This window comes from Paenibacillus lignilyticus (assembly GCF_017942085.1).
Classification (GTDB): Bacteria; Bacillota; Bacilli; order Paenibacillales; family Paenibacillaceae; genus Paenibacillus_Z; species Paenibacillus_Z lignilyticus.
Genome location: NZ_JAGKSP010000006.1, coordinates 1 through 115343, shown reverse-complemented (window position 1 = coordinate 115343; position 115343 = coordinate 1). Strand labels below are relative to the sequence as shown.

Here is a 115343-nt window from a genome sequence, read left to right as displayed (position 1 = left end):
GCGCTAAGAATAAACTTGACCGCAATGCCGCCCAGTCCGAACAGTCCCATACTCGCGGGTGTCAGAATCAGTCTCTTCAGCAGGCCATTGCGACGCATTTCTACCATAGATACCATCCCGAACAACCCGGCTTGCGAGATGGCGAGCGCAATTAAACCGGTGAGCAGGAAATCGGTATACTTCAGCTCTTCACTGCCTGCGGATACGAATTCCGTCTTCAGGGTAAATGCGGGAGCAGCGCCGGAAGCGGCACTGTTCAACTGCAGCACGATATTGTTCAGAATACTCTGTATCGCCTGCGAGGAAGGGGAGTTCTGCTTCTCCTTATTCAGCAGCAGCTCAAGCGATGAGGCATCTTTTGTTTGCGGCAGCACGATAACCGCGTCCACATCGCGATCCTTCAGCCACTCCTCCGCCTTCTCGCGGCTTACCGGCGTTTCTGACTTGTACTCGAATACATCGATCTGCTTCAAGCCGCTGCGCAGATCCTCGGCTAATGTATTGGAGGCAGGTTCGACGAGCGCAAGCTTAGCCGTGAAGCTGCCGCCCGAACTGCCGCCGAATATCATGATGAAGATCACCAGTAGAAGAACCGGATAGAAAATCGACCAAAACCATACATTCTTATCGCGGAACGTCATTTTGAACTGTGCGGCAAACAGCTTCTTGAATGGCTTCCATCCGTTTCGGTTCATCGGCTCAGTCCCTCCATTCTTTGCCGGTGAACGCGATGAAGACGTCCTCCAAGCTCATTTCACGAATGGATACCTGCTCGACTCCGATGCTTTGCTGCGAGGTAAAACCGAATAATTGATACAGCGTCTCCTCCGGCTGCAGCGACCAGACAACCAGATGATCGCCGCTGCGCTTCACGCGCGTTACGGCCGCATTGTTTAATGCAATATGCTCCGCGAGCGATGCGTGCTCATCCCCGCCGGTAAACGTCAGATGAATCTCCCGTTCTTTCGTGAGACGGCCGATTAATGCTTTTGGCGTATCGAGCGCAACGATTCGGCCTTGATCCACGATGCACACGCGATCGCTCAGTTTATCGGCTTCCTCCATGTAGTGCGTCGTAAGAATCGTGGTTTTGCCAATCGCTTTGAGTTTCAGTACGATATCCCAAATGTTACGTCTTGCTTGGGGATCAAGCCCTGTCGTCGGTTCATCCAGGAAGATCAGCTCCGGATCGCTGATCATCGCAAGCCCAATGGCCAGCCGCTGCTTTTGACCGCCGGAGAGTGCTTTGACTCTCTTATTCCGATGGTCGGCCATGTTGATATAGCCCAATATTTCGTCTGTCGGCCGCCGTCTGTCGTAGAAGGAAGCGAATGTTTCGAGGTTCTCCTCCACCGTCAGCAGATCGAACAACGCGCTGGTCTGAGGCTGAACGCCGATGACCATTTTGATCTGAGACTTGTTTGCGGCCCAATTCATGCCCAGTACGGCAACCGATCCGCGATCCGGCTCCTGCAACCCTTCAATCATTTCAAGCGTCGTGGTTTTGCCTGCCCCGTTAGGTCCGATTATGGTGAAAACCTCGCCCTTCTTCACCGTAAAACTAATCCCGTCCACCGCAACCGTTCCTCCGAATGACTTGTGCAGATCATCAACGGTAAGCACCGTCTCGCCTGCCTCGTGCTTTGTCACCAGCCATCATTCCCCTTCCTTCGCGCTAATGCCTTCCCTTACTTTATCATTGGAAAATGAAAGCAAGAACCGCCTGCGGAGGGAATTGGCCTCGGTCCCGAGAAGGAGAACGAGAAGCGTGAATACCTAGCCTCGCATAGCGATGGCATTGCCTGAGGTATACCGTTTGAGTCCAATGCGAAATAACGCCGTACCTGCCGCCAACAGGCCGATCGTCATCGCTATCGCCTGACAGAAGAAGACCGGATCGAAATCGCGCATCAAACCAATCGGCAGATAGCTGATGAATCCTGCGGGAACGATCGTGAATAAGAGCAGCTTCGCTGCGCCGCGGAAGATCCCGGAAGGATACGTCGAAAGCGCCACAAAGCTATTAAACACTTGACCTGCAATTCCCTCGGCATTGCCGAAGAAGAACGCGCAGCTTCCGGCAATAATCATGACGCCCATAAAGATCAAGCCGCTAATAAGCAGCCCCAGTCCGAACTGCACCGCGCCAAGCAAGGTGTGATCGCCAACCCAAGCGTACACGGCCAGCCCAAACAAAAAATCTCCTGCTGCCGTCAGCGACATACGACTGGCCAACACATGAAGCAGCACAGGCTTCGGCTGCGATAAATACACATCGAGCTGACCGCTGGAAACAACGGCAGCTATGCGATGAAAATTGCCAAAGAGCATATTCGCCCAGCCGAAACCACCAGCCCCGACTGCCCACAGCATCATGACGTCCGATAGATTCCACCCGTTCACCACTTGGAACCGGTCAAAGAACAGGCTCCAGAAGAACAGCCACATGAAATTGTTAATAAACATCATCCCGGCGAGCAAGAAGAAGCTCATGCGATATTCCATCGAGGACGCTAAATTGACTTTCCAGCAGGTCAGCAGAAACCGGATCGTCCCGAGCGGCGTTTGCATGTGGTCTTTCTCATATTCCTTCGCTGCGTTATCCGCCATTGACATGAAGTTTCGCCACTCCTCTCCTGTACATCATGATCGTAAAGCAGGTCAGCACCGCAATCCAGGCTGCCTGAATGGCCATTTGCTGCAGTAAGGACACGGACCCATAGTTCACAGCCGTCCTTGCCGGAAAATACAGCATGGCCTGGAAAGGCAGCCACGAGCATATGCGCTGCAGCCACTCCGGCATAAGATCGAGCGGAAGCAGCATACCGCCAACTGTGAATTGCAGCTTATGGAGCACAAACTCCATCCCGCGCGTCTCCTCCACCCAGAAGGCGCATAAGGCAACGACCATGTTCAGCAGAAACGCAATCGTGAGCGCCCCGAGTGTAAGGGACAGCAGGCCTGCCCAGCCGAAGCCGAAATTCGGCGGTCCAACAAACGTCCAGGCTATCATGCTGCCCACTGCCAAGTGGACGAAAAATCGAAAAATCGCTTCCGATAGATACGCGGCATATTGATAGCCGACATACGAGATAGGTCTGATGAGCCGAATCGCGATATCGCCGCTTTTCACCTCATTCTCAATGGCCGTGCATAGGGCAGGCACTCCCATCGTAATCGCCTCTGTAAATACCAAATACCAAATGATCTGCTTCAGCGTATAGCCGTTAATGACGCGGGTGCTGTCTCCGTCATAAGCAGCGCTCCACAGCTGAACGAATACAAATAAGATGAGCAGCAGAAACGATGCCCGCATAATAAAATCCGTCTTATAGGCCATTTGCTGCCGCATCGTGATATGCGCAACGGCTCCAATTTTCTTACTACGTCGTACCCACAAGGGGTCCAAGTTCCGAATGGTCATCGCGCTGCCCTCCCGACCCATAGATATGCGTAATGATTTCTTCCATCGGCGGATCTTCGACCGTCATGTCGTCCAGCTTGAACCTGCCCATTAACGCGCTGACTACCGATTCAATGCCGACTTGCTTCAAGTCCACAGCCAGCTTCAACTTGCGTCCCTCCGAATGAAGGACTTCCATGCCTTGAAGATCGGGCAGCATACCCGGTACGAAATGATCGGATAACGTCAGCGAGATGATTTTGCGGCTCAGCACCTCCCGCTTCAACCGATCCACCGGCGCATCCAGCAAAATGCCGCCATGATGGATAACGACAGCCCGTGAGCAGAGCTCCTCCATATCACCGGCATCGTGAGACGTCAGGAAGACCGTAGTCCCCTCCTCGCGGTTCACTTCCAGGATCAGCTCTCGAATCCGCTGCTTCACGACCACGTCAAGTCCAATCGTTGGTTCATCCAGGAACAGCAGCTGCGGTCTGTGCAGGAAGGAAACCGCAATCTCGCAGCGCATCCGCTCTCCTAATGAGAGTTTGCGAACCGGAATATTCAAGTAAGGTCCAAGCTCGAAGCGCTCGATCAAATCTGCACGCCTTGCCAAATAATCGCTTCGGTTCAGCTCGTAGACACGACTGATCAAATCAAACGTATCAATCGGCGGCAAGTGGTACCACAGCTGCGATTTCTGCCCGAATACGGCGCCGATTCGAAAAGCCAGCTTCGTCCTATCCCTCCAAGGCGTCAACCCCAGCACTTGCGCTTCGCCCGAGGAAGGGTGAAGAATCCCGGTCAGCATCTTGATCGTTGTCGATTTGCCTGCTCCGTTCGGCCCCAGAAAAGCAACCCGCTCCCCTCTTGCAACAGTCAGATCGATTTGCCTTACGGCCACCTTTTCCTCCCATTGCGGCCGAAAGAGCGAGCGGATGCTCCCCGAAAGCCCGGCGTCCTTGCGCTTTACGGCAAAGCTTTTGCTCAGCCCCTGTGTCTGTAATGCTGCGGTCGACATTGCATTCTCCCCCTGTCTTCGTACGGTGCTTCGGTAAAGCAAAAAAGACCTCCTGCAAGCACCGCCTTATCGTTATAAGGCGGAACTTGCCGAAGGTCTTTTATCCCTACGGTGTAGCATGACATATCGTCGTTTGCCGGTTTCGCTCGGTTCGCCATGTGCGGATCCCTAGAAACCCTTCCGTTTAATGCAACATATTACCAGCCGTTTCCGGGGTTGGCAAGACATTTTTACGGAAGCTTGCTTATCGTGTTATGCGGGATGAAGGAGGTCCTCCATCATGGTGATTAAGCGCAATCTCACTTGCTGCAGTCGTGAGGCAAAACATTCCATGCTATGATCATCACTGCCTTGGGAGCGAAGCAGGGCCGTGCTCATCAACCCATAAGCCTCATCCAATTGCGTGATTTCCTCGCTTCTGGTCAAGTTCCGATCGTAAATGCGCACACGATAAAGCAAATCCTCTGTTGATCTGAGCAGCCTTTCATACATCGTATTCATAAGTGGCTTCCTCGCAATCTCTTATTTGGTATAAGCTAGTCTATGACGTGTGTAAGCTAAATATAACCTGATTAAGAGAAGGATGAAACATTTCGGAGCAATTGTTAATAAAAAAAAAATAATCCGGAGCAGCTGCTCCGGACTTCAATCCCAAATTCTTATACGCCAAAAGCTTGCGGATTCTCACGCCATGACTGCAGCAGCGCGATATCGCTCTGCTGTACAATCCCTTGCTCGGCCGCCACTTCGATCAGTGCCGAATAGTTCGACAATGTCGCAAGCGGGATGCCTTCCTCAGCGAATGCCGCGATCGCGTTCGGGAATTGATAGGTGAAGATGGCTACAACGCCTTGCACCTCGCAGCCTGCTTCACGCACGGCTACCGCTGCTTTCAAGGAGCTGCCGCCGGTTGAGATCAAATCCTCGATCAAGACAACCTTCTGCCCGGGCTTGAAGTGGCCTTCGATTTGATTCGTCTTGCCATGGCCCTTCGCTTTGTCTCGCACATAGAGCATTGGCAGGTTCAGCTTCTGCGCAACCCATGCCGCATGCGGGATGCCGCCTGTCGCGATACCCGCAACAGCTTCGCAATCCGGGAATCGCTCGCGGATAACCGTTGCAAAGCCTTCCGCGATCAGCTCGCGAATTTCCGGGTACGACATCGTAAGGCGGTTATCGCAATAGATCGGTGATTTCATTCCGCTTGTCCATGTAAACGGCTCATTCGGGCGAAGAGCAACGGCGTTAATTTGCAGCAATCCTTTTGCAATCTCGCGTGGTAGTTGTTCCAATACAGGTGTAGTCAATCAGATCAGCTCCTCAATGATGGATTCCAGCGCCAGTCTTGGGCTCGCGGCAGCTGTGATGGGTCTTCCGATAACCATATAATCGGTTCCTTGCTGAAGCGCCTCGCGCGGCGTCATAATGCGGGATTGGTCATTCGGATCCGCTCCTGCCGGACGAATTCCCGGTGTAATGGTGCGGAAATCGGCTCCGCAAGCCGCTTTGATCCGTTGTACTTCCTGCGGTGATGCCACTACGCCGCCCAATCCGGCTTGTTTAGCCAGCTGCGCGTAACGAACGACGGCTTCTTCTACTGAACCGTTGATTCCGATCTCTTCGTTCAGGACTTGCTTGCTGGTGCTTGTCAATTGCGTTACGGCAATAACGAGAGGTCGCGCCAATGCGACATCACTCGCAAGTGCCTGCTCCACGCCTTCAAGCGCCGCTTTCATCATATCGACGCCGCCTGCCGCATGGACATTGAACATATCGACGCCAAGCTTCGTAATGCTGTTCGCGCCGCCTTTGACCGTGTTCGGAATATCATGCATTTTCAAATCCAGGAATACTTTATAGCCGCGTTCCTTCAATCCGATCACAAAGCCCGGGCTAGCCGCATAGAACAGCTGCATGCCGACTTTCATGTAACATGGAATTCCTTCCAAGCTATTGACAAGCGCTTCTGCGGCTGCGGCATCCGGATAATCCAGTGCAACCATAATGCGGCCAGCCGCTTCTTCTCTGCTAAGTTTCATCTTCAGACAGCCCCTTTTCCCAGGTCTATACAGGCATGGCGAAAGCCTGCTTGAAGGCAGGCTTTCGCGGCCAATTACGGCCATGCTATTGGTTATTTCTGTGCCAGTACCGGCATTGGACGCGAGGAGAAGTTGATGGTCTCCAGCATGTTAAGCAGCGCACGAACGGTGTCGAGCGATGTCATACATACGACGCCATTCTCAACCGCTTCGCGGCGAATCCGGAAGCCGTCGCGCTCAGGTGTTTTACCCTTCGTCAAGGTGTTCACCACGAAGTGTGCTTTACCGTCGCGGATCAGATCCAAGATGTTCGGCGAGCCTTCGCTCAGCTTATTTACCGTTTGTACGCGCAATCCCGCTTCTTCAAGCGCCGTTGCAGTGCCGCCCGTTGCGACGATGTTGTAGCCCAGCTCGTAGAAGCCGCGCAGAATTTCGATCGCTTCCGGTTTGTCTTTATCCGCAACCGTTGCAATGATGGAGCCTGTTGGCGGGATGCGCATTCCTGCGCCGACCAAACCTTTGTACAGAGCTTTCGCGTATTGCTGATCGCGGCCCATAACTTCACCGGTCGATTTCATTTCCGGCGTCAATGTCGGGTCAACGCGGCGCAGTTTCGCGAAGGAGAAGACCGGAACTTTAACCGATACATAATCATCTTCCGGCCATAGACCCGTCTCGTAACCAAGATCCGCAAGCTTCTCGCCTAAGATCGCCTTAGTTGCCAGGTTCGCCATCGGAATGTTTGTTACCTTGCTTAGGAACGGAACCGTACGCGAGGAGCGCGGATTTACTTCGATTACATATACTTCGTCTTGGAAGATAACGAATTGGATGTTAACCAATCCGATTACGTTCAAGCCTTTAGCGATTTTGACCGTAATGTCGACCATCTTCTGCTGCAATTCAGTCGAAATGGATTGCGGCGGGTACACAGCGATCGAGTCGCCGGAGTGAACCCCTGCGCGCTCGACATGCTCCATGATCCCTGGGATCAGAACCGTTTCGCCATCGCAGATCGCATCAACCTCAGCTTCTTTACCCAGCATGTAACGGTCGATCAGTACCGGATGCTCCGGATTGATTTTAACCGCCTGCACCATGTAAGTGAGCAGCTCTTCGTCAGAATATACGATTTCCATGGCACGTCCGCCCAGGACGTACGACGGACGAACAAGCACCGGATAACCCAGGCCCTGCGCAGTCTCAACCGCTTCATCAACGGAAATGACTGTTTTGCCTTTCGGTTGTTTAATGTTCAGTTCATTCAGCAGCACTTCGAATTTCTTGCGATCCTCGGCGGCATCGATGCTCTCCAGGCTGGAGCCCAAGATACGAACGCCTGCTTTAGTCAGTGGCGCAGCAAGGTTAATCGCCGTTTGACCACCGAATTGTACGATAACTCCAATCGGCTTCTCTTGCTCGATGACGTTCATGACGTCTTCGAAGAAGAGCGGCTCGAAGTACAGTCGGTCAGAGGTGCTGAAGTCGGTCGATACCGTTTCCGGGTTGTTGTTGATGATAACCGCTTCATAGCCGGCTTTCTGAATCGCCCATACCGCATGTACCGTCGAGTAATCGAACTCGATACCTTGGCCGATCCGGATCGGGCCGGAACCTAGAACGAGTACTTTCTCTTTAGCCGATTCCGTTACTTCGTTCTCAACTTCATAAGTCGAGTAGTAGTAAGGGGTTGTTGCTTCGAACTCAGCCGCACAAGTATCAACCATTTTGTAAACAGGTTTGATCCCTTGTTCAAGGCGGTGTTGACGCAGTTCCAGCTCGTTTGTAAAGGTTGTATGGTTGCCTTCGCGACGGATCTCTGCGATGGAGCGGTCAGAGAAACCTTTGCGTTTGGCCGCGTACAGCTGCTCGTTCGTCAGTACGGTTGCACTGCGAAGTTCAGCTTCGAATGCGACGATGCTTTCGATTTTATCCAGGAACCACCAGTCGATTTTCGTCAAATCTTGAATGTCCTGCAGCTTGTAGCCGCGGCGGAATGCTTCCGCTACGAGGAACATCCGCTCGTCATCGGGCTTCGCCAGACGATTGCGCAGCACATCATCCTGCAGCTCATGCGCGTCTTTCAGGTGGATACGGTGCGTGCCGATTTCCAGGGAACGAACCGCTTTATGAATGGACTCTTCGAACGTACGGCCGATCGCCATCACTTCGCCTGTCGCTTTCATTTGCGTGCCCAGTTTACGGTTTGCCGAAATAAATTTATCGAACGGCCAGCGCGGGATTTTGGATACGATGTAATCCAGCGTTGGCTCGAAGCATGCATAGGTTTGGCCTGTTACCGGGTTGACGATTTCGTCAAGCGTGTAGCCGATCGCGATCTTGGCTGCCATCTTCGCGATCGGGTAACCTGTCGCTTTGGACGCAAGTGCCGAAGAGCGGCTTACGCGCGGATTTACTTCGATGACATAGTATTGGTAGCTGAACGGATCCAATGCGAACTGTACGTTACAGCCGCCTTCGATGCTCAGTGCGCGGATGATCTTCAGCGACGCAGAGCGCAGCATTTGATATTCGCGGTCGGACAATGTTTGGCTAGGCGCTACGACGATGGAATCGCCTGTATGGACGCCAACCGGATCAAAGTTCTCCATGTTACACACGACGATACAGTTATCGTTCGCATCGCGCATCACTTCATACTCGACTTCTTTCATGCCTGCGATCGATTTCTCGATCAAGCACTGGCCGATTGGGCTGTAACGGATACCGGATGCAACCGTTTCAAGCAACTCTTCTTCGCTCGCGCAAATACCGCCGCCTGTCCCTCCCAGCGTGTAGGCCGGACGAACGATGATTGGGTAGCCGATCTCGTTAGCAAAATCCAACGCTTCCTGCACGGTTGTTACAATTACGCTCTCAGGTACCGGCTGCTCCAGCTCGCGCATCAGATCGCGGAATAGATCACGGTCTTCCGCTTTCTCGATTGCCGTAAGCTGTGTACCAAGCAGCTGAACGTTCTCGCGTTCCAAGACGCCGGCGCGTGCCAGCTCGACTGCCATGTTAAGCCCCGTTTGGCCGCCAAGTGTCGGCAGCAAACCGTCCGGACGTTCTTGACGGATAATTTGGGTTACGAAATCAAGTGTGATTGGCTCGATGTATACTTTATCAGCCATGTTCGTATCGGTCATGATTGTAGCCGGATTGCTGTTGATCAGAACAACCTCATAGCCTTCTTCTTTAAGCGCTTGGCAAGCCTGCGTGCCTGCATAGTCGAACTCTGCAGCTTGCCCGATGACGATTGGACCGGAACCGATAACGAGAATTTTTTTCAGCTTATTATTTCTGGGCATATTGCAGCTCTCCTCTCAATGATGCCGCCAATTGTGCTTGACGAGGTTTTTGCGGGTTGTTTCTTTTATGGGCACGAATCATCTCTAGGAATTGATCGAACAGGTAGCTGGAATCGTAAGGTCCAGGTGCCGCTTCCGGATGGTATTGAACCGAGAAGGCCGGGAATTCGTTGTGCTTCAAGCCTTCGATCGTTTTGTCGTTATTGTTGATATGCGTCACTTCAAGCTTCGTTCCGGCTACGGAATCTTCAAGAACCGTGTAACCATGGTTCTGCGAAGTGATGTAGCAGCGGCTTGTCGCCAGTTCTTTAACCGGATGGTTACCGCCGCGGTGACCGAACTTCAGCTTTGCTGTATCGGCGCCGCAAGCAAGCGCGAACAATTGGTGGCCCAGGCAGATCCCGAAGATCGGATATTCGCCAAGCAGCTCTTGAATCATAGTAACAGCGTGCGGAACATCCTTCGGATCCCCAGGACCGTTCGACAATTGAATGCCGTCCGGGTTCAGGCGGCGGATTTGCTCTGCTGTCGTATCGTGAGGAACCACGACTACATCGCAGCCGCGCTTCGTAAGCTCGCGCAGGATACCGCTCTTCGCGCCGTAGTCGACCAGTACGATACGCTCGCGCTCGCCCGGGCTGGAGAAGATGCTCTTCGTCGAAGTGCGGGCTACTTGGTCGCGCATCAGCGGTGTCAGGGATAGACGCTCGGCAAGCTCTTCAATACGCTCATTGCCTGTTGTCAGCATCCCTTTCATTGTGCCGTAGTGGCGCAGCTTACGAGTCAGCATCCGTGTATCGATGTCGCTGATTCCGATGATGCCGTATTCCTTCAGCAAACGGTCTAGCGTGTATTCCGCTCTCCAGTTGCTTGGCACCGGCTCATGGCGGCGAACGACGAAACCGTGAATGTAGGGACGTACCGCTTCGAAATCGTCGCGCGTAATGCCGTAGTTCCCGATCAAAGGATAGGTCATGGTTACGATCTGTCCGCAGTAGGACGGATCGGAAAGCACCTCTTGGTAACCTGTAATCCCTGTATTAAAAACAACCTCGCCGGCGGATTGTCCCTCAGCGCCAAAGCCGAGTCCTGTAAACAGCGTGCCGTCTTCCAACAACAATCTTGCTTGCATCCGTATCACTCCTAGTTATCAAGTTGCTTACTATTCTTGCAGCTCTGTCCAAACGACATTTCCATCTACGATTGTTGCTACCGGCCAGCCGGACAACTTCCAGCCGCCAAACGGTGTATTTCTACCCTTCGAAGCGAAGCTCTCTGGGTTAACCTCACGTTCGTTCTCGATATCGACAATGGTCAGATCAGCAGGCGCGCCTGCTTCCAGAATACCGCTGCGAAGTCCGAAGACGCGCGCCGGGTCCGATGTCATCCGTTTCAGGAGGAAGCCAAGCGACCATTTGCCTGTTTTCACGAATTTCGTATACATAAGCGGGAATGCCGTTTCGAAGCCGACGATGCCGAAAGGCGCCAGCATCATGCCGCGTGCCTTCTCTTCCGCACTGTGCGGCGCGTGGTCCGTTACGATCATGTCCAGCGTGCCATCTTCAAGACCTTCGATAACCGCTTGTACGTCGCGCGGTGTGCGCAGCGGCGGATTCATTTTCCAATTGGCATCCATGCTTGGAATGTCCTCATCGGAGAGAATCAAGTGATGCGGACAAACCTCGGCGGTTACTTTAATGCCGATTTGTTTAGCCATTCTGATCAGGCGAACCGACTGCTCCGTGCTCACGTGGCAGACATGATAGTGAACCCCTGTAGCTTCTGCCAGTAAAATATCGCGACCAACGTGGATCGCTTCGGACTCGTTCGGAATCCCTTTAAGTCCGTTCGCTGCTGCGAACTTGCCTTCCGTTACGGCTGCTCCAACTACGAGCGAATCGTCTTCGCAGTGCGCGATAACCGGCATGTTCATCGATGCAGCCAGGTTCATCGCATCTTTCATCATTTGCGCGTTCTGTACGCCGACGCCGTCATCGGTAAACCCGATTGCGCCTGCTTCTTTGAGCGCTGCGAAGTCTGTCAGCTCGCGGCCAAGCTCGTTCTTCGTAATGGCTGCATAAGGCAGCACATTAACGATTCCTGCGCTCTTAGCCTTATCCAGTATGTAGCGCACGGTCTCCGGCGTATCCGTTACGGGACGAGTGTTCGGCATGCATGCGATCGTGGTGAAACCGCCTCTTGCCGCGGAGCGTGTACCGCTTGCGATATCCTCTTTATATTCAAAGCCCGGCTCGCGCAGATGCACATGCATGTCGATAAAACCTGCGGAGATTAGCTTTCCTTGTGCATCAATAATATCGTGTCCGGTAGTATCCGGCTCACCGGAAGCCGCATCGGCAATCGCAGCGATCAGTCCATTCTCAATTCGAACGTGCTTTCGTGCTGTCTCACCTGTCTGTTCGTCCCAAACGAGTCCGTTTATAATCCATAGTGCCATGATCGTTTTCTCCTTTCGGCTTCCACTGTTAGTTAGGCTAGTGCTCGTTCGATGACCGCCATCCGTATCGGAACGCCATTGGCCATTTGCGGGAAAATGCGTGATTGCGGATGTTCAACGAGCGCATCATCGATTTCAACGTCGCGATTAATGGGTGCAGGGTGCATGATGATGGTGTGCGGCGCTAATGTCGCCGCTCTTTCTTCCGTCAAACCGAATTGCTCCCGGTATGATTCCGCTGAACTTAGAATGCCGCTTTCGTGACGTTCCAGCTGAACCCTCAGCATCATAACGACATCGGAGCGAAGCGCTTCTGCCATCGATACGTAAGGGACATCAAGCTCTGCTGCCTTCATCGTCTCAGGCGCGCAGAAGCGGACGTTGACCCCGAACTTCTGCAGTGCGTACAAATTGGAGCGTGCAACCCGGCTATGCTGGACATCTCCGATAATCGATACCGTTAATCCTTTGAGCTCGCCGAACTGTTTACGCATTGTATATAGGTCGAGCAGCGCCTGTGTCGGATGCTCGTTATTTCCATCGCCTGCGTTGATTAAAGGCACTTTAATTTTCTGTGCCAGCTCGGCGAGCACGCCGATCGGCTTAAGGCGGATAACGCCCGCATCGATTCCCATGGATTCAAGCGTGCGCACCGTATCGTAAATCGATTCGCCCTTCTGTACGCTTGAGACCGCGGCGGAGAAGTTTAGCACTTCGGTACCGAGTCGTTTCTCGGCAACCTCGAAGGAAAATCTCGTTCTTGTGCTGTTCTCAAAAAACATATTCGCTACAAACTTACCTTGCTGAACCGGCTCGACTTTGTTCGAGCTTGCCTCCCAATAAGCGGCGCGGTCCAAGATGGAGCTGATTTCTTCCTTACTTAGTTCCTTAAGTCCCAGCAAGCTTCGCTGCTTGACTAATGTTGCGGTCGTCATGATGAAAGCCTACCCCCTTAATGGATAATCGTCACTTGATCGTTCTCGTCGACTTCCTGGAGAAAAACCTCGATTTGCTCCTGTTTAGAGGTCGGTACGTTCTTCCCTACATAATCCGGTCTGATCGGCAGCTCGCGATGGCCTCGGTCTACCAGCACGGCTAGCTGTATCGATTGCGGTCTGCCGCAGTCCATCAACGCGTCCATGGCTGCCCGGATGGTTCTGCCTGTATAGAGCACATCATCGAATAAGATAACTCGTTTGTTCTTCATGCTCACCGAAGTCGCATTCCCTTGCGCGGCGCCTGAGCTGCCTGCTTCGCGGTCATCGCGGTATAAGGTGATATCGAGCTCTTGCACTTCGACCGGAAGTCCTTCAATTTCGTGAATCCGTTCTGCGATACGTTGTGCCAAGTAGATGCCGCGTGTTCGAATGCCAACGAGTACACAATTGTCGATTCCTTTGTTCTTTTCGACAATTTCATGGGCAATTCGAGTCAGAGCGCGGCGTATTGCCGTCTCATCCATAATGATTCGATGCTGCTCATCCATGCGCTTCTTCCGCCTCCTTGAGTCCATGCAAACATCGTTCGTTGCATGCTGCATATTCGGTCGAGTACATGCAACCCATTCATCGTTTTTCACAAAAAAAACTCCTTGCGGGTGCGCAAGGAGTTTCACGTTCATTAATTTCGCATCTAAGCCGTTAGACAAGCTCCACTTGCGCACGCAGCGCGAGTGGGAAGTTGTCCTGCTATAAGAAGCGAATAAACGATTCACGTTACCTTGCCAGCCTCTCTGGACTGAGTTAAAGGTACATATTGTTTATCAAAAGAATTATCCCACGTTCGACAAAAGCTGTCAAGGTTCTTTTGCTCCGTATTCGGATTAATATGCGATCGTATGTATACTTCTCTATAAAGAAAAAACTTACGCATCGTCCGAGGACGCCTGCGTAAGTTTCTTTGTTACAGACTAAGCTTAGTAATCCGCTCTACGGCTTTCTCCGTATTCTCGCGGCTGCCAAATGCTGTCAAGCGGAAGTAACCTTGACCGCTTTGACCGAAGCCCACACCCGGCGTACCTACGATATTCGCTTCCGACAGGAGCTTATCGAAGAACGCCCATGAGTCAAGACCTTTCGGAGTCTTAAGCCAGATGTAAGGCGCGTTAACGCCGCCGAACACTTCAAGACCAAGCGATGCCAGACCTTCGCGGATAATGCCCGCATTCGTCATGTAGTAGTCAATGATCGCGCCGATTTGCTCTTTGCCTTCCGGCGTGTAGATGGCAGCGGCACCGCGTTGTGTCACATAAGAAACGCCGTTGAACTTCGTTGTATGGCGGCGATTCCACAGATCGTTAACGAGCAATACGTTGCCGTCTGCGTCTTTCGCTTTCAGCTCGCGCGGAACAACGGTATAGGCACAACGAACACCCGTGAAACCGGCTGTCTTCGAGAAGCTGCGGAATTCGATCGCTACTTCTTTGGCGCCTTCAATTTCATAGATGCTGCGCGGAACGTCAGCTTCTTGAATGAATGCCTCGTAAGCCGAATCATACAAGATGATGCAGTCGTTCGCTTTTGCGAAGTCAACCCAGCGCTTCAGCTCTTCCTTCGACAGTGTCATCCCTGTCGGATTGTTCGGGTAGCACAAGTAGATCAAGTCCACTTTGCGCTCCGGCAGGCTTGGCGTGAAGTTGTTCGACGCGTCGCATTTCAGATAGACGATGTTCTCGTATTGGTTCGTTTCTTTGTTGAACTTGCCGGAACGGCCCGCCATAACGTTCGTGTCCACGTATACAGGGTATACCGGATCTTGAACCGCGATAACAGCGTCTTGGCTGAAGATCTCTTGAATGTTACCTACATCGCACTTGGAACCGTCGCTGACGAAAACCTCGTTCGTCGCGATGTCGATGCCGCGCGCTTTATAGTCATTGTTGATGATATCGTTAATGAGGAAGTCGTACCCCTGCTCCGGACCATAGCCGCGGAATGAACCCGGATTAGCCAGCTCATCAACTGCAGCGTGCATCGCTTTCGTTACCGCATCCGGCAGACCACGTGTCACGTCGCCGATTCCGAGGCTGATAATTTGGGCATTTGGATTGTTTTGAATAAATGTAGTACGGCGCTTTGCGATTTCGGAGAACAGGTAGCTCCCTTGCAGCTGCGTATAGTTGTGATTGATTTGAGTCATCGATCCATCTCACCTTTCATTGTCACTGCTTACAGTTTGTTATCATCATAGCGCAACGTAAGCCTTGAACCACATAAAGAAATTAGTGAAAAGTTTGTACTATTACACAACTAGCGCTGACGCAAAATCATCAGCTCATGTTCCATATCAGGCGGAATCGGCGCCGAAAACTCCAAGTATTCCCCCGTGCGAGGATGATCGAAACCAAGAACCGCCGCGTGCAGCGCCTGACCTTTAAGACCAATCGTCTTATTCCGTCCATAGATCGGATCGCCTGCGAGCGGGTGTCCGATGTATTTCATATGCACGCGGATCTGGTGCGTCCGTCCCGTCTCCAGCTTCAGCTCGAGCAACGTGAAATCGCCAAGACGCTCCGCCACTTGGAAATGCGTAACGGCTTCTTTACTGCCGCGCTGTGTAACGATGAACACCTTCCGATCCTGAGGATCTCTCCCGATCGGGGCATCAACCGTTCCATGCTCATGCGGCATCGTCCCGTGCACGAGGGCAAGGTATTTTCTGGTCACCGTATGAGCTTTAAGCTGTGCAGCCAGCGAAGCATGCGCCAGATCGTTCTTCGCGGCCATGATCAGGCCGGAAGTATCCTTATCGATCCGGTGCACAATGCCGGGGCGAAGCACGCCGTTGATTCCTGAAAGATCTTTGCAGTGGTACATAAGCGCATTCACGACGGTACCTGAGTAATGGCCGGGCGCAGGGTGAACGACCATGCCGCGCGGTTTGTTGATCACAATAACATCGCTGTCTTCGTAGACCACATCAAGCGGAATGTTCTGCGGCTCAATGACGGCTTCTTCCGGTTCAGGAATAATAACCGTGACCACATCGGCCACGGCTAGTTTGTAATTCGCCTTCACTTGACGCTCATTGACCAGCACGGCGCCGAGTTTGATCCAATCCTGCACCATCGTGCGGGAGACCGAGCCTTCTTCAATGCTTTCGGTTACAAATTTATCAAGCCGTTCACCGGCATCCGCTTCAATCGCGGTAAAACTCATGGGCTCATCATTGAATAAACTGGTGCCCTTGTCCATTAGGTTCTTCTTGTCCATTTGATTTTGAATCTCCGTTCTCTCTCTTGGATGTCAGAATCGCATCCAGCAAAATCATACCTACACCGACACAGATACCGGTATCGGCAATGTTGAATATCGGGAACACATAGCTGCCAAACGTAAACTGCAGAAAATCAACAACCTCGCCATAGAGTGCACGCTCCAGGAAATTACCGAGCGCGCCGCCAAGTACGAGACCAAGACCTCCAAGAAGCAAGGCTTTACCGGAGTTGCGGTTCTTCATCATATACCAAACGATGCCTCCTACAACAACGAGCGTAATCAAAATAAACAGATAACGCTGCTCTTGCAGAATTCCAAACGCGGCACCTTTATTTCGAATGGATGTCAGAATAAAGAAATCGCCGAGCACATGCTTAGTTTCACCGATCGTAAGACTTTTCTCAACCCATTGTTTGGTAAAATAGTCAATTACGAATACAACAACCGCCAGCCAATAGTAATAATATTTCATCGCATATGCCCCCTTGTCCTCAACATTGTAGCATAGGAGGGCTCATACAGACTAGGACAATTTCCGTATGCCTTTGCCAATTCATCCATGAATACCCGCCTCTAAAACAGCGCCTTAGTTGGGAAACTAACGACAGAAAGTATGCCATCATGCCAATGTGAAGAGAGGGCACTCATCATGACGAACCTTACGAACACCCAGCTACGAAATTTACGCAGTCGCCTTGTCGTGGAGAAAGCTGCAATTGAGCAGCGGCTTGCGAGCAGCGAGCATTATGGATTCTCCGCATCCCTAAAGGATGAATCCGGCGATTTGTCATCGTATGATAACCATCCCGCGGATGCTGCTACAGAGACGTATGAGCGCGGCAAAGACCTCGCGCTCCATGAACAAGAGGAATTTCATCTTAGCCGCATCGATGCTGCATTAACCGCTATGGAAGATGGCAGCTATGGCACCTGTCGTACATGCGGAAGTAATATCCCGCTCGAAAGGCTGCAAGCACTGCCTGATTCGCTGTACTGTGTTGCGCATTCACCCAGACAAGACATTTCGGAGCACCGTCCGGTGGAAGAACAATTCCTTGCGCCCGGATTCGGCCGCTCGAGCATGGATGAGCACGAAGATGGATACAACGGCTTTGATGGCGAAGATGCCTGGCAGATTGTTGAAAGCTGGGGCAACTCCGACTCACCGGCCATGTCCGAGAATGCCAATGTTCGCTCTTACGATGAAATCGGCATCGAAGCTGACGAAGCTGACGGCTATGTGGAGCCGCTCGAAAGCTTCTTGGCAACTGACATTACGGGCAAACATGTCAGTGTAGTCCGCAATCGGGAATATTATAACTATATGGAGCATGAGGAAGGCGATCATATGCTCGAGGAGCAGTAGCGCCTAACCGTTAATAAGTCTTCCCTTCCAGCTGATGCTGTACGATGCGGACAATGTCTGCAATATAATCACCGATAATCGGCAAATTGAGCGCCCCCAGCAGCTGCAGCACATAGAGAATCGTAGCCGCAAAGAACGTAAAACCGATTGCGATTCCGACGCCTCGCGCTGTGCCGCCAAGCAAATTGCGCCACATCAGCGAGTACGGGCGATTGAGGAGCTGCACATAATCGGCGATTTGCGAACGTTCCATCTCGGAAGCTACCTTCTGCAGCCGTTTCTCCAGTGCATCCAGTGCGTGCCTTACACCGATTAAATCTTTATTCTCATCTGTCATGAAGGATCCCTCCCCAGGGCTTAAAGCAAACAAGAGCGACGCCCATGAAGCAGTTCGGAAGCGGCAAATATGCCGCTCGCCGTTCGTCTTCATGGGCGTTCGTGTTGTTTGCTGCTATGAGGTTACTATACCCTTACGACCGAAATTCCAATCTCTTTGTCTCCGAGAGAAACACGTTCCATATCCGCTTGGCTGCCATACTCCACGCTGCGCAGCAGAACGCTTTCGAACAGCACCGACTCGAAGGCTTGCAGTGCCGCAAGCAGCTCCGCATCGACATCCAGTACGAGATGAACGCGCATCTCGATCGGAAGATCAAGCTTCTTACGGGTATCCTGTACAGCGCGGATCACTTCCCGAACCAAACCTTCCTGCTCCAGCTCAGGCGTGATATCGGTATTGATGGCAACCGTTAAGTTGTAGCCCGATGCCGAAGCAAAACCGGATTTAGCTTGCTTCTCCACAAGCAGCTCATCCAGAGCGATCTCCAGCGACTCGCCGTCCGGTGACGCGAATGTGAGCACGCCTGCTTTCATTATCCCGCTCGTTTGCTCCGGAGTCAGCGACTTCAAGTAACCTTGGATCGGTCCGACATGTTTACCGTACTTTTTGCCGGCTACCTTGAGATTCAGCTTAAACGCAAAGTCAACGAAGCCGGTGTCGCCGCTCGCAATCGTGATCGACTTCACATTAATTTCATCCTTGATGATCGCTTCATAAGGGGTTAGGTCAAATTCGTTGTCAAGCGCTACGATAAGCTCCGATAGCGGCTGACGTGTTTTGATGCCCGTTTCATTGCGGACATTCCGGGCCAGCTCAACGATTTGTCTCGCTGTTTCCATATCGCGCTCCAGCGTTTCATCGATTGCCGCTTCATCGGCTTTCGGGTAATCCGCCAGATGCACGCTGCTGCCATCTCCGAGATTCGTATACACATCTTCGGCTACAAGTGGCGCAAACGGTGCGATGAGACGAGAAATCGTAAGCAGGACCGTACGCAATGTGCCATACGCATCCAGCTTGTCATCGGTCAGACCGCTGCCCCAGAAACGGTCGCGGGAACGGCGGATGTACCAATTGCTCATTTCATCGACAAAGGTTTCAATGCCTTTCGCAGCATTGAGGAAGTCATAGACAGATAGGCTCTTGTTCACTTGCGCAGTTAAGCTGTTCAAGCGGGAAACAATCCAGCGATCCAGCTTATTCGCGGATACGCGAGCCGGTTGCGCGGCAGGATCATAACCGTCGATCGATGCATAAAGCGCGAAGAAAGCATGCGTATTGACGATCGTATCGATCACTTTGGATTTAGCTTCGCCTACAATGCCACGCGAGAAGCGTTTGCTGTTCCACGGCGCGCTGTCAGCGAGCAGCGCCCAGCGGAATGCGTCCGTACCATATTCGTTGATGATTTCCCAAGGGTCGATAACATTCCCTTTGGATTTGGACATCTTCTGTCCGTTCTCATCCAGAATATGGCCGGTGGAAATAACCGCCTTGTACGGTGCTTTACCGTTATACAGCGTAGATACAGCCAGCAAGCTGAAGAACCAGCCGCGCGTTTGGTCAATGCCTTCGCAGATGATGTCCGCCGGATATTGCTCAGCGAAGATTTCTTGCTTCTCAAACGGCTGATGGTATTGCGCGAATGGCATCGAACCGCTGTCGAACCAAACGTCGACGACTTCGGAAGTCCGCGTCATGATACCGCCTTCGCAGTGCGGGCAGTGCAGCTTCACTTCATCTACGTACGGCTTATGAAGCTCAATGTCTTCCGAGATTGGCGTTGTGGAACGCGCAACCAGGTCCGCTCTGCTGCCCGGCGAATGCTGTCCGCCGCAGCTATCGCAAATCCACACATTAAGCGGTGTTCCCCAATAGCGGTTACGGCTGATATTCCAATCCACCAAGTCCTCGAGGAATTTACCGAAACGCCCTTCACGGATGTGGCCCGGGTACCATTCCACGCCTGCGTTGTTCGCGATCAACTGATCCTTCACCGCAGTCGTTTCGATAAACCAGCTGTCTGTCGCATAATAGATCAGCGGCGTTTTGCAGCGCCAGCAGAACGGATAGCTGTGCTCATAACGCTCTTTGGAGAAGAGCAAGCCGCGTTCGCTTAACATTTTGACAATGTCGACATCGCATTCTTTCACGAAACGACCGGCCAGATCCGTAACAACATCGATATAACGCCCCGCATTGTCGACCACGTTCAAGAAGCTGACGCCGTTCTGGCGAGCTGCCTTGTAGTCGTCTTCACCATGTGCAGGAGCAATGTGGACGATACCTGTACCGCTCGTATCGCTGACGAAGTCGCCCGGGATGACGAAGTGGCCATTCTCGATTTGTGCGTATTTGAATGGCGGCTCGTATTTCTTGCCGACCAGCTCGGCACCTTTTACAGTCGATTGGATAACGAAGTCGCCTTTCATTACGCTCTCGACAAGCGCTTCAGCGACGAAATAAACTTGACCGTCCTTCAGCACGCGCGCGTAATCCAAATTCGGATTAACGGCAAGCGCAACGTTCGCCGGCAGTGTCCAAGGTGTTGTCGTCCAAGCCAGCACGTACTCATCGGAGTCTGCAAGCTTGAATTTCACAGTAGCACTAAGGTCCTTAACATCCTCATACCCTTGCGCAACCTCATGCGAGCTTAGTGTGGTTTGGCAGCATGGGCAATAAGGGCTAACGCGGTGACCGCGGTACAGCAGTCCTTTGCCATGGATCGTCGATAAAATATTCCAAACACTCTCGATGTAGTTGTTGTTCAGCGTGATGTACGGATCGTCCATGTTGGTCCAATAGCCGATCGCTTCAGTCAATTCACGCCATTGACGCTCATATTCGAATACGCTGTTTTTGCACTTCGTGATGAAGGCTTCTACGCCGTATTTCTCGATTTCCTGTTTACCGGAGATGCCAAGCTGCTTCTCAACGCCAAGCTCAACCGGCAATCCATGCGTGTCCCAGCCTGCTTTACGAACGACGCGATAGCCATCCATCGTCTTGTAGCGGCAGATGAAGTCTTTGATTACGCGTCCCAGCACGTGACCGATATGCGGAGCTCCGTTCGCGGTCGGCGGTCCTTCATAGAAAACAAAATTCGGCTTGCCTTCCCGGTTTGTGATCGACTGCTTGAACGTCTCTTCTTCTCTCCACTTGGCCAGCACTCTAGAGTCCCGACTTCTTGCTTTCTCTTTGACATCGACGCGTTGCATATGCTCATACCCCTTTCGTTCTCCTGGAAAATAAAAAAAGCCCCGCCCCTGTAAAGGGACGAGACTATAGCTCGCGATACCACCCTTGTTCCAAGTACAGCTGCGTTCTTCATCACCGTTCTCTACCGGAGAATGGACGCGCCGCTATGCTTGGCACCTTCGTCACGGATGCATGCATCCGAGTTCCCAATAACGGTGGACTTCCGGAACTGCTTACTGCTTATGGCAGCCATAAGGTTAGGCAGTACTTCTCGGAGAGGATATTCCGCAACTGTTCACACACCGGCTTTCAGCAATTACCGGCTCTCTGGAGTGCTTACAGAAACGTACTCGTTCTCGTCAACGAACTGATCGTATAGATTGATTATTACCATTTATACGCGATTCCTAAACAATTGTCAAACCGATCGCAACAAATAATTACACGCCGCGAACGATTTCGCTTGTTAAGCTGGCCGGACCATCCAATGTGTCCCAGCTGTCGTGGCTCAGCAGCTCAAGCTGTGCTTCCACGAGCGTCCGGAATCTGGCGCGATAGATCGAAGCTTGTTTACGCAGCTCCTCCACCTCTAGTGCCACTTTACGGGATTTGCTAAGCGACTCATTAATGATGCGGTCAGCATTCTTCTCGGCTTCTTTGACGATCAGCTGCGCTTCTTTCTTCGCATTGCTTCTCACTTCATCAGCCGCTTCCTGCGCCACAATGATTGTTTTGCTCAGCGTTTCTTCAATGTTGGAGAAATGATTCAGCTTCTCCTGCAAGGATAGTGCTTGATTCTGAATTTCCTTGTTCTCGCGAATGAGCGCCTCATAGTCTTTAATGACTTGATCCAGAAATTCATTTACTTCATCTTCATCGTACCCGCGAAGTCGTCTGCCAAATTCCTTGTTATGTATGTCCAATGGCGTAAGCGGCATTGGCGCACCTCCTGATTGTAGTCGAAGGGGATCAAGCTTAGGCCATCCCCGTCTGGGACTAGCGCCTTAAGCCGTATCCTTCCTGAGTTTACTTCTAATTTCGACAGATGGAGCCATTTTCCTGCAAACGATTAGATAAATTTGCCGATTTTGACCCGAACTCTGCCTTTTTTCGTAATCCCCTCTACAACAAGTACTTTGAAACGGCCAAGCCCCTGCATCGAAACGACGTCGCCTTCCTTTAATGGCGTGGAAGGATCCTCTTCTACTTTCCAATTGACGCGGCATCTTCCGGCTCTGATGGGATCCACGATCTTGGTACGGCTGATGCGATGTACATCGCTGGCAATACCGTCAAGACGCAAAGAAGCCACCGACAAATTCATCTCCTCCATTGCGGAAACCGCCGGCCGCAGCTGATGAAGAGGAAGGATGTCCGTTAGGACATGAACACGGTGGACTTGTCGCAAATGAATATTAATATAATCTGCAATTTCCGATACGACTAAACAATGGCAGCTATCCTCATGGACATGAAGATCACCGATGCGATCACGCTTGATGCCCAGACCCAGAAGTGCGCCTAGGTAATCCCCATGATCCAGCTCCAAATGACCTTGCGTACCGCCGGTCACTTCGATTAAGGCAATCCCCTCGGGCTCACTTTCAAGATCGCGGTAATCGGGTGCTATGATAGCCCTTCTGCGCTCAGCGCCTTCATAGCCGCCTACAAAGCGAAGACCAACATCCGCACGCCGATTCACCAGCGACGCTACGATATCGGCCTGTCTTGGATCGAGAAAATCGGTCACTTTCACTTCGTGACCGAATGCTGCTCGTTCTATCCATTCCGAGGCGCGGTCCACGAAGGGCCGCTCATCCGGATGGAAATGGACATAAATTTCATTTTTCATTAGATAAACATCTCGATGACCGAAATCAGTCCCAAGGCCACGAAACGAAGTGCAAACAGGGCAACGATCGGGGAGATATCAATCACTCCGCCGATATTCGGGATAAATCTGCGGAATGGAGCCAAATACGGCTCAACCAATTTACCCAGCAATTCGCCGATAAAGCTCTCACGCAGGCTCGGCAGCCATGACAACAGCACGTAAGCAATGATCATATACTGATAAATCTGTGATAGGGTTAAGATTAAATTTGCCACGTCCAACTCAAGGTCACCTCATTTTTTTGTAATCTTGCTCATCTGCCAGCATTTCCGTTATTGCGCCTTGAATTTCAACCGAGTCAGGCGTGCAAAGAAAAATATTAGGACCAAGCTTTGAAATGCCGCCGTTCAACGCATAAATCGTACCGCTGAGAAAATCAACGATTCTCACGGCTTGATCCGAACGAACGCGCTGCAGGTTCACAACGACTGAACGACGCGAGCGCAAATGGTCCGCAATATCCTGTGCTTCTTCGTACGAACGGGGTTCGTTCAGAATAACGCGCACATTCTTCTGCGAATGAATACTGACGATATTATTTCCCTTTGCAGGTTGTTTACGTTGCTCAAAGGGAGAAGTTTCATTATCTTGTTCGTCATGATTGTCAATTCGTTCACGCTCTACGACTTCCTCTTCCTCTTGCAGGCCGAGAAAACTCATAAATTTGTTCATCATGCCCGTCGCCCTCTTTCCCTATTAATTTGCATTCCAGGTCTTCGCTTGCTGAAACGCATCCTTAGCTGTGACCAACCAGTACCGTGCCTAATCTTAACCATGTTGCGCCTTCTTCTACAGCAACCTCGAAATCCCCCGACATGCCCATCGACAAACCGTCGACCTGCTTGCTCAATACAGCGCTTCGATTCAGTTCATCACGAAGCTGTCTTAACCCGCGAAATACGGGTCGGGATTGCTCGGCTTCGCCGTCAAGCGGCGCCATCGTCATCAGCCCAACCGGCTCGATATGAGGAAAGGCCACTAACTGCTTGGCGAAAGGGATCAGTTCTTCAGGCTGAAGGCCATGCTTGCTGTCTTCTCCGGATACATTGACCTGAATAAAGCAAGGCACCTTGATATCGAGCTGCGCGGCCTTACGCTCGATTGCCTCCGCTAATGAAAGACGATCCAAGGAATGAATGTATGTAAATTTCCCTATGACTTCTTTAACCTTATTCGTTTGCAGTGACCCAATGAAGTGCCATACAGCTTGTCCGGACGGCGCATGGTCTAAGCTTGCATCCCACCGGCTGCCCGTGATCGCGTTCCACTTCTCTGCGGCATCCTGCCAGCGGTTCTCCCCCATATGAACGAGACCTTGCTGCAGGACCGCTTGCGTCTGCGGTACGCCCACGTACTTCGTTACTGCAATCAGTTCGATCTCCGAACGCCGACGGCCGCTTCTTGCGCATGCTTCCGCCAACCGCCGTTCTACATCTTCAATACGCTGTGATAAAGTCGTCACGCCTTACTTGTCTCCTTCTTTCATGCCGATCCAACTCACCATTCGGCCTGTCGATCCGCCTTCCACTCGGTGAGAGAAGAACAGATTCGTCGCACAACCGGTGCACCACTCTGAACATTCGATACGACTCGGCAAAATTCCTGCTTTTATCATAATCTGTCGGTTCAATTCTTTCAAGTTTATCCGAGCTTTTCCTTCGCTGGTCGGCTCCACCATGTCTGCAGGATTCGCATTCAGGTCAGCGATGAGCGGCAGTACGCGATCCAGCACGACATCGTTTACTTCGTAGCAGCACATCCCGATGGAAGGACCAATTGCCGCTTGGATGGACGCGGCATCGCAGCCGAAGGTCGAAACCATTCGTTCAACGGTCAACCTGGCTATTTCCAGTACGGTCCCTTTCCAGCCGGCATGAGCAAGCGCAATGACTTCACGAACGGGATCGAAGAAATACAGCGGCACACAATCCGCGTAGAAGGAAGTCAGCAATATATTCTTCTGATCGGTCACAAGTGCGTCGGCGTCTGCAATCGAAGAATCACGGCTCGCTCTGCCCTTGCCGCGATCACCCGCTTCTACAATATGGACGTGATTGCCGTGCACCTGCTCCGCACAGGTCCAAGCTTCAAATGGCCAGCCTAGCGTCTCCGCGAGCAGGCCGCGATTGCGTACAACATCATCCGGTGCGTCCCCTACATGGAGGCCGCAATTCAGCGATTGCCAAGGCGCGCCGCTTACGCCGCCTTCCCTTCCGGAGAATCCGACGGTCAGCCCGTCAAACCGCTCTATCCATTGCGGCAATAAAAAAAGCGAAGGGCTCTTCGCTGCATCAACAAGTTTAAACGGTTCCATGCTTCCATCACCTCAACTCCCAGTGTACCACGCTTGGCAGCCTCCTTGCGAGCAGCCTTCCGCTCGCAAGGCTCCTATTAAACGACAGAGCGGTGCGCTTATCGAACCTGCACATCGTCTTCCTCCGTCTTGTACACCTTCGCATCATCAATCCGTACGAGTACGACATCGGTGCCGATCTTCACAATATTTCGCCAAGGGATCACCACGTCTGTGCCACCGCCGAACAAGCCGAAGAAACGGGAATAGTTCGGTACAACGATGGAATCAATGCGTCCCTGCCGCAAATCCAGCTCCAAGTCACTAACCTGCCCCAGCTTGCGTCCATCAACGATATTGATAACATCCTTCGTCTGAAAATCCGAAATTTTCATTAACCGTTCACCACGCTTCCGAAAGAACTGCTCATCACCTTATTATCACTATATGTGCCAAATGGGCAAAATGTCCTGCTTGCCCGTAATAATAGCTGCTCGGTGATAAAGCAAAAAAACGGCGCTGGGCGCCGTTTCACTTTTGGTTAGGTTACGTTTTAACATGCTTCTGCATCTGTTGAATCGCGGATTTCTCGAGCCGGGATACTTGCGCCTGTGAGATGCCGATTTCGTCGGCTACCTCCATTTGCGTTTTCCCTTCGAAGAAACGCATCGACAGAATCATTTTTTCGCGTTCATTTAGTTTGTGCATCGCTTCCCGAAGAGCGATCTCCTCAATCCACGACACGTCTTTGTTTTTGTCATCACTGATTTGGTCCATCACATAGATGGGATCTCCCCCATCATGATAAATCGGTTCGAACAATGATACCGGGTCTTGAATGGCATCGAGCGCAAAAACGACATCCTCCTTCGGAACGTTCAGCGCCTCGGAAATTTCAAAAATCGTCGGCTCCCTTGAGTTTTTGTTCGTTAAGCTGTCCCTTACCTGCAGTGCCTTATACGCGATATCACGCAATGAGCGCGACACGCGAATCGGGTTATTGTCCCTTAAATAACGGCGGATTTCACCGATAATCATCGGAACCGCATAGGTGGAAAACTTAACATTCTGACTGAGATCGAAATTGTCGATTGCTTTCATGAGGCCGATGCAGCCGACTTGGAAGAGATCGTCGACGAATTCCCCGCGGTTGTTAAACCGTTGAATCACACTAAGCACTAGCCTCAAGTTGCCATTGACTAATTTCTCTCTTGCTGCCCACTCATTCTGCGTTTGCAATGCGGTAAATAGCTCCCGCATCTCCGCGTTAGTGAGGACAGGCAGTTTCGCGGTATCCACTCCACAAATCTCGACTTTGTTTCGGGTCAACGTGATTACCTCCCAAGGAGAAACATTAATGTTCAGTATCTCCTTGCCCCCCCAATTTATTCCCCCCTCGCGCAAGAAGAAAGTCATTCTCAGAGCTGACCTGCAATGTAAACGCAAACAAGCCCCCGGATGATTCCGGAGGCTTGAGCATTCCTTTTATTTCGTCACATACAGCGAGTAAATGTTCAGGTCTTTAAGAAGCGCGGTACGCTTCTCGCCTTGCTCGTTAATGTCGATTTTGCCGGTATAGACGGCTTTGCTTTGCTTTAAGTCGGCAATGACAACATCGATTGCATTGGCTTCCTTGGACATCAGATACAGCCGGTCGCCATTGATCATCGAACTTGATACCGTCTGGGCAGGGATTTCGAATTCCTTGATTTCGCGCGTCTTCAGATCATAATGCTTCACAAGGGCCGATTTCTCTTTCTTAAAGATCAGAATAATCGAATCCGCAGTTGCGTTTACCCAATAGTCGGAAATGGATGGAACGATTGCAGGCACAGCCGTCGTTTCTCCGGTCTTCCAATTCAGCGTGAACAGCTCCGACTTCGTGCTTTGCGTAACATCGTTTCCGTCTTTGTCTTTCACGTGTTTCTCCGTCTGCTGTCTAAACACGAGCAGATCGTTAGGAACGTTATACGGCGTTGAATTTTCCAGCGTATATCTTACGAATTGACCATTATCCAGCTTCTTATCAGCGAAAAGGATCTCATCTTTGGCAGTGCTCTTCGCGGTTAAATCCACCGTATACTTATGAATCTCCTGGTCTCCGAAGCTCTGTTCGTTACCTTTGGTCTTTCTATAATTGATAGTGAAGACGTATAGCTTCTGGCCTTCCTGTTGTACGTCCATCACGTAAGCCCAGTTGTATTGCTCATGGTTAGGCACGGCTGCAACGAAGCTTCGTTCGTCGTTTGTTTTCAAATCGAGCGTAGAAACGTTGAACTTAGAATTCCGATCTACGTAACCGCTATTAAAGGAAACATAGGCGAGCGTCTTCTCATCCTGGTAGAACGAGTTCGAACTTCTTTTTGCGCGCATAAAGCCATGATGCTCTTTAAACAGTTGAACCATTTCCTGATTGTAGCTATACCGTTTGGCGATCGAAAACTGCTCGAAATAGGACTCTTCTTGATGATACGTGCTCCCCTTCGAACTTACGACCAGCGGACCGTATCCTTTTGTCGTGCCTTCCAGAACAAGAGATTTCGCCTCATTGTCGTCACCTGAAACGGTCAGCAGTTTGAAGTCCGGGTAGCTCCGCGTGGCTGCAGCCACGTAATAAGTGCCAATGCTCGCAATAATAAAGATGACTAGCAGGATGGAAAACCAATAGCGTTTCATTGTGCAGTAAACCTCCTATACCGATATCTTCTTATTCATTAAGAAGAAGCTGATTGCAAGGGACATGGCGCCGATCAATACGGCGATTGCGAACTCGATAATAAAAATTTCGTTCGGATATAAATAATCGTTCATATCGCGATTCATGATGAGCATCGGCGCAATCATTAGCAGACATGCAGCGCCGATGTAGATTACGCCGGCTGCGATACCTTTCAACCTGTAGCTGCGTTCCAGCAGGATCGCCGTGAACAGAATGATGACGAACAAAGCACCGCTGCCATAGTACAAAACAAATTCCGTAAAGGTACGGGGAACGAGAATTTGCAGAAACGAGTGATTTTGGATGATCGATGTCAACGTTTCGGCGCCCCCTCTCAATTCTTGGTCAATGACCGACGTAAACAATGCGGATTCCAGCGGCAGAATGAGCAGTTGGAAAGCCACTAAGCCGAAAACGAACAGCAGAATAGCGCTTAGCTTGGCCAAATACAAATGTCGTCTTTCCGTTGGCAGCATCAGCAACCGATAAATAAACATGTTCTTGCCCATCCATTCCCTATACCAAATCAGAAACACGTAAAGCGCTATTCCGCCGATGCAAAGCGCGATCGGGGCAAGTATGAATAAGTTGGCTCTGCTCATCATATCGGAAAAAGTCACTACGCCGTTTTCGGCTGCAAACTTTGCGAACGTTGACGTGGTCGGCCCCATTTTATCTTTTACGACCTGCATGTATTTATTGCTCTCGTACAGAATGCCGCCGCCTTGCATGAACAGCGTCATCACAAACAATGTGACATACAGCTTCCAGAAACGAGAAACTTCCATATGAAGCAGCTTCAAAAAACGATTCATCCGTTGTACACCTCTCTCATTACGTCCATTACCGATTTGCCTTCCTGCATGCGCATATCTTCGCAATTGAATTGTCTCATCACGAAACCGTTGTCAAGCAGCACGACCTCGTCGATTAAATGCTCGATATCGTTAATTTCATGCGTCGTAATGATAACGCCTCTGTCTTCCACCAGCTTGCTCGTAAACACGCCTGCGATCTGCTCCCTGCTGAACGCATCGATGCCCGAGAATGGTTCGTCCATGAGCACGTATTCCACATCCAGCGAAAGTCCGTGCAGCAGGTTCAGCTTGGCCGTATTTCCTTTGGAAAGCTCGGAAATCCGGTCTGACCGCTTCAGCTTGAAGAAGACCAGCAATTCCTCTGCGCGCGCCTCGTTCCAGCTGGCGTAGAAATCTTTCATGAACTGCATGCTTGCCCCGACGGTCATATTGGGAGGCATTGTAATATTGTCCGGAACATAAGCGACATGCTCGTAAATATGTTTGCCTACCGGCATTCCGTCAACTTGGATGCTGCCCCCATCAATAGGCGTAAGGCCCATAATGGCTTTAAGCACGGTTGATTTGCCTACCCCGTTAATGCCGATCAAGCACGTAATATTTCCTTTCTTCGCCGTAAACGATACATCTTGAAGCACTTTTCTGCGGCCGTATTTCTTGCGGACCGATTTAAACTCAATCATGCCTGCTCCTCCTTTGCTGCTTGCGAATAGTTTGTTTCTACTTTGCTCTTGACGATGGCGAGCAGCTCCTCGACAGGAACTTGAATCTTAGCTATAGATTGCACAAATGCATCGACCGCATCTGTAATGAGCTCGCTTCGTATTAAGCTTAATATCTGTTCGTCCGTTGTAATGCGGCTTGGGGAATTCCCCTCCGTAACGATCAATCCCTGTTCCTCCATTTCTTTGTAAGCCTTCTGCGCAGTATTCGGATTGATTTTCAGCTTACCTGCTATTTCTCGGCGCGACGGGATGACCTGTCCTTTCTCCAATCGCCCCGTTGCGATCTCTTCCTTAAAGTGCCTGACTACCTGGAGGTAGACAGGGTCGCGGCTATTGAACTTCAATTCCGCGCTGCCTTCGCCAGCTTGCATAAGCTCCAACTCCGTCTTAGTAGTGTGTGTACTACTTAGTTCATACACCTTATACGTGTACTATACCCGTAGTACACTTCCGTGTCAAGTGTCTTGTTTTCGGTAAAATAAAAAGCACTGTCTGCCCCCATTTGGCGAGGGAGAGACCGTGCTTTGATTGATTACTTGCGATTTATTCAAAAGCCGGAATAATCGCGCCTTCGTATTTGTCTTCGATGAATTTCTTCACGTCTGCGGAGTGCAGCGCTTCGGTTAATGCTTTGATCGCATCGGAATCTTTGTTATCCGGACGAGCAACCACAATATTCACATAAGGCGAGTCGTTGCCTTCGATGAAGAGAGCATCCTTCGTTGGAACGAGACCTGCTTCCAGTGCATAGTTCGTGTTGATGAGAGCCAGATCCACTTCATCCAGAACGCGCGGAAGCGTTGCGGCTTCAACTTCTGTGATTTCCAGGTTTTTCGGGTTCTCCGTAATATCATGAACCGTACCTGCCACGCCTACGCCGTCTTTCAGCTTAATGACATTGTTCGCTGCAAGCAAAGCCAGGGCACGGCCGCCATTGGACGGATCATTTGGAATCACGACCTTGGCGCCGTCTTTCAGTTCATCCACGCTTTTCACTTTCTTCGAATAAGCGCCGAACGGCTCAATGTGGACACCGGCTACGTTAACCAGATCATAGCCTTTATCTTTATTGAATTGGTCCAGGTATGGCGTATGTTGGAAGAAGTTGGCATCCAATTGCTTCTCGTACAATTGCGTGTTCGGCTGTACGTAGTCATTGAACTCGACAACCTCTAGGTTGATGCCTTTTTCTTTCAGGGCAGGCTTAATAAATTCGAGAATTTCAGCATGCGGTACAGGAGTAGCGCCAACCTTCAGCGTTACTTCTTGAGGAGCGTTATTGCCATTATTTGCAGCCGTATTGCCTGCGTTCGAATTGTTTGCTTCGTTATTTTTCGCTCCGCAAGCGGACAACGCCACGACGAGCACCAGAAGCAATAGAGCAAAACTTACCTTTTTCATTCTTCATTCCTCCATCTGTATAAAGCTTTCTATGCTGTTCACCTTACTTCCGGCTAAATCGGCGCACCAGATAATCACCGGCCATCTGCAGGATTTGAACCAAAATAATAAGACATGCGACTGTAACAATCATGACGCTGGTCTGGAATCGCTGATACCCGTATCGCAGTGCCAGGTCACCTAGACCGCCGCCTCCGATTACACCTGACATCGCTGTATAGGAAACGAGTGTGACAGCCGTTATTGTAATAGCCGCCAGTAAACCCGGCCTAGCCTCAAGCAGCAGCACACGCCTAACAATGTCCATACGCGATGCCCCCATCGACTGCGCAGCTTCGATAACGCCTCGGTCAACCTCGCGCAGCGAAGTCTCCACTAGTCTGGCGAAGAATGGCGCAGCCGCAATGACGAGTGGCGGGATCGATCCCTGCACGCCGAGCGTTGTACCGGTTATCGCTTTCGTAAGCGGCATGATCATGATCATAAGGATAACGAAAGGGACGGAGCGAAGGATATTCACAACGAGTGACAGTGCCGCGTAAACCAAGCGTTGTTCCAGCAGCTGCCGTCTGGACGTCAGAAATAACACTACCCCCAGAATCAAGCCAAGAATGATGGTAAACAGTAAGGACGCCCCAAGCATGGTTAACGTATCCTTCGTCGCTTTCCAAACTTCCTCCCAGCGGACCTGATGCCAATCGATCTTATTCGATTTCAAGACATTCATTTCAGCTCACCTACTTCAAGCCCTTTACCGCGCAGACTCGCGAGCACTTCGTCAATCTCACGGTCATTGCCGATAAATTCGATCACAAGCTGGCCGTACGGTGTGTTCTTCATCCGTGAAACGGTCCCTTGCAAAATCGTAAATTCCACCGTAGTGGATTTAACTGCATTAAACAATAGCGGCTCATACGTGACTTCGCCGACATAGTTCATCTTCACGAGACGGCCGCTGCGCGTACCGATCAGCTCGCGCGGATCGAAGGAATCCGCAATTTGGCTGACAAAATCCATCGTGATGGCATGCTGGGGTTTGAGGAAAACATCCAGCACATCGCCCATCTCTACGATTTCTCCTCCGTCTATGACAGCAACACGATCGCAAATCGAACGAATGACATGCATCTCATGCGTAATCAGAAGAATCGTAATGCCGAGCTTCTCATTAATATCCAGCAGAAGTGATAGAATCGCATTCGTCGTCTGCGGATCCAGCGCCGAAGTCGCTTCGTCACAGAGAAGGACATCCGGATTGTTGGCAAGCGCTCTGGCAATACCCACACGCTGCTTCTGCCCGCCGGAGAGTTGGGCCGGATATTTATCTGCATGCTGCTCCAAACCTACCAGCTTCAATAGCTCGTCCACTCTCTGCTTGATCGCTGACCTTGATTGCTTAGCCAATTCCAGCGGGAAAGCTATATTATCGCGAACCGTCGCCATAGTGAGCAAATTAAAATGCTGAAAAATCATCCCGATCCGGCGACGCTCCTGCTGCAATTGCGTAGTAGAGAGCTTCGTTAACTCTACATTTCCAACTTTCACGGACCCTGAAGTAGGGCGCTCCAGTAGATTCACGCAGCGCAGCAATGTGCTCTTACCTGCTCCGGAATGACCGATGATGCCGAATATCTCGCCTTTATTTATACTAAGATTAATATTTGTGATTGCGTCCACTTTCGTCTTGCCTGTACGGTATGACTTGCTTATGTCCAAGAGCTCAATCAGCTGTAAAACCTCCTGCCATCCATTGTTGCCGTTATCGCTAGAATACCCTGTTGCATCGTTATCAAACTGATGCCAAGCTTGAAGAACAAATTGCATTATAAACAATTTTTGCCTTCCTTGTCACTGGAATGAGTTTCTAGTTTGGCGCAAAAAGGCCGCAATCCCCGCTGCTACGGGGATTGCGGCCGCTTTGTTCACCAATTAGACCATTTTATTAAACTCTTTGCGCAGCCGTTTAATGATCCGTTTCTCCAGCCTTGAGATATAGGACTGCGAAATACCGAGTAAATCGGCGACATCCTTCTGCGTTTTCTCTTCCCCATCCGCAAGGCCAAAACGCAGCTCCATAATAATCCTTTCGCGTTCGGTCAGCTTATCCAGCGCTTTGTGAAGCAGCTTCCGGTCTACCTGCTCTTCAATATTACGGTAGATCGTATCGTTCTCTGTTCCAAGCACATCGGATAGGAGCAGCTCATTGCCATCCCAGTCGATATTGAGCGGTTCGTCAAACGATACTTCTGTCCGCGTCTTGCTGTTGCGGCGCAAATACATTAATATTTCATTCTCGATACAACGAGATGCGTACGTAGCGAGCTTGATTTTCTTCTCTGGATCAAACGTGTTGACCGCTTTAATGAGCCCGATTGCGCCGATGGACACCAAATCCTCAATATGAATGCCCGTATTCTCAAACTTTCTGGCAATGTACACGACTAAACGAAGATTGCGCTCGATCAGCATTGCACGGATCGCAGAGTCCCCGGATGGCAGCTTTTCGAGCAAATATTCCTCTTCTTCACGTGTGAGCGGGGGTGGCAGCGCTTCGCTCCCGCCGATATAATAAATTTCCTCGCTCTTTAATCCGAATAAAAACAAAACGCGATAATAATATAACTGCAGGATCAATTTCCATTTGACGAGCATGCTGTTCCATCCCTTCCCGAAGAACTGTGTATTGTATCGATCGTGACACTTCGATTTTGAAGAAGTGACGGATGGATGATCGCCTGGTAGGTGCCGTCAGCGACGAGTTTACCGGCGTCTAAACCAATGAGCACTTTCTTGGATTCATAGACTTCACCATCGCGATGGATGATGACAAGATCCGGTTTTATCGCCAGCATGAACTGCGCGCCGCGATTTACTCCACGATATGGCACTAGTCTTAGCCGGTCTCGCCAAATGAAGGGCGTATCATCCGTCATGCTCGCTAAGAGCTTATCGACCTGCGATTCCCGAATTTGGGCAATCCATGAAGCAGGCAGCACATCCTGCCAAACGGCAGCTTCCATAACCATGACCGGCGTTCGGGTCAATGGTTCGTACAGCTGATTTCCCGTGTCAATCAGCCCTGTGCAGCTATGCTCCCTATCCTCGATTCGAACCTTCACCTCCGCGAGATGATTGGTGACCAAATCACGTTCTTTCCGCTGTGTCATCACCGATCGGTAGATATAATAGCCGACGCCAATAAGACTGAAGACAAAGAGCATCGATGGCTTCAGCATGAAATATAATTTCCCATTTACAGTGGCGACGGTATGCCAAAGCTTATTGGAGCTGTTCATGAACAAGTAATGGGCTCCAATTACTGCACCGGCGGCGGCAAAGTTGACGCCGTAAAACGCACCTACATGACGAGCGAAATATTGAACGCTTCCAAATCCGAACGCTATGAGCAGCATGATGATAGACAGCGCAATCTTGATGACGATCGTAAACATGAACGACAACGGCGGAAACACAATCATTACGGCATACAAGCTACCAACACCTGCGGCGAGGAGAACTCGCCACCACTTTGCACGTATACTTCGCACCCAAGCTGTCAGCAGCAAATTCGAGCCGTCTATGAGCAGGTTGACCATGAATAATACGTCGAGATAAACTGCATCCAGTGCATTCACCTTCCTGCCGCACTTCCCTGGTCGCCGTTTCCCTCGTAAAAGCTTAGCGAGGATTTGCGGCTTGTGTCTAGTATAGTTAAATCCTATTACAATGTCTGTCTAAACATGCCGTCAGGAGCGATCTTTTTTTGTCGATGCCGCACAACCCGTTAACGCGAATTTTGCAGCGTTCGGTTAGTGCAAAGGGATGGTTTGCACTCCATGACGCCTTAATAAGTAGCGATTTCCGGCAGCGAAAATAGCAAAAAAGCCGCTTTCCGGTGATCCGGAAAGCGGCTAAAGTCCTTATTAAAGGTAACTAGGTGTTGCGACGATTGCGAAGAAATGCCGGAATATCGAGTTGATCGCTGGATACGTTGCTGCCAAACGGTTTTGGACCCGTGCTTGCAGCTTGCTGGCGCGGTGCCTCGGCGTTCGTCGGTTCCGGTTGTCCGGTTACGGGACGTCGAACTTCAGCTCTGTGACGGTGCTCGAAACCTGTTGCGATAACCGTTACTTTAATCTCTTCTTTCAGGTTCTCGTCGATGCTAGCACCGAAGATCATATTAACGTCCGGATCGGAAGCCGAAATAACGATTTCAGCCGCTTCATTCACTTCATAGAGCGAGAGATTAGCGCCGCCAGTGATGTTCATGATGATACCGCGCGCACCGTCGATGGATGTTTCAAGCAACGGGCTTTGAATGGCTTTGCGGGCTGCATCGGCAGCACGGTTCTCGCCTGTCGCGTTACCGATCCCCATGAGTGCAGATCCGCGTTCCGTCATGATTGTCTTCACGTCAGCGAAGTCAAGGTTAATCAGGCCCGGTACTGCGATTAGATCAGAGATACCTTGTACAGCTTGCTTCAGCACGTTGTCCGCTTCACGGAATGCTTCGAGCATTGGCGTCTTCTTGTCTACGATCTCAAGCAAACGGTCATTCGGAATAACGATCAGCGTATCTACTTTTTCTTTAAGCGCTTCGATACCAAGCTCAGCTTGTCCGGAGCGTTTACGTCCTTCGAATGTAAACGGACGCGTTACAACGCCTACTGTCAGCGCGCCGCATTCGCGAGCGATCTCAGCGATTACGGGAGCAGCACCTGTACCGGTTCCGCCGCCCATACCCGCTGTTACGAATACCATGTCCGCGCCTTTGAGCGTGTTCATGACCGTTTCACGTGATTCTTCAGCTGCTTTTTTACCAACCTCAGGGTTTGCACCTGCACCTAATCCGCGAGTCAGCTTGTCACCGATTTGCAGCTTCTGCTCAGCTTTCGCCATATGCAATGCTTGCGCATCTGTATTCACAGTTATGAATTCTACGCCTCTGACACCATTCTCAATCATTCGGTTTACGGCATTGCTGCCACCACCGCCAACGCCGATGACTTTGATTTGAGCCAGTTGCTCATTTTCGAAATCAAATTCCAACATGCTGTTGTATCCCCCGATCAAATAAATTCACTAAACATATTTTTCAATTTTTCAAAAAGACCAGGCTTCGAGGGCGAATTCGTTGAACTGGACTTTCGGCTGGCACTCTTCTTAGGCGAAGAAACTGCCTTGCCTTTCATATACTTCGAAACATATTGAATCATGCCAACACCACTGGTAAAAGCAGGATCGCGAACACCGATATAATCCGGCACCGCAATGCGGACGCTTGCTTCCAGCTCATGTTGGGCCAGTGCCAATGTTCCCGGCATCGTCACTGTACCGCCCGTTAAAACGTATCCATTGATCTTATCCCCGTAGCCAAGTCGGCGTACTTCTTGACGGATTAAGTGAAAAATTTCTTGCATGCGCGGTTCTATGATGTTGGCCAGGTCAACCTGAGAGAATTCCTTCTCCACGTTACTGCCCATACGCATAACTTTGAATTTCTGATCTTCAGCCGCATCGTCGATAAGCGCACAGCCGAATTTCTGCTTGATCTTCTCGGCTTGCTCGGTTTGAGTACGGAGTCCGTAAGAAATATCGCTGGTCACATACTCGCCGCCAACCGGCAGCGTGGAAGTCGCAACAATGCTTCCTTGCTCAAAAATTGCAATGGTACTGGATCCGGCGCCAATGTCTGCGAGGACCGTACCCATCATTTTCTCATCTTTGGTGAGCGCCATTTGTCCTGACGCAAGTGACATTAGGATAATGCCGGCAATCCGCAGATTAGCTTTCTCGACGCACCGGGCTAAGTTATGTATTGCTGTTTTGGCCCCGGTTACAAGCGTTGCTTCTACTTCAAGACGAACACCAATCATGCCTCTAGGATCTGAGATGCCTTCAAGTCCGTCAACCAAGTACTGCTTAGGAACTAGGTTAATGATTTCGCGTTCCGGAGGTAAAGCTACTACTTTCGCCGCTTGCAAAACGCGTTCGATGTCTTCTTCTCCGATTTCACGATCCTCATTGGATATGGCGACAACGCCGTGATTCGTTTGCAAACCGATATGATTGCCTTGAATGCCCACATATACATCGCTTATTTGAATACCGACCATACGCTCGGCGTGATCCACCGCATTGCGAATGGATTGAACGGTTTGGTCAATATCAACGATAGCCCCTTTGCGGATACCTTCCGAGTCGGCCGATCCAACTCCAATAATATTAATGACGCCGTTATTCACTTCGCCAATAATAGCACGAACCTTGGATGTACCGATGTCCAAACTGACGATGATGTCGTTGCTGCTCAACCTCTGGCACCTCCGTTCAATATTAATTAGGTACATTAATTAGGTACATTAAATGCCGCGACTGCGTTGCATTTCTTTTTAATTCAACGTAATCCTGGATATCCCTCTTTTTTCTACAATTTTTTCAAGGTTTATTTAAACGTCCAATACATGGATGTACATGCGCTGGTTGATGTTATTCCGAAAAAATGAAAAAAGGGCAATTAAATCTACATAACTAAAATTCTATCATTCTTTGAAGCTATTGAGTAGTCTCTTTTTGGGAAATACCCTGATTATCTGCGACTTCCGGCGTAAATGATGCATATTTATCCGCAAGCAGCATAGTAATTAGTCCCGGGGGCTGAATTTCGATGACTGCATTCAGCGTTGGGATCTTCTCAGGCAGCAGAGACACCGCCGTAATGACCTCAAATCGCGTCCTGGTGTAGATTTTGATCCGATCCTTGTAAGAGGGGGACGGTTCCGGTTTAATCTCTGAGAAGTCTGCTATGGAATCTTCCGGGATCGTTGAGAGCGTTTTGCAAAGCTCGGCCAAAATAGGATCATCTGCCTTCCAACCGGACAGAATCGGCTTGTCGACAATCATTTCGGAACCGGCCGCAATCCCTGTACCGTTAGCCAAAATCGCCGTGATTTCGCCTTTCTTCGACAACGTATAGGCGACTGTTTCGAACTCCTGCACATGGATCGTGATGCTGCCGGGGAACGATTTGGTCACTTTTACATTCTCGATGGCCTTAATCGTATGCACTCTTGCCTCTAATTTGCCTGCGGATGTTCCAAAGAAGGAATCTCCCGCTGCGATGCCGGCAACCTTGCGGATTTCAGCGGCATTCAGGTAATGCTGGCCTTCGATAGTCACAGTCGCTACTTTGCTAATGGAAGAATTAAAGAATAGTACGCCAAGAATTACGACGAATAATAAGAAAAGCACCGCTAACAGCTTTTTGCCGCTTCTGCGCCGTTTCACGGGTTCGCGCAGCACGGGCATCTTCTCTTGCATAGCTTGTCCCCTCTTTGTATAAACGCAAACGGCTTCCCGCCAATCATGGCAAGAGCCGCTCACGCTTTCTTATATCTGTCCACACACGTTGTTATGGAACGATTTGATTGTTCGGCACTGGTGAATAGCGGGTAATTCTGGCTCCCAGCCTGCCCAGCATGGTCTCAATTCGGTCATAACCGCGGTCGATATGATGCACCTGCTCCACGACGGTTTTCCCTTGCGCGGCAAGCCCGGCAATGACCAGGGCAGCACCTGCGCGTAAATCCGTCGCTTCCACCGTTGCGCCGTACAGACGTGACACGCCGCGGATGAAAGCGGAGTTCAGATCAACGCGAATGTCGGCTCCCATGCGCGAGAGTTCATCGACATGCTTGAATCTGCCTTCAAAAATCGTTTCTTTCATGACACTTACTCCGTCTGCCAGTGCAAGCAGAACCATTATTTGCGATTGCAAATCGGTAGGAAAAGCAGGATAAGGCGAGGTTACGATGCGGTCAACAGCCTTAGGGCGTGCTGCTGTACCTACTTTGATTATATCATCGTCAACCGTTATTTGAACACCTGTGCGTCTAAGCACATGGATGAGAGAGGTTAAGTGCGAAGGACATGTATTCAGAAGCGTCACCTGCCCGCGCGTTGCGGCAGCGGCTACCATCACCGTTCCGGTCACAATCCGGTCCGGAATGACTTGATAGCGGCAAGGCGTCAGCTTCTCTACTCCTTCGATCGTAATCGTATCCGTACCGGCACCGAAAATCTTGGCACCCATACTGTTCAAGAAATGCTGCAAATCTTGAATCTCCGGTTCACGAGCAGCATTGCTGATCGTAGTCAGCCCCTCGGCAAGCACCGCGGCCATCATAATGTTCTCCGTAGCTCCGACGCTCGGGAAATCCAGGTGAATTTCCGCGCCTTTCAACCGTTTTGCATAACAGACTATTCGGCTGTCTTCCTCGTCGACCTGCGCCCCCAGCGCCCGAAGGCCGCTAAGATGCAAATCGATTTTCCGTTCTCCGATCGCGCAGCCGCCTGGCTGATATATCGTTACTTCGCCAAACCTTGCTAAAAGCGGCCCCATTAAGAAAATGGATGATCGCATTTGACGCATAAGAGCCTCAGGAATGTGGGAAGAATGCAAGCTTGACGTATCGAGCGTGACGGTTTCGTCCTCGTGCTCTGCCCGGCAGCCAAGTTCGCGCAAAATGTTAAGCATGACGTCGATATCAAGCAATTTCGGTACATGATCGATCGTCACTTTTCCTTCTACCAGCATACTAGCAGCTAAAATCGGCAAAGCGGCATTTTTCGCGCCTTGGATAACAATGGTTCCTGAGAGAGGTTTCCCGCCTTCAATCACCAATTTGTCCAATTTATCACCTCCGGATTACCGCTCACCCATAACCAGTACCTCCGCCACCAGTTCGACTCCAAATTTGTCCTTCACGGTGCTTTGAATGGTTTTCATAAGGGTGAGAACGTCTTCAGCTTTCGCTTGCCCGGTGTTGACAATGAAATTGGCATGCAAGTTCGAGATCTCGGCGCCACCGCAGCGCATTCCCTTGAGACCCGCTTCTTGAATGAGCCTTGCGGCAAAATCATTCGGCGGATTACGGAACACACTGCCGGCACATGGCAATTGCAGCGGTTGAGTCAACAGACGACGCTGTTTATAAGTGGAAGTAGTCGACATGATATCTTTGCGCTCTCCCTGCTCAAGCTCAAACACGGCTCCAACGACGATGCCCGGCTGTTCATGCAAGCATGAATGACGGTAAGTGAACTTCATATCCTCTATTCCGTAGCGAACCAATTCCCCTGTTTCCAGTACAATGTCAGCTGATTTGAAGATACGTGACACATCCGACCCGTGAGCGCCGGCGTTCATATAAACAGCTCCGCCTACCGATCCTGGAATTCCCCCCGCGAACTCCAATCCGGATAACCCTTCTTTGGCTGCCAGAACCGACAGCTTGATAAAGGAAAAAGCGGCACCTGCATGAACGAGCGTGCCATCAAATCGTACATAATCGAATGCTTCACCCGGTTGAATGACGACGCCGCGGATTCCTTTGTCGCTGACTAGCATGTTGGAGCCGCGTCCGAGATTGGTCCACTGTACCCCATGTTTATGGAGCAACCGGACGACCGACACCAGCTGGTCTTCGTTATTCGGAATAATAAGTACATCTGCCGGTCCACCGATTTTCCAAGTTGTAAATTCGGAGAGTGGCTTGTTAAACAGGACTCTGCCTGCATCTATTTCGCTTAGCTCCGCCAAAAACTGCTCCATCTGTCGTACCTCCTTCTGCTATAGCGATTGAAACTTGCCTGGCGCTCGTTCGCTCCTCCGGGTGGCCCGCCGCCTTGCTGTTAAGCAAAGGCTGAGAGGCCCGCCGGGTGACGGTCACGATTATGCTGTATACTATGCCTTCCCGCACAGGAGTGTGACAATCGCCTATAGGACAGACTTATTTTTGTCTGGTTGTTAGTTGTTTCAATTCATTGACGATCAGCGCCGCCGAATCCGGCACGCCCAGTGATTTCGCGGCAGCACTCATTGCCGTCCGCGTTGCCTTACTATTGATAATCCGGCTGATTCGCTCGAAGAGGAGCTCACCGTTCAGATTGCGTTCAAGGATCATCTCGGCGGCACCGGCATCTACCAAACTTCTGGCATTCGCTTCCTGATGGTTGTTCGTCACATTCGGCGACGGAATCAGAATCGATGGGATGCCCAGTGCCGTCAATTCGGCAATCGAGGATGCCCCTGCTCTTCCGACCACCAGATCGGATATCGCCAGCACCTCCGGCATGTGATGCAAATACGGCAGCACTTGGAGACGCTCGGAACGTGCCGGCTGCACCTCTTCCATGCGGCGCTTCGTGTTCTCGTAATAGCTTTCACCGGTCACAAACACAAAATGGACGTCTGGCAGCCGCTGAAGCAGCGGTGCCATGTCCACCATGACATCATTTATCGCTTTCGCTCCGCGGCTGCCCCCGACAAGCAGGACGACCTGACTGCCTGCCGGAATGTTTAGCCTGGCGTAGCCTTGCTCTTTATCGGCGCGTACGACGCTGGTCGCACATGGATTTCCGGTAAATAACGTATTCGACTGCCGCTTGAATTGCGACAGTGCATCCTTGAAGCTGACCGCTACGCTGCTGGCATAACGGGAGAGAAATTGGTTGGTCAAGCCTGCAACTGCATTTTGTTCATGGATTAGGGTTGGGATACCCAGCTTTGCAGCGGCATAAATGACGGGTCCGCACACATAACCGCCTGTCCCGACAACGATGTCCGGCTTAAAATCCCGCAGCAGCTGCTTGGACCTCCGAACCCCTTTTAGAAAACGCATGACCGTCCTGACATTCTCGAACGAAAGCTTTCGTCTAAAGCCTGTAATTTCGACCGATTCGAAGGGAATGCCCTGCGCAGGCACGATCCGGCTTTCAAGCCCCTTCGGAGAGCCGATGTACAGGATGGACGAACCCGGCTGCTCTTCCATCACCTGCTTGCCAATTGCAAGCGCGGGATAGATATGGCCGCCTGTTCCGCCGCCTGTCAATACGATACGCATGTATTAGTCACCTCGAGTAACGGGATATATTCAGTAAAATACCTAACGATGTCAGAAGCAGCGTCAGCGAGGAACCCCCATAGCTAACCAGCGGAAGCGTGATCCCCGTAACCGGCATCATGCCGATAACAACCCCGATATTGATAAACACTTGCACGGCGACTATGCCGATAATGCCGACGGCAAGCAAACTGCCGAATGTATCGGGAGCTGCAATCGCGGTCCGCATGCCTCGCCATAACAAGATCGCGAACAATGTAATAATCGTAGTTCCGCCAATAAAGCCCAATTCCTCGGACACGATCGAGAAAATAAAATCCGTCTGCGGCTCGGGGAGATAGCTGAATTTCTGCCTGCTCATTCCAAGGCCAAGACCTACCAGCCCCCCCGGTCCAATCGCATAGAGCGACTGAATCGACTGATAGCCTGCTCCAAGCGGATCTGCCCAGGGATCGAGAAACGCTGTTATTCGCTGCAGCCTGTATGGCGCTGCCAGTATAAGTCCGACAAGGCCGGCTACACCTACTAAAGCAAGCGATCCCAAATGCGCCATACGCGCTCCTGCCGTATAGATAACAAGCAGCGAAGCGCCAATCATGACGGCTCCTGTGCCCAGGTCCGGCTGCATCATGATGAGTCCGAAGGCCAGTCCCATAATGCCAAGCGGCGGCAGCAGGCCTTTCGTAAACTGTGTTACCGCCTGTTGTTTGTCCGCAAGCAGCTTTGAGAGAAAGATCACCATCGCGAGTTTCATAAACTCGGATGGCTGAATACCGAACGAACTGATCCCCAGCCAGCTGCGCGCACCGCCGCGGACGACCCCGATGCCGGGGACCAAGACGAGCAGCAGCATGCCGAAACAAACGAGCAGACCGAGCTTCGCCCATTTGCGCCAAATCCAATAGTCTGCGTTCATGGTGACGATCATCGCCCCAATGCCGAGCGCAGCAAACAGCACCTGTCGTTTCACGTAATAAAATTTGTCTCCGAATTCATGGAAGGCCAGCACCGCACTGGCGCTGTACACCATAACAAGTCCGATAGCCAAAATGAGTCCAATCGCAATGATCATCCACATATCCGGGGCAGACCTGGCTTTTGCCATAGCGCGAACACCTCTTGCAAGCTTAAGTAGGGACAAGCCCCCTACTTACAAGTTATGCGCCGATTCTTTAAAAATGCGCCCTCGTTCTTCATAGGATTTGAACATATCCCAGCTTGCACAGGCCGGAGACAAGAGAACGGTATCTCCGGGCTCCGCGAGGGCTGCTGCTTCTCGTACTGCCAGCCGCAGCGTGCTTTCGGCGTCCTCCACAGGTTCGACGACTTTAATGGTCGTTAAACCTGCACGTCTTGCGACTTCGGCAATTTTGCCGCGCGTTTCGCCCAGAGCGACGACAGCTTTCACTTGATCGCGGAAATGCGGCAGCAGCTCCATATAGTCGGAGCCTCTATCCAGTCCGCCGGCAATGAGTACTATGCGGCGGCCCTGGAAAGAACGCAGCGCGATGATCGTAGCAGTCCCGTTCGTTGCTTTGGAATTATTGTAATAAGCGATGCCGTTGTGATTGCGCACAAACTCCAGTCGATGCTCCACCCCGCGGAACTGGCGAAGCGGCTCTGTCAACGTTTGGATGCTTGCTCCTGCTGCGATACAAGCAGCAATGGCCGCAAGCGCGTTAGCGGTATTGTGGCGTCCCGGAAGGCCGACTTCATCGACCGGGATGATGGTATGGGACTGGCCTTGCTCATCACGCCATACAATTTGACGATTCACGTCACCGACAGGCTCTGTGAGATCGGCAGGGAACGGCGGGATGACACATAGGCCGTACGTAAGTTCTTTGGTTGTCGAGAACGGCAAAATTCGTGCTCGAATCGTCCCAGCATGCATCAGCTCGCGGCAAACCGGATCATCTGCATTGAGGATCGCCGTATCCTCAGGCGTCTGATTTGCAAAAAGCTTCGCTTTCGACGCCACATAATCTTCCATGCCGCCGTGATAGTCCAGATGAGTCTCGACTACATTAAGCAGCATACTAATCCGAGGTCGAAACTCCGTCGTGCCTTTCAATTGGAAGCTGCTAAGCTCCGCTACGATCCAGTCCTCGCTTGTTGCCGTCTGTGCCGCTTCACACAGCGGGGTCCCGATATTGCCGGCTACGATCGGATTAAGCCCCGCTGCTTCCAGCAATTCGCCCAGCCATGTCGTTGTCGTTGTTTTCCCATTGGAACCGGTAATCCCTATAATTGGCGCAGGCGACAAAAGGTAGGCCACTTCGACTTCCGTCACGACCTCGATTCCCAGCTCTACCGCTTGCTTAACCGGCGCGGACGTATAAGGGATACCCGGATTCTTAACCACCAGCGCCGTATTTGCATCAATGAGATCAGCCGGATGACTGCCGCAAATAACAGAAACACCCAAAGCGTCCAGCTCGTCCGCTTCGGGAGATAAATGACGTTCTTTCATATCGTTAACGGTAACGATTGCGCCAAGCTTATGGAAAATCTTTGCGACGCTGACCCCGCTTCTGGCTAATCCGATGACGACAACCTGTTGATCCTTATATAAGGATGGGTGCTTCATATATGTAACCACTCCTTCAATTGACAATCCCCCTAGAGGGACAATCCCCCTAAATCCCCCTTTGAAAGGGGGACCCCGAGGGCCCCGGCCCTCTGGACACCCGGAAGGTATAACGTTCGAGTGTCAGAGACGCTCCTAGCTCCGGTTGGTGGGGGTGCTCGAAGTCCCTCGCGGGACTAACTTTCATTTTGGCGCTCCCTTGTGACCTGTTGACTTCGTCACGGAAGAACGTTTGGGCTACAGAGACGCGTCGTTGTTGCGACCTATCGCGTAGCCCGCTTTCGTCCCTCCGGGACACGCTCCCATTTGTAGTCAATCCCCCTAAATCCCCCTTTGAAAGGGGGACCCCGAGGGCCTCGGCCCTCTGGACACCCGGAAGGTATAACGTTCGAGTGTCAGAGACGCTCCTAGCTCCGGTTGGTGGGGGTGCTCGAAGTCCCTCGCGGGACTAACTTTCATTTTGGCGCTCCCTTGTGACCTGTTGACTTCGTCACGGAAGAACGTTTGGGCTACAGAGACGCGTCGTTGTTGCGACCTATCGCGTAGCCCGCTTTCGTCCCTCCGGGACACGCTCCCATTTCCGCGCAGGGTTAGTTGTCGGCAGCTGCGCTACCTTGTCCCTAACGGGACTTTGAGTGCGTGTCGGCAGCTGCGCTACCTTGTCCCTTCAGGACTTTAAATGAAAAGCCGGGTACAAGATCGGAGCGGGCGGTCGTTGTGTAGAAGCGTCAGCGGTCGTTTGCCATGGATGAATGATTTGCATGGTACAAGCCATGCAAACCATTCATCCATTGTCAGGCGGAATTCAACCGATAAATCGGTTATAAATTCAAAGAATTCCGACGGACAACAGCGATCGAAACAATGATCCGCACGCGCAGCGGCGTACTTCCAGCGCCACTGTATTTCAAAGGCCTTATCGCCCCAGAAGCAAGCCGATCGCGGCGAACACGATGCCGACGAACCAGAAGGAAGTAACAACCTTCCACTCGGACCAGCCGGACAATTCAAAATGATGATGGATCGGGCTCATTTTGAAAATACGTTTGCCTCGCAGTTTGAAAGAGCCTACTTGCAGTATAACCGACAGCATCTCCAGAACAAAAACGCCGCCGATAATGACCAGCAGGATTTCGGTTTTTGTCAGAATCGCCACAGCCGCCATACCGCCTCCGATGCCCAGTGAGCCTGTATCGCCCATGAACACCTTGGCCGGATGTGCGTTGAAGATCAAGAAGCCCAGCATCGCGCCGATCATCGTAGCCGAGAAGATCGCCGACTCGTGTTCGCTGGCATGGAGTGCAAGGATCGCGAAAGCCGTGAACGCCACTGCGCCTGTCCCTGCCAACAATCCGTCAACGCCGTCCGTGAAGTTAACCGCATTGGTTGTGGCGAACAGCATGATAACGACAAACGGATAGTAGAACCATCCGAAATCAAGCTCCGCGGATGTCCCTGGAATGCCGATCACCGTGCTGTGATTCATTTGATAGAGCAGTACACATATAATTACGGAAAAAATCAGCTGGCCGACGAGCTTTTGCATCGCCGTTAGGCCAAGCGACCGTTTAAATACGATTTTGATATAATCATCCAGAAATCCGACCAGCCCAAAGCCGAGCGATGCAACGAGCAGCACCCAGAAGGAAGACGTTTTATCCGAGAACTTCAGAAACGCCAGCAGCACGGCCAGCATGATAATGATGCCGCCCATCGTCGGGGTCCCTGATTTCTTCAGATGGCTTTGCGGGCCGTCTGTACGGATCTGCTGGCCGAATTTTAACCGTTTCAGCAGCGGAATGAACAAAGGTCCGAACAGTAATGCAAGCATGAAGGAAGCGCCGATTGACAGAAGAATGACCTTTACGTCCATAATTTCACCTCTATGCACGCTGCAGGTCATGGATAATTTCTTCCATGCGCATGCCGCGGGATCCTTTCACCAGTACGAGATCTTCCGGCACCAAATGTGCGCGGAGCCATTCTATAAGTTGTTGCTTGTCTTCGAATGCCTTTACACGATCGGCGTCGCTAAATTGCTTAGCCGCTTCTGAGGCGATATGGAGCGAAAGCTTGCCGAATGTCAGTACCCGATCCGCTTTCGACGGATTCACATAGGCGCCGATTTCAGCATGCATCGCTTCTTCATCCGGTCCGAGCTCCAGCATATCGCCGAGGACGAGCCATTTGCAGTGATAACCGGACAGACCTGCTACGAGATCAATCGCCGCGCGGACGGAAGTCGGACTGGCATTGTAGGCATCATTAAGTAGCATTGCTCCATTATACGCAACACCCGGCTCAATGCGCATCGCTGTCAGCTTCAGCCCGGCAAATCCTTTGCGGATCACATCATCGGGCAGCCCAAATTTCTTCGCTGTGGCAATCGCAGCGAGCGCATTCGATACATTATGCACCCCCGCCACGGGAAGTTCAACGAGCTGAAGCCCATTATCGCCGCGAACATCGAAGCTCGAAGTCGTAGCGTTCACGATCACGTGCTCAGCCGCCCAACGATTCCCTTCCTGCAGTCCGAAGGTTTGTACTTCAGTGTTTTCCGGCAGTGAAACGTTCTTAAGCCCCTCATGCAGAAGCGGTTCATCGCCATTGATTAGCAGCAGTCCGCCTTGTTTCAAGCCGGCCACAATTTCAAGCTTCGCTTGGGTGATGCCTGCACGTGAACCAAGCTGGAGCATATGAGATTCGCCGATATTCGTAATGATCGCAACATCGGGTTTCGCAAGCCGAGTCAGCAGATCGATCTCGCCGAACCCGCTCATCCCCATCTCCAGCACAACAACCTCCACGCCTTCTTCTAACGCGAGCAACGTCAGCGGCAAGCCGATATGGTTGTTATAGTTGCCATCTGTTTTATGCACGCGAAAAAAGCCCGACAGCAGCGCCGCGACCATATCTTTTGTCGTCGTTTTGCCATTGCTGCCTGTAACCCCTACAACACGCACCTGCAATTCGTCGCGATAGGCAGAAGCAAGCTTCTGCAGCGCTTCGGTTGTGTCGTCCACCAGAATAAGGGGCACTCCGCTCGCCAGCGCTGCAGGAAGTGCTTTATCCCGCTGCCACAGCGTAGCGACTGCGCCGCCTTCTATTGCGCCGCTCGCAAAATCATGTCCGTCAAAGTTATCGCCTTTGATCGGAATGAACAATTGTCCCGGCGACATGCGCCGGGAGTTAATGGAGACGCCGGCAATTTGAATGCTGCCGGCATCTGTATCGTTTTGTATCGTTCCACCGCACATGGCGGCAATCGCGCTTAATTTACGTGTAATCACTATGAAAGACTCCTTATCGCTTCTTTTGCCACCTCGCGGTCGTCAAAGTCATATTTGACGCCACCGATATCCTGATAGGTTTCGTGGCCTTTCCCCGCAATTAATACTACATCGTCACGCCTCGCCATTTCAACCGCTTTTTGTATCGCCTCTCTGCGGTCAACCAGCAGCTCGTAACGATTCGCCGCGGCAGCGTCCTGTTCAAGTCCTGCCAGAACGTCCAGCAGGATACGTTCGGGATCCTCCGTACGGGGATTATCCGATGTAATGATGCAATAATCCGCAAGCTGCGCGGCTATCTGACCCATCAGAGGCCGTTTCGTCCGGTCACGGTCACCCCCGCAGCCAAAGACACAAATGACGCGGCCAACTGCGAATTCCTTTACGGCGGTAAGCACGTTCTGCAACCCGTCCGGCGTATGCGCGTAATCCACAATGACCGCGAACTTCTGTCCGGCTTGCACCGACTCGACACGACCCGGAACACCGGGGATGTCTTCCAGGCTTTGCTTGATCTGTTTCAGCGACACCCCTTCAATCAGAGCAGCGCTGATGGCGCTTAACGCATTGTACACATTATATTTACCGGCCATACGCAGCGTAATATCCGCTGAGCCGGCGAACGTTTCCACATGAAAAGCAGTCCCGTGCGCAGTTATTCGAACTTTGTCGGCACGTACGTCCGCATCATGATCGATGCCGTACGTAACAACCTCAGCTGCAGTAACATCTGCGTACTTCGGCGAGGCTTCATCATCGGCATTCAGCACCGCGAACAACCGGTCCTCCGGCGCACGTCCGAATTCATTGCCGAGTCGGGAGAACAATAGGCCCTTCGCTGAAGCATACCGCTCCATCGTGGCATGATAGTCGAGATGATCCTGCGTCAGATTCGTGAAGATCGCGATCCGGTAGCGGCTTCCTTTTACCCGTCCCTGCTCCAGCGCATGCGAGGAAACTTCCATGACGCAGTATTCCGTCCCGGCCTCGGCCATGGCAGCAAGCGAACGCTGCAGCTCCAGCGCTTCGGGCGTCGTTCCCGACATCGGCAGCGATTGGCCGGCGTAGCGCATTTCTACCGTTCCGATAACGCCGGTGCTGAACCCGGCATCGCTCAATATTTTCTCAATTAAATACGTTGTCGTTGTTTTGCCGTTCGTACCCGTAACGCCGATCAATCTCAGCTTACGGCTCGGATAATCAAAATAGGAATTGGCGATCACGGCCATCGCATATCGGCTGTCTTTGACGATCAGCTGTGGGATGGGCAGATCAAGCTGCCTCTCCACAACCAGGGCAACAGCCCCTTTGGCAACAGCTTCAGCGGCATATTCATGCCCATCGACCTTATGTCCACGCAAACAGATAAAGACGCAGCCGGGCAAGACGCGGCGGGAATCGGTCTCAATACCACCAACCTCCGCGGTCCCTTCGCCGACAAGAACAGATGTGAGCAGCAGTGCAGCCAAGTGTTCCACACGCATCGCTTAAGTCCCCTCCCGTGAGCAGATCAAATCTGCGCAGGGCCGCCTATGAAGAAGCAGCAAAATTGGGTCGCGGCCTACTTCATCTATCTATACTCATTATAGTCAGCGAACAGAGCTTTCATCATCGTCTTTTGCTAAATAAATCCGGATGGTTGACCCTCGATCGACTCGCGTGCCCGCTGCAGGGGACTGCCTGATTACCGTGTCGCCGCTACCCGCCGAGGTAAGGTTGAAGTTCATATTCAAATCTTCATAGATATCAGAGACGGTCTTGCCGATGAGGTTCGGCACTTCCACGATCGGTGTTTCACCGTATTTATACTCTTTGCTGAGCTGATCCTTCCGCGGCGCAACGCCCATGTACGGCAATGCATCTTCCAAAATATTGTGTACAATCGGCGCGGCAACGACGCCCCCGAACTGAATGCCTTGCGGGTTATCGACTGCGACATAAACAACAATCTTCGGATCGTCCGCCGGCGCGAAGCCGATGAAGGAAACGATATGCTCATTCGGCGAATACCGGCCGTTGATAACCTTCTGCGCAGTACCCGTCTTGCCTCCGACACGATAGCCGTCTATGAAAGCATTGCGCCCTGTTCCCTTGGCAACGACGCTCTCCAGCGCTTCTCGCACCTGCTTGCTCGTTTTCTCGGATATGACGTTCCGCACCACTTCCGGCTGTACCGTGCTTACGGTATCGCCCGTCTCCGGATTAATCCATGATTTGGCGACATGCGGCTTATACAGTGTACCCCCGTTGATCGCCGCCGAAACAGCCGTGATCTGTTGGATCGGTGTAACCGACACCCCTTGGCCGAATGCGGTAGTCGCAAGCTCCACAGGGCCGACCTGGCTCATTTTGAACATAATCCCGTTCTCCTCGCCGCCGAGGTCGATGCCGGTCTTTTTACCGAAGCCGAAGTTCTTAATATAATCGAACAGCTTCTCTTTGCCAAGTCTGTTGCCGAGCGCTACGAAGCCCGGGTTACAAGAATTTTGCACCACTTCAAGGAAGGTTTGGCTGCCATGGCCGCCTTTCTTCCAGCAGCGCAGCCTGGCCCCGCCGATTTCAACAGCTCCCGGATCAAAGAAATGCTCGCCTGTGAGATTCACTTTGCCTTCTTCGAGAGCGGCTGCCAGCGTGATGATCTTGAACGTGGACCCCGGCTCGTACGTCATCCAAATCGGCAGATTCCGATTGTAGATCGCCGGATCAACCTCGCGGTATTTGTCCGGTTCGTAGGTTGGCCTGCTGGCCATTCCGAGAATCTCGCCGTTCGTTGGGTCCATTGCAATGGCAATGATGTCATCTGCTTGAAACTTGACCATGGCTTGATCAAGCTCCCGCTCCATAATCGTCTGAATCTGCTTGTCTATCGTAAGCTCTAAGTTAAGTCCGTCTTTGGGCTCCAAATAGGTATCCCCAGAACCGGGCATCTGCCCGCCTCCGGCCGTTGATAGGAAGGATATATTTCCGTTGATGCCTTCGAGCATATTGTCATACTTGGCTTCAATGCCGGTTAAACCTTGATTGTCGATACCGGTAAATCCGAGCACATGCGAAGCGAAGCTTCCGAGCGGATAATAGCGTTTGTTGTCTTCGGCTACCACGATTCCGGGCAAATTAAGATCCCGAATTTGCTGCGCTTTCTCCGTTGTGATTTTGCGACCGCCGGGCTTAAGACTGACAATCATCTGCTTCTTCTTGATCGTTGTATAGATTACATCCTCCGACATATCCAATACGCCGGCAAGCTGAGCGGCAGTCGACTTGGCATCCTTAATCTGCGCCGGTATCGCCATAACGGTAGGTGAGCTTATATTATACGCAAGCATCGAGCCGTTTCGGTCCAAGATCTCGCCCCGCTTCGCCGAGAAAGGGATTTCCCTGCGCCAGGAATCCTCCGCCTTTGCTGCCAGCTCCTCGCCTTTCCACAGCTGCACATAACCCAATCGTCCTGCCAGAAGCGAGAATGCAAGAATGCCAATAAGAAGCGCCGTAAACAGCCTGCGCCTGATCGTCACACTCGAAACCTTCACTTAACATCCCCTCCGAATAGCTCGTAAAACGGGAACGTTCGTCCATCCGTTTCCTAATCCAAGCCTATTCAAAGAAAAAGGGGGTTAGAACAAGCCTATCCCCCAGAAGTCGTACCCGATTTGCTGTTGTCAGTTCCTTCTTTTGTCGGATCTTCTCCGTCACCTGTCTGCGTGGAGACTTGTTGAGCCGGCGGTGACAGAACAAGCTTAAGCACTTTGGTATCGCCCTGTTTCGCCAAAGACTGCGAGGTTACGAAACCTTCCCCGGTCGTCATGACGCGAATTTGCAAAATGGAGCACATCTCCATCGCGTCCCGAAGCGATAAGCCTTTCATATTCGGAATCGGCAGCTTCGTTCTCTCTTCGGTTAAGAGATAGATCCGCTGATCCGGACTGACTGACGTGCCTGCCTTCGGAATTTGCTGCAGGACGGTCTTTCCTTTACCGACAACTTCGTAATTGAGCTTATTCGATTTCAATTTATTCTTGGCATTCGTTAAATCCAGCTTAGTCAAGTTCGGAATTTCGACGGTTTGCTCTTGATTCGGCGTGTTTGAAGCTGTTGTCTTCACTTTGGTAACCGGGTCGACGCCCATATGGCGGAGGCTTTGCTGCACGATCTTCTTGAATACGGGCGCCATAACCGTACCGCCGGACGCTAACCGATCATTGGGCTCATCCATGACAAGGTAGAGAACGATCTTCGGATTGCCTACCGGCGCGAAGCCGATAAAGGAAATCACGTACTTGTCTTCCGCATATCCGCCGTTGACAACTTTCTGCGCCGTACCTGTTTTACCCGCTACACGGTAGCCTTCAATGTAGGCTCTGCGTCCGGACCCGATCTCCTGGTCAGATACGACTTGCTCCAAATATTCATCCACTTTCTTGGCCGTTTGTTCGGTGATGACCTGACGGACAACCTGCGGTTTGATTACTTCAACTTTCTTCGTAACCGGATCTTGAATTTCCTTGACCAGATGCGGCACGAGCAGCTTGCCGCCATTGGCAACGGCAGCTACAGCCGCGACCTGTTGAATCGGAGTTACGAGTACTTTACCTTGTCCGAATGCGGCGGTTGCAACCTCAGTAGCATAACGGGGATTGAAGTTAACCTGTCCCTTGATCTCACCGGGAAGCTCAATTCCAGTCTTCTGACTGAAGCCGAACTTCGAAATATAGTCCATTAGCTTATCTGCTTTCAGCCGTTCGTAACCAAGTTTGATGAAAGCGACGTTACTGGACCTTTTCAGTCCTTCCAAGAACGAAATGGTTCCCCAGCCTTCACGGTTGATATCATGAATCGTGCCGCCGGGCACTTTAATAGCACCGGATTTGTAGGTTTCCTCCGGATTAAACATGCCTTCCTGAACGGCGCCTGACAGCGTCACGATCTTAAACGTCGAACCCGGCTCGTACAAGGACTTAATGGAATGATCGTAAAAGTTCTCTTGCGGTGCAGTCCAGTAGGAGTTCGGATCAAAATCAGGCATATTCGCCATACCGAGAATTTCCATCGTTTGCGGGTCCGCCGCAATCGCCGTGATGCTCTTCGGCTTATATTTATCATACGTTTCTTTGATCGCTTCTTCGATATAGTGCTGGATCTCGGTATCAATCGTCAGCTTAATATTTTTACCGTCCACGGAAGGCTTAAAGCTGACGGTGCCATTCTCCAGAATGACGCCATTGCCGTCCCGTTCATATTTGATTTCGCCCTCCGTGCCTCTCAACTGGTCATCCAGTGAGGCTTCAAGCCCCATCACAGCCTGTCCTTCCTTATTCTCATATCCGAGAATATGCGAAGCCAAGCTGCCTTTCGGGTAGGAGCGCTTCTGCTGGTCGATCAAGTAGATGCCAACATCCTTGTGGCCGGTTTCTTCTTCGAGCTGGTCTCGGAACCGGAGAATCCGATCCGCAACCGACTTGTCAATCTTCCAGCCTTCTTTACGCACCTCGCGCTGCTGATAGTATTCGCCGTTCTTCTGCTTCGCTTCCACGATCTCGCGCAGCGAAATCTGTGATTTGCCGAGCACGCCGCTAAGTTTGTTGATGATGACATTTTCCAGCTTCAAGTCATGAATGACCTTCGGATTGACGGCAACGGTATAAGCCGCAACATCCATGGCAAGTACATTGCCTTCTCGGTCTGTAATCGTACCGCGAACCGGCACCAGCTTCTCCGACCGCGACCATACTTCTCTTGCTTTATCCGCCCAGAAATCCGCATGTACCACTTGAACCCAGTAGATTCGGCCCGCCAATAAAACAAAAAGGAGGGTGATAAACCCTCCGACCAACAATGTCCGTAATCTGATTCTCTTTGTCATAGCCGTTCACCTATTCCTTGCTGCTCGCGACAGGCGTTTCAGTAGCCGCATTTACTTTTATTAGGGAGGAGTCGTCTTCCGGATAGGTGTATCCATACTTCTCAGCAAGATCCCTAATATTCTTCGGGTCTCTCGCCTTCTCAAATTCAGATGTCAAAAAGGCTACTTGCTCGGTCAGTTGCTCATGCTGCTTCGTCAATTGCTTGATTTGAAGCTCCATCTGATAGATTTGAGCATAGCGGAAAATGACGACGCCAGCTACAATCACGCAAACGAGAATCGTAAACATGTACAGCAGTTTCTCCTGCACCGGCAGCGACTTCCGTTTGATGACAACTTTTTTGGTCTCGCGGAACTGCGGCCGCTGCTCCGGCTTTCGTTTTGGCTGCAGCGCCAGATTCCCATTCACATATGCCATTGAGGTTCCCTCTCCCCTTCTCTGTTACTATTCCATCTTCATCTATGGTGTGTAGTCTTCTATGCCATTTACAATTTCTCGGCAACGCGAAGTTTCGCGGACCGTGATCTCGGGTTCTGCTCCAGTTCCTCTTCGCTTGGCAGAATCGGCTTGCGATTCACAAGCTTCAACTTGCCGCCTCCGCCGCAAACACACATCGGAAAGTCCGTCGGACAGGTGCATTTTTCAACAAATTTCGCAAACAGCTGCTTGCAAATACGGTCTTCCAGGGAATGGAACGTAATGACTGAAGCTCTGCCTCCGGCATTCAATACGTCTATCGTCTGTGCAAGACCTTCCTCTTCCGCACCAAGCTCATCGTTAACCGCAATGCGCAGCGCTTGAAACGTACGTTTCGCAGGATGCGGACCTGTCCGCCTTGCAGCAGCAGGTATGCCTGATTTGATGATTTCAACCAGCTCACCTGTCGTTTCGACTCGCTTCTGCTCTCGGGCTGCGATGATCTTGCGGGCGATTGATCTGGCAAACCGCTCTTCACCGTAATTCGTAATAATGCGGGAGATCTCCCGTTCATCCCATGTATTGACAATATCATCTGCCGTCAGCATGCCGTCTTGATCCATTCTCATATCAAGCGGCGCATCGTGATTGTAGCTAAAGCCGCGTTCACCCTCATCGAGCTGCGGGCTGGAAACGCCCAGATCGAACAATACGCCGTCTACGCCGGCAATCCCTAAATCCTTCAGCACATGCGCTAAATAACGAAAGTTGCTTTTTACGAGCGTGACGCGGTCCATGTAGGCAGCCAGTCTAACACGCGCGTTGTCGAGTGCCCAGTCGTCCTGATCTAATGCAATAAGTCTTCCTTGGGGTCCAAGCCTTGATGCGATAAGCTCGCTGTGGCCGGCTCCTCCGAGTGTACAATCCACGTAGATGCCGTCCGGTTTAATGGCAAGTCCATCTACTGCTTCTTCTTTCAATACCGTGATGTGTTGAAACATGCTGTAATCCTCCCTGCTCTAAACCCCTCGCTCCACCTAAATGATTCGGCAAGCGAGTTAAAAATTAAAATCAAAATCAACCAGCTTCTCTGCGATATCGTTGAAGGTCTCTTCGGATTGCTTGAAATAGCTCTCCCAGATCGGTTTGCTCCAGATCTCTACACGGTTCGAAACGCCCAGCACAATACAGTCCTTGTGTAGCTTGGCATATTCGCACAGCGTATTCGGTAAGTTTACCCTTCCCTGTTTGTCGAGCTCGCATTCCGTTGCTCCCGAGAAGAAAAAACGGGAGAACGCACGTGCATCCGACTTCATCATGGGCAGCGATTTCAGCTTCTGTTCAAGCAAGCTCCACTCGCTTTGCGGATAAACAAACAAACAGTTATCAAGTCCTCGTGTGACAACAAAGTGGTCGCCAAGCTGTTCGCGGAATTTAGCCGGGATGATGATGCGGCCTTTCTCGTCAATGCTATGCTGATATTCGCCCATAAACATTGAACCGCTCCACCCCTTCCCCCAAATCCTCCACTTAACCCCACTTTCTACCACTAAGGTTGAACTATTCGCCACCCGCAATTGAAATCCTGCTCCTTTAGCAGGATTTAATAAAATAATTTATGGGATTAACCTTGTTACGGTTTTGAAACTTTTTAGTTCTTTGGATCGTGTACACTAGAAAAGAAATGCTGGATGAATCATACATAAGGGGGCCTGCCTGTGACCGGCACTTCCGCCTTGACCTATAAAATCAACCTTCTTCGCAAGGTCGAGCTGCTTTGTTATCAAGTAACACACTATTTACTCCGCAGTGAAGAAGAAGCAGCAGCTGCCAGCGAGGAAGCACTGACCGCTCTATTCCGCAATCCAATCTTCTTGGAAGCGTCTGAGGAGGAACGCTCTGCGATCGCCAGGAAAACCGCCATCACTGTTGCGATGCAGCGTGCTGCAGGCAGCGCGCAAACACGGCAAAAAGAGCTGACACCACATGCCGCCGGGGACATGTGATGCAGCTCTTTGCATGGCTTCTTAGGTCTTCTATACTTCTGAATCCTCTTTAGCTGGTTCCGCAGCCTCAAGCGCCGGGACTTGTTTTGTGCTGGCTGCCGAACTCGAATTACGTTTGCGCCGGTTGCTTCGGTAAGCCAAATAAGAAGGAATACCTACGATTGCAGCCAATGCCAATACCGGTAACGCCCCGGCAATGAAGATAAACACACCTTGAATGAACGCGTATACCACATTCGTGCTGCCTGACATGGCATCCGTAATCCGCGTCAGAAACCCCGGATCCTCTTCATCTTTCGCAGTTACAGGCTCCAGCACCTGATACATCCTCAGGTCGATGGTGGAGTATTCCACGTTTTTGTCCAAATAACGAATTCGCCCTTTAATCCGCTCAATCTCCGTTTGCACTTCGCCGAGCTGGTTTGAGATTTGCAGCAGATCCGTAGTCTTCGTCGCTTTCTCCATGAACGCAGTCAACCGAGCCTCAACCACTTGACGAGCCTTCAGCCTTGCCTCCATATCGACGTACTCTTCCGTCACATCCGTTCCTTGCGCGCTGCTCTCGAAGCCTTCATGCTTGATTTTCTCCAGTTCGCTGATGAAGGTATCGAAGCCGGCTGCCGGCACTTTAATTGTGTAGGTGCCGCCTAACTCGGAGGTTGTCTTCTTGTCCGAGAAAGAGAGCAAATAACCGCCTGACAAATGAATCAGATTTCGAAGCGAGGTTTGGGCTTTGCCGTAGTCTTCAACCTCCATGTTCACATTCGCTCTGTAAATGATTTTTCGAGTGAAGCTGGACTCTCCGTCCGGAATGTTGCTTCCGGTGTCGCTCATACCGGCAGCAGGCGACTCTTCGGAGCTTGCCGCTGTGTCTGCGGTATTCGAATTCGACGACGAAGTCTCCACAGATTCCGCGTTAGCCATCGGCGGCGCTGCCGCCTCCGAGCTCACAGCAGCGTTGTTGCTGGTTGCACCGCCCGCATACCCGTCGCTCGAAGAATTCTTGTCGCTGTTACTCGCGGAACAACCTGCCAACATCCATACCATGACTGCAATGCCAACCAGCATCATCCATCTGACGCTTCTCTTTTTTGCTGCGCCTTTGCCATGAAGCATGTTCATGATACAACCCCCACTTTACTATGGTATATTGTCGACCTACCTATCAAACGTTGGCTGAAAGGTAGAAGTTGCATATTGTGGGAGAAAAAAGACGCATGAACCGGCTCAGCAGGGAGCTGCGTTCATGCGTCTTGTTTTTACCGCGATATATTAATGCTCTTGCCAGCTGTCCAGATAAGCCTTCTGCTCGTCCGAAAGCTTGTCGATGCCTGTTCCGATCGCTTCAAGTTTGTAGCGAGCTACTTGCTCATCCAGCTCATAAGGAACGTTGACGACTTTCTTGCCGATGCTGTTGTAATTATCGTTCACATATTTAAGCGACATCGCTTGCAGCGCGAATGTCATATCCATAATTTCGGCCGGGTGACCATCGCCTGCCGCCAGGTTGACCAAGCGACCTTCTGCCAGCAAGTAGATGCTGCGGCCATCTTTCAACTGGTACTCTTCGATGTTGCGGCGAACTACGCGTTTGCCATTGGAAAGTGCCTCAAGCTCAGGTTTGTTCACTTCAACGTCAAAGTGACCTGCATTGGACAGAAGTGCGCCATTCTTCATCACTTCGTAGTGCTCCCCACGGATGACATCTTTGTTCCCCGTTACCGTAACGAAGAAGTCGCCCAGCTTAGCCGCTTCAATCATCGGAAGCACAGTGAAACCGTCCATGTAGGCTTCAACCGCACGAATCGCATCGATTTCCGTTACGATAACTTGCGCGCCGAGACCTTTCGCACGCATCGCCACACCTTTACCGCACCAGCCATAACCTGCAACAACGACTGTTTTTCCGGCTACTACAAGGTTTGTCGTGCGGTTGATCCCGTCGAACACGGATTGGCCCGTGCCATAACGGTTATCGAATAAGTATTTGCAGAAGGCATCGTTAACGGCAACCATTGGGAAGTTGAGAGACCCGTCCTTCTCCATCGCTTTCAGTCGCAGAATGCCGGTCGTCGTTTCTTCTGCGCCTCCGCGAATATTCTCCATGAGGTCAGGGCGTTCAGCATGAAGGATCGAAACGAAATCGCCGCCGTCGTCGATAATAAGGTCTGGCTTCGTTTCAAGTGCTTTGACAAGCAAAGACTTGTACTCAGCAGGCTCCGGATTGTATTTGGCAAATACAGTGATGCCGTCTTCGACAAGCGCCGCACATACATCGTCCTGCGTGGACAGCGGGTTGCTGCCTGTGATCGTTACTTCTGCGCCGCCGGCTTGAACGACTTTAGCCAAGTAGGCGGTTTTGGCTTCCAAGTGGAGGGAGATGGCAACCTTCAAGCCTTTAAACGGCTGCTCTTTCTCGAATTGCTCGCGAATCCGATTAAGTACAGGCATATGAGCTGCAACCCAATCAATTTTCAAATGTCCTTCCGGCGCAAGCGCCATATCACGTACGATACTGTTTTGCTTCGCATTAACTGTCATTGTTTTCCAGCACCCTTCCTTCTTCTACGTTCGCGTTGATTGTCCTTGCATTAAATCGAAATCAAATGATGGCCGCTCTGTTGATCATAGGGGATCTCCAGCAGCTTGTCGATCCACGCTCTTCCATATTGATTATAGAATTCCGTCATATTCAGTACACGTTCCTGGGGCTTGCCATCCGGCCACAATGACAATGCAATCCAGTCCAATTGCCGAAGCGCGGCTCCGAACTTCTTGGCATGGGCGTCCCTAGTCCGTTTCTCGAGGTACGAGATTTGATCCTTGATTCGAAGCAGGTTCTGATCCGTCAATGTCCCCAAGCCACTCGCAACCGAAACGGTTAAAGCCTTAATAGGCTCGTACAAGGCTTCTATGCCTGCAAGAGCTTCGGCGAATCCGGCTTCAATTCCGGTTTCATCCCGCTCCTTCAGCCATGCCTCTCTGCATGCCTTAAATCGATAAGCCACTTCATCAAAAGACAATCCATACTTGGACATATATTTCGAAGTTTTGTCTTCGACAAGCGTAAAGGACATCCGCGGCACAACAATCGGCATTTCCATACCCAGAACCTTGAACGCCTCACCGGTCAGCGACCAATAAGCAATCTCGCCCGGACCAAGAACCGCGGCCATAACAGGCAGCACGTAGTCTTGCATGATCGGCCTTGTCAGGACATTGTTGCTGAATCGCTGCGGCTCGTTGTCTGCCCATGCTTGCAATTGTTCGATGGACCATGACTTGGAGCCTTTGCGGTTGCGGAACTGACCTTCATGCTTATATAGTAATATCCGCTCTTCCTCGTCGAAGAGGAACAAGTTCGCACTTCCCTGCGCAACATCCGCCGAAGGCGTGAACCCAAGCTCCTCAAGCTGACTTGCACTGCGGAAGTAAGCCGACTCCAGCTCATCATTACGCGCCAGCATCTGACCGAACATCGGCGCTTCCAGCTTCCGCATGCCGGCATCATCCGCATCCAGAAGTACAAGTCCTTGGCTGCCAAACAGCCACCCGAGCAAATAAGCAAACAAATCGGACAACGTTTGAGACTGCTTCGCATAGTGGTCCAGTTTCTCAAGGAGCTCCGGCTTAAACGATGTGTCAGGCAATGCAGCGCTTAGAAGGTGGATCGCTTCCGTGAAGGTATCCTGCGCGATATTCGTCCTGCTTACAGCGGTGCGAGCACCCTTTGGTCTCTGGACAGCCAATCGGTTCAGTGCGGAAGCTTCTCCCCGCACATACACATGATTGACTTCATCGAAGTCATGGTCTTCGCCGGCAATCCAGAACACCGGCACGACAAATGAACCAAGCCGTGAAGCAGCTTCCTTCGCAGCCGAAATCGCCGTAACCGCTTTATGGATGACGAGCAGCGGACCTGTCCACAGACCTGCCTGCTGGCCGGTCACAATGACCGGCGCCCCCGAGCGAATCGCGTCAATATTCGCCATGACCGCTGCATTGTTGTTATATCGCGTATTGTACGTTTGGAGCGTATCGCCAAGAAGACGAGCATCCGCGCGCTTATCCGCGTTCTCTGAGAGCCAGCTCATTCTGCGTTTCCAGTGCATATTTTCTGCCGCGTGGCTGCCGAACAGCGCCTCTAATCCGGGGTGGCTTCGATGTATATAAGCTTCGGTGACAGGCTGTCCGAAAGGCAGCTGAACCGTATCGATTTTCATGGACAGTCTCTACCTTTCTCCCTCGTAAATAACACCTTAAGAATAAGTACGGTTTTTCTCATTCATTGTACACAACGGGGCGCGTACCGTCAAAAAAAACCACCCTCCTCGTACGGAGAGCGGTCCTCATTTCTATATGAAACAATTGATGATGATTACACGTTAAAAAAACTCTTCCCGATGCCGATACACATCAGTATCACGTAACAAAGACTCATGAGAAAGAAACCGAGTCGCCATATTGCGCGCATAATGCGGCGCATATTAATATTGCCCTTCAACCGGTATTGCACGTTGCCCAGCAGTCCGCCGCCCAGAAGAAGAATGAGCAAAATACCGTAAATGCCAAATGAACTATGAAAAATTTTATTAAACAAAACAGCCACACAGCCAATTAGAAGTGCCGTAGTTACATCCATGGCCGTGCTGAATGCTTTTTTCTTATCCCCTGTGAAAGCTCCATAACCAAAATAAACGAGTAGAAACGGTATTATCGGAAGAACAGCCAGAAAAGCGTAGACATTCTTGATGCTTTCCCAAATCCACTGCATCCTCGGTTCGCCCCTCTCTGCGGTTATTAGTTCGTCTGGAGTGTTTGAATTAATGTCAGTACGGCTTCATTCATCGGAGCAGGTACTTGCATCTTCTTGGCCAGCGACACGATGCCGCCGCTGATCCAATGGATTTCGGTCGTGCGTCCTGCCAGCACATCTCGGAGCATGGAAGACTGGTTTCCTGCGGTCGCTTCGCAAATATGGAGCAGCTGATCCCAGCTGTCCGCGTCCTTCGTCATTCCGGCATGAATGAGAATGCGCTCACTCTCTTCATGCAGAGCCTTCATCCAGCGCAATCGGCTCGGATCGGCAGAGAGCTCTCCATTCCTTACCCCGAATATGCCGGTAAGCGGATTGATGACCGCATTGATCAATAATTTCCGATAAACAACATTCTCCATCTCATTCGACAGTTTGCCTTCAATTCCTGCACCAATGAGCGCTTTTAGCAACATTTTTTGAGGTTTGCTCGCTTTTTCTTCGTTTTTCGGCCAACTGCCGAACATAATCGCCCCGCTTCCTGTATGGTGAACGGAATGATCGTCGATTCGCATGGCACCTACTGTCGTTATGGCGGCATTCAGCTGCTCCTTGGGGCATACTTTGCCAAGCAAATCCAGGTGCCCAATCCCATTCTGAAGTGCCAGCACTGAGCAGCCTGCGGCAGTCAAACGTCCCAGCTGCCGAAGAAGATGCTCGCTCAGATGCACTTGCTTCACGCAGAGCCATATCCAATCCTCTTGTCGCAGTGCATCGGGTACATAAGAATCGATTGTCGAAGCCTGTACACTCACCCGGCTTTGAGCGCCGTCCCGCTTAGTCAACCGGATGCCTTCCTTGCGGAGCAGCGTCGCTTGCTCTTCCGATCGCGTCAAGATGACTACTTCCATGCCGGCTTCCGCCAGCCTTGCTCCATATAACAGTCCGAGAGCCCCTGCTCCCACGATGATCATTCTCACTGATTTGCCTCATTTCCATCTCTGCCTGGTTAAACTTATCGTAACAGAAGCAAACTAAAAAATCCCGCCGTACCTATAGCAGGTTCGGAGAGATTTTGGAGAGCCGCCTTTCAATGAAAAGCGGGCTATTCGATTCGTTCCAAGTTACCGTTTGCATCCATTTTGAAGCGAGGTTTCGCTTCATCTTCTTCCGTCAGTACGGTTAAGCGGCGTGCACGGTCCATAATTTGAATGAGCGTCTTGTAATCGTCATTGACCGCACGATAATCCGTTTGGGCGTTGTTGACTTCAAGTGACAACCTTTCATTCAGCTCACGTAAGGTAAACAATTCTTCATCCTTCTCGCGCAGATCGCGTTCAAGCGTTTTGATCTGGCGATTGAGTTCCTGATAAGTACCTTTCCATTGCCGCAGAAATCGGATAACGGTATCAATTGATAGCGATTCTTCCGTCAACGGATCGTTCTTGAACGTGCGTTCTTCTGTGTCGAGCAAGCTGATTGCGGATACATGAGGTGTTGCAACGTACGTTTGTTTTTTCATATAGTTCCGCTTCTGGCGCTGCTGCTTCGCAATTTGTATCGCATCTTCATAGCGTTTGCGGACACAACTGTTCCAGCGGAATCCGCATGCGGCCGATGTCCGGCCGATCCGCTCTCCTACTTCCTCAAAAGCGGCCAACTGCGTGCTTCCCTCGCGGATATGCCGCAGCGTCACTTCGGCTAGGATGAGATCGTCATCCGGGCTCCAGGCATCTTGTCTGACTGCTGTCATGCAACCAAAACCTCCTAACATTAGGCGCTTACTTTATCTCTATGCCCTTGGTAGAGTTCATAGAATCTATCGGATACTAATTTGTATATCCATTTTTTTGACGGCTCATACATGTTTTTTCGCAAATTGAAGCAAACTTGTATCAGAGCGTGAAAAGGAGGCAAAAAGTTTGCCAATTCGTCACGAGTGAAACAGTTTACACATGTTACCTGAAACGTTATAATGGGCAATAGTAATTGGGTCGAGTTGACGAGAAGGGGGATGAAATCATGGCACGCATGTTCCGAGTGCTCGGTTTCTGGACGCTTGTAATCGCGCTTATGGCGTTTGCAGGACATATGACCGAGATGGCACTCTTGTTCTTTATTCAAACCGTCGTGTTTGTCCTGTTAGGCTATTTGAACTTTTCCGAAAGAACCTATATGTTGATGTTCTGGGGATACATGTTTATCTCGTTCGTCAGCTTCACGTATTGGACCGTATTTGTAATGGGTAACCCATTCTAATAAATCGGACCTTCTGACATTCACAAATAGCCAAAAGGCTGCTCCGAGAAGATGGACGACCATCTCCGGAACAGCCTTTTTTCGTTATCCTGCTTTATTCGCCTTTAACCAAAACCATCACTTTAAACGATTCGCTCATATTATCGCTTAGCAGCAGCTGACGGATGGATCGATTCCGTCTTGCCGCTTCGCCGAATGGATTCGTCCCGTCATGGGCGACCAGATCCTGCAGCAAGCCTTGATCCAGAAGAAACTGCTTCTGCGTATCATAATACTGCACTTGCCAGCCCGCCCGATCGGCTGCGTGTCGGCAAGCAGTAAAGTTGACGTGCGAGGTAATGTCCTGCTCTCCCGGTGCGCTGAATGGACGATCATGCGCCACATGATCCTTATAACATAGCAGCGTCCCTTGCATTCGATGCGATGCCGTTATTTCCTGCGCCTCGTGACCATAGTCCACGAGCATTAATGCTCCTTGTTCAACCATCTTGCTCATCTCTGTAATCCACCGCTCTGCAGCAAGGTTCACTTCGGTAATCTGCCCTTCCAGCAAATCAATTTCATCCCGTCTGAGCACCTCTGCAATCCGTTCGTCGGTTAGAGCTGTATAAACGTATCGAAAAGCATCTTCATCCGCATTATCTTTCATGGCCACGCCAAGCTCCCACAGCTGACCTTCTATCATAACAATCCGATGAACCGGAAAAGCATCCAGCAGTTCATTTGCGATGATGATCGAATACGTCGTCTCCGTCGGCGATGACGCCCCCCCGGCGCAGTTGTTTGCATCCTTCCAAACGTTCTTCGCCTCTTCGGGTGTCATGAATTGCAGCTGCGGCCGCGGCGCAGCTGCATTGTCGAGGCCAGCTAACGCTTGCTCCAGCCTTGCTTGTGCTTCAACCAGATGCACAGGGTTGCTGTCCACGATATAGTGTTGCGCTTGCGACAGCCACGAATGGCCGGCGGCGGACCAAGCCGTAATCATTTGCTGAGAGAGCAGTCCCGTCCCTGCCCCCCATTCCGCGATTCTGATTGCCGACTCCATCCGGCTTTCCGCCAATGCGGCTGCACAGTTCGCCAACTTCTCCCCCATTATGGAACCAATCGCCGAGCTCGTATAGAAATCGCCTTTCTTACCGATTCGTATTTTTCCGGAACGATAATAGCCTTCCTTCTCGTCATATAAACACATAGCCATATAGTCATGGAACGAGATGCAGCTGACATCGGCATTCTCCCTGGCGTGCACAGAAACTCGTCCCCTCAGCGGGCTATTTGCGATTTGCTCCCCAATTAACAAGGATAATCGTCGGCCGTTGCTGTCCATGCAATTCCCCTTTCCAATCAAGGACAAAATTAGCCCTTGCAGATATAATAGAATTGGTACATGCATATAGTAGTGCATGCAAAGTGTGAAGCCTTAAGAAAGGGGAGCCCTTCGTGAAAGGAACGATACGCCGCCGGATTGCGGCGTTCGCCGTTTGCGCGCTCGCAGTGTGGCTGACCATTTTCCCCGTATTTGCCGACCCTGCAACCCCGAAGGATGAAGAGGTCCGAGCAATACTGGAGAAAAGCCTCTCCGTCGTTGAAATTGACAAGGAAATTGCACGCGTGAAAGAGCAGCAGCAAACGATCCTTGCGCAGCTGGATGATTCCAAAGTGAAGCTGGCAAGCCAAGAACAATCGATCGAGAAAAAACGTGAAGAGGCAGGGAAAGTACTTCGGGCCTACTACACCGGTGAAAGAGATATTTTTCTGACAGTGCTTGTGTCCTCGGACAATTTATCGGAGCTGCTGCAGCTGCTTGATTTTTTTGATCTCATCTTTTCTAATGACAAGCTTACGCTGAACACGTACATGAAGCAATATCGAGAGCTGAAGAAAAATATCAGCAAACTCGATACGCAGTCTGACCAGCTTGCGGAAGTCGAAGAACGCCTTACCACGCAGCGAAATCGCGTTATTGCGCTTCAGCAGGATGTCGATTCCTCGCTAAGCGGACGGTCCGACGCAGACAAACTCAAGCTGCTTATCAATGAATTTACGGACTTCTGGCAAAATGTCGGATTGTTAGAGGTAAAACGATATTTCAGCGCGTTGTCCAAAGCGATGAAGCAAATGCCGGCTTGGGTGCAGAACAATAAAGACATGCTTGATATTGACGGCTTCAATTACGCCCTCACAATCCCGGACGACAAGCTTAATGCATTTTTGAGGGAGCAAAATGTGCTGTTCAACAATTTCTCCTTTGCCTTCGAGCCTGAAAAAGTCATCGTAACGGGCAAACGAGACAATATGGAAGTACAGTTGACAGGTCATTATTCGCTGGAGAAGGACGGCTCTATCTTATTTCATGTCGATTCGCTAATCTTTAACGGTTTGGAGCTGCCGGACACGACAAGAACGGCACTTGAGAAAGAATTTGATCTCGGCTTCTACCCTTCCAAAATCGTATCCTTCCTCAAAACCAAATCGGTCACCGTTGAAGACGGTAAACTATTGATTAAGCTTAGCATCAGTCTTTGATGGATCCTCGGGCGGTGCTTCGGCATCGCCTATTGGTTGTTCCGGCTCCTCATTCCACTCGGATATATAGGTGCTGGTCAGCTCAGGCGTCAATGCCGACTGATTTCCTCCGAGCGTTGCAAGCAGCTTTGACCAGCGTTCCCACCTTCCCCGCCAAGAAGGATCCGGCGTTACCGATGTTCGGCTTAACATGCCAACAAGGAAATGCGGTGGTCTCTGATCGATATCGTTATATTCAAATTCATTCGTCATCGCCGAAATGCGGGAAGGCAACCGGCCAAGTGTCCGATAGTGGTCCAATTGCGCCTCCGTAGAGGTCATCTCCGTAATGTATGCACTGGCTTCGCTCAGTCTTTCCGTCCCGGCCAGCATGACAAAACTTCTCCCATTCGCTCGAACAACAGGACCGGTGGTAGATCCAATTGCCAGCAGTCCTCTCTCCTCATCCGACAAGGATCTATAGAGTGTCCAAGGCATAACGGCAGACATCAGCGTACCGGCACCAAATGCGCCAAGCAGCTGATTTTTCTGTTGAGCCGGCGCAAGCCTGTAGATCTGGGCAGCATATTCGGCGGCAAAATAAAGCTGTTCCTTCTGCGTGATCGTAAATGGAGACAGATTGGCCGCCGCTTCGCTGTTTTCCTTGAACATGCCCATCCATGCCGCCATTTCCTTGGGATCATTCGTATTGAGGTTAAATGGGCTGAGATTCGGGTTCGTTGCCACTAATGTTGCAACGGCAGCCTTCAGTCCTTCCAGATCCTTGGGCGGCGCACTCAAGCCGGCAGCTTTGAGCAGATTGTTCTGCCATACCACGAGCAAAGGATTACAATCGAGCGGCACTCCCCATAGAGAGCCGTTCCACTTCACGATACTTGTTAGCGCTTCCATTTGGTCGGCAGCCGTATCTCCCGAAACAATATCATCAACGGGAAGCAGAAACCCTTGCACGGCAAATTCCCGCACGCGATCATTGTCTAACAGCATCAGATCGAACGGTTCGCCATTCTCCGATGCTTTCTTCCTTGCCTCATCAGCATCTTCGTTATGTATATTCGTCATCTGAATGGTTATTTGAGGATGAGACAACGTAAAATGCTCATTCTCGGCCTGCCAATAGCGATATTCAGCCTCGTCCATCGAGACTGCGATTGAAAGAGTCGTCCGATCCTGCTCGTCCCCATCTACAATCTGAGGTTTGTCGGCCGATAACGGACCGTCATCCGAATGAGTGACCGGCGATCCCGGTTTACCAATCATGGGAACAAGCAGCGCAGCGCAAATCGTAAATACGCACAGCAGCAGCATGACATATTTTCTGCGTGACACCGTGTCCCTCCTTTAATAGGGAGTTTGTCGGAGACAAACTCTCACTGCTTCCGTTTGACGTAGTCAAACTCTCACTGCTCCAAACAAAAATTTTAGCTAATCTTTATTTTAGCAAGAAAGCGCTTTTTTGTCGCGTGTCAATTCCGGCTTATCGACTGATTTTCAAATTGCTTCGCAGCCCGGATTCCTTCATACTTGGAGAAACCGCACCGTACGAGGAGGCTGAAGCCATGCAACCGATTTACAGTGTTGACCTGCAATTCCCGAAGAACATGCTGCCAAACGACTTCGAGCGAATGGTACAAGAAATGACCGAAGCGACGGTCAACTTGCTGGATCGCGATGACACCCTGCTCTTCGTCAGCAGCCAAGCTGATGCTTATGCAATTGAAGCTTTCGCCTCTTCCTATAAAGCCAGCTGCGAGCACGGACAATGGGTTCGACTGGATGAATCATGGTCGCTTAACAGCCGCACTTTCACGGACTACGGACTCATTACGCAATCGGACAATCGATATCTCGACTTATTGCTCGCATCCATCGTTTGCTTAATCCCCGGCACCGCGCATGAAGCTGAGCTTGCTTCAGCCGCCGAACAAGCGGACGAGCATGCTGTTGCTCTCCTGAAGCAAAATGACGGCCGCAGGCTGCTCGCCATTGACCGTCATCAGGTTTCACTTATTGAGGGAATTGCGCGGGCCTACCGCTGCAGCTCCGAAACGGTGCTGGAAGCATCCGAATCCTACTAGAGCAGATCCGCCGCCAATTGGGCGAGTTTGGAACGCTCGCCTTTCTCAAGCGTCATATGACCGCTGACGCTCTCTTGTTTGAAGCGCTCCACGATATGCGTGAGGCCATTGCTGATCGAATCCAGATAAGGATGATCGATCTGCTCCGGATCGCCCATCAGGACGATTTTACTTCCTTCTCCGACACGCGATACGATCGTTTTGACTTCATGCCGGGTTAAATTTTGCGCTTCGTCGATGATGATGAATTGCCCCGGTATCGAACGCCCCCGAATATAAGTGAGCGCCTCTACCTGAATGCTGCCGAGCCCCATTAATATTTTATCAATATCGCCCGACTTCTTCGTATCGAACAAATACTCCAAATTATCATAAATCGGCTGCATCCACGGACGCAGCTTCTCATCCTTCTCACCCGGTAAATATCCGATATCCTTCCCCATTGGAACGACCGGTCTTGCGATCAGCAGCTTCTTGTATTTGTGCTCATCCTCCACCTTCATCAGACCTGCAGCAAGCGCCAGCAGAGTCTTGCCTGTACCGGCTTTACCGGTCAGCGTCACAAGCGGGATGTCGTCGCTAAGCAGCAATTCCAGTGCCATGCGCTGCTGCGCATTGCGGGCGGTAATGCCCCATACCGGATCATTGCTTAGATACAGCGGCTCGAGCCGCGCTCCATCTTGGCTCACCTTGAGCAGCGCCGATTTGGACGTCCCCATCTCATCCCGCAGGATGACAAATTCATTCGGGTGCAGACGCGTGTTCAGAAGCAGATTCTTGATCGTAAGAAACCGGTACGTATAAAATTCATCAATGACCGAAGGATGCACTTTAAGTGTTAAATACCCCGCATACACATCCGAAGGCGCTACCACCTGATCGGATAAATAATCTTGAGCTTCCAGCCCCAGCACATCCGCTTTAATGCGGACGAGTACATCTTTACTTACGATGATGACAGGACGCGGATCTCCTTTGTCCTGCTCTTCGAGATGATAATTGAGCGCTACCGCAAGGATTCGATTGTCGTTAGACATTTCACCGAACATTTCCTGAACACGCATAAAGCTGCGATGATTTAGTTCTACCTTGAGAACGCCCCCGTTATCAAGTTCAATACCTTCGTGCAATCGTCCCGTCAGCCTCATCTGGTCCAGCAGCCGGGAAACATGCCGTGCATTACGGCCAAGCTCATCAGCCAATCTTTTCTTCGAATCAATTTCTTCCAACACCACCGCGGGTATTATGATCTCGTTGTCATCAAAAGCGAAGATCGCTTGCGGATCATGTAAAAGTACATTGGTGTCGAGCACGAATATCTTTTTCATCGTGAGCCCTCCTGGCGTTGGAATTTCGTTCAAAGGCGTACATAGCGCGGCCTTTATCTAGACAAACTATGCTTGAACAAACTTTGCAGATTCTAGAAAGGTCAGGTGGCGAATATGAGAAAGTGGCTGGTGCCCGCTATGATCCTTTGCTTGCTGGCAACAGGCTGTAATACTGTCGCCCGCAATGAGACATCACCCTCTCCGCAGAATGATAATCGCGTTCGTGCACAGCAGAGCGCTCCGCAGAAGAAGCAAATCAGCAGCCCTAAACAAGTCGCAGCTCATTTAGAGGATCTGGCGCGGCATGTACCCGGCGTGAAGGCCGCTCACTGTGTCGTGTTTAAAAATACAGCGATCGTTGGCATTGATGTCGCAGGAAATTTGGAACGCTCCCGAGTCGGAACGATCAAATATGCGGTTGCAGAAGCATTCCGTAAAGATCCCTATGGCATTGATGCCATCGTAACGGCCGATATCGACATTGCAACGCGGCTGAAAGAAGTGCAAGCCGACATGAAGCGCGGCAGACCCCTTGCCGGGATGGCCGAAGAAATGGCCGACATCATAGGGCGGATTGTCCCTCAGGTTCCGCGGGATATCCAACCGGAGCAACCGGATCCTGCTAAGACAGATAAGCAAAAAATGAGTCAAAAGCTCTAGACTTACGAAGACACCGGCACCGTGAGAGTCGGTATAAGAACACAAAAAGCCTAGTGATCCCTCACTAGGCTTTCTTCATGGCAGCAAACACCTGTCCATCCAGTTTGTCTGCTGCTCTTTTGTCGTAAGTTTTCTCATACTCAGGTCTTGCGGACAAGCGTGCGCCGTAAAACATCGCATCGCGTACTGAAGTAATGTCGATGTCGAAGCATACCAATTTAAATGGCACGTCCTCAAGCGCTTCAGTTACAAGCCGTGCCGTGCCGTAGATCGTTTGAACAGTACCCGGCGCAAACACAGTAACGCTTACATCCACTTTCGAAGTCATATTCACCGTTAGGCGCGAGCGGCCGTCAATGGCGAAACGCAGTGTGGAGCGGTTGACCGCATAAATCCACGATATTACGCTGGAAGTCGGAAATCCGCTGTCTGCATCAATGGTGTGCAACAGAACAAACGGTTCTCTCTCCAATCCACTTAGCAGCTCGTCAGTAAGTACGGTGACAAGTTCAGTCATCCGCAGTCCTCCTTGCCTATTGTGTCAGTGCTTCGATGGTTTTATTATAACATAGCATACGTCGTACTACCACATTCATTCCGCCATTTTGGATGCCAGCGCCGATTTCGCTTCCTGAAGTTTGGCTTCATTCAGGTGCACATACGGCGAATGCCATTCCCCTTCAAGCGGGATAAAGGTGATATCGCTTTTGCTGATGCCAAAGTACGTCTTCATCATATTTTCTACTTCGTCGCTCGGAATATCCATACGCATATTATTGCCTACCGCTTTAATAACGTTGGCGATTTTGGGGACGCTGGAGAAGGATTTGAGTTTATCCGCGATTTCACCGAGCACCTGACTTTCACGGCGATTTCGGTCAAAATCACTCGACATATTCGTGCCGTCGTTGGACTTGCGGTAACGGACGAAATCAAGCGCGTCATCCCCCTTCAGATTCTGATGGCCCTTCTTCAGATCAATGTTCGTACCGTCGGCGTTGTCGACATACCGCATGTCCATGTCCACATCAACATCGACGCCGCCAAGCGCGTCTACGACATCAACGAAGCCTTGAAAGTTGATGGTTGCCGTATAGTCGATTGGAATGTCGAAATATTTGCCGAACATCTTGCGCATATCCTGCTTCGCTTGTCTCTCCGCGTCTTTACCCTCCAACCCATCGCTCTTTGCGCCTTTGAGGAATCTCGAATAATACGCATTAGCTTTACGGCTGTTGTAGCCTGGCAGCTCAATCTTAGAATCACGAGGAATGGATACGACGACCGCAGACTTCGTATTCGGATTAAATGTCGCAACCATCATGACGTCGGTATTTAAGCTCCCGGTTTCCTTCCGTGTATCAACGCCCAGCAGCATGATCGTTACCGGCTTTACCTTAACCGACTGATTCGCGGAAACCGTGACCGTCGGATCGGCATCCGTCGTAATTTCACCCAAAACATCCTTTGAAACCTTGTACAAATAGCCCAGATACCCCGCAACACCAATCAGTAATGCCAAAAACAGAACCATTAATCGGCGAAGCCAATATCTCTTCTTACGCTTATCCTTAGCCTTATCCTTACGTGGAGACAAATCGGATCCCCTAGTCATGACTTCCACCTTCGTCAGTTATATTTCGGATTCTCGTTGATATCATGAAGCAGCTGTTCACCGGATTCTCGGGGAAACATTTGCAACTTGCTCTTACTGTCTTTATCAAACCTCAAATGGATCATCGTATCGTCTACCGTATGTATGTGCAGATTCGATATTCCGTGATCCTCTGTCAGAATCTCGAGGAAGAAATCTCGGGTATCGATTGCGGCACGATCTTCCGGTCTTGCTTCCGCTACCAGCTGAATTTGAAGCCAATTGAACAAGGCATCCTCAAATCGCAAGTTAAGCCCCTCCCGTATCCGAGCTGCTGCTTCCGCCGCGTTTTCCTTTTAGCTTGTCATAGAATTGTCTACCCCGAAGCAAGGCCATCATAAACACAGCAACGGACATGCACTGGATGATAGGCAGTTTATCAAATTGCAGTACGAACAGGACAAACGAGCCGCCCGCCATCACGAGATGCACGAGTACTTCTTTCAGGATAGGCAATCGTTGTACACGAAATACAGCGTTAAAAATATAAATGGTCAAAGCCAGAATGATAAGATAGGTCAAAATAGGATGAGCGTGAAACCAATTCTGCATGATGCTTCTACCTCCTGAATTGCTTGAAATGACTTCCATTAGGTCAGGGACGAGAAACGGCAGGGCAACAACGAACTCTATAAGAGAACGCTGCAAGCCCTGCCTGTCATCTACTGCCATCAATGGCGATTGTATATTACTTAAACGCCAGCTTGAGCTGTTTTACGTTGTTTCTCAGCGCGCTCGCGCTCGCTCTTATTGAGAAGTTTCTTACGAAGACGGATCGACTTCGGCGTTACTTCGCAATATTCGTCATCGTTCAAATATTCCAGTGCTTGCTCAAGGGAGAACAAGATTGGTGTTTTCAAACGAACCGTATCGTCTTTACCGGCGGAACGAACGTTTGTCAGTGCTTTCTCTTTACAGATGTTTACGATAATGTCGTTATCGCGGTTATGCTCGCCGACAATCATACCTTCGTATACATCAGTTCCCGGTTCCATGAACAGTACGCCGCGATCTTCTACGCCCATCATGCCGTAGAAAGTGGATACGCCGTTCTCGCTCGAAACCAGAACACCTTGGTGACGGCCGCCAACAGAAGCGCCGGCAAGCGGGCCGTAGCTGTCGAACGCATGGTTCATGATGCCGTAACCGCGAGTCAGTGTCAAGAAGTTCGTGCGGTATCCGATCAATCCGCGTGCGGGAATGATGAACTCGATACGCACTTGACCGGTACCGTTGTTGATCATGTTGACCATTTCGGCTTTACGCGAGCCAAGGCTTTCCATGACCGCGCCTGTGCTCTCTTCCGGTACGTCGATAAGCAAACGCTCGTAAGGCTCATTCTTCTGGCCGTCAATTTCCTTGACGATAACTTCCGGCTTGGAAACTTGAAGCTCGAAGCCTTCACGACGCATGTTCTCGATCAGGATACCCAGGTGAAGCTCGCCGCGGCCGGAAACAACGAATGCATCCGGGCTGTCTGTTTCATCTACGCGAAGCGCTACATCTGTTTCAAGCTCTTTGAACAGACGCTCACGCAGCTTACGGGAAGTTACCCATTTGCCTTCGCGGCCAGCGAACGGACTATTGTTAACGAGGAAAGTCATTTGCAGTGTCGGCTCATCGATCTTCAGAACCGGCAGCGCCTCTGGATTAGCAGGATCTGCAATGGTTTCACCGATGTTGATTTCACGAATACCGGCAATAGCAACGATATCGCCTGCGCCTGCTTCTTCAACTTCTACGCGCTTCAGACCTTGGAAGCCAAACAGCTTCTCGATACGCGCCTGTTTCGTTACACCTTCACGGTTAATGACGGCAACGGATTGACCTTGACGGATGATACCGCGGTTTACGCGACCAACAGCGATACGACCCAGGTACTCGTTGTAATCAAGCAAAGTAACGAGGAATTGAAGCGGCTCGTCTACGCTTTCTGTCGGAGAAGGGATTTGCTCGATGATGGTCTCATAGAGTGCCTGCATGTTCTCGTCTTGTTTCTCAACGTCCAAGCTTGCCGTACCCATCAAAGCAGATGCATATACAACCGGGAATTCAAGCTGCTCGTCATTGGCGCCAAGCTCGATGAACAGATCCAATACTTCGTCAACGACTTGCTCAGGGCTCGCATTTGGACGGTCGATTTTGTTCAGTACAACAATCGGAGTCAAATTGCTTTCCAGCGCTTTACGAAGTACGAATTTCGTTTGTGGCATACAGCCTTCGAATGCATCGACGACAAGAAGAACGCCGTCAACCATTTTCATAATCCGTTCTACTTCGCCGCCGAAATCGGCATGTCCCGGAGTATCCACGATGTTGATCAGGTAATCTTTGTAGTTTACAGCTGTGTTCTTCGCCAAAATGGTGATGCCGCGTTCCCGTTCCAAATCATTGGAATCCATTGCGCGTTCTTGAACCGTTTCATTGTCACGGAACGTGCCGGATTGTTGAAGCAATTTGTCGACTAGCGTAGTTTTACCATGGTCAACGTGCGCAATAATTGCGATATTCCTGATGTTCTCTCTGGCTTGCATGTTAAGAATCCACTCCAACTTTTTTTTATTTATTAGTCTGCTGTGTGCGGGCTTGCGACAAACGTGTTAAACAATTGAACCTTTACCAGCGAGCTTTACGTCCCGCAACGAGCCAAGCACCAAGCGCGATAAATGCAATGGCAATGAGGTATAACCCCCAGCCCCACACCAGCATGATGCCAAAAAACGACGCTGAAACAAGAGCAAGGATAATGGCAAGTGTTCGTGGAAACTTCGGATGGTACGTATCAAACAAATGATATTCGTATAAACCGATGGAAACCGCAAAAATGAATAAAGGCCATAAGTAGTGCATGTTGCTCCATCCGAACGCAATGCAAAAGAAAAAAATAAAGGCGTTAATTGTCAGAAACGCTCCCGGGATCAGAACAATCGGAGGAAGCAGTCGTCCAAAAAACAGCACGTGCAGCAATATGCCGGGAATCAGAACGAAAAGCGGCCAGAAGTTTGTGCCGATAAACGCAAACAGTCCAAGCTTTCCGAGTAAAATAACAGCACCCGCGATCAGAAAAAGAAGACCGATGGTGTATTGGTTTTTCGACATGCCTATGTTCCTTTCTCTTTGGCACTTTTTTAACATCTACTAGTGTACTGGAACAGCAGGCAAAAAACCAGTGTTACTGCTACATTTACTCTAAAAATATAGTTTACCTTATCTTTTTATTCGCAGCAATGCCACAATAATGACCAAAGGGATGCACAGAACCGGAATCGCCTTTAACAGAACGGATAATTCATTCGTAAATAAAGGGTGAATCGCTGGGTCATGAACCAGCATTTCACCGGCCGCATATCCGAGCAGTCCCCCTCCGATGTAAACAAAAGAAGGAAATTTGCGAATCATGGTACTAAGTAGCTGACTCCCCCAAATAATCATAGGTATGCTAAGGGCAATCCCGAGTAAAATAAGTACGGGCTCCCCTTCTGCCACGGCGGCGATGGCCAGGACGTTGTCCAAACTCATAATAAAATCTGCGATCACGATGGTCCGGATTGCACTGGAAAGCGAGGTTACCTTGCGCATGTTGTGGTATTCGTCAGCATGTGACGATGCATCCTTGACCAGCTTGATGGCGATCATGAACAACAAAATGCTGCCGACGGCCTGAAGATAAGGTACCTGCAGCAGCGTCAGAGCAATAAGCGTCAGCAAACAACGCAGCAGCACGGCAGCGGCAGCCCCCCATACCACGGCTTTGCGCCGCTGAGCTTTCGGAAGCTGCTGGCTCGCCAGAGCGATCACTACGGCGTTGTCGCCGCTCAAGAGCAAATTGATAAACATAATTTGAACGAAAATGATTAAGCTGTCCACAGATTACGCCTCCTCAAGAAGAAACGGCTTTTGCCGCCCTTTTGGCGATGGAGCTTCTTCCTAAGTGAAGAAAGTACTCGTCTATGAACGTGTATGTCCCATATGGACAGCTTATGTTTATCATTTTTTGAATCCTTCTTCGTTTTTGAACGTATGAACGAGAAACATCATAGCGCTCTTAAGAAAGGGAGGACAAGAAGGCAATGGACATTTTATCGCTTGAATTTCTTTCTGCACTGATTACCATCGTTTTTATCGACCTCATTCTTGCCGGCGATAATGCCATCGTAATCGGGCTAGCAGCTCGAAAACTGCCTAAGGAACAGCAAAAGAAAGCCGTTATATGGGGAACGGTCGGGGCCGTAGGTATTCGGGCCATCGCTACCACATTAGTTGTATACTTGCTCAATGTTCCGTGGCTCATGCTGGCAGGCGGCATACTGCTGCTCTGGATTGCCTACAAGCTGCTGGTTGATAACGAAGCACATGACAACATCACCGCCGGCAACACATTATGGCAATCGGTTCGTACCATCATTATTGCCGATGCAGCGATGGGTTTAGACAATGTCATCGCAGTCGCAGGCGCGGCTCACGGCAGCGTGATGCTGGTTCTGCTGGGACTTATCATCAGCATCCCAATCGTCGTATGGGGCAGTACGCTGTTCATTAAGCTGATCAACAAAATTCCATGGATTGTTTATGTGGGATCCGGAGTGCTCGCTTACACGGCAGCCAAGATGATTACGCACGAAATTAAGCTTGAAGAGTTCTTCAAAAACAACCCCGCGTTTGAATGGTCATTCTTGATCTTGATCGTCATCGTTATTATCGTCGCAGGTCTTTGGAAGAACGCCTCACGCAAACAAACGGCCAATATGGAAAAAAGCAGTGAATCCCATTAATTTGGGGCTCACTGCTTTTTTATTTAGAACCAGCTATCCTCGCCTGCCGTCTCAACGGCACTACGTACCTCCGGCGTTATACGCATCACTTCCACGCTCGATACAGCCTCGGTTATCATATCTTCAAGTCCGGCAATCGCCTGCTCGGTTTGCTCGACGATAGCCAAATTCGGATTGGTGCTCGGTGATTTCGGGACAAATAACGTACAGCAATCCTCAAAGGGGAGAATCGATGTCTCAAATGTATCGATCTGACGCGCGATACGAATAATCTCATTCTTATCCATCGTAATAAGCGGTCTTAGCAGCGGCAGTTGGGCAGACCGTCCGATAACATTCATGCTGCCGAGCGTCTGGCTCGCAACTTGGCCTAAGCTGTCGCCTGACACGAGGCCGAATGCACCGACCTGTTCCGCGATCCGTTCCGCGATCCGAAGCATAGAGCGGCGCATCAGCGTAATAATGAGCGGGTCTTGACCGGACTGCGCCAATGCCGATTGAATATCCGTAAAAGAGACCAAATGAAGCTTGATCGGCACGCCGCTATAGTGCGAAAGCCGTCTCACTAAGTCGATTACTTTCTCCTTCGCTTTGTCGCTCGTGAACGGGTAGCTGTGAAAATGAACGGCCTCGATCTCCAGCCCCTGTCTCATCGCCAGATAGCCCGCTACGGGGCTGTCAATCCCGCCGGAGAGCAGCAGCATCGCTTTGCCGTTTGTTCCGTAAGGAAAGCCTCCTGCGGCTTGTACGACGCTGCTGAAGACGTAAGTGCCTTCCGGTTGAATTTCAACGCGCAGCTCAACCTCCGGTTCTCTTACATTCACCTTTAACCCAGGTGTTTCGCGCAGCACATGGCCGCCGACCAAATGGTTCATTTCTTGGGTGTCATGCGGAAACTGTTTCTCCACCCGCTTGGTGGAAACTTTGAATGTTGCGGGCTGCGACGGAAGTGCCTGCATCACTTCCAGTGCGGCAGAGCGAATGGCTTCCAGATCGTTCGCAACCTTCCTTATGGGGCTGAATGTCGCGATTCCGAAAATATCTTTGAGTTTTACTGCAATTTCCTCATAGGGTTCACCATTTAAAGTGATATAGATTCTTCCATACGTGCGCGTAATTTCAGCACGAACAAAACTTCTCAATGATCGTCTTACTTGTTCAACCATTCGTTTATCGAAACGATCGCGGTTTTTGCCTTTCATCGTAAATTCGCCGAAACGAATTAGAATCATATCCGGATTCATGATACGTTTACCCCTTCCTCTCGAGCGGCTTTAGCTGCTGAACGACCAGACGCACCTTCCGGCATAGCCAATCCAGCTCTGCCTCACCGTGCTCATCCCCGAAACTAATGCGAATTCCGCTCACTGCACTTTCATAAGAAGCCTGCATGGCCAGCAGCACGCGGCTTGGCTCTTCGCTCTTGGAGGAGCAGGCTGATTTGGTCGATGCCATGATTTCTTGCTTCTCCAGCATATGAATGATGACCTCCGGCTTCATGCCGGGGTATGAGAAATGCAAAATATGCGGCGCAGCGTAACTGCCAAGCTTACAATCGGTACTGCCGTTAATGTGCAGCTCCGGAATAGCTTGAATGCATGCGATAAGTCGCGCCTTCAGCTTGTACATCCGTTCCGCTCTTGCAGCCCCGCTCTCTACCGCAAGGCGGAATGCTTTAGCAGAGGCAACAATTGCCGGGACATTCTCCGTTCCGGGACGAAGCCCATGCTCCTGGCTGCCGCCTCTTAACAAAGGCTCCAACGTCACGCCTTGCCGAACGTATAATAGTCCAACGCCTCGGGGGCCATTCACTTTATGTGCCGATGCCGAGAACATATCGATGCCCCAGCCTGTCAGATCAACCGTCAGTTTACCCACACTTTGGACCCCGTCAACGTGGAACAAAACGCTTCTATGCCTTTTCAGCAGCTTGCCAATTTCCGCTATCGGTTGAATAGCTCCGACTTCATTATTCACATGCATAACGCTTACCAGTACGGTCTCATCCGTCAATGCCGCTTCAAGGTCCGATACGGCTACCACCCCAAACGAATCGACAGGCAAATACGTCACTTGAAAGCCTTCGCGCTCCAGCGCTTGGAATGTATCATATACGGATGGATGCTCCACAACCGTGGTAATCAAATGATTGCCGCGTTTCTTCCTGCTTCTGGCCGCCCCCATGATGGCGATATTGTTGCTCTCCGTCGCGCTCGAGGTGAATATCCATTCCTTCGCATCCGTGCCCGGGAACAGTGAAGCAATCGCCCCTCTTGCACGTTCAAGCAATTTACCCGCTTCCTGGCCGCTTCTGTGAAGTGACGAAGGATTTGCATAGTGCTTCGCCATAACTTCCGCCATCGTGCGAATGACTTCTTCATGCGGCGGCGTTGAAGCACAGTGATCAAAATAATACATCTCAAACAGCTTCCTCTCATATCTGACAACAAACGAAAAAGATCAGCGAAAATGCTGTGAAGGGCCTCATGCTTCTAGCCCAGGTCACCGCGATCCCCGTGATCTCTTATTCTCCCCAGCCATTCAAGTTCACTTGCGGCTGTTGGCATGCTTAAATGGAACCGTCGTATTGATCTTTCGCCCGCTGTACTTTCGCTACATAGCGTTGTGTTTCATGCGGCAGCAGCGACATCATGGCCGTAAAATCTTCATTGCTCTTGATTCCGGCACGGTCGACTCTGCCCGGACCGGCGTTATAGGCAGCTAATACCGTCTGTTCATTACCGTCATACTTGCGCATGAGATAAGCAAGGAATTTGGTGCCGCCTTCAATGTTCTGCTGCGGATCAAAGGAATCCGTGACGCCAAGACCGCGAGCGGTGCCATCCATAAGCTGCATAAGCCCTTTCGCCCCGGCAGAAGATTCCGCGTTTGGATTATAGGATGATTCCGTATGTATAACAGCTTTAATAAGGACTGGATCAATGCCATATTTGGAAGCTGCGGCGTTAATATAAGCGTCATATTCCGAAGGATTGCTGTCGGCATCTGTTGTGCTCTGAGCTGCTGCAGATTGAATCAAAGGGACTAACCCGCTTAGCGCCTCCAGCGAGACCATTCCGGGTTGTGCAGCCATGTCAGCAAGTGCTGAAGAGCCTGTCCCGCCTGCCATATACTGTTGTAGCAAAGTATCGAACATCGAGGAACCGTCTTGGCCGCTTGCAGAAGACAAGACATTCTCATTCCCGTTCAAATCCAGACTGGGCATTAACTGTAATTGCAGCAAGGATTTCATTATTCGCGGATCAATGCTCATGGTGTACCTCCATATTCCATTATGCCATTCGACACAGGATAGCACTATTTTACATCTTTTTTGCAGGATTCGCCAGTGAGCAATTAGTCCTAGCTGTGCAAAGAACGATTAATGAATGTTAAGTTATGATGTGTTTTCATGAAAGAAGCCGGCAGAGATAATCTCTGACCGGCTTCAGATCCATTAGGTTATTGCGTAATAAAGGGGAACAAGGACCAAGTAAGCAGCAGCGGCTATAAATCCAAGCGTAATGGACCAAACGCCAAGACCTCGAGCACCCTGCCTGTAAGCAATGAAACCGACAATGATTGCCGTAGCACCGAGTACCACAGGCCATACCACCCATGACAATGCCGCTAATATAAGCGCCGCCCAGCCCGTTGCACGGCCGGCAGACTTCGTTTCACGAACAGCATCATTCGTGAGATGGTTGCTTTCGCGGGTTGGATAGGCATGGATCGCCTGACGCGGTACAGCAATTTCGGCAGACATTTCTTCGTTATAAGCCTTCATGTCTGGATGATACAAAGGATTAGTCGATGAGTCATCATGCGGGCTATGGGAGAAATGCCCTTCTGATTCGCGTTCCATCAAGCCTCACTCCTTCGCTTTAAAGGTATGGCAGCAGGTCGCTGCTTTGTTAGCCGCGGTATCGTGATGCTCACCGCCAAAGCCCTCTTCAGCAAATTCAGATCCGAAATGATTGTTCGCATGACTGTCGATGTCGATTTCAATTTTCGAGGCATTGCACTGATTTCCTTCTTTCCAGAACGAACAGTTGGCAACACTACAGCTTACGCCATTCGGCATAAAAATCACCCCCGGTATCAAGTTGCCCGTACCGGGGGTGTTGTATGCTTTCCTTATTTTTGACCCTGCATACGGCGCTGAGTCATATAGTCGCTCTCATAGTAGGATAGATCATCGCGAAGCTCTTCATAAATTTTTGAGACAGTAAGTACGATATCGCGAGCGGCACGTACCGGCTTCTTGCGGAAACGAATCGCATCTTGTCCAGTGTACGCGTATCGGCCGTCCTCGGAATAACATTCGTTCTTAGGGTAGAAAAATGCATTTACACATTGATGATAAGCTTCGTAAAGACCCCGCTCTGCAAAATCAATATCGAAATTAGGACGTCTTAGCGCCACACCCAATTTTTCGTAAGCAACTTCGGAGAATACAAGCATGTGTCTCAGGTCTGCCAGCAAACCTTTATAGAATAGCTCGGAATCGCTTCCTTGATCTTCTTCTGTTAGCTGTGGAAGCGCATACTGGTTTAGAAACGTCTCCAAATGGCCGACTGCAAGTTTTAATTTGTCTCTCGTTGATTCGCTAATCGCTTTTACGTTAGTCGAAGGCATTATGGTAGATCCCCTTTCATCATCGCAAACAATACTTAAATCATCAACATCGTACCACAAATAGCAACCAGATGGTACTCCGAATGCCGAATAGTCCCCGTATATTTTCACCTACCCGACGTCACCCTAAGACAAGCAGCCCTCTTCGGGCTTCCAGCCAAACCAAGCAAGTACAGCATTCAAGGGGGTATTCACCATGACAAGGCGAAAGTGGATCGGCTGGTTTTGTATTTTGGCAGCTGCCGCTTTGCTCATTCCGCTCACACCTTGGTTCAGTTCGCCAAGTCCCGCCAATAAAGAAAAGAAACCCGAAATGCGCACCATGACCGCGCATCGCGAGCGTCAGCTCAAGCTGGCGACGGTCAAGCATGATATGGACGCTACGGCCGTTCTCTGCCATGCAGAGTGCGCCAAGAACTTCCAGAAGCTGATGAAGCATGAAGCTTCCGCAACAACGAATGAACATCATCTCACGCACTTAATGACCATGCACAAACAGATGATCTACGTCTGGTGGAGACATCAAAGTCACTCCATTACGAAAGGCGGCAAGCCTGCTTTATCCCAGCTTAACGAAGAGATGATGAAAGCGAAGCGGCATGTCGTCTCAGGGAAGGCCTATTCCTCCTCTCCGCTTCAGTTAAAGGGACATCGATACATGGTCATCGGTGTGCCTGATACGAAACACAAAGGCGACGGAATTGCCGCAATCCTGCTGCAGGACATCGTGACGAAAGTACAAGGCCATCAGCAGCGCAATCTGAGGCTTGTCCCTTATCCGGCTGAAGGCAAGTACAAAATCGAGTCTGTCAAACCGAATTCGACGGAAGATATTACGGTTAGAACCGGTGAAGACAACGGCAACGCCAGTCACTACCATATGAACGAGGTTGTTGTAAAGTTCCGGCAACCGCCGACGGTAGATCAGTTAGCCCAGATCCAGAAGGATATTACCGCCCTTGCCATGAAAAAGTTGGGATATACGTATGTTTTCCGTTCCCGAGTAATGGATGCGGAATCGATGATGCGATATTTCAAATCGAGCTGGCATGTGGTATACGCCGAGCCTCACTATTTATATATGACGAATGCGGCATCGGATATTATCCCGAACGATGCGCTTTATTCGGAATATCAATGGAATCTGCCTGTCATCGAAACCGAGAAGGGCTGGAATGTTTCAAAAGGCAGCAACAACGTCATTATCGCGGTACTGGATACGGGCGTGCAAATGGATCATCCCGATCTGAAGGGCAAGCTTGCGGAAGGCACGAATCTGGTCATCACCGGCACGCCACCGGATGATGATGTTGGACATGGCACGCATGTCGCGGGGATCATCGCCGCGGCTGTCAATAATGGAGAAGGCGTGGCAGGCATGACCTGGTACAACAAAGTGCTGCCGGTCAAAGTGCTGGATAGCAGCGGCGCAGGCTCTACTTACACGGTCGCAGAGGGCGTTATATGGGCGACGGATCACGGGGCCAAAGTCATTAATATGAGTTTGGGCAACTACGCGGAAGCTCAGTTTCTACATGATGCGATCAAATATGCCTATGACAAAGGTGTTGTCCTTATTGCGGCAAGCGGCAATGACAATACGGAGCGTCCCGGCTACCCGGCCGCTTACCCTGAGGTGTTCGCGGTAGCTTCTACGAACTCCGACGGAACGCGATCGACGTTCTCCAATTACGGAAATTACATCGATGTTGCCGCCCCCGGCTTCAGCATCGCCAGCACCTACCCGGGCAGCCAGTACGCAGCGCTCTCCGGTACTTCGATGGCGAGTCCGCATGTAGCCGCGCTTGCCGGGCTCATTCGGTCGATCAATCCGGATCTGACCAATGTTGAAGTAATGGACATTATGCGAAAGTCTGCTAAGGATCTCGGCGATAAAGGCAAAGATAACTATTTCGGCTATGGCCAAATCGACGTCGTCAATGCGTTGAAAGCTGCGCAGCAGTCGAAAGTATCGCTGCAGCAATTTCCGCAGCAGGTTGAACGGCGTTTAGCTCAGATCGCCAGCAAATACGAATAAAGTGAAACGAAAAAACCCGCATGGCATAAGCCTTGCGGGTTTCTTGAGCTATGGAAAGCTTGCCGTAAGCCGGGTTCTGTGCCTCTTGTGGTGTGACGGGAACTACCCTCCCACGTTTGAAGCGACAATCATCTATCTAGGCCGATCATTGCTAATCAGCTCAAGCGACCAACCCGAACGCTCCCCGGGCAGAGGTGCAGCGCGAGGCTGCCGCGTTCTCTCGGTCTTGCTCCAGATGGGGTTTACCAGCCCCATTGTCACCAATGGCGCTCGTGGTCTCTTACACCACGGTTCCACCCTTACCTGTACCGGATTTGCATCCGGCCATCGGCGGTCCATTTCTGTGGCACTATCCTTCGGCTCGCGCCGACTGGACGTTATCCAGCATCTTTGCCCTACGGAGCCCGGACTTTCCTCTCGCGGCAACAAGGCCGCCAGCGATTGTCTGTCAAACTTTCCGTGTACAACACAGTATACGCTGATCGAAGGAAAAGCTCAAGGTCTGAATCATTTCCAAGCAGCAATATATCCGCTTTATCCTATAAGAATTGGAACGGCTCTGTCTCCACTTGCGAGGCGATCGCCTCAGTCGCATATTTTCGCTGCTGGAGCTCGCGGCGCAGCCATTCCGCTACTCGGGGCTTCATCAGCTTCTCGATATTGTGGCCGGGGTCGATAATCGACAGCCCTGCCATAGCTGCATCATGCGCTGTATGGTAGTCCATATCCCCCGTTACAAGCACGTCGGCGCCGGCAAACAACGCATGGCGTACGTATCTGGCACCGGAGCCGCCCAGCACCGCCACTTTGCGTACATCGCGATCCAGATCGCCAACGACCCGCAGTGCCGGTACCTCGAATACGGCTTTCGCCCGTTCAGCCAGCTCGCGAAGCTTCACGGCAGCCGGCAGCTTGCCGACGCGGCCAAGTCCGAACACGCGGCCTTTCATATCGACAGGATACAAATCATAAGCGACTTCCTCGTAAGGATGAGCCTTCAGCATCGCTTGTGCGACTTTCCGGTGCACGCTGGCAGGAACAATCGTTTCCACGCGGATTTCCTGCACGCGCTCAAGCTTGCCTTTCTCGCCGATAAACGGTTCCGCGGTGTCGCCCGGCAGGAAGGTGCCAACGCCTTCGATATTAAAGCTGCACTGGCTATAGCCGCCGATTTCTCCTGCGCCGGCATTCCATATGGCTTGAAGCACTTGTTCGTGATGCGTCTTCGGAACAAATACAACCAGCTTGAACAATTTATCCGTATGAACATCCTCAAGCGAAGCGCGGCCTTCCGCCGGCACTCCAAGCAGATCAGCCATCCAGTCATTGATACCGCCGTCCGCTACATCAAGATTGGTATGCGCGATATATACAGCGATATCGTTCTTGATTAGCTTCTCATACAGCCTGCCTGCAGGAGTCGAAGTATCCAGCTTCGCAAGAGGTCTATAAATGATCGCATGATGGGCGATGATAAGTTCGGCGCCTAATGCAATGGCTTCATCGACTACCTCGTCGGTGACATCGAGTGCGACGAGCACTTTACTGACTACCTTCTGCAATGTACCGAGCTGAAGACCGATTTTATCGTTCTCCATCGCGATATGCTTGGGAGCCAGCTGCTCGATTAACTGGATGACGGTTTGGCCGTTTGCAAACATGACAGCACCTCCTCAATCCCTTTTATTTCGCCGCGCAGCTGTGCTTCCTTCTCACGCGATTCCGCTAGATCAGACTGTCCCAGCTGACGGCATATCCGATCGAGCTTGCCTTGTTCATGCTGCCATTTGTTGTACAGCCAATCGTTCGGCTGTCGCAGCAAATAGGGCCCCATCCGATATAACCATTCACGCTTAGCGACCTCTGTCATGGACTGAATTTCCAAGAACGACGGATTATAAACGCCTTCATTCGTGATCGCAGATGGGCTATGCTGTTCATGCAGCGCATGCAGCACTTCATAGATGCGGCCGTCCTCTTCCAGGATCATTTCTTGCTGAAGGACATACCCGTGCTGCACAAGCCACTTCCGGACGATCTCTTCGCCAACATTCGGCTGCAGCACAAGCTCACGAACGCCTTCAAGCTTGCCCGTCTGTCGTCCTGCTTCCAAGATGTCGGCCATTAAGCTGCCGCCCATGCCGGCAATCGTTACGGTGTCTGCTTCGCCCGGAGCAAGCACGGCTAATCCGTCACCTTGCCGAACCTCAATCTTCTTCGTCAGCCCCGCCTCCGCTACCTGTCTCTTGGCAGCTTGAAACGGTCCTGTATTCAATTCTCCCGCTATAGCGGACGGACATTTACCGCTTTGCAATAAGTACACCGGCAGCAGCGCATGGTCGGAACCGATATCTGCAATGCGCGCTTGTGCCGAGACCAAATCAGCAATTTGCTGTAAACGTTTAGACAACTTTATCATCTCATGCAACCCACGCAATCCATTGTTTTCGAAGGGAGAACAGCAGTACTCCCCCCGCCATAATTTTGACCATTAATTGAAGCTGTAAACCAAACTCTGCATCTGCGAATACCGCAGCATACAACTCGGGCATGAACCAGACGAGCGCGCCGGCAACAAACAGAATCGATGCCACCGGTCTTGACCAACGGTGGAAGAACCAGCTGCACCATCCAAATACGAACGAAGCCGGCAGCCAGTACAGCTGGATTTCGAACCATTTCGGCGATTCCGTATTGTTAGATAACAACCAGGCATATACGAGGAATGATGCCATCCAGCCGCATAGATGAAGCAGCGGAATTCGAACTCCAATGCCAAATGCAATCCAAAATAACGAACAGAAAGCAAGAAGTCCGGCTTTCCATCCCCATGCTTCAAGCGTATGTAGCTGGAGCATATATAATCCGGCACCTAACATCAGCAGCATGCCGGTACCGATTAATCCAATTCCTACAGACTCGTTTTTGGCACGATATCGCTGCCCAATGAACAGCAAGATGTAGACGCCGGTAATCGACAGCGCAATTTGCAATAAGGGATGAAAAACAGTAAAATAAAGAAAAACAAAACAGATCAAGGAAAAAATACCAAAAGTCAGGAGCCATTGTTTAACAGATGCTCGTTTCACTACAACCGCTGCTCGACCCGCAAAGGTCGTCGGAGCACGCTTTTCTCCTTCTTCCAAATATAAGTTGAGCAGAAAATCACAATATTGCTCGGGAAGCAGTTTACTGCGCTGCCAATGCTCGATCTCTCTTACGATGGTCTTGCGGCGCTCTTGATCCATAACGTCACAGTGATTCCTCTCCTGGTGGATTCTAAGAAGTGACACATATCCATTTCACAAGGTGGAAAAAAGACCTTGCTGCTTCAAGCAGAAAGGTCCCGATTGTTATTCAAGAAAATCTTTTAAACGTTTGCTTCGCGATGGATGACGAAGCTTGCGGAGTGCTTTGGCTTCGATCTGACGAATCCGCTCGCGCGTAACGCCGAATACTTTGCCTACTTCCTCCAGCGTACGTGTACGACCGTCATCAAGTCCGAAACGCAATCTCAGTACGTTCTCTTCACGCTCCGTCAGCGTATCCAGCACGTCCTCCAGCTGTTCCTTCAGCAGCTCGTATGCGGCAGCATCTGCCGGCGCGAGCGCCTCTTGATCCTCGATGAAGTCGCCCAGATGCGAATCGTCTTCTTCCCCGATCGGTGTTTCAAGCGATACCGGCTCCTGTGCGATCTTCATGATTTCACGCACTTTCTCCGTGCTCAAATCCATTTCAGCCGCAATTTCTTCCGGGCTTGGCTCACGTCCAAGTTCCTGCAGCAATTGGCGGGAAACCCGAACCAGTTTGTTGATCGTTTCGACCATATGAACCGGAATCCGGATTGTACGTGCTTGGTCTGCAATCGCGCGCGTAATCGCTTGTCTGATCCACCAAGTAGCGTAAGTACTGAACTTGTAGCCCTTCGTATGGTCAAACTTCTCAACCGCTTTAATTAGACCCATGTTGCCTTCTTGAATGAGATCCAGAAACAGCATGCCGCGTCCAACATAACGTTTGGCGATACTGACCACGAGTCTGAGGTTCGCTTCGGCTAGTCTGCGCTTCGCTTCTTCGTCCCCATTCTCAATCCGCTTGGCGAGCTCGACTTCATCATCTGCCGATAGCAGCGGTACACGTCCGATTTCTTTCAAGTACATGCGAACCGGATCGTTGATTTTGATGCCGGGCGGGAGCGCCAGATCATCATCGAAGTTGAAGTCGTCATGCTCACGCTCTTGATCGTCCCGATTACTAATCGGAAGATCCTCGTCGTTCTCATTTACCACTTCAATGCCGATATCATCGAGCTGCTCGAAAAACTCATCGATTTGTTCCGGATCCTGATCGAAAGGTGAGAGCTTCTCCATAATCTCTTTGTACGTTAAGGAGGATCTTTTCTTCCCATGTTCAATCAGCTGTTCCTTGACGAGTTCCAGCTTCTGTTCAGTATCCAATTCAGTATGTTGATCATTCGCCATAATCCGACTCCCTCCTCCCTAGAAACGATCATCCTGCCGACCTTTTAGCTGTCTCTCTAGGGCATTCATCTCAATTGCAATTTGTGCTGCTTTCAACATGTCCCCGGAACGTTCCGCGCGCACCATAGCTTCCTTCATCTGTTCGATTTCCCGAAACTTTGGCACCTTCAAAATTTCATTCACATAATCAGCGAGCAAATGCTCGTCGAACGGAATGTCATCGTCCGTCATCAATATAGAAGCAGCTGTCCGTTCAAGCCGGCTATCTTGGAGCGAAGCGATAAACCGACTAACATCCGGATCATGTCCTTGCGCATAGTAAGCATATAAGTAAGCAGCAAGCGCTGCGTGATCCTCTACATTAAAAGCCTCTCCGAGCTTCTGATGCACCGTGTTTGCTGTATCAGCATCCTGCAGCATCTGCGCAAGCAGCTTGCGTTCAGCGACCTGATAAGCAGGCAAAACAGGCGGTGCAGAGGACGTACGACGGTTCTCGCGGTTTTCATTCCTACCATTATTCCACGAATTGTCGTTATTATCCCTTTGCGGTTTCATTTTTTGCAGCTGCTGCCGTCGATCAAAGCAGTCCTGCTTCAATGAATCCAGAGACATATCGAACTCACGGGACAGCTCTTTGAGATAAAACTCCCGCTCTGTCGGAGAATCAAGCACGGCAATGATGCCGACCGCTTCGAGCAGGTAATTTTTCTGTCCCTCTTCTTCTAGGAGTATATGGTTTTTCTTAGCATATAGTAGTCTAAATTTCGTTGCGGACACCGGATGTTCGATCGTTTCTCGCATGAACGCATCCGCTCCATGCTTCTCAATGTACTCATCCGGATCCATTCCTCTGGGCAGCATCGCAACCTGAACGCGCAATCCCACTCGCTCCAATAGCGGGATCGTCTTCAGCGCCGCAGCTTGTCCAGCATTATCGCCATCATAACAGAGCACCGCCTCTTCAACATTGCGCTGCAATATCGAGGCATGCTCTTCTGTCAGTGCCGTACCCATAGAGGCTACGCCGTTATGGACACCTGCGCTCCATGCCTTGATAACATCCATATAACCTTCGAACAGAACAATCCGGCGGCTCTTGCGCATAGCTGTCCGGGCATGATGAAAGTTATACAGGTTGCGGCTCTTGTTAAACAGCATCGTCTCCGGTGAATTCAAATATTTCGGTTGACCTTCACCGAGCATTCTGCCTGCCAAGGCGATAACCTTGCCGTCGCGGTTCCAAATCGGAAACATGATACGATCACGAAACCGGTCAATGTAGCCGCTCTTGTCCTGCTTGGCAATAAGCAGTCCGCCTTTCTCCATCAGCGCGAGATTGTATTCCCGCTTCTCGAGAAAACGCGTGAGTGTGTCCCATTCCGGAGGCGCATACCCAATCATAAAATGATCGATTTGCTTATCCGTAACCCCACGATTGCGTAAATATTGCAGTGCAGTCTGTCCATGCGTCGTATTCATTAATAAATAATGATACAACTTTACGGACAGCTCATGCGCCTCGATCAGAGTATCGCGATCTCCCCCATCAGCGGATTGTTGACGTTCCTGCGACCCTGACCAGGTGATGGGAATATTCGCTTCCTCTGCCATTATGCGAATGGCTTCCGGGAACGAATATTCCTCAATCTCCTCAATAAACTTAATAGCGTTGCCGCCCTTACCGCACCCGTAGCAGTAAAAAATACCCTTCTCCGGGGTGACGGTAAACGACGGGGACTTCTCTGAATGAAACGGGCAAAGCCCCTTCATGTATTTCCCGTGCTTCGAGAGGTGAACGTACTTTCCGACCGTTTCTACAATATCATGGTGCTTAAGCACCGCTTCAATAACAGAATCCGGTATTTTCTCGTAAGCCATACACCTTCACCTTCATCCTAAATGACAAGTAATACTATTCGCTACGGCTTGGCATTCTCCTGCCGAGTTTGCAAAACTTTTGTCAGGTTTTGCAGAAAATACGCACGATCCTCGTTAGACATCGCCTTAGGCCCTTTCGTTCTTCCGCCGCTTCGACGCTTCTTCGCCAGTTCATGCCTGCGCTCCATCAAGTAATCAATGTTGCTGTCATCATATTGTTGTCCGCGCGGAGATAGTGCAATCGCGCCCCTCGACAATACAATGGTAGCCAATCCAAAATCCTGAGTAACGACAATATCGCCGCGCCGAATATGGTTGACGATATACAAATCGACAGACTGATCGCTTCGATCGACCTGCATAATGGCAACACCCGCTTCTTCTTGGAGCCGATGATCATGGGAGGCCACCATCAGAACAGGAACCGCGAATTTTCGCGCCACTTCGACAATTTCCCGCTTAACCGGACAAGCATCTGCATCTACTACAATCGTTGGTATGGCTGTCATTCGTTGCATCACCGCATCTTTTTGTAACTACCGTACTATTATATACGGCAAATAAGCAAAAAATCCTGCACCGATCTTGCATCAATTGGATTCAATATACTCCAAAATCAGACTCGCCGTTTCTTCGACTGCCCGATGGGAGACATCGATGACCAGACAACCGATTCGATCTGTGATTTGCGCCGCGTATTTCAGCTCACGCTCGATCCGGGCTGTTGTTGCATATGCTGCACTGTCCGGTAAACCCAATGCTTTCAAGCGTTCTTTGCGAATGCCGTTCAAGTAATTGATATCAATCGTAAGGCCTACTACTTTTTCTTTCGGAATTTGGAACAATTCATCGGGCGGGTCGAGCTCCGGCATGAGCGGAACATTCGCGACCTTGAACTGTTTATGGGCCAAATACATCGAAAGCGGGGTCTTAGATGTACGTGAGACGCCGACGAGCACGATGTCCGCCTTCAGAATGCCTGTTGTATCGCGCATATCATCGTACTTGACGGCGAATTCAACAGCTTCCACCTTGCGGAAATAGTCCTCATCAAGCACATGGTTGAGTCCGGGCTCTTGCCGCGATTTGCGGTTTGTTTTGTCTTCGAGACTCGTAATTAACGACCCCAGCAAGTCAATGGCGATTACCTCGTGAATGCGGGCAAACTCCACCATTCGATCACGCAGCCCCGGAAGCACGAGTGTGTACAGCATAATGGCACTGTGCTCCTTGGCTTGCAGGACGAACCGCTCGAGCGACGCTTCATCATGGACGAACGGCGCTCTGCGGATATCGGCGTTGATGGGATGAAATTGGGCTATCGCAGCCCGGACGACCAGCTCGCCGGTATCACCGGCTGAATCGGAAACGACGTAAATAATGACTTCAGGCTGCGAATTAGTTGCCATTTCTTCCCCTCCTGTGTCTTTTCCTGCGGAAAAACACCTACCAAACAAGCTTCGAGAAATCCGCTACTTTCACGACACTGCTTGCAATGGCAGCCAGTGTTGCAAGACGGTTAGCCCGTACAGCTTCGTCCTCAGCCATTACCATGACTTTATCGAAGTATACATTGATCGGCGTCTTCAGGCTGGCAAGTTTAGCAATCGCTTCTGCTGCACGTCCTTCTTCCACCTGAACATCCACGTCGTCACGAACCTCCGACCAAGCACGATACAAAGCGCCTTCCGCTTCGTCCGCGAACAAGCTTTCACTTACTTCCTTAGACGTTGCTTTGGCTGCAAGGTTGCAAACCCGGTTAAGCGAATCCACTACGGCTTTAAACTCGTCGCGGCGATCTCCCGCAGCAACAGCCATCACAGCAGCCGCACGGTCAACCGTCTGACGCAAATCGTTGTAGCCAACGGCCATAACGGCATCGACTACGTCGTACCGAACGCTTTGCTCCGACAGCACGTTTTTCACGCGAAGGGAGAAAAACTCATACAAGTCTTTACGTATTTCGGCCGCATCACGTTTCAATGAACGCGCAGCATGAACTTCAAGCGATAGATCGAACAACGTGCTTAGCGGCAGCTTCAGGCCGTGTGCTAGAACGATTTGAACGATACCGGCAGCTTGGCGTCGCAGCGCATAAGGATCTTGCGAACCGGTCGGTAAAATGCCAATGGAGAAACAGCCGACTATGGTGTCGATTTTGTCTGCAAGGCTAACCAATGCACCTACCAAGGAAGCAGGTGCTCTGTCACCGGCAAAACGCGGCTGATAGTGCTCGTTTATCGCTCTTGCGACCGACTCGCTCTCTCCGGTTTTACGCGCATAATCCTCGCCCATGATGCCTTGAAGCTCAGGGAATTCGTAGACCATCTGCGTAACCAAGTCGAATTTGCAAATCGCCGCAGTGCGAGCCGCATCAGTCGCAGTTTGAGCATCCGTGCTCAGTGCCTGCGACAGCTTCTCGGTAGTCGCTACGATGCGAGCGACTTTATCCGCAACTGTGCCAAGCTCCTCATGGTAAACAATCGAGGTAAGCTTCGCAAGCGCATCGGAGATCGCAAGCTTCTGATCTTCCGCATAGAAGAACTTCGCATCCGACAGACGTGCGCGGAGTACCTTCTCATTGCCTTTCGCAACGGATTCGATCGAGGTGCGATCGCCGTTACGAACCGTTACGAAGAATGGCAGCAGCTTGCCGTTGTCGTCCAGCACCGGAAAGTAACGTTGATGCTCGCGCATCGAAGTAATCAGCACTTCTTGTGGAATGTTTAAGAACGACTCGTCAAACGTTCCGAATAAGACATTCGGATATTCAACGAGGAACACAACTTCCTCGAGCAGATCTTCTTTAATGGCAATTTGCCAGCCCTTCTCGGCAGCAAGCGCATTGATTTGGGAAACGATAAGCGCTTCGCGCTCAGCAGTATCCACTATCACCTGCTGCTCTCTCAAACGCTCCACATATTGCGAAGGATCGGCAATAACGGTTTCGTTGCCCAAGAAACGATGGCCGCGAGTCGTTCTGCCGCTTTGTACGGCAGTAATTTCAATCGGAACAATCTCCTCGCCGAATAAGGCTACCAGCCAACGGATCGGACGCACGAAACGAAGATCATAGTTGCCCCAGCGCATATTCTTCGGGAATGACATCGACGTGATCAGCGAGACCAAGCCTTCCGGAAGCACATCGCTCGTTACCGTACCGATGCTGCTTTTGTTAGCGTAGATATACTCTACGCCCGCAAGCTCCTTGAAGAAGAAATCCTCGGGTGCAACGCCTTGGCTGCGGGCGAAGCCGAGTGCGGCTTTGCTCCATTCGCCTTGTTCGTTCAGCGCGATTTTGCGGGAAGGACCTTTCACTTCTTCACTCACGTCCGCCTGCTTCTCTTCCACATCGCGAACGAGAACGGTAAGGCGGCGCGGAGTCGCATAAGCTTCTACTGCACCATGACCGATACGGGAGCTTTCCAGCCACTTGGCCATCTTTTCTTTCAATTGATTCATGGCGCCGCGGACGAAACGCGCCGGTACCTCTTCCAGTCCGATCTCAAGCAACAGGTCTTTAGCCATTATCGATCACTCCTTTCTTCAACATCGGGAATCCAAGGCGTTCGCGTTCTTCCAAGTAAGTCGCCGCGCATGCGCGTGCCAGGTTACGAACGCGCATAATGTAGCCCGTACGCTCGGTTACGCTGATGGCCCCTCTTGCATCAAGCAGGTTGAATGTATGCGAGCATTTAAGCACGTAATCGTACGCGGGGAAAACAAGCTTATGCTCCATCGTTTTCTTTGCTTCTTCCTCATACATGTTGAACAGCGAGAAGAGCATCGCCGTATCGGACGTTTCGAACGTATATTTCGAATGCTCGAATTCAGGCTGCAGGAAAACATCGCCATAGGTGACGCCGTCTACCCACTCCAGATCGAACACATTTTCTTTCTCTTGAATGTAGGAAGCCAGACGTTCCATACCGTACGTAATTTCAACGGCAACCGGATTGGCATCGATGCCGCCGACTTGCTGGAAATACGTGAACTGCGTAATTTCCATCCCGTTCAGCCAAACTTCCCAGCCCAGACCCCATGCGCCGAGTGTTGGCGATTCCCAGTTGTCTTCTACAAAACGAATATCATGGTGCAGCGGATCCACGCCAAGGCGCTTCAAGCTTTCCAGATACAGCTCTTGAATGTTGTCCGGGGATGGTTTAAGGATAACTTGGAACTGATGATGCTGATAAAGACGGTTTGGGTTCTCGCCATAACGGCCGTCTGCCGGTCTTCTGGACGGTTCCACATACGCAACGTTCCATGGCTCGGGACCGATTGAACGAAGGAATGTCATCGGGTTCATTGTGCCTGCACCCTTCTCGGTGTCATACGGCTGAACGAGAATGCAATTTTGCTCCGCCCAGAACTGCTGCAGCGTCAAAATCATGTTTTGAAAGTTCATGTCATTCATCTCCTATCAATTTGTTTGCCATGCGCGGCGTCTGAACGAAACGTATGTAAAGGCATATAAAAAAGCCTTCGCCTCTACGTCTGATGTCAGACATAGGGACGAAAGCTATTACGCTCCCGCGGTTCCACCCTACTTGGCCTTCAAGCGCGAATCCGCATGGATGGCTTGAAAACCCTCTTTTCTAAGCTTGCATAAACTCCGGAGTGCCTTTCATCGCGAACGTCCGACCAGGCTTCCACTACCCCCGGCTCGCTAAATCTGACGACTGTACGTGACTACTTTCTCCATCATCGTTCATATTTCATAATATCCTATCTTAGCAATTCTAACCACTCGTGTCAACGAGAAGCTTTATTCACCTACAACGGCACAGCATCATTGCCATTCGACCGGCCGCTCAGCTTGACATCTTCACGGAATGCTGCGGCAAACAACAGCTTCTTGCGATGCTTGCGCCATCTGAAATAACATAACGCACCACGCAAATACTCGTCACTGATCATCCCGATATAAATCCCGTACAGTCCCCAGTGCATCGGGATCGCAAGCACATAGGAAACACCAACCGCGATGATCCACATGCTCGGCAAGGAGTATGTCATGACCGTTCGGCTGTCGCCTACCGCTCCGAGTGACTGACCAAGCGCCATATTCAGCATTTTGCCGGGCTGCAGCGCTAAGTTGAGCCAAAGTAGAGAAACGGCCATATCGATGATCCATGGATCCTTAGTAAACGTGGAAATAATCGAGGTTCGGAACAGTAACAGAACAGCTGTATTCGCAAGTACGACGATTACCCCGAAACCCAAAGCTCGATATGCACTATAGTATGCTTGCCTTAGTTTCTTCGCCCCATACAAATGCGCGATTTGAATTTGGGCAGCGAGCGCGAGCGACCAGCCGAATGTAAATGCAAATGACTCCATCGTGTTCATATAGGTACGTGCTGCCAGCGGCTGCTCGCCCATGGAAGCAATAATACTGAAAATAACAACCTGAGAAAATGTCCATGAGGCACCATTCACACTGATTGGCCATCCGATCTTCAGCACTTCTTTAAGCAGCTTCGCATGAAAGCGGCCAAATTCTCGAACCAACACCGGTGCTCCGAAGGCATGCCGGAACAAGTGCTGCTGGAAGAAGAAAGCCGCGGTTCGGCTAATAACGGTGGAAATACCTACACCCATTAGCCCAAGCTCAGGCAAGCCGAATGCTCCGAAAATAAACGCATAGTTCAGCACAACATGCAAAATGTTCATACCAAGCGCTATGTACATGGGAGATCGGGTATTTCCTGTATTTCGAACTGCTGTGCTCATGGACAAATTCAGCGCCGTGATGACCATGCCGCCGCCGACGATCGACATGTATGTATGCGATAAATCCTTCAAATTGTCCGGGACATGCAGTGCCGTTGTAAATAAAGAAGTTCCGTAAATAAGCAAAACACTAATGATAATACCTAGTATTACGGTGATGGAAACTGACATAATGCCGATTTGGCGTGCTTCGTCCGGTTTGCCTCCGCCCAGCTTCTGAGCAATAAGAATGCCGGCCCCGCTCGTCACGAGTGTGAATAAAATAATGACTGCGTTAAAGAACATATTCGATATCCCAACAACCGCGACGGCATCATCCGAAATTCGGCTCACCATGAGGGTGTCAGCTGTTCCGAGCATAAATTGCAGCATCATCTCAATCATAATCGGCCATGTCAGCGACCATATTCTCGGTGTCGACTGCGCAGCCATAGCGAAACGATTCCTCCTGCCTAATTACAGCGAATAACGATCCATCTGATCCAGAAAAGAGCGGGATTTCAGCTGCAAGCCAAGATGAGTATCCATTAAGGAACGCATAATGTGCTTTAATTGCTGTTTGGTCTCGTCTTTTACTTGAATGTTGCCAAGTCTGCGCATATCCAGCTGCCAGAATAACCGCAGCAGCTTAAGCGCGCCTTCGCTAAGCTCGATCGCTGAAGTATCTTTGTAGCGGCATCTTCCGCAAAGGATACCTCCGCCTCTTACACTGAGTGCCATAGGGCCATTCTCATTGCTGCATGAAATACATGCACTGAGGTCCGGAGCATAACCGGCCGCCGCAAGAATTTTCATTTCGAAGAGCTGAATCGTAATGAGAAGATCCTTCCCCTCACTGATTGCCGTCAAGCAAGCCTTCAGCTGCTCGAACATGAATGAGCCCAAGTCCTCTTCCTGGAGCGCGCGATCTACTAATTCCACGGCATAAGAAGAATAGGCTGTTTTATCCAGCTGTTCACGCAAAACATGGTGAGATTCAATAATCTCACCATGCGTTAACGTACCCAGACCGCTGTTTCGGAAGAATAGATATTCGCCATACGTAAATAATTGCGCGAGCGATCCATGCCTGCTCTTCAGTTTTTTGGCGCCACGCACGACAATTCCGATTTTGCCGTGCGTATTCGTCAGAAGCGTGATTATTTTGTTACCTTCCCCATAATCCATACTCCGGATGACAATGCCTTCGACTCGGTACTGCATATCGTTTCTCCCCTAACCTGCGCGTCCTAAACGGAATTGTCCGTTTCGGGCACTGGTTCTCCCTCTTCCTCGCTGCTGACAGCTTCCGCAGAACCTGCCTGCTCGTCCATCTCCCTGTAAAGCATGAAAGCTTCCACATCCCCGGTCAGCGTAAAATACTTCCACGAAAAGTCTCGCATTCGTATTCATCCTTTCCGCGCTCAGAAATGTTGCTCACGGATTAGGATGCGATGAAGATGATGTCGCTATGCTAGACAAATATCGGACAATTTCCCGGAGAAAGGAAATTCGCTAGTCATTTCTAAAACCAAGATCCTTCAGCACTCGCTCTTGGTTACGCCAATCTTTCTTCACCTTGACCCACAGCTCCAGAAAGACGCGGGAGCCGAGCAACGTTTCGATATCACGTCGCGCTTCTTTACCGACCTGCTTGAGCAGCGCACCTTGCTTGCCAATGACGATCCCCTTCTGGGAATCGCGCTCCACGTAGATAACAGCTCCGATGTTTACGACGCCGTTCTCCTGCACCTTCATATTCTCAATCGCAACGGCGATGGAATGCGGTACCTCTTCGCGCGTCAGATGAAGAATCTTCTCGCGGATAAGCTCCGCACATACGAATTGCTCCGGGTGATCCGTAATTTGGTCAGCCGGATAATATTGCGGGCCCTCCGGCAAATAACTGCTGAGCACTTTAAGAAGCGTATTCACATTGCTGCCTTGCAAAGCAGAAATCGGAATAATTTCCGCAAAATCATACAAGTCTTTATATTGCACAATAAGCGGCAGCAGCGCTTCCGGCTCGATTTTGTCAATCTTGTTCATGATGAGGAAGACCGGCGTCTTCACTTTCTTAAGCGCTTCGATGATGAAGCGGTCTCCTCCCCCAAGTCCCTCGGAAGCATCGATGAGGAATAGGGCCGCATCCACCTCGCCAAGCGTGCCAACTGCGGACTTCACCATGAAGTCTCCCAGTTTGGATGTCGGTTTGTGAATACCCGGCGTATCAAGAAAAACAATTTGAGAATTGTCCTTCGTGTACACCCCGTGAATTTTGTTCCGCGTTGTTTGCGGTTTATCCGACATGATGGCGATTTTCTGCCCGATGACTTCGTTGATTAGAGTCGATTTGCCTACGTTTGGTCTGCCAATAATGGCGACAAACCCGGAATGGTATTTCTCCTTGGATCCTTTAGATCCTGACGATGATGAATTCATAAGCTGTAACTTTATCCCCTTCCGAATCGTTCCGCGTTCCTACGCTTTCGTCAATGCATCCGCTGAGAAGGCACCCGGCAGCAGCTCCGCTACTGTCGATATGCGCCATTCTCCCTTCATATTGCTCATAATGACAGGCATGTCCGGCGGGCAGAGCTCAACCAGTACTTGTCTGCATACGCCGCAAGGCGTAATCGGTGTATCAGTATCTCCAACGACCGCAATCGCTTCGAACGAGCCCGCTTGATGCCCGTCCGCAATAGCCCGAAACAGCGCCGTACGTTCGGCACAGTTCGTCGGACTATAAGCCGCATTCTCCACGTTACAGCCAAAATGCACGCCGCCCTCGGCATCCAACAGCGCCGCTCCGACTTGAAAATTCGAATAAGGCACATAAGCCCGGCTTCGAGCTTCTATGGCTTGCTGCATCAGCTGCTGCCAAACCGGCGATAATTCTCCGATTGATGTCGATGTCATCCTTAAAGCTCCTCTCGTTAAGGCCATAGATGCGGAATAAATACAAACAGGCCGATAATAACGGCCCCAATTGCAGCAACCAGCACACCGCCGGCTGCCGTATCCTTGGCAGCTTTGGCAAGCGGATGCCGGCTTGGACTTGCCAGATCAACGACATGCTCAACTGCCGTATTCATCAGTTCGGCTGCCATCACGACAGCTTGGGCAGCAATAATGACAGCCCATTCCATTCGAGTCAATCCTACCACCAGTCCCGCCGCATTAACAACGATTGCGCAAACCACATGAATTTTCATGTTGGCTTGGGTGCGAACTGCCGATAGGATACCCGAACCGGCATAATAGAAGCTGCGCAGCAGCCGGTTCATTAACGCGTAAGTCCTGCTTGACGGAGAACAGCTTCCTGCTTCTCGGTCATCACAGCTTCGCTCGCCTCATCTTGGTGATCATAACCGATCAAATGAAGGAAACCATGCACGAACAGGAATCCGAGCTCGCGCTCCAAGGAATGGCCGTATTCTTCACTTTGTAGTTTAGCCCGTTCGGCCGAAATAATAATATCGCCCAGCATCCCCTCGAACGGCACCGATTCGCTTTCATCGTCCACCTCGTAGATGATTTCAAGCTCTTCGTCTGTTTCCTCCTGCATGGCAAAGGACAGCACGTCTGTAGGACGATCGATATTGCGGTATTCGCGGTTCAATTGATGAATTTCTTCATCATCCACAATCGAGAGCGTGACTTCCCCTTCGGTCATGCCCTCTGCTTCGGCAGCCATCTGCAATAACTGCTCCAGCACCCCTATAAAGGATTCGGAAATTTCGACTTTCTCTTGATCATTGCTCCATTCCAACTTGAGGCTCATGCCAGACGCTCCTTTTGTTTAACATCTTCCGGATATTCAATGCGCGAGTGGAAAATTCCGATTACCGTTTCTTTCAACGTTTGTGCGATCTTCTCCAGCTCCTTGAGCGTCAAATCGCATTCATTGAACTGGTCGTCGTCCAGCCGGCTTTTAATAATCTTGTGGATCATGGATTCTACTTGCTCCACGGTCGGGCTTCTCAGGCTTCGTACTGCCGCTTCCACGCAATCCGCGATTCCGACGATAGCCGCTTCCTTTGACTGCGCTTTAGGCCCGGGATACCTGAAGTCTTCCTCTGTAAAATCAGGTTCCACGCCCGCTTCCTCAGCCATTTTGTAAGCCTTGTGATAAAAGTATTTCAGACAAGTCGTTCCATGGTGCTGCTCGGCAATATCGCGGATCGGCTTCGGCAGCTTATGATTGCGAAGCATCTCCACACCGTCGCGCGCATGGGCGATGATAATCGATTTACTTAGTTTAGGCTCAATGGAATCATGCGGATTTTCATAGTTTGTCTGATTTTCAATAAAATAACTAGGTCGCTTCGTCTTCCCGATATCATGATAAAACGATCCTACTCTGCATAACAGACCGTTCGCTCCAATCGACTCTGCGGCCGCTTCCGATAAATTGCCGACCATCACGCTGTGGTGGTAGGTTCCCGGCGTTTCCGTCAAGAGCTTGCGAAGCAGCGGATGGTTCGGATTGGACAACTCCACGAGCTTCAGGGCGGATAGAATGCCGAACGTTACTTCAAAGAACGGCATCAAGCCCACTACCAGTATCGCCGTCAACAGCCCACTCGCAAACGCAAACGCAACCGTCATGATGATCTCTGATTTGGGAGGCAGCTCGCCCAGCAGCACAATGGCCAGAACAGAAGCCGAGCCGAACAAGCTGACCATAATACCGGCCTTCAAAATCGTCGAACGCTGGCTTGCGCGGTGAATCGCAAAAATAGCGGCGAACGAAATGACAGCTGTCGTGAATCCATAATTAAAGTCAAACAGCTGACCCGATTCCATATTGAAAATAACACTGCCCATGATGGCAAAAAGAAATGAGCTTACGACGGCCAGCTGAATGTCCAGCAGCAGCACAATCAGCATCGCGCCCATTGCGGTAGGCGCTAAATAGCCGACATACGGCATTTCCTGCGTTTGCGTCAATTTCACGATGTGCATGGCAAGAATGTTGAGCAAGAAGATTAAGAGCAGCATCGACAGCTGAGAGTTGCTGTACTTCATATTCGTCGATCCGCTGCTTAATCCGGCCGCGCGCTCCAGATAACTGTAGATCACGATGAGAAAGAGAACCGATAGCAGCAGCAAGCCAAGCTGCGGCCAATACGACTTCTTCGTTTTCAGTACGCCGATTGAGGAAAGCCGGTCATAAAGTTCCTTTGAGATGATCTCGCCTTTATGGACGATAATGTCGCCTTGCTTCACGACAACGGGAGTCGTATTTTCTTTCGCCGCTACTTTCGCATCATTGGTTGCCTGCGTATCCAGAAACTTATTCGGCATGATCGCGTATCTGGCAAGCTCCTGCACGATTTCCCTTGTTTTACGTTCGGTAAGCGTGCTCGCGTTGACGAGCTCCGCTACTTTCGTCCTTGCGGTCTCCGCTTCACGCAGGGAATCACTCATCAGCTTGCGGACAATATTCACGCCAACCAGATGCATATCGCTCAGTTGGATCGCGGAGAGCGAAGGCAGTTTATAATAGGTTTCCTCCGGAATTCGATAAGCCTGGGATTTCACGACTGCTGCCATTTCGTCCAGCAATGTATCGTTATAGGTGCCATTCCCTTTGTTATTCTGAACAAATTGATCGACATAATCGGTATACAGCCGCGGAATTTCGCTGCGATAAATGGACACCTTGTTTTCCAACGTGACTTGGTCGTCCTGATTCAACTGCTCCATGCGAGCGAAAATCTGCTCCAGCAGCACCTCGCTGCGGAGGGCAACAATCGAATAAATCGGCTCCACCCGATCGGCGGCAAGCTCCTGCGCCTGAAGCGTCGCCTTCTCATCCTTAATGTCCACCGGCGCTTCAATGTCGCGTTCACTGGCTTTGCCTAGCTCGATATTGTACGTCTTGGGGAGCACATGTGGGGCAAGAGAGAAATAAAATAGCAAAACAAACAGAAGCAGCAATACCCAGCGTACAGCCGAGCTGTGCTTCCATCCACTCCATCCGGAGGACGCTGATGACTTAGACTCATCCGGGTTGGCTTGTTGATTTACCATGGTTGATATCCTCCTAGAAACTACACATCCCCCTGGATCTCCTTCGTAAGGAGAAATCCAGGGACGTTGTCCCCGGAACCCTTACAATCAGAGCTCCCCATGGACACTGTCCCTGGACCCTATATGTACGACGATATTCTTTCAATGGGATCTTCATTCAAAAGCGGATACATCCCCCTAATCCCCCTTACCTAAGGGGGACCCCAGGGACGCCGTCCCTGGACCCGGAATGTACCGTGCCTGCCGCCTGGGCCGTCTTCGACCATACTTCGACGTTGGCTCGTTTTCGTCCGCTGAAGCGGACACACTTTTCATGACCTGCGGCCACACGGCTTACTGTCTTTACAAGGGCAAAGAACTTAGCTCTGTGCTTCAGCGTCTTGGTTGTAGGCGGTTATGATTTTTTGGACAAGACTGTGACGCACGACGTCTTGTTCGGTGAATAAGATAAAACCGATTTCCGGGATGTTGGCTAAGATGCGCTGTGCTTCGATGAGTCCTGAGCGCTTGCCGCGCGGCAGGTCGATTTGGGTGACGTCTCCGGTAATGACCATTTTGGAGCCGAACCCGAGCCTCGTCAGGAACATTTTCATCTGCTCCGGAGTCGTGTTCTGTGCTTCGTCCAAAATAATAAATGAATCCTCAAGCGTCCGTCCGCGCATATAGGCGAGCGGCGCCACTTCAATGAGACCTCGCTCAAACGCCTTGGTCGTTTGGTCCGGACCAAGCACATCATGAAGCGCATCGTAGAGCGGCCGCAAATACGGATCAACCTTCTCTTGCAAATCGCCCGGCAGGAATCCGAGATTCTCGCCCGCTTCAACGGCAGGACGGGTCAGCACGATCCGTTTGACTGAGCCTTCCTTCAGAGCCGCCACGGCAAGCACGACTGCCAAATACGTTTTACCCGTACCGGCCGGACCGATACCGAATACGATATCCATCTTCTTGATCGTTTTGACGTAATGGCGTTGACCAATCGTTTTTACCCGAATCGGTTTACCGCGAAACGTAGTCGTAATTTCCGCTTTGAAGAGATCTAGCAATTGTTCGGCCTGCATCGTCTTGGAGAGATCCAAGGCGTATGCGATGTCGCGCTCTGTCGGCGAGTATCCGCCTCTTATAAGCTGCTGCAAAACGGTATAAAGCTGTTCAATAGAATCCACCTCGGACGTTGGTCCTGAAATGGAGATCTCCGCATCGCGAGACATAATGTCCGCCGATGTCTGCTGCTGGACTAATCGCAGGAATTTATCCTGCGGGCCTAGCAGAGCAAGTCCTTCCGCTGCGTTTGCAAGTGGAATTTTGGCTACTTTGAATTCATTTTGCAAAAATACTCAATCCCCTTGCATCTGAACTAACGGTCTCTCTATCGCAATCGACTGATCCACCTCAAAAAGCACTTTCATATAAACTTTACCATTCTCCGTCTTTTCATGCAAAATGTTTTCCGCCAGCACCTCTGCATCAGGCCCAACCTTCGCTATTAAATCGGCTCTGGCCTGCTGAATGCCTTCCGCTTTCGCTTCTTCCACGCCGACGGTTTGGTGCTCCATTCGGACTTCCATGATTGTCTCTTTCATTCTTCCAAACGGCATTTTCATCGTCCGCCAAGCTGCCTTCTCCTCCTGCTTGATGCTCTCGTACATCGCATAAGGCGGTTTGCCAAACCCGCTTACCTTAAGCGCTCTTCCGGCCACGACAGCATACCAGACGACCTTCTTCTCGCCTGTATAGACCTTCATCGTCCGCTCGAGCGGAGAAACGATATCGTACTCATGCCATACGACTCCCTTTACGACGCCTTTTGCGACTACGGCAGCCGTATTATTCTCATCACCCAGCAAGCCGGATATGAGGATGTCTCCTTGCTTCACCCTCATATTGCGTTTGACGACCGGCTTCCCGGTCTCAGCCAGTATTTTGGTGACAACGGCATCTGTTGACGCCACGAGATGGCGCGGGTTCTGAGGGATTTTAGGCGTCGCAACCGAAGACTCCACCACTTGGATCGTGATGCGGGTCCCTCGCTTCTCTACGCCAACCCAAGCCGCTCCGGGCAGCTGCTGGGCGAGACGCTTGGACAATACGGAGGCATCATCAAGCCGGAATGACCATTGAAAGGGATACAGCCCCTCCTGCTTGGCCACCTGAAGAATCTGCTCTTCCGATAAACGGTTGTTCCCCTTCACGTCAATGGACCAAACGAGCGAAGAGAGCAAGTACATCCCAACGAAGAAAAGGACGAGCCCCGCCGCAAAAAAAACGCGTCTCCGCACACGCAGCAGCCAGAACGGCAGTCCTTGTCTGGAGGTGACGTGAATGCGACAGCCTGTCTCTTTTAAAATCGGGCGAAGCCGGAAGAAGTCATTGACCTGCAGAAAGCAAACAAGCTCGCGATCGTTTGTATGGCGAATAGACCATAATTGCAGCCCTTTCGCGAGCGCAGCGTTCACCAGCTTTTCTATCGCGCCGCCGCGCACACGAATTGATACAAATCCGCGGAGCCACTGCATCCATGTCGCATTCATTACAATTGCCCCCTATTCTCGCACTTCGATATGTTTAATAACCCCTTCTATGAACACTTCTTCTGTCCAAATCGTACGAATAACCAGCTCGCTGCCCGTCACTTCCAATTCTCCTTTGCTGAGCGCAAGCCGCAGCTTGTCGCTGGAGAAATGCAGTACGCCGCGGTGATTCTCGATGTATAATTGGCGGTCGCCGATCATTGTTAATCGTGGCAAATCCATTACGACATCCGGCGGCAGATCCAGCAGATCCGCAGCCATCTTGCGCAGTTTGCGATTTAATCGGCGCATGCAGGCAGAAGCCCCCTTCCCGTACTGTACCAAATTATGCGAGAGCGGCCCCAAATATGAGGAATATGGGACTTTGCATACCGAGCAAACACAAAAAAACCGACCCATCGGGTCGGTTCCGCTTCATTCGGCTCCATACAGCCAATTGCTATTAATTCGTTACTTGCGCAGCGGCCGCTTCGAACGCGGTGCACCGAGCACTTCCGCCAAAATAAATGCGCGGCGCAGCTCATCGCCCTGCGGAACGCGGAAACTCTCTGCTTGCTTCGGCTGCTCTATGTGAGCCGCTTTGGGAAGCGGCGCTCTGTCATTCCCGCGAACCGGCGGCACGGTCCGCCGCAACAGATCCGTATCCGCATACTCTGCGCTAACGCCTTCCTCACCGCTCGAATCGAATTTCGACTTATACACGCTTTGTCGCGGCTCCGGTGGCAGCTCTACAGGCCGCTGTTGGATTTGCCTTCTCTGCGGCTGTTCAGGACGCGCATCGATTGGAGGCGCACCGGGCCGTCTTATAGGAGGCTCTCCTCCGAAAGACGGCATCCGATTGGTTGGATTGCTCGCATTGCCCGGCTTGCTCCTCATTTTGTTGAGGAGCGTAAGCAAGAAACCTATGAGCACGATGACGACGTAGATGTTGGAAACCAACAGCTTGATCAGCTCATTCAAACGCTCACCCCCTTCAGATTATCGTTGTCATCTCAAGTATGGGCCAGCGATTAACGTTCTTCTTTATCCGGCGTCGACGAGTCGGTTTTGCCAATGGAGTTACGCATGCTGGTATCGGCTTCGATGTTCTTGAAATTCATATAATCGAGCACGCCGATCTTGCCTTGCTTGAGCGCTTCTGCCATAGCCAGCGGCACTTGAGACTCGGATTCCACGACGAGTGCGCGCATCTCTACTACGCGCGCTTTCATTTCCTGTTCATGCGCAACGGCCATCGCTCTGCGCTCCTCGGCTTTCGCCTGTGCGATGCGTTTGTCCGCCTCTGCTTGCTCCGTTTGCAAATGCGCACCGATATTCTTGCCTACATCCACATCCGCGATATCGATGGACAAGATCTCAAATGCCGTTCCGGCATCAAGACCTTTCCCAAGTACGGTCCGCGAAATCAAATCCGGATTCTCCAAGACATCCTTATGCGAATCCGAGGAACCGACTGTCGTAACAATCCCTTCGCCGACACGGGCAATGATTGTTTCTTCACCGGCACCGCCGACGAGTCTTTCAATATTCGCACGAACCGTAACACGTGCTTTAACCTTTACTTCAATCCCGTTCTTCGCAACTGCCGCAACGGTTGGTGTCTCAATAACGCGCGGGTTAACGCTCATTTGAACGGCTTGCAGTACATCACGGCCTGCCAGGTCAATGGCAGCAGCACGTTCAAACTCAAGCTCAATGTTCGCACGCTGCGCGGCAATCAAGGAGTTGACGACACGGTCAACGTTACCGCCCGCCAGGAAGTGACTCTCTAACTGATTAATCGTCAGCCCAAGACCGGCCTTCGTGGCTTTAATTAACGGATTGACGATTCGGCTGGGAACAACGCGGCGCAAGCGCATCGCAACGAGCGTGATGATCCCGACTCGCACTCCGGAAGCAAGTGCAGAGATCCAGAGCATAATGGGGAAGAAGGTTAGAAATACGGATAATGCGATGACCGCTAGCACTACAATAATCACAATCGTTACAGTTGGATCTAATGTCATGTAAACCCCTCCTATTAATTAGTTCTTCTCATCCAGCTGGCCAACGACGACTCGAGCACCTTCGACTTTAATGACCGTTACATCAGCCCCGGATGGAATGAATTCACCTAATGTGACAACATCAATCCGGCTATCGCCAATGCGAATGGTTCCTGCTGGCCGCAGTGGCGTGAGTGTCTTGCCATTCATACCCAGATACGATGTTTTGCTTGCCGTCGAGACATACCCTTCAGCCGTCGTCAGCTGGTCGCGAAGAATGAATTTATTCCATATCCCCCGATGTGCAAAACGTTTGGCGATGATATACACGATAACACCTGCGACGATGACAGCCACGATAAGAGATAAACCGGCTGACTTCGGATTCGGCGCCGCCATCAGCACGCTCGCAATTAACGATATGGAACCAAGTATGCCCAGTATGCCGAAGCTTGGTACGAACAGCTCCGAGACAAGCAGCAAGATCCCGATAATAAACAGGATTACGTCCTCAAGTCCCGCAAAGCCGACGATGTAGTGGCCGAAGAAATACAATCCGAAGCCAAGGACGCCAATGATTCCCGGAGCACCGAACCCCGGCATCATCAATTCAATCGTAACGCCCGCTATCCCGATGATCAGCAGCAGCGTCATGACGATCGGAAGCGTTAAGAACTGTCCGATCCGCTCAAGAACACCAGCCTCATAATTGACAATGTTCGGCTGCGGCAGATTCAGCTTCGCAAGCGCTTCGTCAACTGTTGCCGCTGTATGCTCCGAATAGCCTACTTTCAGCGCGTCTCCGGCTGATAACGTAAGAATATCGCCTTTGGCTTTCGTGCGCCCAAGAGAGCTCAATTCAAGCTCCAGATTCGGATTCACCATGGCTGCTGCAATATTTGGATCGCGGTCGTTCAGCAGTGCTGCCGCTTTCATCTCTTCCGTCCAGAAGGAAAGCGTCTTCGGATTCGTGACTAACTCGCCGGATTCATCCACAACCGCTGCCGCACCGATCGTACTTCCGGGCTGCATGATAATCTGGTCTGCGTTAAGTGCAATGTATGTCCCTGCCGAAACGGCTTTCCCTTGCACATATACCGTTGTCGGCACCTTACTCGTTCTGATGAGTTCTCCGATCTCGAGAGCGCTGTCCAGCCGCCCTCCAAGTGTATTGAGAACGAGCAGCATGTGTTTAGCCTTAGCATCTTCAGCTTCTTGATAAGCCCGCTCCAGTGTTTTCTGCAATCCGGATTCAACGGACTGCTTCACTTTCACGACGTATACGGTCGAGCCTACCGATGCGCTGTCTGAGTCACCCGCTGCGGCAAAGGCCGGGATCGCCATCGCCAACATGTAAAGCAGCGCCATCAGAGCAGGCAGCACCATTTTCAATCTCCACCTATGGGCTTGCTGCACGCCAGTCCCTCCTTGTACATTAACAAGCTTTTACTTAAGTTACTGTTACGTACATGACACCAATTCGTTTCAGTTATTAATGGCTCGCTTCCTTCAGACGAACTGCGGTCCAATCGGTTCGATAGAACCTCACCATCACGGCTATGCCGAACACCATGAGGAATGCGTAGAGCGCAAGCCACGCCCCCATACTGCCCCAATGAAAGACGAAGATGAACACATAAGCAAGCGGAACGAATATAAACCAACTTACGACGAAGGAAACGCGAAGCAGGAATGTGGTGTCGCCGATTCCGCGAAGGCCGCCGGCATAGAAGTTCAGAAGTCCATCGAAGATTTGCAGGAACGCAGACACTTGAATCAAATACGCTGCAAGCTTATACACCTCGGGATCATTCGTGTAGAGATGGGTAATTTGTTTGGCGAAAATAAATTCGACCGTACCGAGCAAAATAAGAAAGATCGAGCCTAATATCGCGGTATCGGTACCAACGCGGCGTCCTTTGAGCGGGGTGCCTTTGCCCACATGCTGACCGACAAGAATGGTCGCGGTTGAACCGAAAGCAAATGCAGGCATGAAACCAAAGGACATGATGCTTAATGCGACTTCATTGGCAGCCAGCGCATGATCGCCGAGCCTCGCCACGAATGCAGTAAAGATGTACATCGAGATGCTTAGTGAAAACTCTTGAATACCAAGTTTTCCGCTCTCGATCATAAGCAGCTTCATTTCCACCCACTGGATGGCGAAAGCAATGCGACTGCGGGTGTGATATTTCTTGTGAAGCACGATGAAGAAGATAAAGACACAAATAAGCGTTTGCAAACCTTCACCGATTAATATGGCAATTCCGGCTCCCGTCAATCCGAGATCAGGCATTCCCCAGTGTCCGAAGGTCAACGTGTACGTAAGATAAATAATCGGTACATTGACGAGAAGCGATACAACCATGGACAATTTGGTAGCGCCTATTCCGCGCAGAAAACCATGGAACGCGAAATTGACAATACCGAAGGACATGGCATAGAACCTCAGCTCCAGATAGAAGTCGCCGGTTTCAACCAGTTCCTTGGAACCGCCGGTCCAGCGCAAAATATCATCTGCTCCGACCCAACCGACTACAGCAATCAGCACTGCAAAAATGAGACACATGTACATCGCGATGTACGTACGCTGAATGCCTTTCTTCATATCGCCTGCGCCGTGATTCTGCGCGACTAAATAATTGACGGTGTGCCCGATACCGGAAAACAGTGCGAAAGCGTTATACATGATGATGTTGGACACGCCTACGATGGCAATGATGAGTGCGCCAAGCTGTCCGACCAAAATCAAGTTAATGGTACCGGTCATCGTCATACTAGCAAATGAGACAAGCGATGGAATAGCTAACAATAGAATTTCTTTCCAGTTACGCAACATGCTGCAAAATGCCTCGTTTCTATAGGTTAGCCTCAATTTTGGGCTACTTTGGGCAATTGGTCAATAGGTCTTGATTGGAGTAAGCGCAGATATAACGAAAAAACACTCCCCGTAAGGGGAGTGTTTGGCTGTCAGCCTATGTTTATTGCAGAAATTGCTGCACAAATGTGTTTACTAGTTTACCATCAGCACGCCCTTTTGTTTTAGGCAAAAGTGCGCTCATGACTTTCCCCATCTCGGCTTTGGAAGAAGCACCGGTTTCCTGGATGGTCTGCTGAACAATCAACTTGATCTCTTCTTCGGTCAGCTGCTGAGGCAGGTATACACTAATAATTTCAATTTCTGCTGCGACATCTTTCGTGAGATCGTCGCGGCCGGCTTTCTGAAATTCTTGGAGGGAATCTTTACGTTGTTTGATCTCACGACTTAGGATATCAAGCACTTCCGCGTCTTCGAGTGGACGTTTCAAGTCGATCTCCAAATTCTTGATAGATGCTCGTATCATTCGAATTGTAGTGAGCTTGAATTTATCCTGACTCTTCATCGCTTGCTTCATATCGTCGTTTAATCGTTCGCTAAGGTTCATTGTGGAAGGATCCTCCTAAAACTTTCTCTTACGCGCAGCCTCGGACTTCAACTTACGCTTGACACTAGGCTTCTCATAATGCTTGCGTTTCTTCACCTCGGCCAATACGCCATCCTTTGCGATGGTACGTTTGAAGCGGCGGAGTGCAGCATCGATCGTCTCGTTTTTGCGAACTTTTGTTTCAGACACCAGTTTTCCCTCCCTCCGAATCAGACCGTCCAGTAAAAGTTAACACGGTTCATCAAACTAAATTATATGTTATAAGGAAAGGCAGTGTCAACTTGAAAGGCTATGCTATTTTTATACACTTACCCAAGAGGCTTTAATTTCTCTCCTCCGAGCAGGTGAAGATGCAGGTGAAACACGATTTGTCCGCTGTCGCCGTTACAGTTATTGACAAGCCTGTAGCCGGATTCGGCAACCCCGAGCTCCTTCGCTAGCTGGCGTGCAACAGCGAATAATTCCGCCATAACGGCGTCGTCCTCTTCCGTAACATCATTCATCGTCGGAATATGTTTCTTCGGAATAATCAGTGTATGTACAGGTGCTTGCGGCTGAATGTCGTGGAAAGCGAGTACGCGCTCATTCTCGAACACTTTGTTCGAAGGAATGGCTCCTTCTATAATCTTGCAAAATATACAGTCCATGACTCTGCTCCTTTTCACGAGTTTACAATTCTTCGTCCATCATAGCGAAAAATAAAGGGCAAGTCCAATTCGGAATGACGGTTGTTGGACATGCAAAGAGCCAGCACCCCGTAGAAGGCCGGCTCTAACCGAAACGGATAAACGATCGCGATTACCAATAATATGGAAGCAGCGACAAGCCAATCAGCGCGCCAAGCGGAAACACTTGTCGAACAAACCGGCGGCGCGGGAAGAATCCGCCTCCCGGGAAGAAACCGCCACCGGGAAAGAAACCCCCTCCGCCAGGGAAGAATGCGCGATCCATATGCGGTCCGCAATAGGGAACGGCAATGCAGACGCACTCGTCGTCGATATGCTCGACGATACCATCGCAGCACCAGCCGTCATGTGTCTGCACAAATACATACCGGTGCATATGATCTTGACACATTTTTTTCATTTCATGCTTTTCCATCGGTTTATTGTCGTGTTTTGCCGGCATTACAGCCGTTGATTGCTTGGGCATTGGCTGATTGGGCATCGGCATATTGGGCATCGATTTGTTAGGCATCGATTTATTAGGCATCGACTTGTTAGGCATCGATTTGTTTGACATCGGCTGGTTAGCCGTTTTGCCAACGGGCGACGTTGAAACCTTCTTTTCCATGCGATTCATGACCTCCTTCATTCTCCTACCATGATATTCGCCCGTAGGCAAATGGCGCCTTCGCGCGCGAAAAATGGGCTTTTGTCCCTTAATAAAACCGATGCCGAATCGGCAAGTCTATCAGTCAGAAATGAGATAGATTGGCCTCAAACAAGCGGCGTATAATGTACAAGGACATAAGTTGCCGAGGGAGGATCGGACGAGCTGCTCGTCACGCTGCAGACCTTGCATGCAAAAACCCGGCGGCTTGTCACTAGGAGGAGATCGGAAATGAATGTTGCCATTATCGGCGGCGGACTTGCGGGATTGACCGCTGCCGCATACTTGTCAGAGCAGCCCGGCGTCACAGGTGTTCTATTCGAGCGAAGTCCGCAGCTTGGCGGACGCGCATTCACGTATGAGAAGGCCGGCTTCACGCTAAACTACGGGGCGCATGCCATTTACGGATTGGATCGGCATACCTTGTCGGTCATGGAACGTGAGCTGAATTTGGATTTCAGCAGCAAACAGGTGGACAAACGCAAAGTGATGTACGAGAAAGGCGAACATTTGACGCCTGCTCCGCTGGATTTTGTTAATCTGGTCAAAACAGATTTATTGACCGCCATGCAGAAAGTCCGATTCGTCGGTGAGATTACGGCCATTATGGCGAACATTCACCACATCAAGCATTACGCAACGCTTGGCGATTACTTAGCGGAATCAGGTGCCGCTGAGGATGTGAAGGAACTGTGGGAACATCTGGTGTGCAGCAATTTTTTCATTACGCCTGAGGATGCTCGCCGTGTGCCGGGTACCGTCATCAGCGATTATTATCATAATTTGTTTCTATCCCACCGTCCTGTGAACTATGTGCTGGGCAGCTGGGCGGTCATTACGAATCAGCTGCGCGACAAAATCAATGCGTCCGGGCGCTGGACGATCGCGCTTCAGGAAGGCGTTGACGGCATCCGCTATGAGCAGGGCAAATACGTGCTGAGTACTAAAGCGCGAGAAGAAACCTTCGATCGCGTCATATTCGCAATGCCGATTCAGCAGGTCGTCAAGCTGCTGCGCTGCACGCCTTGGGAACCATTCTTGGCACCGTATGAGCAAAATACGGCAACCGAAGTCATGGTCTATGACGTTGGGCTAAACCATGTTGTAGCAAGGCCTTTCAGTTATATAAGCGATATGAACCATAAGCTGTTTATTTCGGATGTATCGGCCACCGACCACACCTTAGTGCCGGAAGGCGGGCAGCTGCTGCAAGGCATCGCCTACTTAAGCGATGAGAGCAGCAGCGATGAAGACCGCAAAGCCTACTTGGAAGAGCGCACGCAGCAGATGGAATCCTTATTCGACCGCCATTATCCGAACTGGCGTGATGCCGTAGCCGTGAAACGGGTATCGAAGAAAGCAATGGTCCAGAGCGTGAAGAACATTGCCAGCAACCGTCTTGTTCCTAACCGCATAGAGAGCATGCCCTTCTACTTCTGCGGAGATGGCTGTGAAGGGAAAGGCGAGTTGGCCGAGCGCGCTTTCTCAAGCGGTCGACGCGTAGCGGAGCGGCTTGCAGAGGAATTATCGCAGGTGCACGCAACGAAGCCAAGAAGACATGCTGCGGAGCTGTAGAAAGGCGTGCAGGCGGTACCAGTACGCCATAGGATAGATAGATAGATAGATAGATAGATAGATAGATAGATAGATAGATAGATGACAAAACTTTTTCTTTGTCGTTGCTTATTCGAAAACCGATTTTCAGACGAAGGTTGATATTGAGATTATTTCGAAGGGCATAAAGAATTGAGGAATTGAAAAAAAGGCTGTTCCCTCGATGCGTTGTCGCACTTGGAGAACAGCCTTTTTGCTTTTTGCATTAGATTACTTGCCAAACATAACATTCGCCGGCTTGTTCATAAATTCCACCAGCTGCTTCCCGGAATTGACCCACGCTTCATCGACAAGGATCGTCAGCGAGGTCGTTTCGGAAATCGTATCATGCTTGAAGGTGGCCATCTCTGCCGCGCAGGCTTGATTGACGGCTAATAATGATTTCAAATAGATTCGTTCCTCATCGGTCAGCGGGCCCGTGTGATTGCCGAGCGTCTGCAGCGATTTCTCCGCTTGCTCCAGGAATGTAGCCGCATTGCGTTTCGTCACCGGGAATGGAGTGCCGCTTGAGGTCTCCGCTTCTTTGATAAAGGTCGTGACAGCAGAGCTCTTATTGTACGCAGCGATCAGCAAGCTCTTGGCTGCCAATCGGGTCGGGATATCCTGATGCTTCAGCAAATCCTCAAGTCCGGCCGTCACTTGATCAAAATAAAGTTTGGCGTCATTGCCGGACTGCAGAATCGACGTCCCGCGGCTTACCCGCACATCCTTTTCATGTTGAATCGTACGACTGTATAGAAACACATTGCCGATTAAACTGAATGTAAGCAAAATAAGGACAACTGGCGTGAAAATCGGTCGTTTTGGCTTGTGCTCCTCCACGGTGTTACCTCCAAAAGATTAATTCATATTAGGATTGGCGCTTACGCTTGGTTTGTCCGTAAGGGCCCTCCATTAAGGTAGCGTTTTCCGCTCGCGAATGCAACCGGAATGGAGCAACGTTAACAGATCCGTCACATCGTTTCGAGTTCCACGCGGCTGCCTCGACCTGACGGCTCAGACGGTGTAACGATTAGCCGTCTCGGCAGGCGTGCCCGAAGCTCTGGTACGTGACTGATTACGCCGACGGACAGCGTATCGTTATGCAGCTTCTCGAGCGCGGTAATAACCGTATCCAGCAGCTCCGGATCCAGTGTCCCGAAACCTTCGTCCAGGAAGAAAAATTGCAGCGGATATTTGCCGCGAAGCTGAATTTGACCGGAAAGCGCCAGTGCCAAAGCCAGCGAGGCCAAGAAGGTTTCGCCTCCGGAGAGGGTCGAAACCGGGCGGCGAATGCCGCCGTTGGCGTCATCTCGGATGACAAAACCGCCGCCGGAATCGACTTCAAGCGCATATCGCCGCTTCGTTAAGAAGCTGAGCCGCTCGGAAGCCGCCCGGCATACTTGTACCAGCTGTTCTTCTGCGACATATTCGACGAATGCATTCCCGCGGAAAACCGTTTGCAGTGACTTCAGTCTGCCGCAAAGCTGCTCCATCTCCAGACGTTTTGCTTCCAAGCCGTTCCACCGCTCCTGTTTCGCTTTCAACTCGTCCATATCCCGTTCGGCTTTAGCCGAAGCTTGCAGCATACTCTCGTTCATCGCGCGGCTATGTTCAAGCAGCTCAACCGTTTCCAGCCATTCGTCTTCCGTTTGGCTGCGTCCTTGCAATTGATCACGGAGCAGCTCTATCTGAGCGGAAAGCTGCTGCTGCGCTTCATGGTACTTCGCGATATCTTCTTTGATACGAGGTTGATGAACCAGCATCGGCTGTAGAGCAGTAACTTCCTCACTGTTCTCAAACGGGGATGCCGCTAGGGTTTCCTGCCATGCTGCGCTCGTTTCCTTCTGTCTGGTGCCGGCTGCGATTTCCGCCTCTTCGGCAGCGCTCCGCTGCTGCGCCGCTTCCGACAAAGCTTGCTGTGCGGTTTCGTGCCGATCGGTTAGCGACTTCAGATTCGCTCGCAGCCTAGACAATTCTTGTTCTGTTTCCGTAATTAATCCTGCTGCTAAGACTCCGTTAGTAATGCTATGCAATTGGCTGCGTTTCTCGCCTAACTGCTGCTGCTGGCCGGCAAGCGTTGCCGACAGAGTCGCGAATTCCAGCTGAGCCGCTTGTGACTTGTTCGCACTTTCTTGCTGCGTCCGCGTCGTATCCTCGATGTAACTGACGCTCCGCTCAAGGCGGCTTCGCAATTCAAGTGCAGCTGTTTCACGACGCTCCAGCTCTTGAAGAAGCTCATCCCCTTGCGACGGCTGCAAGGCGGCTCCGAATTGCTCCAACCACAAAGCTTGTTCCTGCTTCAATTCCTTCGCGCATTGCTCATATTGAACCTGCGCGCGATCCGAAAGCGCAGCTTGGGTGCGATAGTCGTTGGCGTACTGTTCACTTATTCGAGTGGCTTCCGTGAACCGGCCTCGGCTGCCGGCAAAACCTTTCTCCGCACTAGCAAGCCAGTTTTCGTGCATGGCTATCATTTCAGCAATTGCCTTAAAGGCGGCTTGATGTGCTGCCAGTGCTTCGGCAGAAGCTACGTCATCCGATGTAAGCCGTTCGGCGACCTCGGCTGCAGCAGCAGCCTCCGGCATTGCTTTATCTAACATCTTCGTCGAACTGAAATCAGAATCAATAGAGTTAGAGTCATCAGATCCCGAGTCTAACGAAGGCGAAACATTTGAAACCGAATCGATCGTATCGGTTAGTCGATCTAATGCAGTACTAGCTTTAGTATGCAAGGGTGATAGGCGCAGTTGCAGCTGCTGGGCTTGTTGGGTCACCAGCTCCCATGCAGCAAGCACCGTATCGCCAGCGGAAGCTTGATCCTCGGCGGCAATCCCATGATTACCGGGGTGTACACATGAGCCGCATACAGGACATGGTTCGCCTTGCGTCAAGCCTTCCGCCAGCTGCGAAGCCAGCTGTAACCGCTGCTGCTCGCGCTGCTCCCGGCGGACGCGTTCCACCCACTGCGGCAGCGACCGGCTCCATTCACTCAGCTCATGGTTCAAGCCTGTCAAAGAAGCATATACCGGCTTTAATTGCCGGAGCTGTCCGAGAAGTTCGCTCGCCGCTTGACGCTGCTCGGCTTGCGCCGTTTCCATCCGAAGCTGCGCTTGGTTGTGCAGCTCAACCGCAGCGTTCCGTTCTGAATGAGCAGCCGAAGCTTGAGCATGCAAGTGATTATGCTGCTGCAGCCTCTTGCTCAGCGCATTGCGCTTGTCCCGGTCCGCGGCGGTAAGCTCCACCGCCTTCAGCTCCCGGCGCAGCTCGCCCTGCTTGGCCGATGCCTTGCCAAGCATCTCTTGCGCTTTCGCAGCCTGCTCGCCGTAGCTGCGGCTGCGCTCTTCCGCCTCTCAGGCGCGCAGCTCGCCGTCCGCGACGGTT

The 115343-nt window shown here is 50.9% G+C and carries 113 protein-coding genes, 1 other RNA gene and 1 other annotated feature (1 of these 115 running past the window's edge); of the genes, 10 read left to right on the top strand and 104 right to left on the bottom strand.

Annotated features, from left to right (window positions below):
• From I8J30_RS16345 to lspA, 16 genes are all read right to left on the bottom strand, one after another.
• Positions 1-695: the 5' portion of an ABC transporter permease gene (locus I8J30_RS16345; protein ID WP_240548125.1), read on the bottom strand. 421 nt of this gene lie to the left of the window's left edge; only the first 695 of its 1116 coding nucleotides appear in the window; its start codon is at positions 693-695; the stop codon falls past the left edge of the window.
• Positions 696-699: 4 nt separating this feature from the next.
• A complete protein-coding gene (locus tag I8J30_RS16340) occupies positions 700-1650 on the bottom strand; it encodes an ABC transporter ATP-binding protein (RefSeq protein WP_210659462.1) in 951 nt (316 codons plus the stop codon).
• A gap of 126 nt (positions 1651-1776) precedes the next feature.
• Positions 1777-2616, bottom strand: a complete 840-nt coding sequence (locus tag I8J30_RS16335) for an ABC transporter permease (RefSeq protein WP_240548124.1) — start codon at positions 2614-2616, stop codon at positions 1777-1779.
• Positions 2600-3424: an ABC transporter permease gene (locus tag I8J30_RS16330; RefSeq protein ID WP_210659460.1), complete on the bottom strand. Its 825-nt coding sequence runs from the start codon at positions 3422-3424 to the stop codon at positions 2600-2602. Before I8J30_RS16330 ends, I8J30_RS16335 begins: the two co-directional genes overlap by 17 nt.
• Positions 3384-4424, bottom strand: coding sequence for an ABC transporter ATP-binding protein (locus tag I8J30_RS16325; protein ID WP_210659458.1), 1041 nt, complete (start codon positions 4422-4424; stop codon positions 3384-3386). The genes I8J30_RS16330 and I8J30_RS16325 overlap by 41 nt, the downstream gene beginning before the upstream one ends.
• A gap of 252 nt (positions 4425-4676) precedes the next feature.
• Complete coding sequence (locus I8J30_RS16320) at positions 4677-4925, bottom strand: hypothetical protein (protein ID WP_210659457.1); 249 nt, start codon at positions 4923-4925, stop codon at positions 4677-4679.
• A 158-nt stretch (positions 4926-5083) separates the two neighbouring features.
• Positions 5084-5731, bottom strand: a complete 648-nt coding sequence (gene pyrE, locus I8J30_RS16315; protein WP_210659455.1) for an orotate phosphoribosyltransferase — start codon at positions 5729-5731, stop codon at positions 5084-5086.
• The gene (gene pyrF / locus I8J30_RS16310; RefSeq protein ID WP_210659453.1) at positions 5732-6463 is read right to left on the bottom strand and encodes an orotidine-5'-phosphate decarboxylase; all 732 of its coding nucleotides are present in this window, start codon (positions 6461-6463) and stop codon (positions 5732-5734) included. It abuts the gene before it with no gap.
• A gap of 92 nt (positions 6464-6555) precedes the next feature.
• Positions 6556-9774 carry a carbamoyl-phosphate synthase large subunit gene (carB, locus tag I8J30_RS16305; protein ID WP_210659451.1) on the bottom strand — a complete coding sequence of 1073 codons (3219 nt, stop codon included), beginning with the start codon at positions 9772-9774 and terminating at the stop codon, positions 6556-6558.
• The gene (gene carA, locus I8J30_RS16300) at positions 9761-10906 is read right to left on the bottom strand and encodes a glutamine-hydrolyzing carbamoyl-phosphate synthase small subunit (protein WP_210659450.1); all 1146 of its coding nucleotides are present in this window, start codon (positions 10904-10906) and stop codon (positions 9761-9763) included. The genes carB and carA overlap by 14 nt, the downstream gene beginning before the upstream one ends.
• 30 nt (positions 10907-10936) lie before the next feature.
• The gene (locus I8J30_RS16295; protein WP_210659448.1) at positions 10937-12232 is read right to left on the bottom strand and encodes a dihydroorotase; all 1296 of its coding nucleotides are present in this window, start codon (positions 12230-12232) and stop codon (positions 10937-10939) included.
• 32 nt (positions 12233-12264) lie between these two features.
• Positions 12265-13167 carry an aspartate carbamoyltransferase catalytic subunit gene (locus I8J30_RS16290; RefSeq protein WP_210659445.1) on the bottom strand — a complete coding sequence of 301 codons (903 nt, stop codon included), beginning with the start codon at positions 13165-13167 and terminating at the stop codon, positions 12265-12267.
• 17 nt (positions 13168-13184) lie between these two features.
• Positions 13185-13718 (bottom strand): bifunctional pyr operon transcriptional regulator/uracil phosphoribosyltransferase PyrR, encoded by a 534-nt coding sequence (gene pyrR / locus I8J30_RS16285; protein ID WP_210659443.1) that lies wholly within the window; start codon positions 13716-13718, stop codon positions 13185-13187.
• A 416-nt stretch (positions 13719-14134) separates the two neighbouring features.
• Complete coding sequence (locus I8J30_RS16280; protein ID WP_210659441.1) at positions 14135-15370, bottom strand: LL-diaminopimelate aminotransferase; 1236 nt, start codon at positions 15368-15370, stop codon at positions 14135-14137.
• Positions 15371-15480: 110 nt separating this feature from the next.
• On the bottom strand, positions 15481-16425 hold the full coding sequence (locus I8J30_RS16275) for an RluA family pseudouridine synthase (protein WP_420831233.1): 945 nt from the start codon (positions 16423-16425) through the stop codon (positions 15481-15483).
• Positions 16397-16921 (bottom strand): signal peptidase II, encoded by a 525-nt coding sequence (gene lspA / locus I8J30_RS16270; protein WP_210659436.1) that lies wholly within the window; start codon positions 16919-16921, stop codon positions 16397-16399. Before lspA ends, I8J30_RS16275 begins: the two co-directional genes overlap by 29 nt.
• 177 nt (positions 16922-17098) lie before the next feature.
• Between lspA and I8J30_RS16265 the strand changes: the two genes are divergently transcribed.
• On the top strand, positions 17099-17815 hold the full coding sequence (locus tag I8J30_RS16265) for a TraR/DksA C4-type zinc finger protein (protein ID WP_210659434.1): 717 nt from the start codon (positions 17099-17101) through the stop codon (positions 17813-17815).
• Positions 17816-17825: 10 nt separating this feature from the next.
• On the opposite strand, the gene I8J30_RS16260 is transcribed toward I8J30_RS16265, so the two are convergent.
• The 35 genes from I8J30_RS16260 to mraZ all read right to left on the bottom strand — a co-directional run bounded on the left by I8J30_RS16260 (position 17826) and on the right by mraZ (position 55761).
• On the bottom strand, positions 17826-18152 hold the full coding sequence (locus I8J30_RS16260; protein WP_210659432.1) for a DUF5665 domain-containing protein: 327 nt from the start codon (positions 18150-18152) through the stop codon (positions 17826-17828).
• A 125-nt stretch (positions 18153-18277) separates the two neighbouring features.
• Complete coding sequence (gene ileS / locus I8J30_RS16255; RefSeq protein ID WP_210659430.1) at positions 18278-21373, bottom strand: isoleucine--tRNA ligase; 3096 nt, start codon at positions 21371-21373, stop codon at positions 18278-18280.
• Positions 21374-21424: 51 nt separating this feature from the next.
• Positions 21425-21725, bottom strand: a binding site (T-box leader).
• Between the two features lie 68 nt (positions 21726-21793).
• Entirely contained in the window at positions 21794-22291 is a 498-nt protein-coding gene (locus I8J30_RS16250; RefSeq protein ID WP_091219472.1) for a DivIVA domain-containing protein, read from the bottom strand.
• A 131-nt stretch (positions 22292-22422) separates the two neighbouring features.
• Positions 22423-23205 carry a YlmH family RNA-binding protein gene (locus I8J30_RS16245; protein WP_210659429.1) on the bottom strand — a complete coding sequence of 261 codons (783 nt, stop codon included), beginning with the start codon at positions 23203-23205 and terminating at the stop codon, positions 22423-22425.
• A complete protein-coding gene (locus I8J30_RS16240) occupies positions 23205-23468 on the bottom strand; it encodes a YggT family protein (RefSeq protein WP_091219480.1) in 264 nt (87 codons plus the stop codon). The genes I8J30_RS16245 and I8J30_RS16240 overlap by 1 nt, the downstream gene beginning before the upstream one ends.
• Positions 23469-23475: 7 nt before the next feature.
• Positions 23476-23922, bottom strand: a complete 447-nt coding sequence (locus I8J30_RS16235) for a cell division protein SepF (protein WP_091219483.1) — start codon at positions 23920-23922, stop codon at positions 23476-23478.
• A 61-nt stretch (positions 23923-23983) separates the two neighbouring features.
• Positions 23984-24709 (bottom strand): YggS family pyridoxal phosphate-dependent enzyme, encoded by a 726-nt coding sequence (locus tag I8J30_RS16230; protein WP_210659427.1) that lies wholly within the window; start codon positions 24707-24709, stop codon positions 23984-23986.
• Between the two features lie 3 nt (positions 24710-24712).
• Positions 24713-25561, bottom strand: coding sequence for a peptidoglycan editing factor PgeF (gene pgeF, locus I8J30_RS16225; RefSeq protein ID WP_210659425.1), 849 nt, complete (start codon positions 25559-25561; stop codon positions 24713-24715).
• A 98-nt stretch (positions 25562-25659) separates the two neighbouring features.
• Positions 25660-25935, bottom strand: coding sequence for a YlmC/YmxH family sporulation protein (locus I8J30_RS16220; RefSeq protein ID WP_090979788.1), 276 nt, complete (start codon positions 25933-25935; stop codon positions 25660-25662).
• Positions 25936-26086: 151 nt separating this feature from the next.
• Positions 26087-26869: an RNA polymerase sporulation sigma factor SigG gene (sigG, locus tag I8J30_RS16215; RefSeq protein ID WP_090573745.1), complete on the bottom strand. Its 783-nt coding sequence runs from the start codon at positions 26867-26869 to the stop codon at positions 26087-26089.
• Between the two features lie 156 nt (positions 26870-27025).
• Positions 27026-28216 (bottom strand): hypothetical protein, encoded by a 1191-nt coding sequence (locus I8J30_RS16210; RefSeq protein WP_210659423.1) that lies wholly within the window; start codon positions 28214-28216, stop codon positions 27026-27028.
• Between the two features lie 15 nt (positions 28217-28231).
• The gene (locus I8J30_RS16205; RefSeq protein ID WP_210659421.1) at positions 28232-29074 is read right to left on the bottom strand and encodes a hypothetical protein; all 843 of its coding nucleotides are present in this window, start codon (positions 29072-29074) and stop codon (positions 28232-28234) included.
• Positions 29071-29760: an ABC transporter ATP-binding protein gene (locus tag I8J30_RS16200; protein ID WP_210659419.1), complete on the bottom strand. Its 690-nt coding sequence runs from the start codon at positions 29758-29760 to the stop codon at positions 29071-29073. Before I8J30_RS16200 ends, I8J30_RS16205 begins: the two co-directional genes overlap by 4 nt.
• The gene (locus tag I8J30_RS16195) at positions 29757-30173 is read right to left on the bottom strand and encodes a GntR family transcriptional regulator (RefSeq protein ID WP_091219498.1); all 417 of its coding nucleotides are present in this window, start codon (positions 30171-30173) and stop codon (positions 29757-29759) included. The genes I8J30_RS16200 and I8J30_RS16195 overlap by 4 nt, the downstream gene beginning before the upstream one ends.
• Positions 30174-30345: 172 nt before the next feature.
• On the bottom strand, positions 30346-31203 hold the full coding sequence (locus I8J30_RS16190) for a MetQ/NlpA family ABC transporter substrate-binding protein (protein ID WP_210659417.1): 858 nt from the start codon (positions 31201-31203) through the stop codon (positions 30346-30348).
• Positions 31204-31246: 43 nt separating this feature from the next.
• Positions 31247-31930, bottom strand: coding sequence for a methionine ABC transporter permease (locus I8J30_RS16185; RefSeq protein WP_210659415.1), 684 nt, complete (start codon positions 31928-31930; stop codon positions 31247-31249).
• Positions 31927-32931, bottom strand: a complete 1005-nt coding sequence (locus I8J30_RS16180; protein WP_210660018.1) for a methionine ABC transporter ATP-binding protein — start codon at positions 32929-32931, stop codon at positions 31927-31929. Before I8J30_RS16180 ends, I8J30_RS16185 begins: the two co-directional genes overlap by 4 nt.
• A 201-nt stretch (positions 32932-33132) precedes the next feature.
• The gene (gene sigE / locus I8J30_RS16175) at positions 33133-33855 is read right to left on the bottom strand and encodes an RNA polymerase sporulation sigma factor SigE (protein ID WP_090638315.1); all 723 of its coding nucleotides are present in this window, start codon (positions 33853-33855) and stop codon (positions 33133-33135) included.
• The gene (spoIIGA, locus tag I8J30_RS16170; RefSeq protein WP_210659413.1) at positions 33834-34838 is read right to left on the bottom strand and encodes a sigma-E processing peptidase SpoIIGA; all 1005 of its coding nucleotides are present in this window, start codon (positions 34836-34838) and stop codon (positions 33834-33836) included. Before spoIIGA ends, sigE begins: the two co-directional genes overlap by 22 nt.
• A 298-nt stretch (positions 34839-35136) precedes the next feature.
• Positions 35137-36255: a cell division protein FtsZ gene (ftsZ, locus tag I8J30_RS16165; protein WP_210659411.1), complete on the bottom strand. Its 1119-nt coding sequence runs from the start codon at positions 36253-36255 to the stop codon at positions 35137-35139.
• Positions 36256-36272: 17 nt separating this feature from the next.
• Positions 36273-37517 (bottom strand): cell division protein FtsA, encoded by a 1245-nt coding sequence (ftsA, locus tag I8J30_RS16160; protein ID WP_091219508.1) that lies wholly within the window; start codon positions 37515-37517, stop codon positions 36273-36275.
• 241 nt (positions 37518-37758) lie between these two features.
• The gene (locus I8J30_RS16155; protein ID WP_210659410.1) at positions 37759-38523 is read right to left on the bottom strand and encodes a cell division protein FtsQ/DivIB; all 765 of its coding nucleotides are present in this window, start codon (positions 38521-38523) and stop codon (positions 37759-37761) included.
• Between the two features lie 91 nt (positions 38524-38614).
• Positions 38615-39895 carry a UDP-N-acetylglucosamine 1-carboxyvinyltransferase gene (murA, locus tag I8J30_RS16150; RefSeq protein WP_091219514.1) on the bottom strand — a complete coding sequence of 427 codons (1281 nt, stop codon included), beginning with the start codon at positions 39893-39895 and terminating at the stop codon, positions 38615-38617.
• Between the two features lie 15 nt (positions 39896-39910).
• The gene (gene murB / locus I8J30_RS16145; RefSeq protein ID WP_210659407.1) at positions 39911-40816 is read right to left on the bottom strand and encodes a UDP-N-acetylmuramate dehydrogenase; all 906 of its coding nucleotides are present in this window, start codon (positions 40814-40816) and stop codon (positions 39911-39913) included.
• 178 nt (positions 40817-40994) lie between these two features.
• The gene (gene murG, locus I8J30_RS16140; protein ID WP_210659405.1) at positions 40995-42107 is read right to left on the bottom strand and encodes an undecaprenyldiphospho-muramoylpentapeptide beta-N-acetylglucosaminyltransferase; all 1113 of its coding nucleotides are present in this window, start codon (positions 42105-42107) and stop codon (positions 40995-40997) included.
• A gap of 7 nt (positions 42108-42114) precedes the next feature.
• Complete coding sequence (spoVE, locus tag I8J30_RS16135; protein ID WP_210659403.1) at positions 42115-43212, bottom strand: stage V sporulation protein E; 1098 nt, start codon at positions 43210-43212, stop codon at positions 42115-42117.
• A gap of 45 nt (positions 43213-43257) precedes the next feature.
• Positions 43258-44697: a UDP-N-acetylmuramoyl-L-alanine--D-glutamate ligase gene (gene murD, locus I8J30_RS16130; protein ID WP_210659402.1), complete on the bottom strand. Its 1440-nt coding sequence runs from the start codon at positions 44695-44697 to the stop codon at positions 43258-43260.
• A gap of 916 nt (positions 44698-45613) precedes the next feature.
• Complete coding sequence (mraY, locus tag I8J30_RS16125) at positions 45614-46570, bottom strand: phospho-N-acetylmuramoyl-pentapeptide-transferase (RefSeq protein ID WP_210659400.1); 957 nt, start codon at positions 46568-46570, stop codon at positions 45614-45616.
• Between the two features lie 10 nt (positions 46571-46580).
• Positions 46581-47987 carry a UDP-N-acetylmuramoyl-tripeptide--D-alanyl-D-alanine ligase gene (locus tag I8J30_RS16120; RefSeq protein ID WP_210659398.1) on the bottom strand — a complete coding sequence of 469 codons (1407 nt, stop codon included), beginning with the start codon at positions 47985-47987 and terminating at the stop codon, positions 46581-46583.
• Positions 47987-49471, bottom strand: a complete 1485-nt coding sequence (locus I8J30_RS16115; protein ID WP_210659396.1) for a UDP-N-acetylmuramoyl-L-alanyl-D-glutamate--2,6-diaminopimelate ligase — start codon at positions 49469-49471, stop codon at positions 47987-47989. The genes I8J30_RS16120 and I8J30_RS16115 overlap by 1 nt, the downstream gene beginning before the upstream one ends.
• A 105-nt stretch (positions 49472-49576) precedes the next feature.
• Complete coding sequence (locus I8J30_RS16110) at positions 49577-51517, bottom strand: stage V sporulation protein D (protein ID WP_210659394.1); 1941 nt, start codon at positions 51515-51517, stop codon at positions 49577-49579.
• A 95-nt stretch (positions 51518-51612) separates the two neighbouring features.
• Complete coding sequence (locus I8J30_RS16105; RefSeq protein WP_210659392.1) at positions 51613-53847, bottom strand: penicillin-binding transpeptidase domain-containing protein; 2235 nt, start codon at positions 53845-53847, stop codon at positions 51613-51615.
• Positions 53848-53857: 10 nt separating this feature from the next.
• Positions 53858-54265 carry a cell division initiation protein gene (locus I8J30_RS16100; RefSeq protein WP_210659390.1) on the bottom strand — a complete coding sequence of 136 codons (408 nt, stop codon included), beginning with the start codon at positions 54263-54265 and terminating at the stop codon, positions 53858-53860.
• A 68-nt stretch (positions 54266-54333) separates the two neighbouring features.
• On the bottom strand, positions 54334-55266 hold the full coding sequence (gene rsmH, locus I8J30_RS16095) for a 16S rRNA (cytosine(1402)-N(4))-methyltransferase RsmH (RefSeq protein WP_091219542.1): 933 nt from the start codon (positions 55264-55266) through the stop codon (positions 54334-54336).
• A gap of 57 nt (positions 55267-55323) precedes the next feature.
• The gene (mraZ, locus tag I8J30_RS16090) at positions 55324-55761 is read right to left on the bottom strand and encodes a division/cell wall cluster transcriptional repressor MraZ (RefSeq protein ID WP_210659388.1); all 438 of its coding nucleotides are present in this window, start codon (positions 55759-55761) and stop codon (positions 55324-55326) included.
• A gap of 222 nt (positions 55762-55983) precedes the next feature.
• On the opposite strand from mraZ, the gene I8J30_RS16085 reads away from it, so the two are divergent.
• Entirely contained in the window at positions 55984-56271 is a 288-nt protein-coding gene (locus tag I8J30_RS16085) for a hypothetical protein (protein ID WP_091219547.1), read from the top strand.
• Between the two features lie 30 nt (positions 56272-56301).
• On the opposite strand, the gene I8J30_RS16080 is transcribed toward I8J30_RS16085, so the two are convergent.
• The 6 genes from I8J30_RS16080 to I8J30_RS16055 form a co-directional block, all read right to left on the bottom strand.
• Positions 56302-57393: a DUF4349 domain-containing protein gene (locus I8J30_RS16080; RefSeq protein WP_210659386.1), complete on the bottom strand. Its 1092-nt coding sequence runs from the start codon at positions 57391-57393 to the stop codon at positions 56302-56304.
• A 150-nt stretch (positions 57394-57543) separates the two neighbouring features.
• Positions 57544-58812, bottom strand: a complete 1269-nt coding sequence (locus I8J30_RS16075) for an adenosylhomocysteinase (RefSeq protein WP_091219552.1) — start codon at positions 58810-58812, stop codon at positions 57544-57546.
• A 50-nt stretch (positions 58813-58862) separates the two neighbouring features.
• A complete protein-coding gene (bshC, locus tag I8J30_RS16070; protein ID WP_210659384.1) occupies positions 58863-60494 on the bottom strand; it encodes a bacillithiol biosynthesis cysteine-adding enzyme BshC in 1632 nt (543 codons plus the stop codon).
• Between the two features lie 155 nt (positions 60495-60649).
• Positions 60650-61045 carry a DUF3397 domain-containing protein gene (locus I8J30_RS16065; protein ID WP_091219557.1) on the bottom strand — a complete coding sequence of 132 codons (396 nt, stop codon included), beginning with the start codon at positions 61043-61045 and terminating at the stop codon, positions 60650-60652.
• A gap of 26 nt (positions 61046-61071) precedes the next feature.
• Complete coding sequence (locus I8J30_RS16060) at positions 61072-62001, bottom strand: ketopantoate reductase family protein (protein WP_240548140.1); 930 nt, start codon at positions 61999-62001, stop codon at positions 61072-61074.
• 131 nt (positions 62002-62132) lie between these two features.
• Entirely contained in the window at positions 62133-62780 is a 648-nt protein-coding gene (locus tag I8J30_RS16055; RefSeq protein ID WP_091219563.1) for an RsfA family transcriptional regulator, read from the bottom strand.
• A 269-nt stretch (positions 62781-63049) separates the two neighbouring features.
• On the opposite strand from I8J30_RS16055, the gene I8J30_RS16050 reads away from it, so the two are divergent.
• A complete protein-coding gene (locus tag I8J30_RS16050; protein ID WP_090979850.1) occupies positions 63050-63286 on the top strand; it encodes a DUF2626 domain-containing protein in 237 nt (78 codons plus the stop codon).
• A gap of 94 nt (positions 63287-63380) precedes the next feature.
• On the opposite strand, the gene I8J30_RS16045 is transcribed toward I8J30_RS16050, so the two are convergent.
• Complete coding sequence (locus tag I8J30_RS16045) at positions 63381-64613, bottom strand: class I SAM-dependent methyltransferase (RefSeq protein ID WP_210659380.1); 1233 nt, start codon at positions 64611-64613, stop codon at positions 63381-63383.
• A 113-nt stretch (positions 64614-64726) separates the two neighbouring features.
• Here I8J30_RS16045 and I8J30_RS16040 point away from each other — a divergent pair, with 113 nt between their 5' ends.
• Positions 64727-65812: a coiled-coil domain-containing protein gene (locus I8J30_RS16040; protein ID WP_210659378.1), complete on the top strand. Its 1086-nt coding sequence runs from the start codon at positions 64727-64729 to the stop codon at positions 65810-65812.
• Here the strand turns inward: I8J30_RS16040 and I8J30_RS16035 are convergent.
• Complete coding sequence (locus tag I8J30_RS16035; protein WP_210659376.1) at positions 65783-67141, bottom strand: ABC transporter substrate-binding protein; 1359 nt, start codon at positions 67139-67141, stop codon at positions 65783-65785. The genes I8J30_RS16040 and I8J30_RS16035 overlap by 30 nt on opposite strands.
• 230 nt (positions 67142-67371) lie before the next feature.
• Between I8J30_RS16035 and I8J30_RS16030 the strand changes: the two genes are divergently transcribed.
• A complete protein-coding gene (locus I8J30_RS16030) occupies positions 67372-67890 on the top strand; it encodes a hypothetical protein (RefSeq protein ID WP_210659375.1) in 519 nt (172 codons plus the stop codon).
• Here the strand turns inward: I8J30_RS16030 and I8J30_RS16025 are convergent.
• A complete protein-coding gene (locus tag I8J30_RS16025) occupies positions 67887-69218 on the bottom strand; it encodes a PhoH family protein (RefSeq protein ID WP_210659373.1) in 1332 nt (443 codons plus the stop codon). The two genes, I8J30_RS16030 and I8J30_RS16025, sit on opposite strands and share 4 nt — an antisense overlap.
• 114 nt (positions 69219-69332) lie before the next feature.
• On the opposite strand from I8J30_RS16025, the gene I8J30_RS16020 reads away from it, so the two are divergent.
• Positions 69333-69878, top strand: a complete 546-nt coding sequence (locus tag I8J30_RS16020; RefSeq protein ID WP_091219578.1) for a YhcN/YlaJ family sporulation lipoprotein — start codon at positions 69333-69335, stop codon at positions 69876-69878.
• 64 nt (positions 69879-69942) lie between these two features.
• On the opposite strand, the gene I8J30_RS16015 is transcribed toward I8J30_RS16020, so the two are convergent.
• The 7 genes from I8J30_RS16015 to I8J30_RS15985 form a co-directional block, all read right to left on the bottom strand.
• The gene (locus tag I8J30_RS16015) at positions 69943-70395 is read right to left on the bottom strand and encodes a pyridoxamine 5'-phosphate oxidase family protein (protein ID WP_210659371.1); all 453 of its coding nucleotides are present in this window, start codon (positions 70393-70395) and stop codon (positions 69943-69945) included.
• Positions 70396-70470: 75 nt separating this feature from the next.
• A complete protein-coding gene (locus I8J30_RS16010; RefSeq protein ID WP_210659368.1) occupies positions 70471-71493 on the bottom strand; it encodes an LCP family protein in 1023 nt (340 codons plus the stop codon).
• Positions 71494-71507: 14 nt separating this feature from the next.
• Positions 71508-71780, bottom strand: coding sequence for a hypothetical protein (locus tag I8J30_RS16005; protein WP_210659366.1), 273 nt, complete (start codon positions 71778-71780; stop codon positions 71508-71510).
• Position 71781: 1 nt separating this feature from the next.
• Positions 71782-72084 carry a YlaH-like family protein gene (locus tag I8J30_RS16000; RefSeq protein ID WP_091219588.1) on the bottom strand — a complete coding sequence of 101 codons (303 nt, stop codon included), beginning with the start codon at positions 72082-72084 and terminating at the stop codon, positions 71782-71784.
• A 140-nt stretch (positions 72085-72224) separates the two neighbouring features.
• Positions 72225-74066: a translational GTPase TypA gene (typA, locus tag I8J30_RS15995; RefSeq protein ID WP_210659363.1), complete on the bottom strand. Its 1842-nt coding sequence runs from the start codon at positions 74064-74066 to the stop codon at positions 72225-72227.
• 82 nt (positions 74067-74148) lie between these two features.
• On the bottom strand, positions 74149-74631 hold the full coding sequence (locus I8J30_RS15990; protein ID WP_210659361.1) for a hypothetical protein: 483 nt from the start codon (positions 74629-74631) through the stop codon (positions 74149-74151).
• A 108-nt stretch (positions 74632-74739) separates the two neighbouring features.
• Positions 74740-75399, bottom strand: a complete 660-nt coding sequence (locus I8J30_RS15985; protein ID WP_210659359.1) for a YjbE family putative metal transport protein — start codon at positions 75397-75399, stop codon at positions 74740-74742.
• 203 nt (positions 75400-75602) lie between these two features.
• On the opposite strand from I8J30_RS15985, the gene I8J30_RS15980 reads away from it, so the two are divergent.
• Positions 75603-76304, top strand: coding sequence for a TerC family protein (locus I8J30_RS15980; RefSeq protein WP_210659357.1), 702 nt, complete (start codon positions 75603-75605; stop codon positions 76302-76304).
• Positions 76305-76327: 23 nt separating this feature from the next.
• Here I8J30_RS15980 and thiI read toward each other — a convergent pair whose 3' ends face one another.
• The 6 genes from thiI to I8J30_RS15950 form a co-directional block, all read right to left on the bottom strand.
• Complete coding sequence (gene thiI / locus I8J30_RS15975; RefSeq protein ID WP_210659355.1) at positions 76328-77548, bottom strand: tRNA uracil 4-sulfurtransferase ThiI; 1221 nt, start codon at positions 77546-77548, stop codon at positions 76328-76330.
• A 7-nt stretch (positions 77549-77555) separates the two neighbouring features.
• Positions 77556-78722, bottom strand: coding sequence for a cysteine desulfurase family protein (locus tag I8J30_RS15970; protein WP_210659353.1), 1167 nt, complete (start codon positions 78720-78722; stop codon positions 77556-77558).
• Between the two features lie 151 nt (positions 78723-78873).
• The gene (locus I8J30_RS33730; RefSeq protein ID WP_210659351.1) at positions 78874-79578 is read right to left on the bottom strand and encodes a lytic transglycosylase domain-containing protein; all 705 of its coding nucleotides are present in this window, start codon (positions 79576-79578) and stop codon (positions 78874-78876) included.
• 183 nt (positions 79579-79761) lie between these two features.
• The gene (locus tag I8J30_RS15960; RefSeq protein ID WP_091219607.1) at positions 79762-80169 is read right to left on the bottom strand and encodes a DUF4190 domain-containing protein; all 408 of its coding nucleotides are present in this window, start codon (positions 80167-80169) and stop codon (positions 79762-79764) included.
• Positions 80170-80175: 6 nt separating this feature from the next.
• Complete coding sequence (locus I8J30_RS15955) at positions 80176-80388, bottom strand: DUF1540 domain-containing protein (protein WP_091219609.1); 213 nt, start codon at positions 80386-80388, stop codon at positions 80176-80178.
• 53 nt (positions 80389-80441) lie between these two features.
• Positions 80442-80942 carry a YpuI family protein gene (locus I8J30_RS15950; RefSeq protein WP_091219611.1) on the bottom strand — a complete coding sequence of 167 codons (501 nt, stop codon included), beginning with the start codon at positions 80940-80942 and terminating at the stop codon, positions 80442-80444.
• Between the two features lie 196 nt (positions 80943-81138).
• Here I8J30_RS15950 and I8J30_RS15945 point away from each other — a divergent pair, with 196 nt between their 5' ends.
• Complete coding sequence (locus I8J30_RS15945; RefSeq protein ID WP_210659349.1) at positions 81139-82980, top strand: S8 family peptidase; 1842 nt, start codon at positions 81139-81141, stop codon at positions 82978-82980.
• 50 nt (positions 82981-83030) lie between these two features.
• Here the strand turns inward: I8J30_RS15945 and rnpB are convergent.
• From rnpB to I8J30_RS33140, 29 genes are all read right to left on the bottom strand, one after another.
• Positions 83031-83437: RNase P RNA component class A (gene rnpB, locus I8J30_RS15940), an RNA gene on the bottom strand.
• An 82-nt stretch (positions 83438-83519) separates the two neighbouring features.
• Positions 83520-84641: a Nif3-like dinuclear metal center hexameric protein gene (locus tag I8J30_RS15935; protein WP_210659339.1), complete on the bottom strand. Its 1122-nt coding sequence runs from the start codon at positions 84639-84641 to the stop codon at positions 83520-83522.
• A complete protein-coding gene (locus tag I8J30_RS15930) occupies positions 84608-85399 on the bottom strand; it encodes a tRNA (adenine(22)-N(1))-methyltransferase (protein ID WP_210659337.1) in 792 nt (263 codons plus the stop codon). The genes I8J30_RS15935 and I8J30_RS15930 overlap by 34 nt, the downstream gene beginning before the upstream one ends.
• A gap of 1 nt (position 85400) precedes the next feature.
• Positions 85401-86228, bottom strand: a complete 828-nt coding sequence (locus tag I8J30_RS15925; protein ID WP_210659335.1) for a hypothetical protein — start codon at positions 86226-86228, stop codon at positions 85401-85403.
• Between the two features lie 105 nt (positions 86229-86333).
• On the bottom strand, positions 86334-87461 hold the full coding sequence (gene rpoD, locus I8J30_RS15920) for an RNA polymerase sigma factor RpoD (protein ID WP_091219623.1): 1128 nt from the start codon (positions 87459-87461) through the stop codon (positions 86334-86336).
• Positions 87462-87479: 18 nt separating this feature from the next.
• Positions 87480-89339 (bottom strand): DNA primase, encoded by a 1860-nt coding sequence (dnaG, locus tag I8J30_RS15915; RefSeq protein WP_210659333.1) that lies wholly within the window; start codon positions 89337-89339, stop codon positions 87480-87482.
• A 41-nt stretch (positions 89340-89380) separates the two neighbouring features.
• On the bottom strand, positions 89381-89848 hold the full coding sequence (locus I8J30_RS15910; protein WP_210659331.1) for a YaiI/YqxD family protein: 468 nt from the start codon (positions 89846-89848) through the stop codon (positions 89381-89383).
• An 81-nt stretch (positions 89849-89929) separates the two neighbouring features.
• A complete protein-coding gene (locus I8J30_RS15905) occupies positions 89930-90748 on the bottom strand; it encodes a pyruvate, water dikinase regulatory protein (protein ID WP_210659329.1) in 819 nt (272 codons plus the stop codon).
• 37 nt (positions 90749-90785) lie between these two features.
• Positions 90786-92867, bottom strand: coding sequence for a glycine--tRNA ligase subunit beta (gene glyS, locus I8J30_RS15900; protein WP_210659327.1), 2082 nt, complete (start codon positions 92865-92867; stop codon positions 90786-90788).
• Positions 92860-93747: a glycine--tRNA ligase subunit alpha gene (gene glyQ / locus I8J30_RS15895; protein ID WP_091219634.1), complete on the bottom strand. Its 888-nt coding sequence runs from the start codon at positions 93745-93747 to the stop codon at positions 92860-92862. Before glyQ ends, glyS begins: the two co-directional genes overlap by 8 nt.
• A 368-nt stretch (positions 93748-94115) precedes the next feature.
• Positions 94116-95507 (bottom strand): MATE family efflux transporter, encoded by a 1392-nt coding sequence (locus I8J30_RS15890; protein WP_210659325.1) that lies wholly within the window; start codon positions 95505-95507, stop codon positions 94116-94118.
• Positions 95508-95531: 24 nt separating this feature from the next.
• Positions 95532-96278 (bottom strand): DNA repair protein RecO, encoded by a 747-nt coding sequence (gene recO / locus I8J30_RS15885; protein WP_210659323.1) that lies wholly within the window; start codon positions 96276-96278, stop codon positions 95532-95534.
• Positions 96279-96304: 26 nt separating this feature from the next.
• Positions 96305-96457, bottom strand: coding sequence for a YqzL family protein (locus tag I8J30_RS15880; RefSeq protein WP_210659321.1), 153 nt, complete (start codon positions 96455-96457; stop codon positions 96305-96307).
• A gap of 112 nt (positions 96458-96569) precedes the next feature.
• Positions 96570-97496 carry a GTPase Era gene (gene era / locus I8J30_RS15875; RefSeq protein WP_091219644.1) on the bottom strand — a complete coding sequence of 309 codons (927 nt, stop codon included), beginning with the start codon at positions 97494-97496 and terminating at the stop codon, positions 96570-96572.
• A gap of 39 nt (positions 97497-97535) precedes the next feature.
• Positions 97536-97973 carry a cytidine deaminase gene (gene cdd, locus I8J30_RS15870; protein WP_210659319.1) on the bottom strand — a complete coding sequence of 146 codons (438 nt, stop codon included), beginning with the start codon at positions 97971-97973 and terminating at the stop codon, positions 97536-97538.
• A gap of 17 nt (positions 97974-97990) precedes the next feature.
• The gene (locus I8J30_RS15865) at positions 97991-98341 is read right to left on the bottom strand and encodes a diacylglycerol kinase family protein (RefSeq protein WP_210659317.1); all 351 of its coding nucleotides are present in this window, start codon (positions 98339-98341) and stop codon (positions 97991-97993) included.
• Positions 98341-98838 carry an rRNA maturation RNase YbeY gene (gene ybeY / locus I8J30_RS15860; protein WP_210659315.1) on the bottom strand — a complete coding sequence of 166 codons (498 nt, stop codon included), beginning with the start codon at positions 98836-98838 and terminating at the stop codon, positions 98341-98343. The genes I8J30_RS15865 and ybeY overlap by 1 nt, the downstream gene beginning before the upstream one ends.
• Entirely contained in the window at positions 98835-101093 is a 2259-nt protein-coding gene (locus tag I8J30_RS15855; protein WP_210659312.1) for an HD family phosphohydrolase, read from the bottom strand. Before I8J30_RS15855 ends, ybeY begins: the two co-directional genes overlap by 4 nt.
• A 359-nt stretch (positions 101094-101452) precedes the next feature.
• Complete coding sequence (locus tag I8J30_RS15850) at positions 101453-102424, bottom strand: PhoH family protein (protein ID WP_210659310.1); 972 nt, start codon at positions 102422-102424, stop codon at positions 101453-101455.
• Between the two features lie 6 nt (positions 102425-102430).
• Positions 102431-103624, bottom strand: coding sequence for a sporulation protein YqfD (gene yqfD / locus I8J30_RS15845; RefSeq protein ID WP_210659308.1), 1194 nt, complete (start codon positions 103622-103624; stop codon positions 102431-102433).
• Positions 103625-103636: 12 nt separating this feature from the next.
• Positions 103637-103915 carry a sporulation protein YqfC gene (yqfC, locus tag I8J30_RS15840; protein ID WP_090979929.1) on the bottom strand — a complete coding sequence of 93 codons (279 nt, stop codon included), beginning with the start codon at positions 103913-103915 and terminating at the stop codon, positions 103637-103639.
• Positions 103916-104074: 159 nt separating this feature from the next.
• Positions 104075-104584, bottom strand: coding sequence for a hypothetical protein (locus I8J30_RS15835; RefSeq protein ID WP_210659306.1), 510 nt, complete (start codon positions 104582-104584; stop codon positions 104075-104077).
• A gap of 50 nt (positions 104585-104634) precedes the next feature.
• Positions 104635-105630, bottom strand: coding sequence for a flotillin-like protein FloA (floA, locus tag I8J30_RS15830; RefSeq protein WP_210659304.1), 996 nt, complete (start codon positions 105628-105630; stop codon positions 104635-104637).
• Positions 105631-105648: 18 nt separating this feature from the next.
• The gene (locus I8J30_RS15825) at positions 105649-107025 is read right to left on the bottom strand and encodes an NfeD family protein (RefSeq protein ID WP_338044874.1); all 1377 of its coding nucleotides are present in this window, start codon (positions 107023-107025) and stop codon (positions 105649-105651) included.
• A 76-nt stretch (positions 107026-107101) separates the two neighbouring features.
• On the bottom strand, positions 107102-108448 hold the full coding sequence (locus tag I8J30_RS15820; protein ID WP_210659302.1) for an MATE family efflux transporter: 1347 nt from the start codon (positions 108446-108448) through the stop codon (positions 107102-107104).
• 142 nt (positions 108449-108590) lie between these two features.
• On the bottom strand, positions 108591-109034 hold the full coding sequence (locus I8J30_RS15815) for a GatB/YqeY domain-containing protein (protein ID WP_091219679.1): 444 nt from the start codon (positions 109032-109034) through the stop codon (positions 108591-108593).
• Between the two features lie 15 nt (positions 109035-109049).
• On the bottom strand, positions 109050-109223 hold the full coding sequence (gene rpsU, locus I8J30_RS15810) for a 30S ribosomal protein S21 (RefSeq protein WP_090573672.1): 174 nt from the start codon (positions 109221-109223) through the stop codon (positions 109050-109052).
• Between the two features lie 119 nt (positions 109224-109342).
• The gene (locus I8J30_RS15805; RefSeq protein WP_210659299.1) at positions 109343-109681 is read right to left on the bottom strand and encodes a histidine triad nucleotide-binding protein; all 339 of its coding nucleotides are present in this window, start codon (positions 109679-109681) and stop codon (positions 109343-109345) included.
• A 151-nt stretch (positions 109682-109832) separates the two neighbouring features.
• Positions 109833-110327: a hypothetical protein gene (locus I8J30_RS33140; RefSeq protein WP_240548123.1), complete on the bottom strand. Its 495-nt coding sequence runs from the start codon at positions 110325-110327 to the stop codon at positions 109833-109835.
• A gap of 270 nt (positions 110328-110597) precedes the next feature.
• Here I8J30_RS33140 and I8J30_RS15795 point away from each other — a divergent pair, with 270 nt between their 5' ends.
• Entirely contained in the window at positions 110598-111941 is a 1344-nt protein-coding gene (locus I8J30_RS15795) for an FAD-dependent oxidoreductase (RefSeq protein WP_210659297.1), read from the top strand.
• Between the two features lie 249 nt (positions 111942-112190).
• On the opposite strand, the gene I8J30_RS15790 is transcribed toward I8J30_RS15795, so the two are convergent.
• Complete coding sequence (locus I8J30_RS15790) at positions 112191-112802, bottom strand: hypothetical protein (RefSeq protein WP_210659295.1); 612 nt, start codon at positions 112800-112802, stop codon at positions 112191-112193.
• 131 nt (positions 112803-112933) lie between these two features.
• On the bottom strand, positions 112934-115135 hold the full coding sequence (locus tag I8J30_RS15785) for an SbcC/MukB-like Walker B domain-containing protein (RefSeq protein ID WP_210659293.1): 2202 nt from the start codon (positions 115133-115135) through the stop codon (positions 112934-112936).
• Here I8J30_RS15785 and I8J30_RS15780 point away from each other — a divergent pair.
• Positions 115124-115343 (top strand): hypothetical protein (locus I8J30_RS15780; protein ID WP_210659291.1); only part of this gene is annotated, 220 nt, incomplete at its 3' end. The genes I8J30_RS15785 and I8J30_RS15780 overlap by 12 nt on opposite strands.

Excerpts from the sequence above, each read along its gene's own strand:
- I8J30_RS16335 (WP_240548124.1), bottom strand. The coding sequence starts at position 2,616 with ATGTCAATGGCGGATAACGCAGCGAAGGAATATGAGAAAGACCACATG.
- I8J30_RS16330 (WP_210659460.1), bottom strand. The coding sequence starts at position 3,424 with ATGACCATTCGGAACTTGGACCCCTTGTGGGTACGACGTAGTAAGAAA.
- I8J30_RS16325 (WP_210659458.1), bottom strand. The coding sequence starts at position 4,424 with ATGTCGACCGCAGCATTACAGACACAGGGGCTGAGCAAAAGCTTTGCC.
- I8J30_RS16320 (WP_210659457.1), bottom strand. The coding sequence starts at position 4,925 with ATGAATACGATGTATGAAAGGCTGCTCAGATCAACAGAGGATTTGCTT.
- pyrF (WP_210659453.1), bottom strand. The coding sequence starts at position 6,463 with ATGAAACTTAGCAGAGAAGAAGCGGCTGGCCGCATTATGGTTGCACTG.
- carB (WP_210659451.1), bottom strand. The coding sequence starts at position 9,774 with ATGCCCAGAAATAATAAGCTGAAAAAAATTCTCGTTATCGGTTCCGGT.
- carA (WP_210659450.1), bottom strand. The coding sequence starts at position 10,906 with ATGCAAGCAAGATTGTTGTTGGAAGACGGCACGCTGTTTACAGGACTC.
- I8J30_RS16295 (WP_210659448.1), bottom strand. The coding sequence starts at position 12,232 with ATGGCACTATGGATTATAAACGGACTCGTTTGGGACGAACAGACAGGT.
- I8J30_RS16290 (WP_210659445.1), bottom strand. The coding sequence starts at position 13,167 with ATGACGACCGCAACATTAGTCAAGCAGCGAAGCTTGCTGGGACTTAAG.
- pyrR (WP_210659443.1), bottom strand. The coding sequence starts at position 13,718 with ATGGATGAGCAGCATCGAATCATTATGGATGAGACGGCAATACGCCGC.
- I8J30_RS16280 (WP_210659441.1), bottom strand. The coding sequence starts at position 15,370 with ATGACTCAAATCAATCACAACTATACGCAGCTGCAAGGGAGCTACCTG.
- I8J30_RS16275 (WP_420831233.1), bottom strand. The coding sequence starts at position 16,425 with ATGGACAAGGGCACCAGTTTATTCAATGATGAGCCCATGAGTTTTACC.
- lspA (WP_210659436.1), bottom strand. The coding sequence starts at position 16,921 with ATGAAATATTATTACTATTGGCTGGCGGTTGTTGTATTCGTAATTGAC.
- I8J30_RS16265 (WP_210659434.1), top strand. The coding sequence starts at position 17,099 with ATGACGAACCTTACGAACACCCAGCTACGAAATTTACGCAGTCGCCTT.
- I8J30_RS16260 (WP_210659432.1), bottom strand. The coding sequence starts at position 18,152 with ATGACAGATGAGAATAAAGATTTAATCGGTGTAAGGCACGCACTGGAT.
- ileS (WP_210659430.1), bottom strand. The coding sequence starts at position 21,373 with ATGCAACGCGTCGATGTCAAAGAGAAAGCAAGAAGTCGGGACTCTAGA.
- I8J30_RS16250 (WP_091219472.1), bottom strand. The coding sequence starts at position 22,291 with ATGCCGCTTACGCCATTGGACATACATAACAAGGAATTTGGCAGACGA.
- I8J30_RS16245 (WP_210659429.1), bottom strand. The coding sequence starts at position 23,205 with ATGAAAAATGAAATTTATGTCCATTTCCATCCGGATGAGCGGCCCTTC.
- I8J30_RS16235 (WP_091219483.1), bottom strand. The coding sequence starts at position 23,922 with ATGATGAACAAATTTATGAGTTTTCTCGGCCTGCAAGAGGAAGAGGAA.
- pgeF (WP_210659425.1), bottom strand. The coding sequence starts at position 25,561 with ATGGAACCGTTTAAACTTGTTGATGCAGCGAAGAGCCCTTCGCTTTTT.
- I8J30_RS16220 (WP_090979788.1), bottom strand. The coding sequence starts at position 25,935 with ATGAAAATTTCGGATTTTCAGACGAAGGATGTTATCAATATCGTTGAT.
- I8J30_RS16210 (WP_210659423.1), bottom strand. The coding sequence starts at position 28,216 with ATGAAACGCTATTGGTTTTCCATCCTGCTAGTCATCTTTATTATTGCG.
- I8J30_RS16205 (WP_210659421.1), bottom strand. The coding sequence starts at position 29,074 with ATGAATCGTTTTTTGAAGCTGCTTCATATGGAAGTTTCTCGTTTCTGG.
- I8J30_RS16200 (WP_210659419.1), bottom strand. The coding sequence starts at position 29,760 with ATGATTGAGTTTAAATCGGTCCGCAAGAAATACGGCCGCAGAAAAGTG.
- I8J30_RS16195 (WP_091219498.1), bottom strand. The coding sequence starts at position 30,173 with ATGCAAGCTGGCGAAGGCAGCGCGGAATTGAAGTTCAATAGCCGCGAC.
- I8J30_RS16190 (WP_210659417.1), bottom strand. The coding sequence starts at position 31,203 with ATGAAAAAGGTAAGTTTTGCTCTATTGCTTCTGGTGCTCGTCGTGGCG.
- I8J30_RS16185 (WP_210659415.1), bottom strand. The coding sequence starts at position 31,930 with ATGAATGTCTTGAAATCGAATAAGATCGATTGGCATCAGGTCCGCTGG.
- sigE (WP_090638315.1), bottom strand. The coding sequence starts at position 33,855 with ATGCTCGTCAAATGGAAATTGATCCTGCAGTTATATTATTATCGCGTT.
- ftsZ (WP_210659411.1), bottom strand. The coding sequence starts at position 36,255 with ATGTTGGAATTTGATTTCGAAAATGAGCAACTGGCTCAAATCAAAGTC.
- I8J30_RS16155 (WP_210659410.1), bottom strand. The coding sequence starts at position 38,523 with ATGCAAGAGAAGATGCCCGTGCTGCGCGAACCCGTGAAACGGCGCAGA.
- murB (WP_210659407.1), bottom strand. The coding sequence starts at position 40,816 with ATGGAGCAGTTTTTGGCGGAGCTAAGCGAAATAGATGCAGGCAGAGTC.
- murG (WP_210659405.1), bottom strand. The coding sequence starts at position 42,107 with ATGCGTATCGTATTGACAGGCGGCGGAACAGGCGGCCATATCTATCCC.
- spoVE (WP_210659403.1), bottom strand. The coding sequence starts at position 43,212 with ATGGCAAAAGCCAGGTCTGCCCCGGATATGTGGATGATCATTGCGATT.
- murD (WP_210659402.1), bottom strand. The coding sequence starts at position 44,697 with ATGAAGCACCCATCCTTATATAAGGATCAACAGGTTGTCGTCATCGGA.
- mraY (WP_210659400.1), bottom strand. The coding sequence starts at position 46,570 with ATGGACGTAAAGGTCATTCTTCTGTCAATCGGCGCTTCCTTCATGCTT.
- I8J30_RS16115 (WP_210659396.1), bottom strand. The coding sequence starts at position 49,471 with ATGCGTGTGGAACACTTGGCTGCACTGCTGCTCACATCTGTTCTTGTC.
- I8J30_RS16105 (WP_210659392.1), bottom strand. The coding sequence starts at position 53,847 with ATGACAAAGAGAATCAGATTACGGACATTGTTGGTCGGAGGGTTTATC.
- I8J30_RS16100 (WP_210659390.1), bottom strand. The coding sequence starts at position 54,265 with ATGGCATATGTGAATGGGAATCTGGCGCTGCAGCCAAAACGAAAGCCG.
- rsmH (WP_091219542.1), bottom strand. The coding sequence starts at position 55,266 with ATGTTTCAACACATCACGGTATTGAAAGAAGAAGCAGTAGATGGACTT.
- mraZ (WP_210659388.1), bottom strand. The coding sequence starts at position 55,761 with ATGTTTATGGGCGAATATCAGCATAGCATTGACGAGAAAGGCCGCATC.
- I8J30_RS16080 (WP_210659386.1), bottom strand. The coding sequence starts at position 57,393 with ATGAACATGCTTCATGGCAAAGGCGCAGCAAAAAAGAGAAGCGTCAGA.
- I8J30_RS16075 (WP_091219552.1), bottom strand. The coding sequence starts at position 58,812 with ATGACAGTTAATGCGAAGCAAAACAGTATCGTACGTGATATGGCGCTT.
- bshC (WP_210659384.1), bottom strand. The coding sequence starts at position 60,494 with ATGAAAATCGATACGGTTCAGCTGCCTTTCGGACAGCCTGTCACCGAA.
- I8J30_RS16065 (WP_091219557.1), bottom strand. The coding sequence starts at position 61,045 with ATGCAGTGGATTTGGGAAAGCATCAAGAATGTCTACGCTTTTCTGGCT.
- I8J30_RS16060 (WP_240548140.1), bottom strand. The coding sequence starts at position 62,001 with ATGATCATCGTGGGAGCAGGGGCTCTCGGACTGTTATATGGAGCAAGG.
- I8J30_RS16055 (WP_091219563.1), bottom strand. The coding sequence starts at position 62,780 with ATGACAGCAGTCAGACAAGATGCCTGGAGCCCGGATGACGATCTCATC.
- I8J30_RS16050 (WP_090979850.1), top strand. The coding sequence starts at position 63,050 with ATGGCACGCATGTTCCGAGTGCTCGGTTTCTGGACGCTTGTAATCGCG.
- I8J30_RS16045 (WP_210659380.1), bottom strand. The coding sequence starts at position 64,613 with ATGGACAGCAACGGCCGACGATTATCCTTGTTAATTGGGGAGCAAATC.
- I8J30_RS16030 (WP_210659375.1), top strand. The coding sequence starts at position 67,372 with ATGCAACCGATTTACAGTGTTGACCTGCAATTCCCGAAGAACATGCTG.
- I8J30_RS16025 (WP_210659373.1), bottom strand. The coding sequence starts at position 69,218 with ATGAAAAAGATATTCGTGCTCGACACCAATGTACTTTTACATGATCCG.
- I8J30_RS16020 (WP_091219578.1), top strand. The coding sequence starts at position 69,333 with ATGAGAAAGTGGCTGGTGCCCGCTATGATCCTTTGCTTGCTGGCAACA.
- I8J30_RS16015 (WP_210659371.1), bottom strand. The coding sequence starts at position 70,395 with ATGACTGAACTTGTCACCGTACTTACTGACGAGCTGCTAAGTGGATTG.
- I8J30_RS16010 (WP_210659368.1), bottom strand. The coding sequence starts at position 71,493 with ATGACTAGGGGATCCGATTTGTCTCCACGTAAGGATAAGGCTAAGGAT.
- I8J30_RS16000 (WP_091219588.1), bottom strand. The coding sequence starts at position 72,084 with ATGCAGAATTGGTTTCACGCTCATCCTATTTTGACCTATCTTATCATT.
- typA (WP_210659363.1), bottom strand. The coding sequence starts at position 74,066 with ATGCAAGCCAGAGAGAACATCAGGAATATCGCAATTATTGCGCACGTT.
- I8J30_RS15990 (WP_210659361.1), bottom strand. The coding sequence starts at position 74,631 with ATGTCGAAAAACCAATACACCATCGGTCTTCTTTTTCTGATCGCGGGT.
- I8J30_RS15980 (WP_210659357.1), top strand. The coding sequence starts at position 75,603 with ATGGACATTTTATCGCTTGAATTTCTTTCTGCACTGATTACCATCGTT.
- thiI (WP_210659355.1), bottom strand. The coding sequence starts at position 77,548 with ATGAATCCGGATATGATTCTAATTCGTTTCGGCGAATTTACGATGAAA.
- I8J30_RS15970 (WP_210659353.1), bottom strand. The coding sequence starts at position 78,722 with ATGTATTATTTTGATCACTGTGCTTCAACGCCGCCGCATGAAGAAGTC.
- I8J30_RS33730 (WP_210659351.1), bottom strand. The coding sequence starts at position 79,578 with ATGAGCATTGATCCGCGAATAATGAAATCCTTGCTGCAATTACAGTTA.
- I8J30_RS15960 (WP_091219607.1), bottom strand. The coding sequence starts at position 80,169 with ATGGAACGCGAATCAGAAGGGCATTTCTCCCATAGCCCGCATGATGAC.
- I8J30_RS15955 (WP_091219609.1), bottom strand. The coding sequence starts at position 80,388 with ATGCCGAATGGCGTAAGCTGTAGTGTTGCCAACTGTTCGTTCTGGAAA.
- I8J30_RS15950 (WP_091219611.1), bottom strand. The coding sequence starts at position 80,942 with ATGCCTTCGACTAACGTAAAAGCGATTAGCGAATCAACGAGAGACAAA.
- I8J30_RS15945 (WP_210659349.1), top strand. The coding sequence starts at position 81,139 with ATGACAAGGCGAAAGTGGATCGGCTGGTTTTGTATTTTGGCAGCTGCC.
- I8J30_RS15935 (WP_210659339.1), bottom strand. The coding sequence starts at position 84,641 with ATGTTTGCAAACGGCCAAACCGTCATCCAGTTAATCGAGCAGCTGGCT.
- I8J30_RS15930 (WP_210659337.1), bottom strand. The coding sequence starts at position 85,399 with ATGATAAAGTTGTCTAAACGTTTACAGCAAATTGCTGATTTGGTCTCG.
- I8J30_RS15925 (WP_210659335.1), bottom strand. The coding sequence starts at position 86,228 with ATGGATCAAGAGCGCCGCAAGACCATCGTAAGAGAGATCGAGCATTGG.
- rpoD (WP_091219623.1), bottom strand. The coding sequence starts at position 87,461 with ATGGCGAATGATCAACATACTGAATTGGATACTGAACAGAAGCTGGAA.
- dnaG (WP_210659333.1), bottom strand. The coding sequence starts at position 89,339 with ATGGCTTACGAGAAAATACCGGATTCTGTTATTGAAGCGGTGCTTAAG.
- I8J30_RS15910 (WP_210659331.1), bottom strand. The coding sequence starts at position 89,848 with ATGACAGCCATACCAACGATTGTAGTAGATGCAGATGCTTGTCCGGTT.
- I8J30_RS15905 (WP_210659329.1), bottom strand. The coding sequence starts at position 90,748 with ATGGCAACTAATTCGCAGCCTGAAGTCATTATTTACGTCGTTTCCGAT.
- glyS (WP_210659327.1), bottom strand. The coding sequence starts at position 92,867 with ATGGCTAAAGACCTGTTGCTTGAGATCGGACTGGAAGAGGTACCGGCG.
- glyQ (WP_091219634.1), bottom strand. The coding sequence starts at position 93,747 with ATGAACTTTCAAAACATGATTTTGACGCTGCAGCAGTTCTGGGCGGAG.
- I8J30_RS15890 (WP_210659325.1), bottom strand. The coding sequence starts at position 95,507 with ATGGCTGCGCAGTCGACACCGAGAATATGGTCGCTGACATGGCCGATT.
- recO (WP_210659323.1), bottom strand. The coding sequence starts at position 96,278 with ATGCAGTACCGAGTCGAAGGCATTGTCATCCGGAGTATGGATTATGGG.
- I8J30_RS15880 (WP_210659321.1), bottom strand. The coding sequence starts at position 96,457 with ATGCGAGACTTTTCGTGGAAGTATTTTACGCTGACCGGGGATGTGGAA.
- era (WP_091219644.1), bottom strand. The coding sequence starts at position 97,496 with ATGAATTCATCATCGTCAGGATCTAAAGGATCCAAGGAGAAATACCAT.
- cdd (WP_210659319.1), bottom strand. The coding sequence starts at position 97,973 with ATGACATCGACATCAATCGGAGAATTATCGCCGGTTTGGCAGCAGCTG.
- I8J30_RS15865 (WP_210659317.1), bottom strand. The coding sequence starts at position 98,341 with ATGAACCGGCTGCTGCGCAGCTTCTATTATGCCGGTTCGGGTATCCTA.
- ybeY (WP_210659315.1), bottom strand. The coding sequence starts at position 98,838 with ATGAGCCTCAAGTTGGAATGGAGCAATGATCAAGAGAAAGTCGAAATT.
- I8J30_RS15855 (WP_210659312.1), bottom strand. The coding sequence starts at position 101,093 with ATGGTAAATCAACAAGCCAACCCGGATGAGTCTAAGTCATCAGCGTCC.
- yqfD (WP_210659308.1), bottom strand. The coding sequence starts at position 103,624 with ATGAATGCGACATGGATGCAGTGGCTCCGCGGATTTGTATCAATTCGT.
- yqfC (WP_090979929.1), bottom strand. The coding sequence starts at position 103,915 with ATGCGCCGATTAAATCGCAAACTGCGCAAGATGGCTGCGGATCTGCTG.
- floA (WP_210659304.1), bottom strand. The coding sequence starts at position 105,630 with ATGACATTAGATCCAACTGTAACGATTGTGATTATTGTAGTGCTAGCG.
- I8J30_RS15820 (WP_210659302.1), bottom strand. The coding sequence starts at position 108,448 with ATGTTGCGTAACTGGAAAGAAATTCTATTGTTAGCTATTCCATCGCTT.
- I8J30_RS15815 (WP_091219679.1), bottom strand. The coding sequence starts at position 109,034 with ATGAACCTTAGCGAACGATTAAACGACGATATGAAGCAAGCGATGAAG.
- I8J30_RS15805 (WP_210659299.1), bottom strand. The coding sequence starts at position 109,681 with ATGGACTGTATATTTTGCAAGATTATAGAAGGAGCCATTCCTTCGAAC.
- I8J30_RS33140 (WP_240548123.1), bottom strand. The coding sequence starts at position 110,327 with ATGGAAAAGAAGGTTTCAACGTCGCCCGTTGGCAAAACGGCTAACCAG.
- I8J30_RS15795 (WP_210659297.1), top strand. The coding sequence starts at position 110,598 with ATGAATGTTGCCATTATCGGCGGCGGACTTGCGGGATTGACCGCTGCC.